The organism is Sphingomonas changnyeongensis (assembly GCF_009913435.1).
In the GTDB taxonomy this organism is placed as follows: domain Bacteria; phylum Pseudomonadota; class Alphaproteobacteria; order Sphingomonadales; family Sphingomonadaceae; genus Sphingomonas_B; species Sphingomonas_B changnyeongensis.
The window spans coordinates 2,518,906-2,632,292 of the sequence record NZ_CP047895.1 but is presented as its reverse complement, the minus strand read 5'-3'; the positions used below and the strand labels follow the sequence as shown (position 1 = coordinate 2,632,292).

The following is a 113,387-nucleotide window of genomic DNA, read 5'->3' as shown; positions in this document are numbered from 1 at the left end:
GGTGCCCGCCAGCACCTCGTCCCGTTCCAGATGCTGGGGCAGGATCGCGTATTTGATCGGGCCGAAAAAGGTCGAATGCACGCCCATCGCCAGCAGGGCGGCCAGCATCAGCGGGATCGACGGCAGCAGCAGCCCGATCGCGCCGACGATCATGATCAGGATCTCGGCCAGCTTGACCAGCCGGATGATGCGCGCCTTGTCGGTCGCGTCGGCAAGCTGGCCCGAGGTTGCCGACAGCAGGAAGAAGGGCAGGATGAACAGCCCCGTCGCCAGCCCCGAGAACCAGGTTTCCTGTTTCGGGTCCGAATAGACGTTGTAGACCGCGAACAGCACCATCGCGTTCTTGAACAGATTGTCGTTGAACGCGCCGAGAAACTGGGTGACGAACAGCGGCAGGAAGCGCCGCCGCGTGAGAAGCCCCATCGAACTTTGCATAATCCCGCGGTCGGCCCCGTTGCTGCCCGCCGCGGCTCTAGCCGGTCCGCGCGTGTTGGGGAAGGGCGACGCAATGATCGCCTGGCGGGCGGCGTCCTGCCGCTTCAATGTCGCGCGCGGCTGGGTTAAGCGGGGGGCGTCATGCTGACCCTGCCCAATCTCTTGACCCTGTCGCGCATCTTCGCGGTGCCGTTTCTCGTCTTTCTGCTCTGGTATCCGCAGTGGCAGCTGGGCTTTGCGCTCGCCTTCGCGCTCTACTGCGTCGTCGGCATCACCGATTATCTCGACGGCTATCTCGCCCGCGCGCAGGGCACGGTGTCCAAGCTCGGCATCTTCCTTGATCCCATTGCCGACAAGATCATGGTCGCGGCGGTGATCGTCATGCTGCTGTCGACCGGGGCAGGGGTGGAGCAGCACGCGATCGTTCATGGCTGGCACGTCATCCCCGCGCTGATCATCCTGCTGCGCGAAATCGCCGTGTCGGGCCTGCGCGAGTTTCTGGCGCAGCTGAGCGTGTCGGTGCCGGTCAGCCGGCTCGCCAAGTGGAAGACGGCATTCCAGATGGTGGCGCTGGGCGCGCTGATCCTGTCGGGCGCGGTGCCGGGCAGTCCGCTGATCTTCACCGCCGGGCTGGCGAGCCTGTGGGCGGCGGCGGCGCTGACCCTGTTGACCGGGTGGGACTATCTGCGGGTCGGTCTCAGGCACATGGACTAGGGCTTTGGTAAAGCTGCTTTATTTTGCCTGGGTGCGTGAGCGGATTGGCCTTGCCGAGGAATGGTGCGCGCTGCCGCCCGGCATTGCCGATCTGAACGGGCTGATCGACTGGCTGGTCGAGACCGGGCCGGGCCATGCCGGTGCCTTTGCCGACCGGTCGCGGATCCGCGCCGCGATCGACCAGCAGGCGGTGCCGCTCGACACACCGGTCACGGGCGCGGCGGAAATCGCCTTTTTCCCGCCGATGACCGGCGGATGATCGACGTCGCGCTCAGCGACGGGCCGTTCGATGCCGGGGCGGCGCTCGCCCCGCTCGACCGGCTGGGCGCGGGGGCGGTGGCGAGCTTTGCCGGCATCGCCCGCGCCGATGACGGCGTCACCGCGCTGGTGCTTGAGCATTATCCGGGCATGACCGAGGCGGCGCTTGTGCGGCTGGCCGGGGAGGCGGCGGCGCGGTTCGGGCTGTCGGGGGTCGTGATCCGCCACCGCATCGGCACGGTGCCGGCGGGCGAACGCATCATGATCGCCGCCGCTGCCGCGCGCCATCGCCACGCCGCGCTCGATGCCTGCGCGTTCCTGATCGACCGGCTGAAGACCGGCGCGCCATTCTGGAAACGCGAGCTGCTGGCCGATGGGCGCACGCGCTGGGTGGAGCCGCGCGCCGGCGACGATCAGGCCGCCGCGCGCTGGGACTGACCGGCCGCGCGCAGCAGATCGGCAAGCAGGTGGAAATCGCGGTCGCGCGGGCTGCCCTTGCGCCACAACAGCGCGATCCGCCGCGCGGCATGGCTGGAATCGAGCGGCCGGGCGACGACCCGCGTATGGTCGAGGATGCCGGCCTCGATCGCCATTTCGGGCAGCATCGTCACCCCCAGGCCATTGTCGACCATCTGCACCAAAGTGTGCAGCGACGTGCCGAGCATCGTCGCCTGGGCGCGCAGTTCCGGCCGGTTGCAGGCGGCAAGCGCATGGTCGCGCAGGCAGTGGCCGTCCTCGAGCAGCAGCAGCTCGTCCGGATCGATGGCATCGGGCGCGATCTGCGCCGGCAGATCGTTCCCGCCATTCGGATAGGCACCGCCCGGATAGGCGATGAACAGCCGGTCGTCGAACAGCGGCTCCGCCTCCACCTCGCCACAGGCAAAGGGCAGGGCCAGCAGCACGCAGTCGGCCGTGCCCCGGTGCAGCGATTCGCAGGCGGCCGCACTCGGTTCCTCGCGCAGGAACAGGCGCAGCTCGGGCCGCTCGGCGCGGATCTGCGGCAGGATGCGCGGCAGTAGGAACGGGGCGATCGTCGGGATGACGCTCATCCGCATCTCGCCCGACAGCGGCTTGCCCGCCGCGCGGGCGAGATCGGCCAGCTCCTCCGCCTCGCGCAGCACGCGCCGCGCCTTGTGCGCGATGCGGTCGCCGGTCGGGGTGAAACGGACCACGCGGCGCGTGCGTTCGACCAGCGTCATCCCGATCAGCGATTCCAGCTCGCGCAGGCCCGCCGACAGCGTCGACTGGGTGACGAAACAGGCATCCGCCGCCCGCCCGAAATGGCCATGATCGTGCAGCGCCACCAGATATTGCAGCTGCTTGATGGTCGGCAGGAAGACCGTCATTCTTTATCGCCTCTGTCGATCAATGGATCAGGAATAATCTATTTGATCGATGATTTCCAGAGCGCTATTTCGCTTGGACGTCGGGCGGCGAGTCGCTGCTCCGGCCAGGTTTTTTCATCCGGGTCCGGCAACGGGCCTCAGCATAAGGAACGCATCATGCTCACCGTCGGCGACAAGCTTCCCGAACTCACTCTGCCCGTGCAGCAGGGCACCTCGGCCCTGCCGGCCGGCGAAACGATCAACCTTGCCGACACCGGCGACAAGTGGAAGGTGCTGTTCTACTGGCCCAAGGACTTCACCTTTGTCTGCCCGACCGAAATCGTCGGCTATGGCAAGCTGAAGGGCGAATTCGCCGATCGTGACGCCGTGCTGATCGGCGCGTCGACCGACACCGCCCATGTCCATTTCGCGTGGCGCCGTTCGGATGCCGAACTGGCCGAAGCGGACTTCCCGTGGATCGCCGACAATGGTGCCCAGCTGGCCGGTGCGCTCGGCATCCTCGACAAGAATGAGCATGTCGCGTTCCGCGCCACCTTCATCATCGATCCGGACAATGTGATCCAGCACGTGACGGTCAACGGCCTCAATGTCGGCCGCAACCCGCAGGAAACCCTGCGCGTGCTCGATGCGCTTCAGACCGATGAACTCTGCCCCTGCAACTGGAGCAAGGGTGAAGACGTGCTGAAGCCGGCGGCGTAAGCCACCGGCCCGGCCGGGCGCGGCGCCTCCCCCCCCTTCCGCCGCGCCCGGCCACCCCTTCCAACCCCAAACCGGCCGACCCTGCACGTCCCCGATGGCTGGGGCAGAGCGGCCCTCCGAACCGGACGCGCGGCGGCGGCATCCGCTGTGCGGGCTTGCCCCGGTTCCCGGCTTCGGCCCGATGCCCAGCTGCGCGCGCCCCCCGCGCCGACCCTGATCACCCCGCACAAGGATATATGCCATGTCGCTCAAGGACTTTGCCGACACGCTTCCCGATTTTGCCAAGGATCTGCGGCTCAACATCAGCTCGATCCTCAACGACCAGCTGCTGGGTGACCAGCGCAAATACGGCCTGCTGCTCGCGACCGCGCACGGCACCGGCTATCGCCCGATCGTCGTCGCGGTCGAGGCCGAGATCGAGGGCAAGCTCAGCCCCGAGGCCGCCAATGGCGCGCGCGCGGCCGCCGCGGTGATGGCGATGAACAATGTCTACTACCGCTTCACTCACCTCGCTTCGAACCATGAATATCAGACGATGCCGGCCAAGCTGCGGATGAACGTCATCGCCAATCCGGGCATCGACAAGGCCGATTTCGAGCTTTTCAGCCTCGCCGTGTCGGCCCAGAATGGCTGCGGCATGTGCATCGACAGCCATGAAAAGGTGCTGCGCCAGCACGGCGTCAATGCCGAGACGATCCAGGCGGCGGCGCGCATCGGCGCGGTGATGACCGCGGTTGCGACCGTCCATGCGGCGCTGAACTGATCGCGGGCACCGACACCAAAAGGGCGGCGGGGGCCAGGGCCTTCGCCGCCTTTTTCGTTCAGTTGCGCGGCGGCTGGCGGCGATAGCCGAGCGCTTCGGCGACATGGCTGCGGCCGACCGTCTCCGCCCCTGCCAGATCGGCGATGGTGCGCGCGACGCGCAGCACCCGGCCATAGCCGCGTGCGGACATGTGCATCGTCGCCGCCGCCTGGGCGAGCAGCGCCTGCCCGGCCTTGTCGGGCCGCGCGGCCGTGTCCAGCCAGTCGCCATCGGCTTCGGCATTGGTGCGGATGCCGGCGTCGCGGTAACGTGCGGTCTGCACGTCGCGCGCGGCCTTCACCCGCGCCGCCACCTCCGCCGACCCTTCCGCCGGGGGCGGCAGCACAAGGTCTGCCGCGCTCAGCGCCGCGACCTCGACATGCAGGTCGATGCGGTCGAGCAGCGGGCCCGACACGCGCGCCTGATAATCGGCCGCGCAGCGCGGCGCGCGCGCACAGGCCAGCGCCGGATCGCCCAGATGGCCGCACCGGCACGGGTTCATCGCCGCGACCAGCTGCACCCGCGCCGGATAGGTGACATGGGCGTTGGCGCGCGCAACCATCACCGTTCCGGTCTCAAGCGGCTGGCGCAGCGAATCGAGCACCGCGCGCTGGAACTCGGGCAGTTCGTCGAGAAACAGCACGCCCAGATGCGCCAGGCTGACCTCGCCGGGGCGCGCCTTCAGCCCGCCGCCGACCAGCGCCGCCATCGACGCTGAATGATGCGGCGCGCGGAACGGGCGGCTGCGCGCGATGCGCCCGCCGTCGAGCGTGCCGGCGACGCTGGCGACCATCGACGCTTCGAGCGCCTCGGCGGCGGTCAGTTCGGGCAGGATGCCCGGCAGGCAGGCAGCCATCAGCGATTTGCCGGCACCCGGCGGGCCGATCATCAGCAGATTATGCCCGCCCGCCGCCGCGATCTCGAGCGCGCGGCGTGCACTTTCCTGGCCCTTGACCTGGCGCAGGTCGGGCACCGGCCGGGGCGGTTCGGCAAGGCCCGGCGGCGGGGGCGGCAACGGGCTGGTGCCGCGCAGATGGTTGACAAGCGCGATCAGATCGGGGGCGGCGACCACCGCCGTGCGCCCGGCCCAGCCTGCCTCGCTGCCCTGCGCGGCCGGGCAGATCAGCCCCAGACCCTTTTCCGCGGCATGGAGCGCGGCGAGCAGCACGCCCGGCACCGGCGCGATCCGCCCATCGAGCCCCAGCTCGCCGACCGCCAGATGCTCGCTCAGGCTTTCGGCGTCGGCGACCCCCATCGCTGCCAGCAGGGCAAGCGCGATCGGCAGATCATAATGCGAGCCTTCCTTGGGCAGATCGGCGGGCGACAGGTTGACGGTGATCCGGCGCGGCGGCAGCGCCAGGCCGATAGAGGTCAGTGCCGCGCGCACCCGCTCCCGGCTTTCGCCGACCGCCTTGTCGGGCAGGCCGACAATGACGAAACCGGGCACGCCGGCGGCAAGCTGGACCTGAACCTCGACGGTGCGGGCGTCGAGGCCGAGAAAGGCGACGGTGGTGATGGTGGCGACCATGCGCCCGTCAGACCATGGCAGCAGCGGTTCGTGCAGCGGGAACTGCATCCGGAACGGTTGTATGCCCCCTGAACGCGCGTTAGTCGTGCTATGAAAGCTTATTGCGACGATCACGGGATGGCCGTGCGCGGCGGATCGCCCCCACCGACCATCCCGTCAGGCCGGATCTGCTCCGGTTCGCGCCGGCGCGGCGGGGCCGGCCCTGATCCATGACCGGCGCGACGGGCGGATGGATGGGGCCGAGGATGGAAAAGGCCATGCCGATGATGAGGCCGATGACGAGAACCGAGCTGCTGCACCGTGCCGTCGAGCTGGGCGACGAACTGATTGCCCTGGCCGACCGCTTGCCCGGCTCGCTCGCCGCGCCGCATCTCTCGCTGGGGATCGAGATGCTGCGCGCCGAGCTGGCCGCGGCGGATAAGCTCAACAGGCTTCGAGATACAGCCTCAGGCTCTCATAGCCCTGAGGGGTGAGGCGCACGAACGACCGTCGCCGGTCATGCGGATCCTTGTGGCGTTCAATGAGCGCCCGTTCCTCGAGCAGGGTCAGCCAGCGCAGCGCGGTCGTCGTCGGCACCCCTGACCCCAGACAGGCATCGCTGACCGACAGCTTGCGGCCCCGCGTCTGGGCGATGAACACGTCAAGCAGCATGTCCCAGGCCGGTTCGCAGAACAGATCGGCATTCTTGCCGAAGAACACGTCGCGCGCCCGGCGCAGTTCGTAAAGCGTCTCCGCCCGCTCGACGGCCGAGACATTGGGGCCGGCCAGCGCCGAGGCTTCGTGCGAGCACAGGTTGCGCACCTGCCGGTCGCTGCCCGCGCATTTCCCACCCTGATCGATTCTGTTCGTGTCAGCCATTGGCCGCCTCCCTTTGAGGTTGCGGCCGCTTCTGCGCGCTCAGCCGATGGCGAGGGCGGGCCGCTCGTTGTTGGTAAAGCGCGTCCAGGCCGGATCGGGCTGGCCCGCGCTGATGCGCCGGTGGTGGCGGTGCGTGCCGATCGCCAGGAGCGCGAGCCCCGGCCAGGCAGAGGCCATGACCATCGCGGCATAGAAGATCTGCTTGATCTCCGGCGCGAACGCCACCGACAGATGGCCGAGCAGCGCCAGGCCGTGCGTGGCGCTGAGCCAGATCGGCCAGAAACGGTTGGCGTGAAGCGCGATCGCCACCAGCGCCGCAAAGGTCACCAGATCGACCATGAACACGCCGTAATCGACGCCGTTCGACACCCAGTGCCAGGCAGGTGCGACCACCATGGTCGCCACCGATGCGACGAGCAGCGTCAGTGCCGCCAGCCGTTCGGGCGCGCCGCCGCGCCACAGCGCATAGCCGATCGTCAGCGCAAAGAGGATCGTGAAGGTCATCACGTGCCACATGCCGCCACCCGATCATGACGGATCGGGCACGGTCAAGCCTGTATTGGAGGATCACTGGGACACCGCGAGGCGCAGATGCGGTTCGCCCGCATCGATCGCCTTTGGCTTCGGACATTCATGCCAGTCGCCATAGGCGGCCGGGGGCAGCGAAAGCGCATCGCCTGCCGCCGCCAGGCTGGCATGGGCCTGGACGATGTGTTTGCGCGCCTGCACCAGCATCTCGAACGCCTTGGCGGCGTGCAGAAATGCTTCCTGGCCCGTGGCGGCGGGCAGCCGCGCCTTCAGGCGCGCCTGAGCCATGGTCCCGGGCAGGCGACCGCCGCTGATGATGGCGAAATCGATCTGCTGCTCAAGCTCGATCAGCCCCGCGGTGATCTCGCGGGCGGCTTCGATCCGTTCGTGATGCATAGCTCTCTCCTCCGCACCGGACAGGGTCCGGCACGCGCCAGTCTTGTGGTCGGGAGAAGGGCTTAGGTCGCGCCGCTGATCCGCGCCGCCAGACCGATGAACAGGCTGGCGGCCAGGATCAGCCCGGTCATCACCGCCCCGATCCAGATCAGCCTGGAGGTGCGGTCAAGCTCGTTGCGCGGCCGGTCCTTCGTCGGAAAGGGCAGGGGCATGCTGCCCGCCGCCCGTTCCGACGGGGGGAGCAATGACCCGGATGCCGCATCGGCCGCCATACCGGCTGGTTGAGTAGTCAAGCTTTGGGGAGGTGCCTCCCATGCCGGGGCAGCGGCGGCATCAAACGCCGCCACCGGTGGCGCGGGGGTGCGGGCAGCGGGCTCCTGCGGCTGGCCAGGGGGGGCGTGAAAGGCGGCGGGACCTGGGGTGCGCCGGTGGCATCACCGGCAGTGCCGCGTTCATGGGCAATGAACCGCCGCGCCGCCTCCATCCGGTCGGACAGGCCGAGCGTCGCCAGCGCCTCGCGGATATGCTGGTCGACCGTGTGGCTGGAAATGCCCAGTTCGCGCGCGATCTGCTTCGACGTCGCGGGTGCGGCGACCAGTCTCAGGCATTGCTGCTGTCGCGCCGTCAGGCGGTTGAAAGCTGTCGGGTCCACCCGCTTGCCTATCTTGCCCCCGTCGCGCCCTTTGCGGGGCGACCATCACGGTCCAGTTAGGCGGCGGCGGCGGGGCTGTCGAGATGCGAAGCCGTTGCGCTGTGATGACTTTTATTGATCGGTCGAACCATGCGCGGCCGCCGGACGTTGCTCCCGGCGCGGCCGGGCCATAAGGAAAGCGACATGACGAACCGCATGATCGGGCGCCGGCAGCTGCTGGCGGGGCGGCCGGGATGGCCGGGCTGGGTCTTGGCGGCCTGGCCGGCGGTCCGTGGGGCGGCTTGCGGCCCAGACTGCCGATCTGCGCCTGCCGGGCGGCCCGTCGCTGCGGCCGCTGACCCGCGATTTTCCCGAAAAGGGCGAAATGATCCTGCAGCGCGGGCGGCCGCCGCTGCTCGAGACGCCGTTCAATGTGTTCGATCAGGGCATCTTCACGCCAAATGACCGGTTTTTCGTCCGCTGGCACTGGGCCGATTTCCCGACCGAGATCGATCCCGCCGCCTTCCGGCTCAAGGTTCACGGCCATGTCGCCCGGCCTATCGAGCTGTCGCTGGCCGAGATCCTGGCGCTGCCCGCGCTTGAATATGCGGCGGTCAACCAGTGCGCCGGCAATTCGCGCGGGCTGTTCGTGCCGCGCGTGCCCGGTGCCCAGTGGCGGCACGGCGCGATGGGCAATGCGCTGTGGACGGGCGTGGCGCTGCGCGATGTGCTCAACCGCGCCGGGGTGCTGCCGGGGCGGTGGCGGTGCGCTTTGCCGGGCTGGACGAACCGGCGGTGCCCGATGCGCCGAGGTTCGTGAAGTCGCTCGCCATCGACCATGCGATGGACGGCGAGGTGATGATCGCCCATGCGCAGAATGGCGCGCGGCTGCCGCTGCTCAACGGCTTTCCGCTGCGGCTGGTCGTGCCGGGCTGGTATTCGACCTACTGGATCAAGATGCTGTCCGATATCGAGGTGCTGGACCGGCCCGATGACGGCTATTGGATGGCCAAGGCCTATCGCATTCCGGCCAATGCGGACGGCGATGCCGTGCCGGGCGCGCCGGCGGGCGAGACGGTGCCGATCACCCGCATGGTCACCCGGTCGTGGATCACCAGCCATGCCGATGGCGCGCGCGTCGCCGCCGGCCAGCCGCTGGCCGTGGGCGGGATCGCGATGGGCGGCGATCAGGGTGTGGCGCGGGTCGAGCTGTCGGCCGATGGCGGGACGAGCTGGCGCGACGCGCGGCTGGGCCGCGATGCCGGGCGCTACAGCTTTCGCCGCTTCGATGCCGATCTGCCGCCGCCGCCGCCCGGGCCGCTGACGCTGATGGTGCGCGCGACCAACACCGCCGGCCAGACGCAGAAGCTGATCCCCAACTGGAACGGTGCCGGCTACATGCGCGGTGTCGTCGAACGACTGGACCTGATCGTCGCATGATCCATCTGCGCCTGTTTTTCCTGATCGCGGCTGTGCTGGCGGCGGTTCCGCTTGCCGCCGGCGGTCCGGCGACCCCGGTGGCGGTCGAGCTGCCCGCCGATGACCGGCTGTTCGACGGCCCGGATGCCGATCTGCTCAACGCCAACTGCGCCGCCTGTCACGACGCGGCCATGGTGATGGTGCAGCCGCCGATGACAGCGGCGCAATGGTCCGCGACCGTTGCCAAGATGCGCAGCGTCTACAAGGCCCCGGTCGAGGACGGCGATGTCCCGCGCCTTGTCACCGCGCTGGCGGCGCTGAAGCGGGAGTGATGATCGGGTCAGGCGCGATTAAGCTCAGCTGCGCTTGAGACACATTTATGATGGCCGCGGTGCAGGCCGCCGGCCGGGGTAAGGAGAGAGGATATGACGCAGAAGAACCGCAACCGGGGTGTCGCGATCCGGGCGCTGGCCGCGCTGGCGCTGGCGGGCATCGCGCTTGCCGGCTGCAACACCGTGCGCGGGGTGGGCGACGATCTGAAGTCCGCCGCCGACACCGTCGACCGCAAGATGTGACGCGCGCGCCCGGCGGCCCCGTTGCGGGCAGCTGGGCGATGCCCGTGATCAGGGAATGATGCGGGCGATGATCGCGTCGGCGGCCTCGTCCGCCGTCATCCGGGTGGTGTCGATCACCAGTTCCGGGGCCTCGGGCGGCTCATAGGGGCTGTCGATGCCGGTGAAGTTCAGGATCTCGCCCGCCCGCGCCTTGCGGTACAGCCCCTTGACGTCGCGCGCCTCGGCGAGGGCCAGCGGCGTGTCGATGAACACCTCCACAAACTCGCCCTCGGCCATCATCTGGCGCACCATTTGCCGTTCGGCGCGGAATGGCGAGATGAAGGCGGTGATCACGATCAGCCCGGCATCGGTCATCAGCTTCGCGACCTCGCCGACGCGGCGGATATTCTCGATCCGGTCGGCCTCGGTAAAGCCAAGGTCGCGGTTGAGCCCGTGGCGGACATTGTCGCCGTCGAGCAGGAAGGTGTGGCGGTTCATCCGCGCCAGCTTTTTCTCGACCAGATTGGCAATCGTCGATTTGCCCGCGCCCGACAGGCCGGTCAGCCACACAACCGCCGGCTTCTGGTTCTTGAGCGCGGCGCGGCGGTCGCGCGTCACGTCCAGCGCCTGCCAATGGACATTCTGGCTGCGGCGCAGCGCGAAGCGGATCATGCCGGCGGCAACCGTCGCGTTGGTCGTCTTGTCGATCAGGATGAAGCCGCCCAGATCGCGGCTGTCCTCATAAGGCTCGAAGGTCAGCGGCCGGTCGGTCGCCAGCTGCACCGCGCCGATCGCATTGAGGTCGAGCGTCTTGGCCGCCAGCTGTTCGAGCGTGTTGACATTGACCTGATATTTGGGCGGCTGCAGCGTCGCCGACACCGTCTGGGTGCCAAGCTTCAGCCAATAGCCGCGCCCCGGCAGCAGGGGTTCCGGGGCCATCCACACGACCATTGCCTCGAACTGGTCGGCGGCCTGGGGCGGATCGCCCGCCGCCGCGATCACCGCGCCGCGCGGGCAGTCAATCTCGTCGGCAAGCGTCAGGGTGACCGACTGGCCGGCCACCGCCACCGGCAGGTCGCCACCGGCAGTGACGATGCGGGCGATGCGGCTCACCCCGCCGCCCGGCAGCACGCGGACATCGTCGCCCGGCCTGACGGTGCCGGCGGTGACCAGCCCGGCAAAGCCGCGAAAATCCTGATCGGGCCGGTTCACCCATTGCACGGGCATGCGGAACGGCCGCCGCGCCGCTCGGTCCTGATCGACCGGCAGGGCGTCGAGCGTGTCGATCAGGCTTGGCCCGTCATACCAGGGCATGGCCGGCGAGCGCGTCGAGACATTGTCGCCGCGCAGGCCCGACACCGGGATGGCGCGCACATCGCTGATCCCGATCCGGGCGGCAAAGGCACGGTAATCGGCGACGATCGCGTCGAACACCTGCTGGTCATGGCCGACCAGATCCATCTTGTTGACCGCCAGCACGACATGGTCGAGCCCGATCAGCCGGACGAGGAAGGAGTGGCGTCGCGTCTGGGTGAGCAGCCCCTTGCGCGCATCGACCAGGATGACGGCGGCATCGGCGGTCGATGCGCCGGTCACCATGTTGCGCGTATATTGCTCATGCCCCGGACAGTCGGCGACGATATATTTGCGCCGCGCGGTCGCGAAGAAGCGATAGGCGACATCGATGGTGATGCCCTGTTCGCGCTCGGCATCCAGCCCGTCGACGAGCAGCGCGAAATCAATCTCTTCGCCCTGCGTGCCGATGCGGCGCGAATCCGCCTCGAGGCTCGCCAGCTGGTCGTCGAGGATCTGGCGCGTGTCATGGAGCAGCCGGCCGATCAGCGTCGACTTGCCGTCGTCGACCGATCCGCAGGTGATGAAGCGCAGGAGGCCGGTATCGGTCATCAGAAATAGCCCTCCTGCTTCTTCTTCTCCATCGAGGCGGAGGCATCTTTGTCGACCGCGCGGCCCTGGCGTTCGGACCCTGTCGCGCTCAGCGTCTCGCGGATCACGGCGTCGAGCGTGTCGGCGCTGCTCTCCAGCGCGCCGGTCAGCGGATAGCAGCCAAGCGTGCGGAACCGGACCGTCCGTTCGATCACCGTCTCGCCGGGCAGGACGCGGAACCGCTCGTCATCGACCATCAGGATCATGCCGTCGCGGATGACGGTCGGGCGGGGTGCGGCAAGATAGAGCGGCACCAGCGGCACGTTTTCGAGCCGGATATAGTTCCAGATGTCGATTTCGGTCCAGTTGGACAGCGGGAAGACGCGGATCGTCTCGCCCTTCGCCTTGCGGGCATTGTAGAGCCGCCACAGCTCCGGCCGCTGGTTCTGCGGGTCCCAGCGATGGCCGGCGGCGCGGAAGCTGAACACCCGTTCCTTGGCGCGGGCCTTTTCCTCGTCGCGGCGCGCGCCGCCGAACGCTGCGTCAAAGCCGTGCGTGTCGAGCGCGGTCGTCAGCGCCTCGGTCAGCATCGCGCGGGTATAGACCGGCGTGGGGTGTCGAACGGGTTGATGCCCGCCGCGGCCCCGGCGTCATTGTGATGGACGATCAGCTCGATCCCCAGCTCCGCCGCCATCCGGTCGCGATGGGCGATCATGGCGGCGAAATCCCAGCCGCTCGCAATGTGCAGGAACGGGAAGGGCGGCCGCGCCGGATAAAAGGCCTTCATCGCCAGGTGCAGCATCACCGAGCTGTCCTTGCCGATCGAATAGAGAAACACCGGCCGCGCGCATTCGGCCACCACCTCGCGCATGATGTGGATGCTTTCGGCCTCGAGCCGCTGGAGATGGGTGAGCGTCGTCTGGTCCATGGTCGCGCGTCCATGCGGAATGCCGGGCCGCGACTGAAGCAAAAAACCCCTGTGGCTGCAAAAGCAGGCCTATCGCATGGGGCGTTGCCGGGTGTTGTTAGCTGGGAAGAACGGCACCGGGAGTCGGTTGATGTGAAGAACGGCACCGGCCCGCTCCCCCACCCGGCCTCCCATAGCGTATCCTGCCGTTGGGAGGCCGGGTGGGGGAGCGGGCCGGTGCCGCCCCTGCGCCGGAAGGCGCACAACAAACAAACCGGTGCCGCCCCCGCGCCCAGGCGCGCGCGAATACCCCTTATCCCAGCGCCCAGCGCAGCGTGCGTTGCAGTTCGCGCGTGCCTGCCCTGACCAGCGGGGTGAGCGGACCGGACGGGGTCAGGCCGTGCATCGCCTGCGCCCATGGGGGCAGCAGGTCGAGCGCCGCGCGGATCGTCAGCGCGTGCGCGGCGGCCCCCGCGCCACCCCCGTCTGCACCACCGCTGCCGCCGCCCAGCAGATGCGCCGCAACCTCGGCGGTGCGGGCATCACGGCGCAGTTCGGGCCGGAACCGGTCGATCAGCGCCAGCGCGGCGACCTGGCTTGCCGGCGGGTCGATCACGCCCATCAGCGCGCCCAGCCGGGCCATTTCGGCGAAATAGCGGTCGCGGTCGGCGGCGGGCATCAGCGGGTCGCCATAGCGGGTCCAGGCGGCGAGGAACGACCAGCATTCGGTCACATGCACCCAGCCGAGCAGATGCGGATCATCGGCGCGGTAGGGGGTGCCGTCCGCCGTCACGCCGCTGACCGCGCGGTGGATGCGCGCCACCCGGTCGATCGCCGCCTGCGCCTCGTCCGGCCCGCCATAGGTGGTCAGCGCAATGAAGCGTGCGGTGCGGCGCAGCCGCCCGGCCATGTCGGTGCGGAAGGCCGAATGGTCCCACACCCCGGCGAGCGCGCCGGGATGGAGCATCTGGAGCATCAGCGCGGCGATGCCGCCCACCATCATTGTCGTCACATCGCCGTGCACGCGCCAGGCCGCCGATTGTGCCCCGAACAGGCCGTCATCGCGGCGGATGACGGGGGCTGGCGGCGGGCCGTGGGGATCGGTGAACAGCGCCGTCACTGCCGCGGCCAGACGCTGCCGCGCGCGCCCGGCAAAGGGCAGGCCAGCCAGCAGCGGCGGGGCAGGGGCGGGATCGGGCGCGCGGCGGGAGGCCATGGCCTGATACTGGGATGCCGCCAGCCATGTTCAACCCCCTTTCGCTGGGAGTGGGCGAGGGAGGGCGGGGGTGTCAGTAGGGCGGCGGCGCGATGCCGTCGACCGCGCGGGCGATGGCGTCGGACCAGCCGCGCGAAAGGGCGCTGAAATAGGGATCGTCCGCCTCGATCCGGTGCTGGACGACCGGGCGGGGCTCGCCATGCCGCAGCGCGATCAGGTCGATCGGCAGGCCGACCGCGATGTTCGCCCGCATCGTTGAATCAAACGAGATCAGCCCCAGCTTCAGCGCCTGATCGAGCGGGGTGTCGAAATCCAGCGCCCGGTCGAGGATTGGCTTGCCATATTTGGCCTCGCCGATCTGCAGATAGGGCGTGTCCGGCCCGCATTCGATGATGTTGCCTTCCGGATAGACGAGGAACAGCCGGTTGGGCTCGCCTCCCACCGATCCGCCAACCAGCAAAGTGGCGTCGAACACCACGCTGCCCTGGTTGAGGCTGTCATTGTCGTTGCGCGACAGGCGCAGCGCCCGGCCGGCGGCAAGCGCTGCCTCATAGATGCCGGGCACGCTGTCCCAGCTGTCGGCTTCGCCGCTTTCCTCATTGGGGGTGCCGCGCCGCATCCGCTGCATCGCCTGCTGGCTGGTCGACAGATTGCCCGCCGAACAGACGATGATCATCCGGTCCGGCCCGCCGGCGGCGATGCGCAGCTTGCGGTAGCAGGAGATGTTGTCGACGCCCGCATTGGTGCGGGTGTCGGCCATCATCACCAGCCCGTCGCGGACAAGCATGCCGATGCAATAGGTCATCGCCGTTCAGCCCTGCTGTTGCTCGCCGGCATGGCCGGCGCGGACATGGACATGCATCGCCTCGGTTCCGCCGCCGCGACGCGCGCCGCGTACCGGGGCGGCGTCGCGATAATCAAGGCCGATGGCGACGCGCAGATAGGCATCGGTCGCGCAGATGCCGTTTGCCGGATCGAACGCCACCCAGCCGAGATCGGGGACCAGCGCCTCCACCCAGGCATGGGCGGCCTCCATCGCCTCATGCCCCGCGCGGGCGAGATGGCCCGAGACATAGCGGGCGGGCACGCCCAGGCTGCGCGCGGCGGCGCAGAAGATGTGCGCGAAGTCCTGGCACACGCCGCGCGTGGCCGCAAAGGCGGTGGCGGCGGGCGTCGCGACATCGGTTTCGGTGACGTCGAAGCTCATATGCCGGTGGAGCGATGCGGTCAGCGCGTGCAGCGTCGCCAGCACATTGCCCGAATCAAGCGTGCGCACCCAGTCGAGGATCGCGGCATCGGGCTGGGTCAGCTCGGTCGTGCGCAGATAGACGGCGGCCGGTAGCCTTTCGGCCGCGCGCACGATCCCGGCGGTGTCGGCAACATCCGCCTCGCCGGTCACGGTCAGCGTCAGCTCGGTCACCTGGCCTTCGACATAGAACATGATCACATGGTTGCCGAACGCATCCACGCCCTCGCGCATCGTGCCGTCGACATCGGCATCGACGCGCCAGTGGCGGATATATTGCGCATCGCTGTTGCGCGGCGTCACGCGCAGTGCCTGCACGATCCCGCTGGCGGGATATTCGTAGCTGTAGCGCGTGTGATGGTCGACCTGGATGCGCATCAGAACTGGTACTGCTCCATCACCATCGCCGCGAGCGCGTTGTTCTCGGCCAGGAAGGCGGTGATATATTCATGCAGGCCGGCGCGGAAGATCGCATCCATGTCGCCGCGCATCAGCCGCCCCGACAGCGCCACCGCCGCGCGGTGCGCCGGCCCGCGCCGCCCGCTGTCCTGCGCCAGCAGGTCGAGATAGCGGACCGCGTCGTTCATGCAGGCGGCAAGCGAGCGCGGCATGCGCCGGTTGAGGATCAGCAGATCGGCGACCAGCCAGGGCTTCAGGCTGTCGCGATAGACATGGCGATAGGCGGTGAGCGCGGAGACGGTCCTGAGGATCGTCGTCCACTGGAAATAATCAAGGCTGCCGCCCACCGGCTCGTCGCGCGGCAGCAGCAGATGATATTTGACGTCGAGCAGCCGCGCGGTGTTGTCGGCACGCTCGAGCGCCGCGCCCAGCCGCAGGAACCAGTAGCTCTTGTCGCGCAGCATCGTGCGGTGGGTCGCCCCGTCAAAGGCAAGTGCCGAGGCCTTCACATTTTCCACCAGCCGCGTCAGCGCCGGGCGGTTTTCAAGCGTCAGGCCGAAACGCTGGATGTCGAGCCAGGCGGTGTTGATCGCCTCCCACACCTCGACGGTCAGTGCGGTGCGCACCGCACGGGCATTGTTGCGCGCCCGCTCGATGCAGCAGCGCATCGACGAGGCGTTCTCGGTGTCGAGCGACAGATATTGCAGCGCCGCCGCCTCGCTCAGCTCCTTGTGCCGCTCGGCATAGCCCTGGGCCACGCCCGCCGCCGCCAGCGCGCCCGACCATGCGCCGACATCGCCGCCATAGGTCGATGACAGGGCGGCAAGCCTGAGCGTCGCATCGATCAGCCGCGAGGTGAAATCGGCGCGTTCCACATAACGCCCGGTCCAGAACAGGTCGCCCGCCGTGCGCGACAGCATCAGCGATGCACCCCGTAAAGGCTGAGGGTCGGGTCAGTCATCGAGCACCCATGTGTCCTTGGTTCCCCCGCCCTGGCTGGAGTTCACGACCAGCGATCCGTCGGCCAGCGCGACGCGGGTCAGCCCGCCGGGTACGATCTGCACGCCGTCGCGCCCGGTGAGCACGAACGGGCGCAGATCGACATGGCGGGGCGCGATGCCGGCATCCACCAGCGTCGGGCAGGTCGACAGCGCCAGCGTCGGCTGGGCGATGAACCGCGCGGGATCGGCGCGCAGCCGCTCGGCATAGGCGGCGCGCTCGGCGCTGCTCGCATGGGGGCCGACCAGCATCCCATAGCCGCCCGATCCGTCGACCTCCTTGACCACCAGCTCGTCCAGATGATCGAGCACATAGGCAAGCGACTCCGGCTCGCGGCAGCGCCAGGTCGGCACATTGCGCAGGATCGGTTCCTCGCCCGTGTAGAAGCGGACGATTTCGGGCATGTAGCTGTAGATCGCCTTGTCGTCGGCAATGCCGGTGCCGATCGCATTGGCGATGGCGAGATTGCCCATTTTATAGGCGCTCATCATCCCCGGCGCGCCGAGCAGCGAATCCGGGCGGAACACCAGCGGGTCGAGAAACGCGTCGTCGACGCGGCGATAGACGACGTCGACGCGGCGCGGCCCTTCGGTCGTGCGCATGTAGAGCACGTCGTCGCGCACGAACAGGTCGCTGCCCTCGACCAGATCGACCCCCAGCTTGTCGGCCAGGAAGCTGTGCTCGTAATAGGCCGAGTTGTGAAAGCCGGGGGTGAGCACCACGACCGTCGGCTCGCCCTCGCAATGCGGCGGTGCGACCGAGCGCAGCGTGCCGAGCAGCATGTCGGCATAGGTTTCGACCGGCGCGACCCGGTGGCGGTCGAACAGCTCGGGCAGCAGCCGCATCATCACTTCGCGGTTTTCAAGCATGTAGGACACGCCCGACGGGGTGCGGGCATTGTCCTCCAGCACATGAAACTCGTCGGCCCCGGTGCGGACGATGTCGATGCCGGCAATATGGGTGTAGATGCCGTGCGGCGGCCTGCGTTCGATCGCGGCCAGGCAGAATTGCGGGTTGCGCAGCACCAGTTCGGGCGGGATCAGCCCGGCCTTCAGGATCTCGCGCGGGCCGTAGATATCGCTCAGAAACGCGTTGAGCGCCGTCACCCGCTGGATCAGCCCGGCTTCCAGCTTCGTCCATTCGGTGCGCGACAGGATGCGCGGGATGATGTCGAACGGGATCAGCCGCTCATCGGCCTGGGAGTCGCCATAGACGGCAAAGGTGATGCCGATGCGGCGGAAGAACAGCTCCGCCTGGGCGTGGCGGGTGTGCAGATAGTCGGGCGGGGTTTCATCCAGCCAGGCGCGGACCGCAGCATAGGGCGACCGGACGGGATCCGCCCCCATTTCGTCAAAAGCCGGTTTTCGCGCCACCCGTGCCCTTTCCCCCTGATGGCCGGAGTTTGTGCGGTGCAGCAGCCGTGCGCAAGACCAAAAATGCCGCCGGTCCGCCCGTCGCCGGCGGTGCCCCCGCCGCGCCGGATTGACCGGCCGGGCAAAGCCCCGCAGATGCACGCCATGCGCTTTTTCTCCGACAATGCCGCGCCCGCCCATCCCGCCGTCATGGCCGCGATCGCCGCCGCCGACCGGCTGGACACCGCCTATGACGGCGATGGCTGGTCGGCACGCCTCGACGATGCGTTTTCGCAGCTGTTCGGCACCGAGGTCGCGGCACTCTGGGTGACGACGGGGACGGCGGCCAACTGCCTCGCGCTCGCTGCGCTCTGCCCGCCTCATGGCGGGGTGCTCTGCCACCGCGAGGCGCACATCCAGGTCGATGAAGCGGGCGCGCCGGAGTTCTTCACCGGCGGCGCGAAGCTGATGCTGATCGATGGCGCGGGCGCCAAGCTTGATCCCGCCACCGTCGCCGGTTTCGCCGACCAGATCCGCCCCGATGTGCATCAGGTGCAGCCCCATGCGCTGTCGATCACCAATGCGACCGAATATGGGCTGGTCTATACCCCCGACGAGGTTGCGGCGCTCGGCGCGCTTGCCCGGGCACGCGGCTGGGGGCTGCACATGGACGGCGCGCGCTTTGCCAATGCGGTCGCGCATCTGGGGTGCAGCCCCGCCGATCTGACCTGGCGGGCCGGGGTCGATGCGCTTAGCTTCGGCTTCGTCAAGAATGGCGGGCTGTGCGCCGAGGCGCTGATCCTGTTCCGGCCCGATCTTGCCGCCGCCACCCGCATCCGCCGCAAACGGTCCGGGCATCTGCTGTCCAAGGGGCGCTATCTGGCCGCGCAGATCCTCGCCATGCTGGAGGGGATGTGTGGCTGGCCAATGCGCGCGCCGCCAATGCCGGGGCCGCGCGCCTCGGCCAGGCGGCGGCGGGCCGGCTGCTCCATCCGGTCGAGGCCAATGAGGTGTTCGTGGCGCTGAGCGCGGACGAGGCGGCTGCCCTGCGCGCCAAGGGCTTTGATTTTTACGACTGGGGCGCGGGCGCGGCGCGGCTGGTGGTCAGCTGGAACCAGGACGAAGCGGCGATCGCGCCGCTCGCCGCCGCGATCGAGGCACTGTGAGCGGGGCGTCGAACGCGGCAGGCGCCGGGCAGGCATCCGGCGGCGGCGCGCTTGGCGTCGTCGTGCCGTTCGTCATCGTCACGCTGATCTGGGGATCGACCTGGCTGGTCATCCGCGACCAGCTGGCCGCCGTGCCGCCCAGCTGGTCGGTCACCTATCGCTTCGCCGCCGGCAGCATCGCCATGGCCGCTTATGCGCTGGCGACGCGCACGTCGCTGGCGCTGCCCCGGCCGGTCTGGGGGATCACGCTGCTGCTCGGGCTGGCGCAGTTCGTCGTCAACTTCAACCTTGTCTACCGGGCGGAAGCGCACATCACCTCGGGGCTGGTCGCGGTCATCTTCGCGCTGCTCGTCATCCCCAATGCGCTGCTTGGCCGCATCTTCCTTGGCCAGCAGCTGTCGCGCGGCTTCATCGCCGGGTCGGCGGTCGCGCTGGCCGGGATCGCGCTGCTGTTCGCGCATGAATGGGGGGCGGGGGTGCCGCCGGCGCGCGCACCGGGCTTGGCATCGCGCTGTCGCTGCTCGCCGTGCTGTCGGCATCGTCGGCGAACATCCTGCAGGCGCTGCCGCGCGTCCAGCAGGCCCCGCTGGTCAGCGTGATGTGCTGGAGCATGATCACGGGCACCGCCGGCAACGCCGTCTGGGCCTGGGCGACCAGCGGCCCGCCGGCCTGGGATCCGCGCCCGGCCTATCTGGCGGGCATCATCTATCTGGGCGTGGCCGCATCGGCGGTGGCGTTCATGCTCTATTACCCGCTCATCCGCCGGATCGGCGCGGCGCGCGCCGCCTATTCGGGGGTGATCATTCCGGTCATCGCGATGGCGCTGTCGACGCTGTTCGAAGGCTATCGCTGGACGCCGACCGCAATGGCCGGCGGGGGGCTGGCGCTGATCGGGCTGGTGCTGGCGCTGAGCGCGCGCAGCCCGGCGCGGTAATCGGGAAAGGCGGGCGTCCAACCGAGCGCGCGCCGCGCCTTGCCGTTCGCGACCCGGCGGTTCTCGGCATAGAATCCGCGCGCCATCGGCGACAGCGCATCCAGCGCCACAAAGGGCGGATCGGGTAGGCCGAGCAGCCGGGCGGCGTGGCGGACGACGTCATTCTGCGGCGCGGGTTCGTCATCGGCCAGATTATAGGCACCCGGCGGCCCGGCGAAGCCTGCCATCACCCCGGTCACGATATCGTCGACATGGACGCGGCTGAAAATCTGGCCGGGCACATCGACCTGATGGGCGCTGCCCGCCGCCACCCGGTCGAGCGCGCTGCGCCCCGGCCCGTAAATCCCCGGCAGGCGGAACACCCGCGCGCCCAGCGCCAGCCATGCGGCATCGGCCCGCGCCCGCGCCGACCGGCGGCCGGTGCCGATGTCCGCCGTCTCGTCCACCCATGCGCCGCCGGCATCGCCATAGACGCCGGTCGACGACAGATAGCCAAGCCACGCCCCGCAACCGGCGAGCAGCGGCCCATGCCGGGCGAGCACCGGATCATCGTCGCCTTCGGGCGGGACGCTCGACAGGATATGGGTGGCGCGCGCGACCATCGCGGCAACCTGATCTGGATCGGCCAGGATCGCGCGCGTGACCGCGTCCACCGCCCAAGCCCGGCCGCGCGCCGCCGCCATCAGCCGCGACGCGGTATAGCCCGGCCCGAAGACGAGCAGCCGGCTCATCGACCGACCGGCCGCAGGACGGGAATGGCAAGACGGTGAAGGGGCGTGACCATCGCCCCTGACTGCCCCGGCCCGCGCCGCTTTGTCAAAACCGGGGGCGATGCGTGCCGGCCGGGCGCGGACGCCCGGCCGGAACACCGGATCAGAGGACTTCGAACAGGCCGGCCGCGCCCATGCCGCCGCCGACGCACATGGTGATCACGACATGGCGCGCGCCGCGGCGCTTGCCCTCGATCAGCGCATGGCCGACCATGCGCGCACCCGACATGCCATAGGGATGGCCGATCGAGATCGCGCCGCCATTGACGTTCAGCAGCTCGTTGGGGATGCCCAGCTTGTCGCGGCAGTAGAGCACCTGTACGGCGAACGCCTCGTTCAGCTCCCACAGGCCGATATCGTCCATCTTCAGGCCGAACCGGTCGAGCAGCTTCGGGATCGCGAACACCGGGCCGATGCCCATTTCATCGGGCTCGGTGCCGGCGACCGCCATGCCGACATAACGGCCAAGCGGGGTCAGGCCGCGCTGCTCGGCAAGCCGCGCTTCCATCAGCACCGATGCCGCAGCACCGTCCGACAGCTGCGAGGCATTGCCGGCGGTGATGTTCATGTCCGGCCCCATCACCGGCTGCAGCGACTTCAGCCCGTCCAGCGTCGTGTCGGCGCGGTTGCCCTCGTCCTTGGCCAGCGTCACCTCCTTGTAGGTGACTTCCTTGGTTTCCTTGTTGGTCACCGCCATGGTCGCGGTCACCGGCACGATCTCGTCATCGAACTTGCCGGCGGCCTGGGCGGCGGCGGTGCGCTGCTGCGACTGGAGCGCATATTCATCCTGCGCGTCGCGGCTGATGCCGTAACGCTTGGCGACGACTTCGGCGGTCTGCAGCATCGGCATGTAGATGGCGTTGTGCATCGCCAGCAGCTCGGGGTCCGGCGCGACGCGCATCTGCGGCGTCTGGACGAGCGAGATGCTCTCGACGCCGCCGCCGATGGCCACGTCCATCTGATCGTCGATGATCTGCTTGGCAGCGGTCGCGATCGCCATCAGGCCCGAGGCGCACTGGCGGTCGACCGACATGCCCGAAACGGTGACCGGCAGCCCGGCGCGCAGCAGCGCGGTGCGCGCGATGTTGCCGGCCTGATGGCCCTGCTGCAGCGCCGCGCCGAACACCACGTCCTGCACCTCGGCGGGATCGATGCCCGCGCGGGCGACGGCGGCGCTGATCGCATGGCCGGCCAGCGTCGGCGAAGGCAGGTTGTTGAACGCACCGCGATAGGCACGGCCAATCGGCGTGCGGGCGGTGGAAACGATGACGGCGTCACGCATTTACTCTCTCCTTGGATGCGCTGTTCGGCAAATCGGTGTTTCGGGTTGCAGGCGCCCGGCCCAGGGCGGGTGCCGGCGGGTCACAGGAAGAACTGGCTGATCCATTCGGCGATCAGCGCTGGCTTGTCCTCACCCTCGATCTCGAGCGTGTATTCCACGGTCTGCTGCCATTGGCCGGGGCGCTTTTCCTCCAGCTCGAGCAGCTTGAAATGGCCGCGCACCCGCTTGCCCGAACGCACCGGGGCGAGGAAGCGGGTTTTGTTGCCGCCATAGTTGACGCCCATCTTGATCCCGGCCGGGCGCGGCATGTCGGTCATCTGGGTCAGCACCGGCATCAGCGACAGCGACAGGAAGCCGTGCGCGATCGTCCCGCCAAAGGGGGTCAGCTTCGCCTTGTCGGGATCGACATGGATGAACTGATGATCGCCCGTGGCATCGGCGAATTTGTCGATCATCGCCTGATCGACGGTCAGCCAGTCCGACGTGCCGAGCGGCTGTCCGACCCGGGCTTTCAGCTCATCCAGACTGACGGTGGGCATCCTCATTCTCTCCCGCTGCTTTATCCGTTGGCGGCACCCGGCGCATGCCCGGCGGCGCTTGCCGTGCATCCCTACGCGCCCCACTTTCCCCCTTGCAAGACCGGGCCAAGCCCTGCGAAGGGGAGCCCATGGATTCCGCAACGTCACTCTCGCTTCCGTCGCTCAAGCCGCTCCACCGCGCACCCGAGCCGGAGGTGCTGAAACCCCTCCTCGAACGTGCCCGACTCGCACCCGAGGAGCGCGAGGGCGCGGTGCGCGTCGCGCTCGGCCTGCTTGCCGATCTGCGCGCCGCGCAGACGACCGGCTGGGTCAACCAGTTCCTGCAGGAATATCGGCTGAACACGTCAGAAGGCGTCGCGTTGCTGTCGCTCGCCGAGGCGTTTCTGCGCGTGCCCGATCCCGCGACCGCCGATCTGCTGATCGCCGACAAGCTGGGCGAGGCCGACTGGCGCGCCCATGCCGGCAAAAGCGCGTCGGCGCTGGTCAACTCGGCCACCTGGGGTCTGGTGATGGGCAAGGCGCTTGTCCATGACGCGGGGCAGGGCGGGGTGCTGCGCCGGCTGATCGCGCGCGCGGGCGAGCCGTTCGTGCGCCAGGCGGTGGGCGCCGCGATGCGCATGATGGGCGAGATCTTCGTCATGGGCCGCACCATCGACGAAGCGATGCGCCGGATGAAGAAGCCTGAAAACAAGGGCTTCACCGCCAGTTTCGACATGCTGGGCGAAGCCGCGCGCACCTATCCCGACGGGCAGCGCTATTTCGACAGCTATATGGCGGCGATCGCGGCGGTCGGCAGCGATCCGGCGGCAGGCCATTCGGTGTCGGTCAAGCTGTCGGCGCTGCACCCGCGCTACGAGGTCGCGCACCGCGCCGATTGCGTGCCCGCGCTGACCGAGATGCTCGGCACGCTGGCGCTGGAGGCGGCGCGGCGGGGCATCGCGCTCACCGTCGATGCCGAGGAATCCGAGCGGCTTGAAATGAGCCTCGACATCATCGCCGGCGTCGCGCGCATGCCGGCGCTCAGGGGCTGGGACGGCTATGGCATGGCGGTCCAGGCTTACGGCAAGCGCGCCCGCGCGGTCATCGGCTGGGCCGATGAACTGGCGCGCGCGACCGGGCGGCGGATGAATGTCCGGCTGGTCAAGGGCGCCTATTGGGACAGCGAGATCAAGCGCACCCAGGAAGCGGGGCTGAGCGATTATCCGCTGTTCACCCGCAAGGCGGCGACCGACGTGTCCTATCTGGCCTGTGCGCGCGACATGCTCGACGCGGACGGCATTGCGCCTGCCTTTGCCAGCCACAATGCGCTGACCGTCGCCACCATCGTCGAATGGGCCGGCGGCCGCCGCGATTTCGAGTTCCAGCGCCTGCACGGCATGGGCGAGGGGCTGTATGAGCGGCTGGTGCGCGAACAGGGCTATCATTGCCGCATCTACGCGCCGGTCGGCGGCCACCGCGACCTGCTGGCCTATCTGGTCCGGCGGCTGCTCGAAAACGGCGCGAACTCCAGTTTCGTGCATCAGCTTGCCGATGAGCGGCTGAGCGACGAGGCGCTGCTCGCCGATCCGGTCGCCCGGATCGACGCGGTGGGCGGCAGCCGTCATCCCGGAATCGCCCTGCCGCGCGACCTGTTCGCGCCGGAGCGGCGCAACAGCGAGGGCATCGACCTGCAGGACAGTGACACTCTGGCGGCGATCGCCGCCGAAATCGGGCGGCACAGCCTGCCGCCCGCCCCGGCAGACCTGGCCGATCCGGCCGCCGCCGTGGCGCGGGCGCGCGCTGCCGCCGATGACTGGTCGGCACGGCCCGTGGAGGCGCGCGCCGCCTGTCTCGACCGGCTGGCCGACCTGCTGGAGGAACACCGCGCCGAGCTGATGGCGATCTGCGTGCACGAAGCGCGCAAGACCATTCCCGACGCGCTCGCCGAAGTGCGCGAGGCGGTCGATTTCTGCCGCTATTATGCCGATCAGGCGCGCGCGCATCTGCAGCCGGTCGAGCTGCCCGGGCCGACCGGGGAGCGCAACATCCTGCGCATGGAAGGCCGCGGCGTCTGGGTGACGATCGCGCCGTGGAATTTCCCGCTGGCGATCTTCCTCGGCCAGACGGTGGCGGCGCTCGTCACCGGCAATGCCGTGGTCGCCAAGCCCGCGCCGCAGACGCCGCGCATCGCCGCGCGCGCCGTGGCACTTGCCCATCAGGCGGGCGTGCCGGCCGATGTGCTGATCCTCGCCGCCGGCGGGCCGGACACGGGTGCTGCGCTGGTCGCCGATGCGCGGGTTGCGGGCGTCGCCTTTACCGGGTCGACCGCCACCGCCCGGCGCATCGCCCGCGCGCTGCTGGCCGATGACAGCCGCCCGCTGGTGCCGCTGATCGCGGAAACCGGCGGCATCAATGCGATGATCGTCGATTCGACCGCACTTGCCGAACAGGTGGTGCAGGATGTCGTCACCTCGGCCTTCCGCTCGGCGGGGCAGCGCTGTTCGGCGCTGCGGCTGCTGCTGCTGCAGGACGACATTGCCGACCACACGATCGAGATGCTGAAGGGCGCGATGAACACGCTGGTGATCGGCGATCCCGCCGATCCGGCGACCGATGTCGGCCCGGTGATCGATGCCGCCGCTTATGACCGGCTGATGGCGCACCGCACGGCGATGGCCGGGCGCATCGTCCACAGCCTGGCGGTGCCCGAGGCCGGGCATTTCGTGCCGCCGACGATCATCCGCCTCGATGATATCGACGATCTTCAGGCCGAATGGTTCGGGCCGCTGCTCCACGTCGCGACGTGGAAGGCGGGCACGCTTGAGGAGGTGGTCGCGCGCGTCAACGCCAAGGGCTTCGGCTTGACCATGGGCCTGCACAGCCGCATCGCCCGCGCGGCGGAGACCGTCGAGGCGCTGGCACGGGTCGGCAATCTTTACGTCAACCGGTCGATGATCGGCGCGATCGTCGGCAGCCAGCCCTTTGGCGGCGAGGGTCATTCGGGCACCGGGCCCAAGGCCGGCGGCCCGCATTACCTGCCGCGCTTCTGCGCCGAGCGGGTGACGAGCACCGACACGACCAGCGCGGGCGGCAATGCGACCCTGCTGTCGCTCGACGATATCGGCATCTGATCCGGGCCGGGCGCGGGCCTTAGGTCTGCGCCCGGACGGAACGCCTTGTCAGCGCTGCCCGGCCACGAACGCGTTCAGGATGCGCGGATAAAGCTGATGCTCGGCGATCAGCACCCGGGCGGCGAGGCTGTCGGGCGTGTCGCCGGGCAGGATCGCCACCCGCGCCTGGCCGAGCACCGGCCCATCATCGAGTTCGGGCGTGACGATATGGACCGAGCAGCCCGCCTCGCGGTCGCCGGCGGCGATTGCCCGCTCATGCGTGTCCAGCCCCTTGTAGAGCGGCAGCAGCGAGGGATGGACGTTGATGATCCGGCCCTGCCATTTCACGACAAAATCGCGCGATAACAGGCGCATATAGCCGGCAAGCGCGACATATTCGACGCCCGCCGCGCGCAGCTGTTCGTCGATCAGCGCGTCGAACGCCGCCCGCCTTATGCCGACATGGCTGTGGGCAAAGGTCGCAATCCCCTCGGCGCGCGCCAGATCCAGCCCCGGCGCTGCCGGATCATTGGCGGCGACCAGCACGATCTCATAGGCCGCACCGGCGAGGCGCGAGGCATAGAGCAAAGCCGCCATGTTCGATCCCCGGCCGGAGATCAGCACGCCGACCCGCGCTTTGGGGACGGGGGCAGCGGGGCCGGGGCCGAGAGCGGGGGCGGGCATCCGGGCCGGATCAGCCAAGATGGACCGCGTCCCAGCGTTCGCGCGCGCTCCACGCCTCGGCCGATCCGGTGACCGTGCAGCCGCGCTGGCCCGGCTCGATCCGGCCGATGGTGAACACCTGCTCGCCCGCTTCGGTCAGCGCGGCGGTCACCTGTTCGGCCATGTCGGGGGCGACAATCACTGCCATGCCGATCCCGCAGTTGAAGGTGCGCGCCATTTCCGCCGGCTCGATCGCGCCCTGCGCCTGCAGAAACGCCATCAGCCGCGGCTGCGGCCAGGCATCGGCATCGATGCGGGCGTGAAGATCGGCGGGCAGGACGCGGGGAATATTCTCCAGCAGGCCGCCGCCGGTGATGTGGGCAAGGGCATGGATGCGCCCGGCGCGCACCTCGGGCAGCAGCGCGCGGACATAGATGCGCGTCGGCGCCATCAGCGCATCGATCAGCAGCACCTCATTGTCGAACAGCGCCGGGCGGTCGAGCTTCCACCCCCGGTCGGCGGCCAGCCGCCGGACCAGCGAATAGCCGTTCGAATGCACGCCCGAAGAGGCGATGCCGAGGATCAGGTCGCCCGCCTGCACCCGGTTGCCGGTCAGCGCGGCATCGCGCTCGACCGCGCCGACGCAGAAACCGGCCAGATCATAATCGCCCGGCGCATACATGCCCGGCATTTCGGCGGTCTCGCCGCCGATCAGCGCGCAGCCCGCCTGGCGGCACCCCTCGGCAATGCCGGCGATCACCCGTTCGGCGACGCCTGATTCCAGCCGGCCGGTCGCATAATAATCGAGGAAGAACAAAGGCTCCGCGCCCTGCACGATCAGGTCGTTGGCGCACATGGCGACAAGGTCGATGCCCACCCCGTCATGCCGGTCATGCTCGATCGCAAGCTTGAGCTTGGTGCCCACCCCGTCATTGGCGGCGACCAGCAGCGGGTCTGTATAGCCCGCCGCCTTCAGGTCGAAAAATCCGCCAAAGCCGCCCAGATCGGCATCGGCACCGGGCCGCCGCGTCGCGCGCGCCAGCGGGGCGATGGCCTTGACCAGCGCATTGCCCGCCGCGATCGAAACGCCGGCCTGGGCATAGGTATAGGGCTTGTTGTCCGTCATGTTCCCGGCCCTAGCGACAACATGCTTGGATTTCCACCGCCGACACGCCAGAAGGGCGGCGTGACCGTGCTTGCCCGTTTCCGTTTGCTGCCGCCGGTGCCGGCCGGTGCCGTGCCGGTGCTGGGTGCTGCGGCCTGTGCGCTCGCGGCGCTTGGCTGGACGCTGGGCGGCGCGGGCCTGCGCGCGCAGATCGAGGGCGAGCGCGGCGTGCCGCCGATCGACAGTTCATCGAGTTTCGAGGTCGGCGGGATCGAGGTCGATGTCGCCGGGCCGAACGCCGATGCGGCGCGGCTGGGCGGCTGGCGCGAGGCGCAGCGGCGCGGCTGGAAGGCGCTGTGGGCGCGCACCCATGGCGGCACGCCCGGCCCCAGCCTGTCCGATTCGGCGCTTGACCAGATGGTCGCGGGCATCGTCGTCGAGGATGAACAGATCGGCCCGCGCCGCTATGTCGCGCGGCTGGGCGTGCTGTTCGACCGCGCCCGCACCGGCCAGATCCTGGGCGCGTCGGGCGGGCTGAGGCGGTCCGCGCCGATGCTGGTGCTGCCGATCGAATGGTCGGGCGGCACCGCCCAGGCGCTTGAGGCGCGCAGCCTGTGGCAACAGGCCTGGGCGCGGTTCCGCACCGGATCCAGCCCGGTCGATTATGTCCGCCCGACCGGCACCGGTGTCGATCCGCTGGTGCTCAATGCCGGGCAGAGCCTGAGGCCCGGGCGCAATTGGTGGCGGCTGCTGCTCGACAGCTATGGCGCGGCCGATGTGCTGATCCCCGAGGTGCGGCTGCTGCGCGAATGGCCGGGCGGACCGGTGATCGGGCGCTTTTCCGCCTATCACGGCCCCGATCGCCAGTATCTGGGCGGTTTCGTGCTGCGCGTCGGATCGAGCGAGGCGCTGCCCCGGCTGATGGACGAGGGCGTGAAGCGGATGGACGCGCTCTATGCCGCAGCCCTTCAGGCCGGGCGGCTCAGCCCCGATCCGGGGCTGGCGATCGACATGGCCGCGCTGCTGCCCGAAACGGTCGATGATCCCGTAGACATGGCGGGCGATGACGGGCAGCTGACCGATGCACCGCCCCCGGCGGCCACGGCGGTCACGATCCAGTTCGACACCCCCGATGCCGCCGCGGTCAGCGCGGCCGAGGCAGCGGTGCGCGCGGTGCCGGGCGTGCGCGGGGCGGCGACGTCCAGCCTTGCGCTCGGCGGCGTGTCGGTGATGCGGGTGACGTTCGAGGGCGATCAGGCCGCGCTGCGCGCCGCGCTCGTCGCGCGCGGCTGGCAGGTGCAGGAAGGTGCCGGCGCGCTGCGCATCCGGCGCGGCGGGGCGCAGCCCCCCAGATGAGCCAGATGGCGCTGCCGCTGGGCTGGCCGGCCGAGGAGCGGCAGGAAGACTTCATCGTGGCCGAGGTGAACGCCCAGGCGGTGCGCCATCTCGATCACTGGGGCACCTGGCCGGTGATGGCGACGATCCTTGTCGGCCCGCGCAAATCGGGGCGCAGCCTGCTTGGCCGGCTGTTCGCGCGGTCGAGCGGCGGGCGGCTGTTCGACGATGCCGAACGCCGGCCGGAGGATGAGCTGTTCCATGCCTGGAACGCCGCTCAGACCGATCGCCGCCCGTTGCTGATCATCGCCGATCAGCCGCCGCCGGCGTGGCGCGTCCGCCTGCCCGATCTGCGTTCGCGGCTGGCGGCGACGCCGGTTGTGCGGATCGACGAGCCGGACGAGGCGATGACCGCCGCGCTGATCGACAAGCTGCTCGCCCAGCGCGGGCTGGCCTGTCCGCCCGACCTTGCCCCCTGGCTCGGCGCGCGGATCGAGCGCAGCTATGTCGGCATCCTGCGTGCGGTCGATCTGCTCGACGAGGCCGCCCTCGCCAAGCGCGTGCGGATTTCGGTAAGGCTGGCGCGCGACCTGTTCGGTCACAAGCAGGAGGATTTGTTCTGATGGCCCGCCCCCGGCCGCTCGACCCCGCAGACGACCGCACGGCCCCTGCCGGCGACCAGCGCTATTTCAACCGCGAAATGTCGTGGCTGGCGTTCAACCGCCGGGTGCTCGAGGAAGCGTGCAACCCCGCGCATCCGCTGCTCGAGCGGCTGCGCTTCCTGTCGATTTCCGGGTCCAACCTTGACGAGTTTTTCATGGTCCGCGTCGCCGGCCTCAAGGGCCAGCAGATGCAGGGCGTCGAGGAACGCGCGTTCGACGGGCTGACCGTGGTGCAGCAACTTGCCGCCGTCACCGAGGGGGCCGAGGCGCTGATGGCAAGCCAGCAGCGCGTCTGGGCGGACCTGCGCGATGCGCTGCAGGGTGCGGGCGTCAGCGTGGTGCGCGGCGATGATCTGAACCCCGCCGACCGGGGCTGGCTGGAGGCGCATTTCCGCAACCAGATCTTCCCGATCATCACGCCCCAGGCGCTCGATCCGGCGCATCCCTTTCCCTTCATCCCCAACAAGGGGCTGACGCTGATCTTCGACCTTGTCCGCCTGTCGGACAAGGAACCGATCCGCGAACTGGTGATGCTGCCGCCGACGCTGCCGCGGTTCGTGCGCATTCCGGGCGAGCCGGCGCGCTATATCGCGATGGAATCGGTGCTGCGCTGCTTCACCGATCTGCTGTTTCCGGGCTACCGGGTGCTGGGTGCGGGCGGGTTCCGCATCATCCGCGACAGCGATATCGAGCTGGAGGAGGAAGCGGAGGATCTGGTCCGCTATTTCCGCAGCGCCATCAAGCGCCGCCGCCGCGGCCGGGTGATCCGGCTGGAGCTGGAGGCGAGCATGCCCGATGCGCTGGAAACGCTGGTGCGCGGCGAACTGGCCGCCGATGCGATCCTGACCGAGGCCGACGGGCTGCTTGGCATCGGCGATCTGGAGGCTTTGGTCGAGGAGGACCGGCCCGACCTGAAATGGGTGCCGTTCAGCCCGCGCTTTCCCGAGCGCATCCGCGAATATGGCGGCGACTGTTTCGCCGCCATCCGCGCCAAGGACATCGTCGTCCATCACCCCTATGAGACGTTCGACGTCGTGCTCGCATTCCTGCAGCAGGCGGCGGCCGATCCTGACGTCGTGGCGATCAAGCAGACGCTCTACCGCGCGGGCAAGCAGTCGGCGGTCATCCAGGCGCTGATCGCGGCGGCCGAGGCGGGCAAGTCGGTGACGGCGGTGGTCGAACTCAAGGCGCGGTTCGACGAGGAGCAGAACCTGCTCTGGGCCTCGGCGCTGGAGCGGGCGGGCGTGCAGGTCGTCTATGGGTTCATCGAGTGGAAGACCCATGCCAAGGTGTCGATGGTCGTCCGCCGCGAGGGTGAGGGCTACCGCACCTACTGCCATTTCGGCACCGGCAATTATCATCCGGTGACGGCGCGCATCTACACCGATCTCAGCTATTTCACCGCCGATCCGCGTGCCGGGCGCGATGCCGCGCAGCTGTTCAACTATATCACCGGCTATGTCGAGCCGACCGAGCTGGAGCTGCTCGCCATGTCGCCGCTCGACCTGAGGGCGCGGATCGCGGCGCTGATCGACGAGGAGATCGCCCATGCCCGTGCCGGCCGCCCGGCGGGCATCTGGGCCAAGATGAACTCGCTCGTCGACCCCGCGATGATCGAGAAGCTCTACGAGGCGAGCGCGGCGGGCGTTGCGATCGAGCTGATCGTGCGCGGCATCTGCTGCCTGCGCCCCGGCGTGCCCGGCCTGTCGGACAATATCCGCGTCAAATCGGTCGTCGGCCGGTTCCTCGAGCATAGCCGCATCTTCGCCTTCGGGGGCGGGCGCGACCTGCCCAATGACCGGGCAAAGCTGTTCATCTCCTCGGCCGACTGGATGCCGCGCAACTTTGACCGCCGCGTCGAATATATGCTGCCGATCACCAACAAGACGGTGCATGATCAGGTGCTCGATCAGGTGCTGGTCGCCAATCTCATCGACAATGAACAGAGCTGGGAGCTGGGCGCGGACGGGGCCTATGTCCGCACCCAGCCGGGCGAGCGGCCGTTCAACCTGCACCGCTATTTCATGACCAATCCGTCGCTGTCGGGGCGCGGCACGGCGCTCGCCAACAGCGATCAGGTGCCCAAGCTGAGCGTCGGGCGCCGGGCATGAGCGCAACCGCAGTGCAGCTGCGCTTGCCGGCGGCCGAACCGCTGGCCGCGCGCGCGGCGATCATCGACATCGGTTCCAACTCGATCCGGCTGGTCGTCTATGGCGGGCCGGCGCGGGTGCCGGCGATCCTGTTCAACGAAAAGGTGACGGCGGGGCTGGGCGAGCATCTGGCCGAAACCGGCCAGATCGCGCCCGATGCGCTGGAGGCGGCGGGGCGGGCGCTGGCGCGCTTCCGCCGGCTCGTCGATGCGATGGGCGTCACCCGGCTGCGCACCGTGGCGACGGCGGCGGTGCGCGATGCGTCGAACGGCACCGCGCTGCTCGCCCGCGCGGCGGCGCTCGGCCTTGAGGTCGAGCTGCTGTCGGGTGTGGAGGAAGCCCGTGCGGCCGCGCTCGGCGTGCTGTCGGCCATTCCGGGGGCGGACGGGCTGGTCGGCGATCTGGGCGGCGGCAGCCTGGAGCTGACCCGGCTGGCGGGCGGCACCGTCGGCGACTGCGCGTCGTTTCCGCTTGGCGTGCTGCGGCTGGCGGCGCTTCGGGGCAAGCCGCGCGCCGCGGTCGAACGGGCAGTGGCCGAACAGCTGGCGCGCGCGCCCTGGCTGGCCGGTGCGCGCGGCCTGCCGCTGCATCTGGTCGGCGGGTCATGGCGGGCGCTGGCGCGGGTCGACATGGCGTTCAGCGACTATCCGCTGCCGATCATCCACCAATATCGGATGCCTGCCGATGCCGCCGAGCGGCTGGTGCAGACGGTCGCCCAGGCGGACCGGGCGCGGCTGCGCGCCATCCCGTCGCTGTCGGGCGGGCGCATCGCGACGCTGGGCGAGGCGGCGCTGCTGCTGGCCGTGCTGGTCGACATGCTCGACGCGCGCGAGCTGGTCGTCTCGGCTTACGGCCTGCGCGAAGGGCTGCTCTACGATCTGCTCGATCCCGATCTGCGCGGCCAGGATCCGCTGATCACCGCCTGCCGCGCCGAGGCCGAGGTGCAGGGCCGGTTTCGCGAACATGGCGATCTGCTCGACCGCTGGATCGCGCCGGTGTTCGAGGGCGATGCCGATGCCCGGCTGCGGCTGGCGTCATGCCTGCTCGGCGATGTCGGCTGGCGCGCCAACCCCGAATTCCGCGCCGAACGCGCGCTTGAAACCGCCGTTCACGGGGCCTGGGTGGGCGTGGATGCGCGCGGCCGGGCGATGATGGGGCAGGCGCTGTTCACCGCCTTTGGCGGCGGCGTTGCCCCGATCCCCGGTTTTGACCGGCTGGCCAGCCCCGCCGATCTGCGCCGCGCCGCCGAATGGGGGCTGGCGATCCGGCTTGGCCAGCGGCTGAGCGGCGGGGTCGCCGGACCCCTGGGCGCGACGTCGCTGGGCGTCGAGGACGGGCGGCTGATGCTGCGCTTTGCCCCCGGCATGGGCGATTATTACGGCGATGCGGTCGAAAAACGGCACCGCCAGCTGGCCCAGGCGATGGGGCTGGAACCGGCCCTGGGTGCAGCCTGACCGCGCGCCCTGACCGTGCGGCCCGACTGGCGGCAGTCGGGCGCCGGATCAGCCGCAGTTGAGCGCGGTGATCCGGTTCTGCGCGTCGAGGGTCAGGTTCAGCCGGTCGGGCCGGTAATCCATCGTCACCATGGCCCCCGGCGGTTTCAGCCGGACGAGCGCCGCCCCGGCGCGCTTGCGCGCTTCGGCGATCGTCGGTTCGGACGCTTCGCGGCCCACCAAATCCTCAAGCGAGGCGGTGCTGCATCCGGTCCAGGGCGGGGTGGCGGCGGGGGTGCGCGGCGGGCGCGGCTTCTTGCCGCAGGCCGACAGGCCCGACAGCAGCAGCGCGCCGAGCATCGCCCCGGCCAGCACGGAACGGTCAAAGGTCGGGCGTCGCTTGCTCATCCGCCATTCTCCCCGGCCGGCTGTTCGGTGCGGGCCATGCTCAGCTTGCCGCCGCGCACCGCAAAGGCAAGCCGCCCTTCGACCAGATCGAGCGCATCCTTGCCGAATTGATCGAAGCGCCAGCCGGTCAGGATCGACAGCCCGTCGCGCCGCCCGGCGGCGAGCAGTTCCAGCTCGTCGGTGCGCGCGAGCAGCCGGGGGGCGACATCGATGTCGCGCGCCCGGATCTTGAGCAGCAGCTTCAGCAGATCGGCGACCAGGCTGCCATCCTTGCCCAGCCCCGGCCGCCGTTCGTCGCGCGGCATTTCGGCGGCGGGCAGCGGCTGCGCCTCGGCCAGCGCCTTCATCAGCCGCCCGCCAATGTCATTGCCGCCCCAGCCGGCCGACAGGCCGCGCACCCGCGTCAGGTCCGCCTGCTGGCGCGGGGGATGGGCAGCGAGATCGGCCAGCGTCTCGTCCTTGACGATGCGGCCGCGCGGCAGATTCTTGCCCTGCGCCTCGCGCTCGCGCCAGGCGGCGAGAGCCTTCAGCCGGCCGAGCACATCGGCCTTGCGGCTGGGCACCTTGACCCTGAGCCAGGCCAGTTCGGGTTCGTTGACATAGTTGGCCGGGTCCGCCAGCCGCTCCATTTCCTCGTCCAGCCAGTCGCCGCGCCCTTTCTTGACCAGCTTGGCAAGGATCATCGGGAAAATCCTGACCAGATGGGTCACGTCGCCGATCGCATAGTCGATCTGGCGCTGGTCGAGCGGGCGGCGCGCCCAGTCGGTAAAGCGCGCGCCCTTGTCGAGCTGAATGCCCAGCCAGCTGTCGACCAGATTGCCATAGCCGATCTGATCCCCCTGGCCGAGCGCCATGGCCGCGATCTGGGTGTCGAAGATCGGATGCGGGGTCCGCCCGGTCAGATTGTGGATGATCTCCACATCCTGGCCGCCGGCGTGAAACACCTTGAGCACATCCTCATTGGCGACCAGCAGGTCGAGCAGCGGCGTCAGGTCCAGCCCCTCGGCCTTGGGATCGATCGCCGCGGCCTCATTCTCGTCGGCGATCTGGATCAGGCACAGGTCCGGCCAGAAGGTGTTTTCGCGCATGAACTCGGTATCGACCGCGACGAAACGGGCCTGCGACAGGCGGGCGCACAGCGCGGCTAGGCTGGCAGTATCGGTAATCAGCGGATGGATGTGCATGGTGCCCGGTAGCATCGCCGGCGGCGATCATCCAGACCCGCCGCCAGACCCCGCCGGGGCAGGGGCCGGACGGGCGCGGGCGGGGGAACGCGGCCCCCGATACGCATGGCGCGCTTGACAAGCGCGGTGCGAGGGCCTGTTAGGCCGCCATGCATATCTACCGTACGCACAGCTGCGGCGCCCTGCGCGCCGCCAATGTCGGCGAAACCGTCCGTCTGTCGGGCTGGATCCACCGCAAGCGCGACCATGGCGGCGTGCTGTTCGTCGATCTGCGCGATCATTACGGCATGACCCAGATCGTCGCCGACGCCGACTCCCCGGCGCTGCCGGTGCTCGACGGGCTGCGCGCGGAATCGGTCGTCACCATCGACGGGGTCGTCAAGGCCCGTGCCGGCGCGACCGTCAACGCGCAGCTGCCGACCGGCGAGATCGAGGTGTTCGCGCGCGGCGTCACCGTCCAGTCGGCGGCGCAGGAACTGCCGATGCCGGTGGCGGGCGAGGCCGACTATCCCGAGGATATCCGCCTGCGCTACCGCTTCCTCGATCTGCGGCGCGAGCGGCTGCACGCCAATATCGTGCTGCGCAGCCAGGTGATCGCGTCGATCCGCCAGCGCATGATCGGTCAGGGCTTTACCGAGTTCCAGACCCCGATCCTGACCGCCTCGTCGCCCGAGGGCGCGCGCGACTATCTGGTGCCCAGCCGCGTCCATCCGGGCAAATTCTACGCGCTCCCCCAGGCGCCGCAGATGTTCAAGCAGCTGATCATGGTCGCGGGCTTTGACCGCTATTTCCAGATCGCGCCCTGCTTCCGCGACGAGGACGCCCGCGCCGACCGTTCGCCGGGCGAGTTCTATCAGCTCGATTTCGAGATGAGCTTCGTCACCCAGGACGATGTGTTCGCCGCGATCGAGCCGGTGCTGCACGGTGTGTTCGAGGAATTCGCCAATGGCCGTCAGGTCAGCGCCGCGCCGTTCCCGCGCATTCCGTATCGCGAATCGATGCTCAAATACGGGTCGGACAAGCCCGATCTGCGCAACCCGATCGTGATTTCGGACGTGTCGGAGCATTTCCGCGGCTCCGGCTTCGGCCTGTTCGCGCGCATCGTCGAGGGCGGCGGCGTCGTCCGCGCCATCCCGGCGCCGAACACCGCCGGGCACAGCCGCAAATTCTTCGACGACATGAACGACTGGGCACGCGCCGAGGGCCATGCCGGCCTTGGCTATATCACCCAGAAGGGCGGCGAGCCGGGCGGTCCCATCGCCAAGAACCATGGCGAGGAAGCGACCCGCAAGCTGATCGCCGAGCTGGGCCTTGGCCCGGATGACGGCATCTTCTTTGCCGCCGGCAAGGAAGGTCAGGCGGCAAAGCTCGCCGGGGCCGCGCGCACCCGGCTGGGCGAGCAGCTGGACCTGATCGACCGCAACCGGTTCGAGTTCTGCTGGATCGTCGACTTCCCGATGTATGAATATGACGAGGATGCGAAGAAGATCGATTTCTCGCACAACCCGTTCTCGATGCCGCAGGGCGAGCTGGAGGCGCTGGAGACCAAGGATCCGCTCGACATCCTTGCCTATCAGTATGACATCGTCTGCAACGGCGTGGAGCTGAGTTCGGGCGCAATCCGGAACCACCGGCCGGAGATCATGTACAAGGCGTTCGAGATCGCCGGCTATTCGAAGCAGGATGTCGACACCAACTTTGCCGGCATGATCAACGCGTTCAAATATGGCGCGCCGCCGCATGGCGGGTCGGCCCCCGGCATCGACCGCATCGTCATGCTGCTGGCCGATGAGCCCAATATCCGCGAGGTCATCCTGTTCCCGATGAACCAGAAGGCGGAAGACCTGATGATGGGCGCGCCGAGCACGGTGACGGCCAAGCAGCTGCGCGAACTGCACATCCGCACGGTCGACGGGCCGGGCACCAAGGACGCTGCGCCGAAGGGCTAACGCGGTCAGGCCGCATCTGCGCGCGGGGCGGGAGTTGTCTGTGCTGCGCCTAACGGCGCAAGGGCGGCACCGGAGTTGTCTGTATTGCGGCTCACGCCGCAAGAACGGCACCGGCCCGCTCCCCCACCCGGCCACCCAACGGCAGTATCATATGGGAGGCCGGGTGGGGGAGCGGGCCGGTGCCGTTCTTCCCAAACAACGACATCCGGTGCCGTTCTTCCCAAACAACGACATCCGGTGCCGTTCTTCCCAAACAAACAGCCCCCCTTGGGCCTCTGTCCCATTTTCGTGCGCCGGGCGGGCATCGGCTTCGCCCGGCTCGACTTGGGCCTCCGGGCGCGCTTAACTCTGCGCCATGCGCATCGACCTTCAGGATCATGAACAGGGCACGCCCTATCCGGGCGACGCCGCCGCCGATCTGGCCGCGCTGCAGGACAGGCTGGCGCGGATCCAGGTGGCGCATATCGTCCACAAAAGACGGGCGATCATCCTGATCGAGGGGTGGGACGCCGCCGGCAAGGGCGGGATCATCCAGCGGCTGACAGCGCGTTGGGACCCGCGCTATTTCAGCGTCTGGCCGATCGCGGCGCCGACGCCGGAGGAAAAGGACCGGCATTTCCTGTGGCGTTTCTGGCCGCGCCTGCCGCTGTCCGGCGATATCGCGGTGTTCGACCGCAGCTGGTATGGCCGGGTGCTGGTCGAGCGGGTCGAGGGCTTTGCGCGCGAGGCCGAATGGAAACGCGCCTATGACGAGATCAACGAGTTCGAGGCGCAGCAGCGCGACTGCAACACCACGCTCGTCAAGCTGTTCGTCCATGTGACGCAGGAGGAACAGGACCGGCGGCTGAGGCGGCGGTTCGAGGATCCGTGGAAAAGGTGGAAGACCGGGGCGGAAGATTATCGCAACCGCGCCCGCCGGGCCGATTATCTGGCGGCGCTGGCCGACATGTTCCGCCTGACCGACACGCGCTGGGCACCGTGGACGGTGATCGACGGCAATGACAAGCCCGCGGCGCGCATCCACGCCCTGACCGCGATCGCCGACCAGCTGGAAGCCGCCGTCCCGATGACGCCGCCACCGCTCGACCCCGAACTGGAACGCATCGTCCGCACCCAGCTGGGCGGGTGAGGGGGGTGTTGTTCGGGAAGAACGGCAGCGGAGGTTATTAGCTGGGAAGAACTGCACCGGGGGGTTGCGACTTGGGAAGAACGGCACCGGCCCGCTCCCCCACCCGGCCCCCCATAGCGTAACCTGCTGTTGGGAGGCCGGGTGGGGGAGCGGGCCGGTGCCGCCCGTGCGGCGTGAGCCGCACCGCAAACAAAACCCCGGTGCCGCCCCCGCGCCGCGAGGCGCGCACCAAACAACCCCCGCCGCACCGCAAACTCCCGCCTCAGCCCGCCGGATAGCTGATCGCCACCACCTCATATTCCACTTCGCCGCCGGGCAGGCTGATCCGCCGCAGATCGCCGACCGCGGCACCGCGCAGCGCGCGGGCGATGGGGCTGTCCCAGCCGACACGGCCGCGCCCGGCATCGGCTTCGTCATTGCCGATGATGGTCAGCGTGCGCTGATTGTCGTCCTCGTCGGCAATCGTCACGGTGGCGCCGAAATAGACGCGCGACCGGTCCGGCTGCTGCGCCGGATTGACGACCTTGGCCGCCTTCATCCGCGCCGCCAGCCGCCCGAGCGTGCGGTCGATCTCGCGCAGCTTCTTGCGGCCATAGATATAGTCGCCATTCTCGGACCGGTCGCCATTGCCCGCCGCCCAGCTGATCGTTTCGACCAGCGCCGGGCGTTCGCTGCCGAGCAGCCGGTCATATTCGGCCTTGAGCGCGGCATAGCCGGCGGGGGTGATGTAGTTGGGGCGCGTCGTCACCGCCGCCGTCTATCCCCGGCGCGCCGCGCAAGTCGAGAGGCCCGGCGCGCCGCGCAAATCTGAAGGGCGATCAGCCCGGAATGGCCTTGCCCAGATAGGCGCTCAGCAGATTGGGGCCGCTTTTGTGCGCCCGGCCCGGGTGAAGCGTGTCGTAGACGACGGCGTTTTCCAGCACGCGCTGGACGTAATTGCGCGTCTCGAACACCGGGATCTCCTCGATCCAGCGGATCATGTCCTGCCCCGGCAGGCGCGGATCGCCATTGGCCTTCAGCCATTTGTTCACATTGCCCGGCCCGGCATTATAGGCCGCGATGGCAAGCGGATAGCTGCCGCCATAATAGCTCAGCATCCGCTGGAAATAGGATGAGCCGAGCTGGATGTTATAGTCGGTATTCTCCGTGAGCGCCGGCGCATCATAGCTCAGCCCGATCTTTTCCGCCTGTTCGCGCGCGGTGCCGGGCATCAGCTGCATCAGCCCGCGCGCGCCGGCATGGCTGACGGCGGCGCGGTCGAACTGGCTTTCCTGCCGGGCGATGGCATGGATGATCGTCGTCCATGCTTCCTGGCCGACCGGCACCTTGACCAGCGGATAGCCGGTGCGGACATAGTCGCTGGCGCCGTTGACCCGCGCCGACCGGCCGACCATCACCGCCAGATCGGGGCGGCCGATGCCCTGCGCCAGCTCGGCTGCCAGCGCATGTTCGGCATCGCTTTCGACCGCCGCCGAAATCGCGCGCACAAACTGGGTCTGTTCCTGCCACCGCCCGGCGGCGCCCAGCAGCCGCGCGACGCGCACGATTTCGCGCCGGTTGAAGGCGACACGGTCTTCAGCGGCGACGCGGGTGGCACCGGGCGTGCCGGGGGCCGGGATCGGGCGGCCCAGCCGTTCGAGCGCCAGCTGGCCGTAAAACTGGTCGGGATGCGCGGCGGACAGCGCGAAATAGCGGCTGGCTTCGGCCGTGCGGCCCGCCGCCTGCGCGGCGCGGCCGGCCCAGTAATGGCCCTTGGCCTGGGTCTGGGGCGATTTGGCGGCGCGGGCATAGCGGTCGAACATCGGCACCGCATCGGCGGGCCGCCCGAGCCGGTTGAGCGCCGCCGTGCCGGCCAGCCAGGCAAGGCTGGTATAATCGTCGCGCTCGCCATTGCTGCGCCCCTGAACGTCGGTGCCGGGGGCAAAGGCCTGATCGAGCTGCCGGGCAATGGCGTGCGCGCCCGCCCAGTCGCCCTCGGCCGCCGCGCCGCGCGCAGCCGCGAGCATGAACTCCAGCCATTTTTCGGCATCGACCGGGCGGGTCTGATAGCTGCGCTGCTCGGCCAGCAGCGCGCGCATGCCGGCCATGTCGCCATTGTGGCGCCGCCAGACCGCCATGTCGGCGACAAAACCGGCATCGGCATTGCCGGTGCCCGCCATCTGCCCGGCCAGCGCCGCGGCGTCAGGGGCATTGGTGCGCAGCGCCAGCCGCGCGGTGAACAGCGCGCGCCGGGCAGGGCTGGTCAGCGCCAGCTGGCGGGTCGCCGCGCTGGTCTTGCCCGCCCAGAGCAGCCGGTCCATCCGCTCGTCCTGATCGGCGGCGGTGAACGACGCGCCGAACTGGCCGAGCACCAGCGCCTCGTCGGCGGGGCTGAGCGTACCCGATGTCCATGCCTTGCGCGCGGCGGCCAGCGCCTCGGCCCGGCGGCCAAGGGCGGCCAGCGCCTCGGCATGACGCGCCTGGCCCTGGTTGGTCAGCGGCGGGAAACGGTCGAAAAAGGCGGCGATCCGCGCCGGCGGCACCTGGCCGGGGAGCAGCGCCTGCTCGGCCCGGCGGCGCAGCGCCGTTTCTCCCGGCCAGCCGGGATGGGCGATCAGGAACCCGGCATAGCTGTCGAACGGCAGATCGGCGGTCTGGCGCAGCGCGTTCCACTGCGCCACCGCGCCCAGCAGCGGATCATTCGCGTTATAGGGCTGGGGGGCGACCCCCTGATCGGCAGGCACCAGCCGCTGGTCGGCGATCGAGGCCGATGCCCCGAACAGCAGCATCAGGGGAAGAATGCGCGAGACCATGCTGGACATGCTAGGCCCCTGATCCTTATCTGGCCGTGAACGCGCCATGTGCACCTCGCCACTGGCGGCAATATGCCCCATTGCCGGGCTCAGGTGAAGGAGACAGCCATGTTTTCAGGGTCGATTCCGGCCTTGGTGACTCTTTTTCGCGACGGATCGATCGACGAGGCCGCCTATCGCGGCTTTGTCGACTGGCAGGTGCGCGAGGGCAGCCATGCGCTGGTCCCCTGCGGGACGACCGGCGAATCGGCGACGCTCGACCATGAAGAGCATTACCGGGTGATCGATCTGTGCATCGCGGCAGCCGCTGGCCGCGTGCCGGTGATCGCGGGCTGCGGCTCCAACGACACTGCCACCGCCAAGCGCCACATGGCCCATGCCAGGGTCGCCGGGGCGGCGGCGGCGCTGGTCGTCGTGCCTTATTACAACCGACCGAACCAGGACGGGCTCTATGCCCATTTCGCCGCGCTGGCCGAGGCGAGCGACCTGCCGATCATCCTCTACAACGTCCCCGGCCGCACGGTTGCCGACATGTCGGTCGAGACGATGGCGCGGCTTGCCGAAATCCCGACCATCATCGGCATCAAGGATGCGACCGGCAATGTCGCGCGGGTGTCGGCGCAGCGGATCGCCTGTGGCAGCGATTTCGTCCAGCTGTCGGGCAATGACGACATGGCGCTCGGCTTCATGGCGATGGGCGGCGTCGGCTGCATCTCGGTCACTGCCAATGTCGCGCCGCGCCTGTGCGCGGATTTCCAGAATGCGTGCCTCGGCGGCGACTGGGCCGAGGCGCTGAGGCTGCAGGACCTGCTCTATCCGCTTCATGCCGCGCTGTTCAGCGATGCCTCGCCGGGGCCGGTCAAATATGCGCTGTCGCGCATCCGCCCGGACTGGTCGGCCGAGCTGCGCCTGCCGATGACGCCGCCGGGCGAGGCGTCGCGCCGCGCGGTTGATCTGGCATTAAGCCGCGCCGGTCTTATCTGACCGTCATGGCCCGTCCGCGTCCTGCCGAGTTCGACAAGAAAAAGATCGTCGCCGAGAACCGGCGCGCGCGCTTCGACTATTTCATCGACGAGGTGTTCGAGGCGGGCATCGTGCTCACCGGCACCGAGGTCAAGTCGCTGCGCTTCGGCGAGGGATCGATCGCGGAAAGCTATGCCGAGGTGAAGGACGGCGAGGTCTGGCTGGTCAACTCCAACGTGCCCGAGTTCAGCCATGGCAACCGCTTCAACCATGAGCCGAAGCGGCCGCGCAAGCTGCTGCTCAAGGAACGGCAGATCAACAAGATGCACGGCGCGGTGGCGCGCGAGGGCATGACGCTGGTGCCGCTGTCGGTCTATTTCAACGGCAAGGGCCGGGCCAAGGTCGAGCTGGCGCTGGCGCGCGGCAAGAAGGCGCATGACAAGCGCGACACCATCCGCGAGCGCGACTGGAAGCGCGAACAGTCGCGGCTGCTGCGCAACCATGGATAGCATCGGGTGGTGAAGCGGCTGGGCGCATGGATGCGCGCCAACACCCCTGACCGGGAGGCGCTGGCGTCGAGCCGCTGGCTGGGGCCGTTTGGCGGCCATGTGCTCAGGTCCGAACTGTGGCGCTTCACCCGCCGCTCGGTGCCGCGCGGCGTCGCGGTGGGGCTGCTGGTCGGGATCTTCCTGATGATCCCGGGGCTGCAGATCGTCGGCGCGGCGCTGATGTGCGTGCCGGTGCGCGGCAACATTCCGCTCGCCGCCGCGATGACCTTTCTGTCGATGCCTGCGACGACGCCGTTCATCCTGATCGGCGCGATCATGATCGGCAACCGGCTGGGCTGGCATGCCGATCTGCCGGCCTTCTGGACGCTTTACGACCGCGGCGCGGGGATCGGCGAATGGCTGGCCTGGCTGGCATCGGATGCCGCCCCGTCGCTGATCGTCGGGCTGCTGGTGATCTCGATCGGCGCAGCGGTGATCGGCTATGTGCTCGCGGTGTGGATCTGGCGGCTGGTGCTCGTCCGCAAATGGCGCAGCCGCGGGCATGGTCGCGGCCGCGCCGGCTGACCCAGCCCGGCACGAAAATGCTCTAGGCGTGGAGCGCCCGTGCCAGCGCCACGAATTCCTCCACTGTCACCGTCTCTGCCCGGCGTGTCGGATCGATGCCGAGAGCGGCAAGCGCATCGAGCGCGCCCGGCACGCCCTTCAGGCTCTGGCGCAGCATCTTGCGCCGCTGGCCGAAGGCGGCGGCGGTCAGCGCCTCGATCCGCCGCACCGACACGCCGGGCGGTGCTTCCGCGGGCACGATATGGACGACCGCCGACATCACCTTGGGCGGCGGGGTGAAGGCCGATCGGTGGACCGGCAGCGCGATCCGCGCCTGCGCCCGCCACTGGGCGAGCACCGCCAGCCGGCCATAGGCGTCGGTGTCCGGCCGGGCGACGATGCGGTCCGCCACCTCTTTCTGGAACATCAGCGTCAGCGACCGCCACCAGGGCGGCCAGTCCGCCAGGGTCAGCCAGCCGACCAGCAGCGCTGTGCCGACATTATAGGGCAGGTTCGCCACCACATGGCCGGGCCGCCCGAGCGCGGCGGCGCCATCGATGCGCAGCGCATCGCCCGCAATCACCCGCAGCCGACCGGGCGCCCAGCCGGCCAGTTCCGCGAGCGCCGGCAGGCAGCGCGGGTCATGTTCGACCGCGACCACCTCCGCCCCGGCGCGCAGCAGCGCGCGGGTCAGCCCGCCCGGGCCGGGGCCGACCTCGAACACCGCCGCGCCGTCGAGCGGCCCCGGCACCCGCGCGATGCGGTCGAGCAATTGTTCGTCGAGCAGGAAATTCTGGCCGAGCGCCTTCAACGCGCTCAGCCCGTGACGCGCGATCACCTCGCGCAGCGGCGGCAGGTCGCTCAAGCGGTCTCCGCTTCAAAGCGGCGGCGGCGCTCGGACGTTTCGCCCGCCATGCGGATCGCCGCGATCATCGCGCCGGGATCGGCCCGGTCCTGCCCGGCAAGGGCAAAGGCGGTGCCATGGTCGGGCGAGGTGCGCACGATCGGCAGCCCCAGCGTCAGATTGACCCCGACATCGAAATAGAGCGTCTTGAGCGGGATCAGCGCCTGATCGTGATACATGCAGAGCGCCGCGTCATATTGGGCGCGGGCGCGCGGATGGAACATGGTGTCGGCGGCCAGCGGGCCGATCGCGTCCACCCCTCGTCGCGCAGCTGGGCGATCGCCGGGCGGATGATGTCGATCTCCTCGCGCCCCAGCGCGCCGTCTTCCCCGGCATGGGGGTTGAACCCGGCAAAGGCGAGGCGCGGTTCGGCGATGCCGAATTTGCGCCGGAGCGCGCGGACCGTGGTGCGCGCCTTGGCGACGATCAGCTCGACCGACAGCTGGGCCGCGACATCGGCAAGCGGCATATGGGTGGTGACCGGCACGACGCGCAGATCGGGCCCGGCCAGCATCATCGCCACATTTTCGCGCGACACGCCGCAGCGTTCGGCGACGAACTCGGTCTGGCCCGGATGGGTGAAGCCGATCGCATAGAGCTGCGCCTTGGACACCGGCCCGGTGACCAGCGCTGCCGCCGCGCCCGAGCGGGTGAGGCCGGTCGCGACCTCGAGCGAATCGAGCGAGCAGCGCGCGCCTTCCAGATTGGGGTCGCCGGGGCGGATGTCGCCCGCGTCATCGACCATGATCAGCGGCAGGGCATGGTCGAACACCCGCACCGCATCGCCGGGTTCGGCGATCCGTTCGACGGGGCCGTCCCAGACCGCGGCGACCGAGCGGATGTCGCCGACCGCGAAAAACGGCGGCAGCGCGCATTCAGCGCGCCGTGCCCAGGCCTTAGCGGTGATTTCCGGGCCGATCCCGGCCGGATCGCCGAGCGCGATGGCGAGCGGAGCCGTCATCCCCGCCTCAGCGATAATCGATGATGGCGTCGCGGCGCAGGTCGCGCAGATAGCGGCGGGCGCGCAGATTGACGCGCTGTTCCTCCAGCTGGGCCATGATCCGGTCGAACGACGGCGCCTGTGCGCTTTCCGCCTCGTCGCGGCCGCACAGCACCAGCACCCGCACCCCGTCGGTGCGCGAGCCGAAGGGCGGGGTCGCCTGGCCGATCTGCAGGTTGATCATCAGATCCTGAAGCTGGAGCGGCAGGTCGCGGACCTTGATCTGGTCATTGTCGACCACCTCGGCCTGGAGCTTCTGGGCAACCTCCTGCGCCGCGCCGCAGCCCTGGATGGCGCGGGTCGCGGCGGCGAACTCGGCGGTGCGGGCCGCCGCCTGGCTTTCGCTCAATCCGGCGGGGAAACGGATCGCCAGCTGCCTCAGGCTCAGCACCGCGTCGCGCGGGTCAGCGGTCAGCACCTGGCGCTTGTCGGTCATGTAGAGGATCGAAAAACCGCCCGGAATCTGGATCGGCCCGGCGAGCGTGCCGATCTGCATCTCGCGCGCGGCATCGGCCAGCGCATCGGGCAGCTGTTCGGGGCGCAGCCAGCCCAGATCGCCGCCGACCGCCGCCGTCGAGGCTTCGGAAAACTGCCGCGCATAGGCGGCGAACGACCCGCCCTGGCGGATCTGTTCGATGATGCGCCGCGCGTTGAGCGCGACGTCCTGCGCGGTTTCGGGCGTCGCCGACAGGAAGATTTCGCCGACGCGCACTTCCTGCGCCCCCTTGGCGGCTTCCAGCCGCGCCATGATCGACTGCACCTCTTCCTGGCCGACATTGACGAACGGCTCGACCCGGCGGCGCAGCAGCCGGCTCCACGCCAGCTCGCCCTCGATCTGGCGCTTGATCGAGGCTTCGGACGACCCGATGCTCGCCAGATATTCGGTCATCTGCCGCGGGTTGCGTTTGAAGTTCGACGCCACCCGCTCATAGCTTTGCTGAATCTCGCTCTGCGCGACCTTGATCTCGTTGCCCGCAGCTTCCTGGATCTGCAGCATCTCGTCGATCAGGTTGCGCAGCACCTGGGCGCGCAGCCGCTCCAGCTCTTCGGGCGGCACATTGGCCGCGCCGTTGGCGGCGACGATCAGCGCCAGCCGCTGTTCGATATCGGTGCGGGTGATGATGTCGCCATTCACGATCGCCGTCGGCTTGCGCAGCGTCGGATCGTTGCGGCCGAACACGATCACATCGGCGGGGATGTCGAGCCCGGCCGCGCCGGTCGCGGGCTGGGCGGCGGCGTTCTGCGCGTCCTGGGCGGAGGCAAGCGGAGCCGCCAGCGCGGCGAGGGCGAGCATCGCCACGCCGCCAAGCATGCGGGCGGGTTTCAGCGGCGAAAATCCAGTCGAGAAGAAAGTCACGTCGGAACCGAATCCCTTGCAGTGCGGCCTCTGGTGCCGGGCATGCGCCGCACCGGTCATGCGCCGGCCCGGCCCATTGACGCAGGCCCGGCGCTTGCCGGTCATCCTGCATCATCCCCGGTCGCGGCTGAATGGAGGCTTAGCGGCCCAGATTGCGGAGCGCCAGCCGCAACAGGAATGTGTTGCCCCGCCGGGCGTCACCGGCATCCTGATAGTCGCGCCGCCAGGTCAGCCCCAGTTCCAGACAGTCATCGGCATAGGCGACGCCGATCCGGTGGCGGATCGGGGTGAAGCCATCGGCCTGCGACAGCGGATCCTCGGCCCGGTCAGTGAGGTCGATGATCGCCGAGCCGAAGGCCGACCAGAAGCGGCTGATCTGCAGCCGCCCGCCGGCGCGCACCTCCTCGCGGTCGCGCAGATCCTCGATGCTGGCATCGATGTCGCGGTTGAGCCGCAGATAGCCGAGCAGGACATAGCTTTGCCGGCTGCCGATCGTGGCATCGATCTCGTTGCGGCGGACCGAGAAATTGTCTTTGTCCAGCCGGTAACGGTGGGTGACCGACACGAATTCGCGCCAGCGCACCCGGGTGCGCCCGACAATGTCGGACAGCTTGCCCGACAGGCCGATGCCGTCTGGAAACAGCACCGGCCGGTTCGACAGCCGCCAGCTCTGGCCGATATTGGCATCGACGGTGAAGCTGCCGACATGCAGCGCATAATCAAGGCCATAGGTGATGCGCGCGCCGTCCTCGAACCGGTCATAGCCGGGGAAACGGTTGAGCGAGAACAGGTTGCTGTCCTCAAGCTCGATCGCGCGGGCATCTTCGTTGGGCAGGGCCAGGTTGCGGATGCGCGGCGTCGCGACCAGCTGGACGCGCGGCGTCACCCGCTGGCTGCCGCCCCAGATCGCCCCGATCAGCGGCCATTTGACGTCGATCGCCGCCGCCGCGATCGCCCGGCTCTGGAACCCGGCCTCGCCGCGATAGGGGACGGTCGCGGTCAGCAGGTTTTCGGCGCTGTGATAGACGTCGCCGCGCCCGAACAGGGTGAAGCTGACATCCTGGCCCCAGGGGGTCAGCCGCCTGAGGCTCCATGCCGCCGAGGCAAAGGCGCGCTGCGTGTCCTGCCCGTCGGGGCGGGTGAGCGCGAACGAGTTGAGCTGGATGTCGAACCGCCCGCCAATCAGCCCGTCGGGCAGGCGGCGGCGATAATCGACCACCGGCAGGGCGATCGGCTGCTGGCCCTGCGGGTCGTTGACGCGCAGCGACTGCACGGCCCAGGCGGCGACCGAGAAATAGCTGTCGGCCGCGATGCGCTGCACCTCGATGGTCGAGCGCAGCCGGTCGTCCCGGTTGATGTTGTAGCGGCGCAGAAAGGTGCGGTCGGTCGTCATCCGGATCGACCCCGAAAGGCTCCACCGCTGGTCGAGCTGGAACCGCCCGGTCGCATCCAGATAGCCGCGCAGGTCGCGCTGCGACGGCGTGGCGGCGGGATTGACCGAGATCGGCTCACGCCGGCTTTCGGTCACCATCGCGCTGATCTGATACGCGCCTTTGGACGACAGCGCCCGGTATTGCGCCTCGATCGACGGCAGCACGTTCGTGTAGACGCGCGGGGTGATCGTCAGATCCTTGTTGGGGGCAAGGCGCAGATAATAGGGCAGGGCGAACTCCGCCCCGTTCACGCGCCCGACGCGGAAATCGGGCACCAGCAGCCCCGATCCGCCGCCGCTGCCGACCGGGTTGGACAGGCCGGGCAGGGGGATGGAACTCAGCCCGAACAGGCTCAGCCGCGCGCCGCGATAGAAAACGCGCTGGCGCTCGGTGTCGTAGATCACCCTGACCGCGCTGATCTTCCAGCTCGGATTTTTGGGGCAGCCGTCCGAATCGACGACTGCGCAGCCGGTATAGGCGGCGTTTTCAAGCGTGTAGATCGTGTCCGCGCGGGTGCCTTTCGCCGCCGCCAGCCGCCCGCCGCCATTGAGCACGACGAGCAGGTTCTGGATGACCGCATCTTTCAGCGTTTCCGTCAGCTGCACCGAATCGCCATAGGCGGTGTCGCCTTGCGGCGTCGCCAGCGCGACCGCGCCCTCGGCCGCGACCGCGCCGGTGCGCCGGTTCCACACCACCCGTTCGGCGCGCAGACGGTTGCCCCCGCTCAGCATCCGCACATCGCCGGTCACGGTCACCACATCGGCGTCATTGTCATATTCAAGCGTGTCGGCGCTGAACGTGACGGTTTCCCCGGCCTGCGGCGCGGCGTCGGCGGGTGCCGGATCGGCGGGCGCGGGCGCGGGCGGGGCTGGCGGCGCACGGTCCTGCAGATCCTGGGCGAGTGCGGGCGCGGCGGCACAGGCCGCCGCGATCAGCATGGCGCGTCCGATCCGGGCCGCCTGTTCCCCTGACACTGGCATCGTCATTTGCCGCGCCTATCTCACCGATGACGCGCGGCTGCAAATCGTTCCGCCGAATCTGCGCTTTTGCGGTGCGGCCGCGCCTTTCGTCGCCCGTAGCCCGATTCTGCCCGGTTTCCCCCGGCGCGGGTTTGGCTTTACAGGAACAGGCAAGACCAATGACTGGCACCACGCCATGGAAAGGACAGAGATGCAGGTTCGTTTCGCCGCAACCCGGCCCGAGGGACATTATGATCTGGCGCTGCCGGTGGCGCAGGGCGGCGAACCGGGGGCGGGGCTGGTGTCGGCAGTCAATGCGCAGCTGCTGCGCGACGCCGCCCGCGCCCAGCGATTCGAGGGTGAGGCCGGCGCGATTGCCGAGCTGTTTGCCGATGAAGGCGGGGTCCGCCGCATCCTGCTGGTCGGCGTCGGGCGCGGCGAGCTTGCTGATTATGACAAGGCGGGCGGCGCGCTCGCCGCGCGGCTGCTGACCTCGGGCACGCGCACCCTGGTTGTCGATCCGGCGGGGATCAGCGCGGGCGCGGAACAGCTGGCGCGGCTGGCCGCCGGGGCAGCGATGCGCGGCTGGCGGATCGACACCTATCGCACCCGCCTGCCGGCCAAGCAGCAGAAGACGCTCGAGGAACTGGTGGTGATCGGCGACGGCACCGCCTGGCCGCGCCATCAGGCGGTGGTCGACGGCATGGCGCTGACCCGCGAATTGGTGAGCGAGCCGCCCAACGTCATCTATCCCGAAAGCTTTGTCGAACGCTGCCGCCACCTCGCCGATCTGGGGGTCGAGATCACGGTGCTCGACGATGATCAGATGCGGGCGCTCGGCATGCATGCGCTGCTCGGCGTCAACCAGGGTTCGGCACGGGCCGCGCGGCTGCTGGCGATGCGCTGGGACGGGACCGGCGGCACGGTGGCCGAGCCGATCGCGCTGGTCGGCAAGGGCGTGACCTTCGATTCGGGCGGCATTTCGCTCAAGCCCGGACCGGGCATGGAAGACATGAAATGGGACATGGGCGGCGCCGGCGCCGTCGCCGGCGCGATGAAGACGCTGGCGCTGCGCCGCGCCCGCGCCCATGTGGTGGGCGTGGTCGGGCTGGTTGAAAACATGCCCGACGGCAATGCCCAGCGCCCCGGCGACATCGTGCGGAGCATGTCGGGCCAGACCATCGAGATCCTCAACACCGATGCCGAAGGGCGGCTGGTGCTCGCCGATGTGCTGACCTGGGTGCAGCGCACCCACAAGCCGCGCACCATCGTCGATCTGGCGACGCTCACCGGCGCGATGATCATCTCGCTCGGCAACGAACATGCCGGGCTGTTCGCCAATCATGACGGCCTGGCCGACGAGCTGCTGGCGGCGGGGCGCGAGGCGGGCGACCCGCTGTGGCGTTTCCCGCTGTCGGAGGCGTATAACAAGCTGATCGACAGCCCGATTGCCGACATGAAGAATGTCGGCCCGCGCGGCGCGGGATCGATCACCGCCGCCCAGTTCCTGCAGCGTTTCATCGACGATGGCGTGCGCTGGGCGCATCTCGACATTGCCGGAATGGTCTGGGCCGACAAGCCCGGCGCGGTGTGGGACAAGGGGGCGACCGGCTTTGGCGTCCGGCTGCTCGACCGGTTCGTCGCCCGGCACGAAGGGTGACGGCAGCGGCGCGGATCGGCACGGGCGGGGCCGCCCGGCGGGACGGCATGTGAAGATCGATTTCTATCATCTCCAGTCCAGCCCGGTCGCGGCGGTGCTGCCCCGCATTGCCGAGCGGGTGCTGGCCGGGGGCGGGCGGCTGCTGGTCGTCAGCGCCGATCCGGCCCAGCGCGCGCTGATCGACCGGGCGCTGTGGACCTATGCCCCCGACAGCTTCCTGCCCCATGCCGAGACAGGGGCTGGCGACGATGCCGCCCAGCCGGTGCTGATCGCCGCCGAGCCTGCGCCCGTGAACCGCGCCGATCATGTCGCGCTGATCGACGGGCAGTGGCGCGATGCGGCGCTTGGCTTTGCCCGTGCCTTTCACCTGTTCGACGACGCCGCGATCGATGCGGCGCGGGCGGCGTGGCGCAGCCTGGCCGCGACGCCCGATGCCGAGCGGCGGTTCTGGCGGCAGGATGGTGACGGACGCTGGGTGCAGGCGGCGTGATTATAGCGCGCCTCACGGCGCGGTCGCGGCACCGGGAGTTGTTTGTGGTGCGGCTTGCGCCGCACGGCGGCACCGGCCCGCTCCCCCACCCGGCCTCCCATAGCATATCCTGTCGATGGGAGGCCGGGTGGGGGAGCGGGCCGGTGCCGTTCTTCCCAATCAACAGACTCCCGGTGCCGCGACAAACAACGCCCCCGGCCGCGCTGAACTTGCGCCTGTCACAATCTGCGATTAGGGGAGCGCCGCATCCCCCAACCAGCTACAGAACGGAGCCAGACGGCCATGGCCGCGACCCGCACCTTTTCGATCATCAAGCCCGATGCCACGCGCCGCAACCTGACTGGCGCGGTCACCAAGATGCTGGAAGACGCCGGCCTGCGCGTCGTCGCGTCGAAGCGCATCCACATGACCCGCGAACAGGCCGAGGGCTTTTATGCCGTCCACAAGGAACGGCCCTTCTTCAACGACTTGGTGTCGTTCATGATTTCCGGCCCGGTCGTGGTGCAGGTGCTTGAGGGCGAGAACGCCGTGCAGCGCAACCGCGACATCATGGGCGCGACCAACCCGGCGAATGCCGAGCCGGGCACGATCCGCAAGGAACTGGCCGAATCGATCGAAGCGAACTCGGTCCATGGGTCGGATTCGGAAGAAAATGCCGCGATCGAAATCGCCTTCTTCTTCAAGCCGGAAGAAATCGTCGGCTGATATCCGGTCGCCGGTGCGTCCCCGGACGCATGTCAGCATGACTGAGCCTGTGCGCGCTCCCGGCCCCATGGCCGGGGGCGCGCAAAAGCATTTGGGGCCGGACGTTCAGCGCTGTATTAGGTGCGTAGAACAGGTGGTGCGGGGCGTGCCGCACGGGATCAGCCGACGGGATGAGGGCCGGAATGCGCGACGAGGATGCTGAGCGCGAGCCGATCATAGTGGACGATGGCTGGCCGGATCATTCCGGCGCGGCCGATGCGTCCGTCCCGCCAGCACGGCGGCGGCTGTTCTGGCCGCTCAGGCTCGTGCTGCGTTTCTGGCGGCAGCTGCTGGCGCTTATCCTGCTGCTGGTCATTGCTGCGGCAATCTGGCTGTCGGTGACCGCACCTTTGTCGCGCTCGCTCGAGCCGATCTCGCCGCCCAGCATCACGCTTGCGGCAAGCGACGGCACGCCGATTGCCGCCAAGGGCGCGATCATCGCCGCCCCGGTCGAACTGGCCAAGCTGCCGCCGCATGTCGCCGGCGCGTTCATGGCGATCGAGGACCGGCGCTTCTACGATCATTGGGGGGTCGATCCCTGGGGCATCGCCCGTGCCGCCTGGCGCAATCTGGTGGCGGGCGGCGTGCGCGAGGGCGGCAGCACCATCACCCAGCAGCTCGCCAAGGTCGCGTTCCTGAACGATGAACGCCGGTTCGGCCGCAAGGCGCAGGAAATGCTGATCGCCTTCTGGCTGGAGGCGTGGCTGACCAAGGACCAGATCCTCGAACGCTATCTGTCGAACGTCTATTTCGGCGACAATGTCTATGGCCTGCGCGCCGCCGCCCGCCATTATTTCAGCCGCGATGTCGAACGGCTGACGGTGGGCGAGGCGGCGATGCTCGCCGGGCTGGTCAAGGCGCCGTCGCGGCTTGCGCCGACGCGCAACCTGGCGGGCGCACGGGCGCGGGCGCGGCTGGTGCTGGCGGCGATGGTCGAAACCGGGGCGATCACCGAGGCTCAGGCGCGGGCCGCGCAGCCGATCCGCCTGCGTGTGACCCGCGACCGGCAGATGCCGGGCGGCACCTATTTTGCCGACTGGGTGCTGCCCGCCGCGCGCGATCAGGCGGGGGCCGTCTATGAGCGCCAGGTGATCCGCACGACGCTTGACCGCCGGCTGCAGAAGATTGCCGAGCGGGTCGTCCGCCAGAATGCGATCGCGGATACGCAGATGGCGCTGGTGGCGATGCGCCCGGACGGGCAGGTGGTGGCGATGGTCGGCGGGCGCAGCTACCGCGAAAGCCCGTTCAACCGCGCCACCCAGGCGCGCCGCCAGCCGGGTTCGACGTTCAAGCTGTTCGTCTATCTGGCCGCGATCCGCGCCGGCATGACGCCGGACACGATCGTCGACGACAGCCCGGTGACGATCGACGGCTGGTCGCCGACCAACAATGACGGGCGCTATCGCGGCCGCATCACGCTGCGCCAGGCCTTTGCGCTGTCGAGCAATGTTGTCGCCGCGCGGCTGGCCGAGCGGGTCGGGCGGCGCGCGGTCATTCAGGCGGCGCGCGATCTGGGCATCACCAGCCCGCTTGGCGACCAGCCCAGCCTTGCGCTCGGCACGTCGGGGGTGACGCTGATCGAACTGACCGCCGCCTATGCCGCGGTTGCGGGCAACGCCCTGCCGGTGACCCCCTATGGCCTGCCCCGTGCCGAGGAAGGCTGGCTGAGCGCGGTGTGGAACCGGCCCGGAAAGCTCGGCCAGCGCGAGCGCGACATGCTGCTCGACCTGCTGTCGGCGGCGGTCGACAGCGGCACGGGGCGGCGCGCGGCCCTGTCGATCGATGCGTTCGGCAAGACCGGCACCACCCAGAATGCCCGCGATGCGATCTTTGTCGGCTTTGCCGGCGATCTGGTGGTGGGCGTGTGGGTCGGGCGTGACGACAACCGGCCGATCCCCGGCATTTCGGGCGGCGGCGCGCCGGCCCGCGCCTGGGCCGATTTCATGGCGGGCGCGATCGACGGTGCGGCGCTCGCCCCGGCGCCGGAGGATGAGCCGGAAAATCTGATCGATCCGGTCGGCGCGCTGGTCGATGCCGACAACATGACCGTCGACATCGATATCGGCCCGATCGACCTTGGCGTCACGATCGACGGGGACGGGGTGACCGTGTCCGACGCGGCGGAGGGCGAAACCGGCCCCGGACCGGCGGGCGAATCACCGCCCGAATCGCGCCGGCCGCCGCCCGTTCCCGCGCCGCCGCGGGGCGAGCCGCGGATACCGTAACGGTCCACTCTTCCCGCTTGCCGTTAACGTAAGCGCGGCGATACAAGGGGCGCCTGGAAGGAGAGAGATATGGACCTGGAGTTCAGCCCCGCCGACATCGCGTTCCGCGAGGAGGCCCGCGCCTTCATCGCCGAAAACTATCCCGCGCATCTGCGCGCAAAGGCCGATGAGGGCGAGGAACTGGCCAAAGAGGATTTTCTGGCCTGGCACCGGATCCTGGCCGAGAAAGGCTGGGTGGCCCCGGCATGGCCGACCCAATATGGCGGCCCCGGCTGGACGACGACGCAGCGTTACATCTGGTCGGAAGAACTGGCGCGCGCCGACACCATCCCGATCATGCCCTTTGGCATCAACATGGTCGGCCCGGTGATCTACACCTTCGGCACGGCCGAGCAGAAGGCGCGCTTCCTGCCGCGCATCCTGTCGGGCGATGACTGGTGGTGCCAGGGCTATTCGGAACCGGGTGCCGGGTCCGACCTCGCGTCGCTGCGCACCCGCGCGGTGCGCGACGGCGATCATTACATCGTCAACGGCCAGAAGACGTGGACGACGCTGGCCCAGCATGCCGACTGGGGCTTTTTCCTCGTCCGCACCGATCCCGACGCCAAGCAGCAGGAAGGCATTTCGTTCCTGCTCATCGACATGAAGACGCCGGGCATCACCGTGCGGCCGATCATCACGCTCGGCGGCGAGCATGAGGTGAACGAGGTGTGGCTCGAGGATGTGCGCGTGCCCGTCGAGAACCGCATCTATGAGGAAAACAAGGGCTGGACCTGCGCCAAGTTCCTGCTTGCCCATGAACGCACCGGCATTGCCGGCGTCGCGCGGTCGAAGCGCGGCGTGGAGCGGATCAAGACCATCGCCCGTGCCGAGATGGACGGCGACCGTCCGCTGATCGCCAATGCGTTTTTCAAGCGCAAGATCGCCGAGCTGGAAATGGACCTGACCGCGCTCGAGTTCACCGAGCTGCGCACGCTTGCCTCCGAGGCGGCGGGCCGCGGGCCGGGGCCGGAATCCTCGCTGCTCAAGATCAAGGGCACCGAGATCCAGCAGCGCCTGACCGAACTCGCGCTCGAGGCGGTCGGCCATTATGGCGCGCCCTATTTCCGGGGCTTCCCGACCGGCGACAATGCGACGCCGATCGGCCCGGATTATGCGCACCGTGCCGCGCCGACCTATTTCAACGGCCGCAAGACCAGCATCTATGGCGGCTCGAACGAGATTCAGCGCAACATCATCGCCAAGATGGTGCTGGGCCTCTGAGCCGAACCCGAACGACAGGATCGTCCCGCCCGGCAACGGCCGGGCGGGGCGTGTGAGAGGATCATCATGGATTTCAGCTTCAACGAGACGCAGCAGATGCTGCGCGACACGCTTGCGCGCTATCTGGCCGATACCTATGATTTCGACACCCGCCGCAAATGGATCGCGGGCGAGGCCGGGCGCGATCCCGGCATCTGGCGGGCGCTGGCGACCGAGCTTGGCATATTGGGCGCGCCCTTTGCCGAAGCACATGGCGGCCTGGGCGGCGGCGCGGTCGAAAACATGATCGTGATGGAACAGCTGGGCGAAGCGATCGCGATCGAGCCTTATCTGCAGACGGTCGTCATCGGCGGCGGCGCGCTCAAGGCCGTGGGCGGGGCGGTTGCCGATTCGGTCATCCCCCAGATCATCGCTGGCGATGCCGTCATCGCCTTTGCCTATGCCGAGCCGCAGGGCCGGTATGAGCTGTCGAACCTGCGCACGACCGCGCGGCGCGACGGCGCAGGCTGGGTGCTCAACGGCCACAAGGCGGTCGTCTATGGCGCGCCCTGGGCGACGCATCTGCTCGTCACCGCCCGCACCGGCGGCGGCCAGCGCGATGCCGACGGCATCGGCCTGTTCCTTGTCGAGGCGAACCGGCCCGGCATCGTCCGCCGCGACTATCCGACCGTCGATGGCTTCCGCGCGTCCGAAGTCTATTTCGAACAGTGCGCGGTCGGGGCCGAGGCGCTGCTGGGTGGGGAGGGCGATGCCCTGCCGCTCATCGAGCAGGTGGTCGACGAAGCGGTCGCTGCGCTGTGCGCCGAAGCCACCGGCGTGATGCGCCGCCTGCACACCGGCACGATGGACTATGCCAAGCAGCGCAAGCAGTTCGGTCGCGCCATCGCCGATTTCCAGGTGCTCCAGCACCGGCTGGTCGATATGTTCATGGAAGTCGAGCAGGCGGTATCGATGACGCTGATGGCGACGCTGCGGCTCGGCCTGCCGGCGGCCGAGCGGAGTGCGGCGGTCAGCCAGGCCAAGGCCCGGATCGGCCGCGGGCTGCGCTTCACCGGGCAGAGCGCGGTCCAGATCCATGGCGGCATCGGCATCACCGACGAGCTGGCGATCGGCCATTATTTCAAGCGTGCAACGATGATCGAGGGGCAGTTCGGCTCGGTCGATCATCATCTGGCTCGCTATGAGGCGCTCGCCCTGGCCGACTGAGCGTTCGGCCCGCTGACCATGGTTGACCCGGGGCCGCCTCTTGGCTAAGGGGCTGGCCTTCGGGTCGCGGCTCGACTGTCGCGCCTTTTTTATTCAAACCGAGTTCGAGGATTTCGATGGCGAATACGCCGCAAGCAAAGAAGCGCATCCGTCGCAACGCCCGTCGCGCGGACATCAATCACGCGCGCATCAGCCGTATCCGCACCTTCGTGAAGAAGGTCGAAGCGGCGATCGCGTCGGGCGACAAGTCGGCGGCGGCGCAGGCGATTGCGGCCGTCCAGCCCGAACTGGCCCGGGGTGTCGCCAAGGGCGTGCTCCACAAGAACACCGCGGCGCGCAAGTTCTCGCGCCTGACCAAGCGGGTTGCCGCGCTCGCCTGAGCGCACATTTCCCCGACTTGACGGAACTGCCGGCCCGCCGGACGCCCTGCGTCCGGCGGGTCTTGCTGTTTGTTTCACAGATATGACGGCTAAGTGACGGGATCGCCTTGATTCGTGTCGTTACGCCCGCGTTTCATGTGTAAAAAGCCGTTGAATATCATGGCCTTGACTGGGGCTGTGGAAAAATGGCGGTTTTGCGAGTCAACGGGGATTATTTCCGAATATTGACGGTGCGAGCCTTGATCGACTCGCGATCCGGCCCCTAAAACTTGGTTTCCGGCGCTCGAATCGGGGCGCGGGTTCAGTCCCTGCGGATGTGCTTGCGGCAAGGCGCTCGCCTTGGCGGCAGGTTCGTGCGCGCCGGGCGGATGCCTGCGGGGCCGCATGCGGCCCGGTGCCGGAGCAGGGAGTAAGAGGGGCCGGACCTGCGGGTGCGGCCCTGCGGTCGGGCCCGGCGTAAGGGCCAGGTGCGTGGGGGAGGCGAGATGGCGCAGATGCGGATGCGGGAACAGGAACAGATGGAACGTGGCGAACAGATCACGACCGCCTGGGGGCGCATCCGGGACGGGCTGAAGCGCGATTGCGGCGCCCGGCTGTTCGATCACTGGCTGAAGCCGATCATGCTCGCCGATGTGAGCGAGGCGGGCGATCTTGTCCGCCTGACCGTGCCGACCGAGTTCATGGCGAACTGGGTGCGCGCCCATTATGCCGACCGGCTGACGCTGGCATGGCGCGCGGCGCTGCCCGGCGTGCGCGAGGTGCGCATCGACGTCGCGCCGACCGATGTCGTCACCCGTCTCTATCCGCGCGACGAGGCCGATCAGCCGGCCGCTGCCGCCGCACCGGCTCAGCCCGCGCCGCATCCGGCGTTCGATCCGCGGCAGAGCTTCGAGCGATTCGTGGTCGGCGATGAAAACCGGATGGCGTTCAACGCCGCCCGCGCGCTGGCCGCCGGCGAGCTGCGCTTCAGCCCGCTTTACATCCATTCGGGCACCGGCCAGGGCAAGACGCATCTGATGAACGCGATCGGCGCGGCATTCCGCGCCCGCATGCCTAGCGCGACGATCCTGTTCATGTCGGCCGAAAAGTTCATGGTCGATTTCGTCTCGGCGATGCGCGACCGCGACACGCTGGCGTTCAAGCAGCGGCTGCGTTCGGCCGATCTGCTGATGATTGACGACATCCAGTTCATCGCCGGCAAGGGATCGACGCAGGAAGAGTTTCTGCACACGCTGAACGAGCTGATGGCCGCCGGGCGTCAGGTGGTGATTTCGGCCGACCGCGCGCCCCAGGCGCTTGACGGGGTTGAAACGCGCATCCTCTCGCGGCTGGGCAGCGGGCTGGTCGTCGACATCAAGCCTGCCGGCTATGCGCTGCGCCTGGCCATCGTCCGCGCCAAGCTGGCCGGGATGGCCGATGTCGCGATGCCCGATCAGGTCGCCGAGCTGCTCGCCGCGCGCATCCAGACCAGCATCCGCGAGCTTGAGGGCGCGCTCAACCGCCTGACCGCCTATGCGCTGCTCAACGAGCGGGTGATCGACCTTGCGTTCGCGCAGGAGGTGCTGGGCGAGATGCTGAACGCCTCGACCCGGCGGATCACCATCGACGAGATTCAGCGCGCCGTGTCCGCCCATTACGGGATGCGCCAGTCGGAAATGGTGTCGGCCCGCCGCGCCCGTGCGGTCGCACGTCCGCGCCAGATCGCCATGTATCTGGCCAAGCGGCTGACCCCGCGCTCGCTGCCCGAAATCGGCCGCCGCTTTGGCGGGCGCGATCACACGACCGTCATCCATGCGGTCAAGCAGATCGAAAAGCTGCGCGGCCAGGATGCTGATCTCGACGCCGATGTGCGCGCGCTGATCCGCCAGCTCGAGGCCTGATCCCCGGCGGCCCGATCCGCGCCGCAGGGCAGGATCGGAGCAAAAGAAAAGGGCCGCTGCCGTCATTCACGACGGCAGTGGCCCTTTTTTCGTCCACCGCACCGCGCCCCGGCGTGCGGCCGGGGCGCGTGCATGGATTTACTTCTTCTTGGGCGGGATCTTGATCGTCACCGTCTCACCCGAATTACCCGGGAAGCCGGTGAACATCGCCTCGACCAGATTGGGGACCAGATAGGGCAGATCGTCGCTGCGCGACACCGCCCGCGCCGTGCCCTCGAACACGCGCTGGCCGCCCGCTTCGCTGATCTCCATGCGCAGCTGGCTGTTATAGATGGTGTAGCTGCGTACATCGGCACCCCAGCCTCCGCCAAAGCCCGGCCCGAAGCCCGGACCCCAGAAGGGATCGACCCAGCGGCCGCCCCAGCCCCAGCCGCCCCAGCCGCCACCCCAGCCGCCGAAACCGCCAAAGCCGCCGAAACCGGGGGTGGTGGTGATACGCTCACGGCCATTGTCGACGCCGTAATCGAGCGTCACGGTCAGATTGGCGGCACCGTCGCCGGTTGCCTCGCGATAGCCGAATCGCTCAAGCTCGCGCGCGACCAGCTTCGCATAGCTGCGAAACTCCAGCCCGCCATCCAGCTTGGGATCGGCGGCCTTGATCACGAAGCTCTGCCCCTGTGCGGGGGGCGCGGGCAGCGCCGCGAAACGGTTGACCTTGGCACTGAAACTCTGCGCGCAGCCGCCGAGCGCCAGAAGCGCCACCGGAGCCGCCGCCAACATCATCTTCCTCGTCGCCGACATCGAAAGGCCCTTTATGCTCTGTTGCCTTCTTATATGCCGATTGTCGCCCGGCACGGCTGAATGTCGGTTGAACGCATGAACGGGTCAAGCTGCCGCAGGACCGCCGGACCCGCCCGACGTCAGCGGAACAGGCCGAGCGCCCGATAGGCGGCATCAAGCGTCGGCGCGGCAAGTGCTGCGGCCCGCTCGGCCCCTGCCATCAGCACCCGGTCGATCGCGTCATGATCGTCCTTGAGCGCGACGAACCGGTCGCGGATCGGGCGCAGCGTCTCGACCAGCAGCTCGGCCAGCGCCGGCTTGAACGCGCCAAAGCCCTGGCCGGCGAACCGGGCGAGCACCTGATCGACGCTCTGGTCGGCAAGGGCGGCATAGATGCCGACCAGATTGCGCGCCTCGGGCCGCGCCTCCAGCCCCGCCGCCTCGCCGGGCAGCGGTTCGGGATCGGTCTTGGCCTTTTTGATCTTCTGGGCGATCAGATCATCATCGTCCGCCAGGTTGATCCGCGCCATGTCCGACGGGTCGGATTTGGACATTTTGGCGCTGCCGTCGCGCAGCGACATGATCCGCGCGGCGGCCGGCGGGATGATCGGATCGGGCAGGGGAAACAGCTCGACCCCGAAATCGGTGTTGAACTTGGTCGCGATGTCGCGCGCCAGCTCCAGATGCTGTTTCTGGTCCTCGCCCACCGGCACATGGGTCGCCTGATAGACGAGCACATCGGCCGCCTGCAGCACCGGATAGTCGAACAGCGCCACCGACGCGCCCTCGCGGTTCTTGCCGGCCTTGTCCTTCCACTGGGTCATGCGGTTGAGCCAGCCCATGCGCGCGGTGCCGTTGAGCAGCCAGCACAGCTCGGCATGGGCGGGCACCCGCGCCTGGTTGAACAGGATCGCGCGCGCCGGATCGACGCCGGCGGCGATCAGCGCGGCGGCCATTTCGCGCACGCCCTCGCGCCGCGTTTCGGCGGGGATGTGGTCGGACAGCGAATGCAGATCGGCAAGAAAGAACAGCGTCTCGCCGCCGGCAGCGGCATTTTCGTCCTGCATCCGCACCCAGTTGCGGATCGCGCCCAGATAATTGCCGAGATGGAGCTTGCCGGTGGGCTGGATGCCCGAGACGATCCGCATCATGCTTTCCTCTTGCGGCGCAGGATCAGCGCCAGTCCCTGTCTGTCCATGCCGCCGATCAGCAGCGCGGTGCCGAAATAGACGATGCCGCCGGTGCCGCACAGCGCCACCACCGCGATCAGCCGCCGCCCGGTCGAGCCGGCGAAAAAGTCGGCGAGCAGCAGCTTCATGCCGATGAGCGCTGCAACCATCAGCGCGCCGGCGGCAAGCTGGCGGGCGATGCGCCCCCATAGCCATGGCTCGATGCGGAAATGGCCGCGCGCGCGCAGCACGATGTAGAGCATCGCGCAGTTGAGCCACGAACACAGCGCAATCGCGGCAGCAAGGCCGTAAATGCCAAAGGGCGGGATCAGCGCGAAGTTGAGGACGATGTTCGCGATCAGCACGATGACCGCGGTCTTGACCGGGGTGGCCGTATCCTGCCGCGCGTAAAAGCCGGGGGTGATCACCTTGACCAGCACATAAGCGGGCAGGCCGGCGGCGATGATCGCCAGCGTCATGCCGGTGACGCGCGCATCCTCGGCGGTGAACTTGCCCCCCTGGAACAGGGCAGCGACCAAAGGCTCCGCAACAGCGGCCAGCGCCAGGAACGCCGGCACGCACAGCAGCATCGCCAGCTCAACCGCGCGCGACTGCACGCCCGCCGCCTCGTCGGGCCGGTCCTCGGCGATCATCCGGCTGATCTGCGGCAGGATCGCGGTGCCAAGCGCGGTGCCGATCACCGACAGCGGCAGCTGGTTGAGCCGGTCGGCATAGTTCAGATAGCTGATCGACCCTTCGGGCAGGCGGGTGGCAAAGAAGGTGTCGATCAGCTGGCTGACCTGATAGACGCCCGCGCCCAAGGTCGCTGGAATGACGACGACGAAGAACTGCCTGACCCCCGGCGTCAGCCGCGGACGCCTGAGGCGCAGCGAAATCCCCGCCCGGCGCGCGCTGTTCCACATCAGCGCCATCTGCAGCACGCCGCCCGCCACCACGCCCCAGGCAAGCGCATGGGCGGTCGCGATCCCGCCGTCGGGCACGATCAGCAGCGCCCCGACCATCGCCACGTTGAGCAGCGCCGGCGCGAACGCGGCGGCCGCAAAGCGGGTCAGCGAGTTGAGCACGCCCGAAAACAGCGAGACGAGGCTGATCAGCAGCAGATAGGGGAAGGTGATGCGGGTGAGGGTGACCGTCAGGTCGAACTTCGCGCCGACATAGCCCGAGGCGATGGCCGCGACGAACAGCGGCATCGCCAGCTCGAACACCAGGGTGAACAGCATCAGGCTGGGCAGGAAGACCGCCAGCACCTCTTCTGAAAAAGCGCGGGCATCCTCGATCCCGCCTTCGCCGTGCAGCCGCTTGGAAAACAGCGGCACGAACCCGGCCGAAAACGCCCCTTCGCCGAACAGGCGGCGAAAGGTGTTGGGCAGGCGGAACGCGACCAGGAACGCATCGGCGGCCCCCGATGCGCCCATGATCCGCGCCATCAGCATTTCACGCGCGAAACCGGCGATGCGGCTGACCATCGTCATGCCGCCGATCGTGCCGATCGCCCTGACCAGATTCATGGTCGCGGCCCCGCCGGGCGCTGCCGGATCAGGCCTCGCCGGCCGGCTGGCTCTGGGCGAGCTGGGCCTGGGCTTGCTGCACATACAGGCCGGCAAAGTCGATCGGCTCGAGCATCAGCGGCGGGAAGCCGCCGTCGCGCACCGCATCGGCCAGGATCCGGCGGGCGAACGGGAAGATCAGGCGCGGGGCTTCGGCATAGCAGAAGGGCTGGATCTGCTCTTCCGGCACGTTGCGGATGCCGAACAGCCCGGCATAGGCCAGTTCGACCTGGAACGCCGTGCGGTCGGCCGACACCGCCTTCACGTCGATCTTGATCACGACTTCATAGACGTCGTCGGCGACCTTGTTCGACCCGATGTTGAACTGGACGTCGATCTGCGGCTGGCCCTGCCACTGATAGACATTGGGGGCGTTCGGATTCTCGAACGAGAAATCCTTCACATATTGCGAGATGATGCCGACCTGGGGCTGGGTGTCCGCGCCGTTGGCGAAATCCTGTTCGGGCGTGGCGCTGGTTTCTTCGGTCATCGTCTCTGAGGCCTTTGTCTGTCGGCGTGCCTTGCGGCATCGGATCCGGTCGGTGAAATGGATTTGGCGCTGGCGCCAAACGTCGCGGGCGCGTAGCAGGCACTGCCCGCGAGTTCAAGCAAGCGGCCCTGCGGCTGTCCGGCGTGCGCCGATGCTGCCATTTGAAACGGCGGGCCGACATGCCTATGTTCGGGCATAGTGATTTGGGAGGTTTGGTGGTCGGGATCGTCCTTCTTGCCATGGTGGCGGCATTTCTGGCGCTCAGGCTCTACATGGTGCTGGGCAAACGCAGCGGCCATGAACAGGCGCTGCCGCCGAAACCGACCGATGAGCGCGTGGTCGCCCACCCGGCTGCGCGGGCGCTGCCCGATGCCCCGGCCGAACCGGCGCTGTCCACCGATTCCATGATCGCACCCGGTGCCGCCGCCGGCGTGCGCCAGATCGTGCAGACCGATTCCGCATTCGATGTCGCGCGCTTCCTCGACGGGGCCAAGGGTGCCTATCGGATGATCCTCGAGGCATTCTGGCGCGGCGATACCGACGAGCTGGGCTGGCTGACCGGGGACGAGGTGCGTGAGGCCTTTGAACAGGCGATTGCCGCCCGTGCCGAGGCGGGCGAGGTGCTCGACAACCGGCTGGTGTCGATCGAGCGCGCGGTGATCACCGCCGCGCGGCTGGAAGGGCGGCAGGCGTTCGTCACCGTGGCGTTCAGCGCCGATATTGCGGCGGTGACGCGCGACACCAAGGGCGAGGTGATCGCGGGATCGCTGACCGACGCGGTGTCGACCGAGGATGTGTGGACGTTCAGCCGCACGCTGCGCAGCAACGATCCCAACTGGCTGCTCGTCGAAACCGACGAGGCGGCATGATGCCCCGCACCGGGGCGGCGGCAATCGCCGCGCCGGTCGCCGCCCGTCTGGACGTCGCCGCGCGTCTTAACGTCGCTCCGCTGCTGGCGGCGGCTCTGGCGCTGTCCGCCTGCGTCGCCGGACCGCGCGCGCCGGTGCCGCCGCCCGCGCGCCCGGCCCTGCGGTGCCGCCCGCCGCCGCGCCGGCCCCGACCGTCATTCCGTCCCCATCACCGCCCAAGGCTCCCCCGGCAAGCGCCTGGGCGGCGGGGCTGAGCGCCGGGCCGCCGGTTGCAGAAATCGGGCTGGATGCGGCGGGCGCCGAGCGGGCGCTTGCCGCATTTCGCCTGTCCTGCCCGTCGCTGGTCAGGCGTCAGGCGATGGCGGGCATTCCGGGCCTCGACTGGAGCGGCGTGTGTGCCGAGGCCGCACGCGCCACCTCCGCAACCGGCTTTTTCGCTGACAATTTCGAAACCGTGATCGTCGGCGATGGCCGGGCGTTCGTCACCGGCTATTACGAGCCGGAAATCGCCGCCGCGCGCGCGCCCGGCCCGGATTATCGCACACCCATTTATCGCCGCCCGCCCGACCTGATCGAGGCCGATCTGGGCGCATTCGCCAAAAGCCTGGCCGGGCGCACGATCCGCGGCCGGGTCGAAAATGGCCGGCTGGTGCCCTATTTCGACCGCGCGGCGATCGAGGCCGGGGCGCTGGCGGGCAAGGGGCTGGAGATTGGCTGGGCGGCAGATCCGGTCGCCCTGTTCTTCCTGCAGGTGCAGGGTTCGGGGCGGCTGCGCCTGCCCGATGGCAGCATCGTCCGCATCGGCTATGCCGGGCAGAACGGCCATGATTATGTCGGCATCGGCGCGCTGCTGCGCCAGCGCGGGCTGCTGGGGCCGGGCCAGGCGACGATGCAGGGCATTTCGGCCTGGATCGCCGCCAATGGCGATGCCGGCATCGCGCTGATGCGCGAAAATCCGTCCTATGTGTTCTTTCGCGAGCTGACCGGGCCGGGGCCGCTCGGCGCGCTCGGCCTGCCGGTCACGCCCGAGGCGACGCTGGCCGCCGATCCCCGCTTCGTGCCTTTGGGTGCGCCCGTGCATCTGGCGGTCGACCGGGCGGAGGCGAACGGCCTGTGGATCGCGCAGGACACCGGCGGGGCGATCAAGGGCGCGAACCGGTTTGACAGCTTCTGGGGCGCGGGGCCGCGCGCGGCGGAGATTGCCGGCGGCATGTCGGCGCGGGGCCGGGCGCTGCTGCTGCTGCCCCGGGGCAGCCTGGCGCGCGCGCAGGCGCTGGATGCGGCGACGGGATCAGTGCCGGGCCGGGCGGACGATGCGGCCGCTCAGCGCTGAGGAACAGGCGCTCTGGACCCGGCTGGTCGCGACCGTCAGGCCGTTGACGCCGGGGGGCGGGCAGGCGGTCGCGCCGCCCGCCGTGCCTGCACCCGCACCGCCGGCCCCGATGCGCGCCGCGCCGCGCGGCGCTGCCGCCCGGCCTGCCGCCGCGCCGCCCCGGACGGTCAGCCCTGCGCCGCCCCCGCCGCCCAACACGCTCGACGGCAGCTGGGACCGCAAGCTGGCGCGCGGGCTGGTGGTGCCCGATCTGGCCGTCGATCTGCACGGCCACAGCCTTGACGGGGCTTACCGCGTGCTCGACGCCGGGCTGGCGGAGGCGATTGCGCGCGGGGCGCGGGTGCTGCTGCTGGTGACGGGGCGGCCGCGCGCGCCGGGATCGGGGCGCGGGGCGATCCGGGCTGCGGTCGGCGACTGGCTGGCGGCATCGCGCCATGCCGGTGCGATTGCCGCGGTGCGCACCGCCCATCCGCGCCACGGCGGTGCCGGTGCGCTCTATATCGTGCTGCGGCGGCCGCGCGGATCGAGAATATCTTAACCCGGCTTTGTCATGACCGGCCCGGGACCATGGGGAGGGCTGGCAGCGCGATGATGGGGCAGGAACAGTGGAGGGGATGACGCTCAAAAGCCGTGCCGTCGCCTTCGCCTTCTGTGTCGGTGCGGTCGCGTTCATCCTCGCCCTGTTCGCGGGCGCGGGGATGGGCGCGTCGGGCGCCGACCTTGCCCAGGCGATCATCATCGCGATCATCTGCGGCGCGATGAGCTGGGCCTCGGCCGAGCGTGCGGTGTCGGGCCATGCCGATGCCGTGGATGCGGCGATCGAGCGGCTGTCGCTGGCGGCCGAGGGCGATCTGGTGTCGCCGACGCCGCCGCGCGTCACCGCGGTGCTGCCCGATCTTGGCGGCGCGATGGACGGGCTGATGGCGCAGGTGCGCGCCAATCTGGACACTGTCCATCATCTGGCGATGTTCGATCCGGTCACGCGGCTGGCCAATCGCGTGCATTTCCGGCGCGAGGCGGGGCGGATGCTGCGCGAGGCGGGCGAGACGCCCTGCGCGCTGTTCTTCATCGATCTCGACAAGTTCAAGGCGGTCAACGACTCCTTCGGCCATGCGCAGGGCGACCTGCTGCTCGGCAAGGTCGCCAACCGGCTGCGCGCCGTGGTGGCGCCTGAGGAGGGGCAGCCGCCGCGCTTTGCCACGCCGCCGTTGATCGGGCGGCTGGCGGGGGACGAGTTCACCCTGTTCGCGCCGGGCGTCGGCGAACGCGACGAGGCGGAGAAGATCGGCCGCGCGCTGCTGTTCGCGCTGACCGAGCCGTTCGATCTGGCCGGCCAGCCGGTCGAGATCGGGGCCTCGATCGGCGTGGCGATCAGCCCGGCGCAGGGGCGCACCCTGTCCGAACTGATGCGCGCCGCCGATGCCGCCATGTATCACGCCAAGGAGCGCGGGCGCGGGCAGGTGCAGAGCTTCACCCCGATGCTTGCCGAACGGCTGGCCGACAACAGCCGGCTGGAGCGCGAACTGCGCGACGCGCTCGGCCGGGGCGAGTTCACCTTCGTGTTCCAGCCCCAGCTTGCCCTGGCGAGCGGCCGCATCGCCGCGGTCGAGGCGCTGATGCGCTGGCACCATCCGGTCGACGGGCTGCGCGCGCCGGGCAGCTTCATTCCCCGTGCCGAGGAAAGCGGCATCATCCACGAACTGGGCGACTGGGCGCTGGAGGAGTTTGCCCGCCGGCTCGCGCACTGGCAGCGGATCGGCCAGCAGCTGGGGCCGCAGCATGGCGGGATCGGGCGGCTGGCGGTCAATGTCAGCCCGCGCCAGATCGTGCGCCCGGATTTCTTCACCCGGCTGCGCGATGCGCTGGTGCGCCACGATGCGCCGCCCGCGCTGCTTGAGCTTGAGATCACCGAAAGCATGGCGATGCAGTGCGGCGACGAGACGCTGGCCGAGCTCGCACGGCTGCGCGCCGAGGGCGTGACCATCGCCATCGACGATTTCGGCACCGGCTATTCCAACTTCGCGCGGCTGAAGGACTTGCCGATCGACCGGGTGAAGATCGACCGCTCGCTGACCGCCGATATCGACCGCTGTGCGGCCGCCCGCACCATCGCCCAGGCGGTCACCGGGCTGGTCCATGGCCTGGGGCATGAGGTGGTGGCCGAAGGGGTGGAAACCGCCGAGCAGCTGGCGATCCTGCGCGTGATCGGCTGCGATCTCGTCCAGGGCTATGCGATTGCCCGGCCGATGCCCGAACAGGATTTTCTCGACTGGATGCGCGGCCATGCGCTCAGCCACCAGCCGGTTTCGGGGGCGCTGCCGGGCTGATTGCGGCGCCGGGCGCGCGCGCCGCCCGAGCCGCCGGTTCGCCCATAAAAAACAGTGTTCGCATCCGCGCCGCCGTGCCAATCAGGCGCGATGATCCGCGACCGTCATTCCGCCTCTCGTTCGTCTCGCCCGCATTCCTCAGCCCGGGCGTGCCGCCGATGACCGCCAGTCACGAAAGCGGTGCGCCGCGCGCCGCGCGGCTGACCGATCTGGTCGCGCCCTATTTCGAACGTGCGCCCATCGCCTCGTTTCTGCTCGGCGTCTCCTCGGGCTTTCCGTTTGCGATGATCGGCGCGACGCTGACGACGCGGCTTGCCCAGGCGGGGATCGACAAGAAGGAAGTCACCGCCTTCACGCTTGCCTTTCTGGTCTACAATCTGAAACCGCTCTGGGCGTGGATCGTCGACGGGGTGCGCCTGCCGCTGATCGGGCGGCTGGGCCAGCGCGTGTCCTGGCTGTTGCTGGCGGGCGCGCTGGTGATGGCCGCCGTGGTCAATCTCGGCCTTGCCGATCCCGGTGCCGGGCTGATGGCGATGGCGGTCGCCGCGATCCTTGTCGGGTTCGCCGGCGCAACGTTCGACATCGTCATCGACGCCTACCGGATCGAGCTGCTCGAGCCGCGCCAGCTCGGCACCGGGTCCGGCATGTCGCAATATGGCTGGCGGATCGGATCGGCCGGGGCAGGGGCGCTCGCGCTCTACATCGCCGCCCGCCATGGCTGGACGCCGGCCTATATCGCCTGCGCGGCCTTTGCGCTGCCGGCGATGCTGGCCGGGCTGGCCTTTGGCGAGCCGCAGCGCCACCGGCCCCGGCCGAACAGCGCGGCCTTACTCAGATCATCGCGGCGATTATCGGACCGCTGACGGAATTCTTCCGTCGTTCCGGTGCTTTACTCGTGCTGCTGTTCATTCTGGTGCACAAGATCGGCGACACCGTCGCCAACCTGACCTTCCGGCTGCTGTTCAACGATCTCGGCTTCACCAATGACGAGATCGCGACCTATGATGTCGGCATCGGCTTCATCGCCTATCTGGTCGGCATTTTTCTGGGCGGGGTGCTGTTCGCGCGGCTGGGGCTGAAACGGTCGGTGATGATCAGCCTGGTGCTGATGGCGGTGTCGAACTTCGGCTTTGCGCTGCTGGCGCTCGCCGGTCATTCCAACTGGGGGATGGCCGCCGCGATCGGGTTTGAAAATCTGGCGAGCGGCATTGGCGGCGTGACCGTCGTCGCCTATTTCGCCGCGCTCACCGATCTGCGCTTCACCGCCAGCCAATATGCGCTGATTTCCGCCGCCGCCAGCATCGTCGGCAGGCTGGTGACCGGCACCACGGCGGGGGCGATGATCAAGGCGCTCGGCTATGTCGATTTCTATCTGCTGACGACGCTGCTCGCGCTGCCCGGCATCCTGCTGTTCTGGGCGATGATGCGCGCCGGGCTGATCGACGCGGCGATGGGCAGCGCCGGGCAGGCCGCCCGTCCGGAGGGCTGAGCCGGGGGAGGGCGCGTCTGCCCCGCGCCTCAGCGCGGCGGTTCGCCGTTCAGGTCGAGCGCGACCCCGGCCAGATAGAGCGATCCGGTGATCAGCACCGGTCCGGCAAGACCGGCGGTCGCGGCGGGAAGATCGGGCGCGGTCGCGCCGTCCAGCCCCATCGCCCGCGCCATCGCCGCCAGATCGGCCGGGGCATGATGGTCATGCCCCTCGACCGGCACCGCGATCACCCGCCGCGCGACCGGCCGGATCAGGCCGAGGAAGGTTTCGGCATCCTTGTTGGCGAGCATGCCGATCACCACGTCGAGCGGCGGATGCCCGGCAAAATGCGCGGCGATGGCGGAGGCGGCGGACGGATTGTGCCCGCCATCGAGCCAGGTTTCGACCCGGGCGACCGGACCATGGCCAAGCCGCTGCAGCCGCGCCGGCCAGCGCACCGCCTCCAGCCCGCGCGCCAGCGCATCGTCCGGCACGGCAACCGCGCGCTGATGGCGCAGCATGGCGACCGCAAGCCCGGCATTTTCGGCCTGATGCGGCCCGGCAAGCGCCGACAGCGGGAGATCGAGCGTGCCCGCCGCGTCGCGATAGGCGAGGCGGTCGCCGCTGATCGTCACATCCCAGTCGCGGCCCCGGCGGATGCGCCGCGCGCCGCGCGCCGCGACCATCGCGTCGATGCTCGCCTCCGCTTCGTCCGGATAGGCGAGGGTGACGATGCCGGTGCCGGCGCGGGCGATGCCGGCCTTTTCCCCGGCAATCGCGCCGAGCGTCGTGCCCAGAAACGCCTGATGGTCGAGGCCCAATGCGGCGATGCCGCAGATCGCCGCCCCTGGAATCGCATTGGTGGCATCGAGCCGCCCGCCCATGCCGACTTCGATGATCGCGAGGTCAGCGGGGGTGCGCGCAAAGGCGAGGAACGCCGCCGCGGTCGTCACCTCGAAGAAGCTGGGGCCGATATCGCCGGCGGCATCGAGCGCCTCGGCGAGCAGCGCCGCGAGCAGCGGATCGTCGATCAGCGTGCCGGCCAGGCGGATGCGTTCGTTGAAGCGCACCAGATGCGGGCTGGTATAGACATGGGCGACAAGACCCGCCGCCTCGGCCGCCGCGCGCAGCACCGCGCAGGTCGATCCCTTGCCATTGGTGCCCGCGACATGGAACACCGGCGGCAGCCGGCGTTCGGGATGGCCGAGCCGGGCGAGCAGGGCGGAGATGCGCTCCAGCCCCAATATGTCGCGGCCCGGCGACAACGCCGCCAGCCGGTCGAGCTGGCGCTGGACCGCCGGATCGGCGGAGCGGGCAAAATCCATCGCCGGGACCGGTCAGGCCGCGACGGGCGGCGCCAGATAGGCGAGCAGCCGGCCGATCGTGTCGCGCAGCTGGGCACGCGGCACCACCATGTCGAGCATGCCATGGTCGAGCAGATATTCGGCGCGCTGAAAGCCCTCGGGCAGTTTTTCGCGGATCGTCTGTTCGATCACCCGCTGTCCGGCAAAGCCGATCAGCGCCCCCGGCTCGGCGATCTGGACATCGCCCAGCATTGCATAGGATGCGGTGACGCCGCCCGTCGTCGGGTCGGTGAGCACGACGATATAGGGCAGGCCCGCTTCCTTCAGCTCGGCGATCGCGGCGGTGGTGCGCGGCATCTGCATCAGCGACAAAATGCCTTCCTGCATGCGCGCGCCGCCGGCGGCGGTGAAGATGATATAGGGCCGCCGCTCGGTCACCGCCGCGCGGATGCCGGCGATGATCGCCTCGCCCACGCCCAGGCCCATCGATCCGCCCATGAACGCGAAATCCTGCACGCCGACGATTGCCGGGCGGCCGCCGATGGTGCCGCGGGCGTTGAGCAGCGCATCGGCCTCGCCGGTTGCGGCGCGCGCGCCCTTGATCCGGTCCGCATAGCGTTTGGAATCGCGGAAGCGCAGCGGGTCTTCGGCCACGCGCGGCTGGGGCAGCAGGGTGAAGCTGCCATCGTCGAAAATCTGCCGGAACCGCGCCCGCCCGCCGATGCGGCCATGATGGTCGCATTTCGGGCAGACCGACAGATTTTCCTCATATTCGGCGGTGAAGATCATCTGCCCGCAGCTCGGGCATTTGTGCCAGAGATTGTCGGGCGTATCGCGCTTGGCGACGAAAGGCAGCGCGTTGCGGACGCGGCTCAGCCAGCTCATGCATTTTCCTCCTGACGCGCGCCGGCCAGCGCATGCGCCAGGGCCGACACGAAAGACCGGATCGCGGCCGGGGCGGCGGCGCCATGCGCCTCGACCAGCTCGACGATCGCGGACCCGATGACGACGCCGTCCGCCGTGCGGCCGATGGCGGCTGCCTGTTCGGGCGTGCGGACGCCAAAGCCGACGGCGATCGGCAGATCGGTCGCCGCCTTCAGCCGCGCGACCGCCGATGCGACGGCATCGGGGGCTGCCTGTTGCAGCCCGGTGATGCCGGCGACCGAGACATAATAGACAAAGCCCGACGCGCCGCCGAGCACGGCGGGCAGGCGCGCGGCATCGGTGGTCGGCGTTGCCAGCCTGACCGGATGGATGCCGCGCGTGCGCAGCGCCGGGCCGATCGCGTCATCTTCTTCCGGCGGGGTATCGACGCAGATCACGCCATCGACCCCGGCCGAGGCGGCGGCATCGGCAAACCAGTCCGCCCCGCGCGCCAGCATCGGATTGGCATAGCCCATCAGCACCAGCGGCACCTGCGGATGGCGGGCGCGGAACCCTTTTGCGATCGCCAGCAGATCGGCGGTGCGCGTGCCGGCCCCCAGCGAGCGCAGATTGGCCTTCTGGATCGCCGGGCCGTCGGCCATCGGATCGGTGAACGGCATGCCCAGTTCGATCACGTCCGCGCCGCCTTCGACCAGCGCGTCGAGGATCGCCGGGGTCGTCGCCGGATCGGGATCGCCGCCGGTCACGAAGGTGACGAGCGCCGCGCGCCCTTCCGCGCGCGCACGGGCAAAGGCAGTGGCCAGCCGGTCGGTCACAGCCGCGCCCCCAGCGCTTCGGCGACGGTGAAAATATCCTTGTCGCCGCGCCCGCACATATTGGCGATGATGATCTGGTCCCGCCGCATCGTCGGCGCGACCCGCGCGACGGCGGCGATCGCATGGCTCGGCTCGAGCGCGGGGATGATGCCTTCGGTGCGGCAGACGAGCTGGAACGCGTCCAGGGCCTCGTCGTCGGTCGCGCTGTCATAGGTCACGCGGCCGATCTCGTGCAGCCAGCTATGCTCCGGCCCGATGCCCGGATAGTCGAGCCCGGCCGAAATCGAATGCGCCTCGGCGATCTGGCCGTCCTCGTCCTGCAGCAGGAAGGTCTTGTTGCCGTGCAGCACCCCCGGCCGCCCGCCAGCCAGGCTTGCGGCATGGGCGTCGGTCCCAAGGCCCTTGCCGGCGGCTTCCACGCCCAGCATCTTCACATCGGGATCGTCGAGAAACGGGTGGAACAGGCCGATGGCGTTCGATCCGCCGCCGATCGCGGCAACCAGCAGGTCGGGCAGCCGCCCCTCGCGCTCCAGCATCTGGGCGCGCGCCTCGCGGCCGATCACCGACTGGAAATCGCGCACCAGCTCCGGATAGGGATGCGGGCCCGCGGCGGTGCCGATGATGTAGAACGTGTCCTCGACATTGGCGACCCAGTCGCGCAGCGCCTCGTTCATCGCATCTTTCAGCGTCCGCGCGCCGCTTTCGACCGGGCGGACTTCGGCCCCCAGCAGCTTCATGCGGAACACGTTGGGCGACTGCCGCTCGACATCGCGGGCGCCCATATAGATGGTGCAGGGCAGGCCGAAGCGCGCGGCGACCGTCGCGGTCGCCACGCCGTGCTGGCCGGCCCCGGTTTCGGCGATGATCCGCGTCTTGCCCATCCGCCGGGCGAGCAGGATCTGGCCGATGCAGTTGTTGATCTTGTGCGCGCCGGTGTGATTGAGCTCGTCGCGCTTGAAGAAGATCCGCGCGCCCATGCCCTCCGGCGCATCGGCGCGCAGCGCCTCGGTCAGCCGTTCGGCATAATAAAGCGGGCTCGGGCGGCCGACATAGTTGGCCAGCAGATCGTCAAACTCCGCGGCAAAGGCGGGATCGTCCTTGGCCGCGCGATAGGCGCGTTCAAGGTCGAGGATCAGCGGCATCAGCGTCTCGGCGACATAGCGTCCGCCGAACTGGCCGAAATGGCCGCGCGCATCGGGCTGGCTTTGGAGCGAGTTTGTCCGTGTCATAGCTGGGCGACCGCTTGGAGGAAGCGGGCGATCTTGTCCACATCCTTGATCCCCGGCGCGCTTTCCACGCCCGAGGAAATATCGACCATGCGCGCGCCGGTGCGCCCGGCGGCGTCGGCGACATTGTCGGCATCAAGCCCCCGGACAGCGCCCAGGGGCAGGGATGGGCAAAGCCGTCGAGCAGCGCCCAGTCGAACCGCATCCCCATGCCGCCGGGCAGCGTGCCTTCGGGCGTCTTGGCATCATAGACCAGCCGTTCGGCGAGCCCCTGCCAGTCGCGCGCCCCGGCCAGATCGGCGCGGGTGCGGATCGCGATCGCTGCCCAGACCGGGCGACCGAACCGGGCGACGAGCGCGGCGGCGCGGGCGGGCGTCGTCTTGTGCAGTTGCACGATGTCGAGCTGCGCGGCGTCGATGGCGGCGGCGACCAGCGCATCGTCGGGATCGACGAACACGCCGACACGGCCTGCGCGCCCGGCGCTGCGGGCCGACAGTGCTGCGGCCGCGCCGAACGCCAGATGACGCGGGCTTGGCGGGTAAAAGACGAAGCCGACATGGCTCGCCCCGCCGCCGATTGCGGCATCAAGGGTTTCGGGCGTCGACAGCCCGCAGATCTTGGCGGTGACGCGCATGGCGGCCCTAGAGCGTGGCGGCGATGGCGCGGGCGGCGAGATCGGGGTCTTCCGCCCCGGTGATCGGCCGGCCGACGACCAGGATCGACGCGCCATTGTCGAGCGCCTGACGCGGCGTGACGACGCGTTTCTGGTCGCCTTTCGCCTCGGTCCCGGCCGGGCGCACGCCCGGCACGACGAAAAAGCCGCCGGGCCACAGCGCGCGCGCCGCGCGCACCTCGGCCCCGAACAGACGACCCCGTCCAGCCCCGCCTCACGCGCCAGCGCGGTCAGCCGTTCGACCTGGCCATGCGGATCGCCGGCGATGCCGGTATCGGCCAGATCGGTGGCGTCGAGGCTGGTGAGCACGCTCACCGCCACCACCTTGGTGCCGGTGGGAGCGGCGGCCTTGGCATCTTCCATCATCGCCCGCCCGCCGGCGGCATGAACGGTCAGCACATGCGGCGCGAGCGGGCTGAGCGACTGCACCGCCTTGGCGACGGTGTTGGGAATGTCGTGCAGCTTCAGATCAAGGAACACCGGTAGGCCGAGATCGCCCATGTCGCGCACCCCGGCGGGGCCGTTGGCGCAGAAAAACTCCAGCCCCAGCTTGATCCCGCCGACATGGTGGCGCACCGCCTGGGCAAGCGCATGGGCATGGGTGAGATCGGGCGTGTCGAGCGCCACATAGACGGGGCTGGTCATGCGCCCCCGGCGGCACGGGCGCGATCGCGACCGGGGCGACCCCGACGGACGCGCCCACCGACGCGCCGGCCGATACCGGGCTGGCATCCCCAACCGGCGCGGGCGCCGGGGCCGCCTGTGCGGCGGCGACCGCCGCCTGACCGGCATGGATCATCGTCTGACGGCGCAGCCGCCAGCGCGTCGCCTGCCACAGGATGAGCGGCGGCAGCAGCCCGAGCAGGAAGGAAAAGCCGAGCAGCACGGGCAGCTTGATGTCCATCACCAGCCCGTCCCACAGCCGCACGGGCACGATGGTCCAGTTGGCAAAGCTGAACAGCGCGACCGTGACGGCCAGCACGATCCAGAACAGGGTCTTGAGGAACGACATGCCCCCGACCCTAGAGCGCGCGCCGCCAAAGCGCCACCCCCGGCGTGGAGGTCAGCCGGGGTCAGGGTCGGTCGGGGTAAGGGTCAGCCGATCTCGGCGCGCAATGCGGCGATCAGATCGGGCACCGCCGTCAGGCGCGGCGCTTCCTCGTCCAGAATCGCGTGGAAGATCTGCCGCTTGAGCGTCGCCGCCATCCCCGGCGGCAGCGCGCGCTGCGCCGGCAGGGTCGACAGCAGGATGTCGATCAGCCGGTCCGCGCCGTGCAGCCGCCCCACAGATAGTCATTCTCGCGGTAGCTCCGGCTGAAGAACGCGCCGAAGCTGTTGAACCGCACGCCTTTCAGCGTCGCCTGCGCGCCGCCGGCGCGGATCGCCACCGCATCGTCGGGCGAAATGCGGTCGACCTTGATCGGGTCGAACTCGCCCCCCCAGTCGCCGTCATTGAGCGCCAGCGTCGCGATGTCGTAAAAGGCAAAGCCCAGATAGGCGAACAGCAGATGCCGCCGCTCGGCGCGCGGAAAGGCGGCGAGCGCGTCCGACATCGCCGCATCGGCGTCGTCATCGACCCGTTTCAGGTCGCGCGCCGCCTCGATCGCGGTCAGGAACGCGTCCGGCTCCGCCATCACCGCCGCCGCGCGCGCGGCATGGCTCGGCCCGTAAAAGCCGGTCATTTCGCGGTCGAGATAGGGGGCGAGCGTCGCATAGAGCGCGGCCTCCATCGCCTCGGCCTCGCGCGGGGCGCAGCGATCCTCGTCCTGCATCACCGCCAGCCGGCGCAGCACGAAGCGCAGCCGGCGGATGCGGAACCCCAGATCATGGGCGCGGAACAGCGCGATCGCCGCCGGCGTCGCCCCGCCGCCGCGCGCGCCGATCCGGTCCAGCCCCCGGCCATGGGCGGCGCGCCACAGCGCGTCATGCGCCTGTTCGGCGGTGACCGCATCGGGCGCGAGCGTGTGGGCGAGCCGGGCCAGTTCGTCGATGATCGCCGCCAGCTTGGCATGGCCGTAGGCGGCATAGGCATGGCCGGCCTGGCGCGCCGCGGCTTCCTGCGCGCGGGCGCGCCAGGCGGCGATGCGCGCCGGTGTCGGGCTGTCGAGGAAGAAGGTGCGCCCGAACAGCGTCTCGATCGCCTCCTCCACCTCGGATTCGAGCGATTCGATCACCCGGCGCGTCCGCTGGATGCGCTGCGACCGGCGGTCGAGCGCCTGCAGATTGTCGCGGATCGGCTGTTCGCGCGGGATTTCCGCCAGCGCGCCGAGGATGGTCGAGAAAAAGCCCGGCTGTTCGGCCGCCGTCGTCCCCAGCCGGACGCTGCGGATGCCGGGCTTGGGGTCAATATAGACGAAGCGCCGGTCGATCTCACGCCGCGCGGGCCGGTTCTTGAGCGCCTGGATCGCCGGCTGGAACGGGGCGTTGGACAGCACCGATCCGTCGATCATCACCGCCGTCTCGGCCATGCCGGCCTGGTGATGGCGCGGCAGCATCCGGTGCAGAAACGCGTCGCGCGCCGGCCATTGCCGCCCGCGCGCGGCGAGCACCCGGTCCATCTCGCCGACGGTGAACGGGGGAAAGGCACCCGGAAAACTGGCCGTGGCGCGCGCGGCAAAGGCCAGTTCGGCGCTTGCGCCCAGCCCTGTGTCGGCGCGGTCGGAAAAGGCGAAGGTCAGCCGGTGTTCGGTCTCCACCACCTCGGCCGGGCTGTTGACCCGCAGCCGCTGGGGATGGCCGCGAAAATCGGTGACGGTGACGAACAGGTCGAGCGGCTGGCCGTCGGGCATCAGCGGCGGGCCGGCGGGCGCCGCCTCCATCGCGTCGAACGCGTCGAGCAGCAGGCCGGTGAACACCTCGCCGCCAAAGGGCGGTTCGAACCAGCGCGCGCGCACGAACGAGCCGAGCTTGCGCCTGACCTCGGCCCGGGTCGCGGGATCGACGCTTGCCATGGCCGCGCCGCTGCGGTCGGCCATCATCGCCAGCGGCAGCGCCCAGAGCTTGGAGAAGCGCCCGGCCCGCGCATCGGGATCGATCAGCCGTTCGACATCGGCGGCTTCCAGCCACAGATCGGTCAAGGGATCAAGCGACTGGCCGGAACACAGCGCCCGCGCCAGGAACACGCCGTTAATGCCCCCCGCGCTCGCCCCGGCGATGATGTCGGCAAAGACGGTCAGCCTGATCCCGGCATGGGTTTCGATCCGGTCGAGCAGCTGGCGGTAGATTTCGGGCGCGCCGGTTAAATAGCGGCTGTCGCAATAGGCGCGGCTGGCGCGGGCGAGGTGCCAGATTTCCTTGGTGATGCCGTGCATGTAGACGGCAAGGCTGACGCCACCATAGCAGACCAGCGCGAGGCGAAGCTCCTTTTCGCGCATCCTCAGCCCTCCTTTGCGCCGCCGGGGGTGGCGGGCGTCAGTTCGGCCCAGATCGGCAGATGATCCGACGCGCGGCGCGCATGCGGGGTGCTGTGGACGCCGCAATCGACCAGATCGAGCTCCGGCCCGTACATGATCCGGTCGAGTGCTGCGACCGGGCGGCTGGCGTGGAAGCTGCGCCCGCACGGCGCAAAGGCGAAGGACTGGCCGAAATCGCGCAGGCAGCCCCGGTCGCGCGTCCATTCGTTGAGATCGCCCATCGCCACCGTCGGCATTGGCGGCGCATCGGCCAGCCGGGCGAGGATCGCATGCGCCTGCCGCCGCCGCCACAGGCCCGACAGGTCGAGATGCATGCCGACGACGCGCAGTTCGACCGCCCCGATCCGCAGTTCGGCGATCACCGCGCCGCGCGGTTCGAGCGAGGGGATGTGGAGCACATCGCTGTCGATCACCTCGACCGCGTCGCTGACGAGCAGCGCATTGCCGTGCCAGCCCATGCCGCCATTGCGCAGCGGAAAGCCGACCGCGCGGTAGCGGCTGTGATCGGCAAGCAGCGGTGCGGGCAGCGCGCTTTCGCGGCGGCCGAAGCGGCGATCCGCCTCCTGCAGCGCCACGATGTCCGCCCCGATTTCATTGAGCACGTCGATCACCCGTTCCGGCCGGCGCCGGCGGTCGGTGCCGATGGCCTTGCGCATATTATAGCTGGCGACGCGGATGGTTACGGGCGGGGTCGGGGCGGGCAGAACCATTGCGCGCCGACCCTGCCGGTGCGGGCGGTGAAAGGCAAATGGCTTTGCCCCGGCCGCGCGGCGGCTTAGACCGGGGCCATGCCGAAGCCCCAGAAACGCTATGTCTGCCAGGCCTGTGGCGCGGTCTCGCCCAAATGGGCGGGGCAGTGCGCGGACTGTGGTGAATGGAACACATTGGTCGAGGATCAGGGGGCCGTGCCCGCCAGCCCGTTTCAGGCGCGCCACAACCTCCAGTCGGGCGGGCGGCGGATCGAGCTGGTCGGGCTCGACGCCGATATTCCGCTGCCGCCGCGCATGGCGACCGGGATTGCCGAGCTGGACCGGGCGCTGGGCGGCGGCTTCGTCGCCGGATCGGCGACGCTGATCGGCGGCGATCCGGGGATCGGCAAATCGACCCTGCTGCTGCAGGCGACGGCGCTGCTGGCCGGGGCCGGACGGTCGGTCGCCTATGTCTCGGGCGAGGAAGCGGCCGATCAGGTGCGGCTGCGCGCCCGCCGGCTCGGGCTGGGTGCGGCCCCGGTCAGGCTCGCCGCCGCCACCTCGGTGCGCGACATTCTGACGACGCTGGGCGGCGACACCCCGCCCGACCTGCTGGTCATCGATTCGATCCAGACCATGCATTCCGACCTGATCGAGGGCGCGCCCGGCACGGTCAGCCAGGTGCGCGCGGCGGCGGGCGAGCTGATCCGTTTCGCCAAGGAACGCGGCACCGCGCTCGTCATGGTCGGCCATGTCACCAAGGACGGATCGATCGCCGGGCCGCGCGTGCTTGAACATATGGTCGACACGGTGCTGAGCTTCGAGGGGGAGCGCAGCCACCAGTATCGCATCCTGCGCGCGATCAAGAACCGGTTCGGCGGCACCGACGAGATCGGCGTGTTCGCCATGGGGCAGGAGGGGCTGGAACAGGTCGCCAACCCATCGTCGCTGTTCCTCACCCACCGCGACCGCAGCGTGAGCGGTGCGGTCGTCTTTCCGGCGCTTGAAGGCACGCGGCCGGTGCTGGTCGAGATCCAGGCGCTGACCGTGCGGCTGCAGAGCGGGGCGACGCCGCGCCGCGCGGTCGTCGGCTGGGACGGCGGGCGGCTGGCGATGATCCTGGCCGTGCTCGAGGCGCGCTGCGGCCTCAGCTTTTCGACCGCCGAGGTCTATCTGAACATCGCCGGCGGCTACCGCATCACCGATCCGGCGGCCGATCTGGCGGTCGCGGCGGCTTTGGTGTCGGCACTCACCGACCGGCCATTGCCCGCCGAGGCGGTGGCCTTTGGCGAGATCGCGCTGTCGGGCGAGGTCCGGCCGGTCGCCCACGCGGCGCTGCGCCTGCGCGAGGCGGCGAAGCTCGGCTTTGAACAGGCGCTGGTTCCCGGCGGCGTTGCCGGGGCGGACGGCATCGGCCTGACCCGGTTCGGGCGGCTGGGCGGCCTCGTTGACCATCTGCTCGGCCGGGGTTAGCCGCAGGCCATGGCCGCGTTCGACGTCATCGTCCTGTTCATGTTCGGCACCGGCGCGGTGATGGGCGGCCTGCGCGGCTTTGTGCAGGAAAGCCTGTCGCTGATCGCCTGGGTGATGGCGGTGATCGCCGTCCGCGTCGGGCACGGCGCGACCGCCGATCTGCTCACGCCGATGATCGGCACGCGCACCGGTGCGGCGGCGGGGGCGTTCCTGCTGCTGTTTGCCGGCACCTTCATGCTTGGCCGGCTGCTCGCCCGGTCGCTCGGCGCGCGCACCCGCCAGTCGCTGCTCGGCCCGTTCGACCGCGCGCTCGGCTTCGGCTTTGGATTTTTAAAGGCGCTGCTCGCCGCCAGCCTGATGTTCCTCGTCCTCGCCTTTGCGGTCGATCTGTTCGAAGGCGGTCCGCGCCAGCGCCCGGCCTGGCTGCGTGACGCGCGCACCTATCCGCTGCTCAACGCCACCAGCCGGGCGATGGTCGATTATCTGCACCGCCAGCGCGACGGCGCGGGTGCCGGTGGGGGCGGAACCGATGATGCCGCAGCCGACGGCCCCGATGGCCGGGCCGGGACTTTGCGTCGCTGACAATCGCCGCCGCCCGGCGATCGGGGGGTGAAACACCCGCCGCTATCGCCTAAGTCTGGGGCGATGACCGCGCCGCTCTACACGACCGAGATATTGAGGCTGGCGGCGTCCATTCCCCATCTGGGCCGGCTGGCCGCGCCGATGGCCACCGTCGCGCGCCGTGCGGTGCCGTGCGGCAGCGCCATCGCCCTTGACCTTGATCTGGACGCCGATGGCCGGGTGGCGGCGCTGGGCATCGACCTGTCCGCCTGTGCGCTCGGCCAGGCATCGGCCTGTCTGATGGCGCGGGCGGCGATCGGGCGGACGCCGGGCGAACTGGCGGCGGCGCGCGATGCGCTGGCCGCATGGCTGGCGGGCACGGCCGATGAACCCGGCGACTGGCCCGATCTCATGCTGCTCGCCCGCGCGCGGCCGCATGCCGGCCGGCACGGCGCGATCCGGCTGCCGTTCGAGGCGGCGGCGGCGGCGGCTGATGCAGCTCTCACCGAAAGGCAGCGTTGATGGAAGGCCATGGACCCGCAGGGCTGCTGCGCGACGGTGTCGTCATGCTGGGCGCGGCGCTGGTGCTGGTGCTCGTCTTCCGGCGGCTCGGGCTGGGGGCGGTGCTCGGCTATCTGGTCGCGGGCGCGCTGATCGGGCCGCAGGGGCTGGGGCTGGTCGGCGACGCGCAGGAAAAGCTCGGCATCGCCGAACTGGGCATCGCGCTGCTGCTGTTCCTTGTCGGGCTGGAACTGTCGCCCGAGCGGTTGTGGCGGCTGCGGCGCGACATTTTCGGCTTTGGTCTGGCGCAGGTGGTGCTGTGCGGGATCGCGCTGGCGCTGTTCGTCTATCTGGCGACCGGGCTGAGCGCCGCCGCTGCCATCGCCATCGGCCTGCCGCTGGCCCTGTCCTCGACCGCCCAGGTGCTGCCGATGCTCGAATCGGCCGGGCGGCTGCGCACGCCCTTTGGCGAACGCGCCTTTTCGGTGCTGCTGTTCCAGGATCTGTCGATCGTCCCGCTGATCACCATCGTCGCCGCATTGTCGCGCGCGCCGGTCCCCGCCGATGCGCCGCCGGGCTGGCTGCTCGGCCTGTCGACGCTGGGCGCGATCGCCGCGCTGGTGCTCGCCGGGCGCTATGTCCTCAACCCGCTGTTCCGGCTGATCGGCGGGCTGGGGGAACGCGAGCTGTTCGTCGCCGCCGGGCTGTTCGCCGTGCTCGGCAGCGCGGCGGCGATGCAGGCGCTCGGCCTGTCGGCGGCGCTGGGCGCGTTCATCGCCGGGGTGATGCTCGCCGATTCGCCCTATCGCCACGAGCTGGAGGCCGATGTCGATCCGTTCCGCTCGATCCTGCTCGGCCTGTTCTTCATCGCGGTGGGGATGCTGCTTGATCTGGGGGCGATCATGGCGCGGCCGCTTCTGGTGCTGACGATCGCGACCGGGCTGATCGCCATCAAGACGGCGGTGATCGGCCTGCTCGCGCGCGGGTTCGGCATGGCGTGGCGGCAGGCGCTCGGCATGGGCCTGCTGTTGAGCCAGGGGGGCGAGTTCGGGTTCGTGCTGTTTGCCCAGGCGCAGGCGGCGCTGCTGATCGCGCCCGAGGCCGCCAGCCTGTTCAGCGCCGTCGTCACCCTGTCCATGGCCTCGACACCGTTTCTGATGATGCTCGGCCGGCGGTTCCGCGAGGCGCCCGCCGACCGCACCGATCTGGCCGGGCCGCAGGCGGACGGCGCGCGCGCCATCGTTGTCGGTTGGGGCCGGTTCGGCCAGACGGTCGGGCAGATGCTCGCCGCCCAGGGCCTGTCGGTGACGATGATCGACCGCAAGGCCAGCCAGATCGACACCAGCATCGCCTTTGGCGTGAAGGTCTATTTCGGCGACGGCACCCGGCTGGATCTGCTGCGCCTGGCAGGGGCGGCCGATGCGCAGCTGATCCTGTTCTGCGTCGATGGCGGCCAGCTCGACGCCGCGCAGATGCAGGTCATCGCCCATGCTTTTCCGCGCGCGCAGATCTTTGTCCGCGCGTTCGACCGGCGGCAGATGATGCGGCTGCACGATGCGCCGATCGCCGGCGCGGTGCGCGAGGTTTATGAATCGGCGATCGCCATGGCGCGCGGGGCGATGGCGGCGCTTGAAATCGATGCCGACGAGATCGACCGGGCCGAGCGGCATTACCGCGATGTCGATGGCCGGCGGCTGGCCGAACAGGCGCGCACCGGCGACATTCACGCCGCCGACGACATGATGATCCGCATGGACGGATCGGATGCGGTCGCCACCGCCGCCGCGCCGATCCCGGCGGAAAGCGGGTGAGAGGCTGAATGGCAGGGCGCGGTGCGACGGGATCCGGGGGGCTGGCGGTGCGGCTGGCTGCGCTGTCGGCGGCGGTTGCCATCGCCGCCGGGGCGTTCGGCGCGCATGGCGCGGCGGGCAAGGCCGCCGAATGGCTGCGCACCGGATCGGCCTATCAGCTGGCCCATGCGCTGGCCGTCATCCTGCTTGCCCGCACGGCGGGTGCGCGCGGGGTGCCGGTGTGGGCGCTGTTCATCGGCGCGACGGTGTTTGCCGGCACGCTCTATGCCATGGCGCTGGGCGCGCCGCGCTGGCTGGGGGCAGTGACGCCGATTGGCGGCGGGATGATGATCCTCGGCTGGATCCTGGTCGCCTGGCGGGTGCGCTGAAGCTGTGCGGCGGGATCAGCCGCGCCCGGCGTCCAGAAATGCCGCGATGTCGGCCAGCGTCACATCGCTGTCGACATAGGCCGCGCCCACCCCGCGCGCGAGGATGAAGGGCACGCGCCCGCCGGCCTTTTTCTTGTCATGCGCCATATGCGCGGCGAGCGTCGCCCCCGCCGCGTCGATCCCGGCCGAGGCAAGGTCGAACGGCAGGCCGCAGGCGCGCAGATGCGCGGCGACGCGGGCCGCGTCTGCGCCCGGGCAGCGGCCGGTCGATGCCGAAAAGGCGAAGGCAAGCGCCATGCCCGCCGCCACCGCCTCGCCGTGCAGCAGCCGGTCGGAAAAGCCGGTTTCGGCCTCCAGCGCATGGCCGAATGTGTGCCCCAGATTGAGGAGCGCGCGCCGGCCGCTCGTCTCGCGCTCGTCTTCGGCGACGATCCGCGCCTTGGCGCTGACGCTGGTTGCAATCGCATGGATGCGCGCGTCCGCGTCGCCGGCCATCAGCGCCGCGCCATGCGCCTCGCACCAGCCGAAAAACGCCGGATCGTCGATCAGCCCATATTTGACGACCTCGGCATAGCCTGCCGCCAGCTGGCGCGCCGGCAATGTGTCGAGCGCCAGCGGATCGATGAGCACAAAGGCCGGCTGGTGAAACGCGCCGACCAGATTCTTGCCGGCACCCGTGTTGATCGCCGTCTTGCCGCCGACCGAGCTGTCGACCTGGGCGAGCAGCGTGGTCGGGATCTGCACAAAGCCCATGCCGCGCTTGACGATCGCGGCGGCAAAGCCGGCCAGATCGCCGATCACGCCGCCGCCCAGGGCGACGATATGTTCGCCCCGTTCGACCTCCAGCGCCAGCAGCCGGTCGCACAGCGCGGCGAGCTGCGCCCAGCTTTTGGTCGCTTCGCCGGCGGGCAGGATGATCGGCTCGATATTCGGGCAGGCCAGCCGTGGCAGCTGGGTGGCGGCGACGTCGCTGTCGGTGACGACGATGGTCCGTCCGCGCAGATAGGGGGCGAGCAGTTCACCGGCGCGCGCCAGCCCGCCCGCCGCGATCGCGACGTCATAGCTGCGGTCGCCAAGTGCGACGGGGATGCGGATCATGCGTTCAGGGCCTTCAGGATCGCCCGCACCGTCTGCTGGTGCGGCGATGCGTTGCTGCGGATGCGGATCGGGGCGAGCGCATAGACCGGGTTGCGTTCGGCGGCCAGCGCGGTCAGCACCGCGCGCGGATCGCGGCCCTTGAGCAGTGGCCGCGTCTCGCGCCGCTTCACCCGTGCGACCAGCGTGTCGACATCGGCGTCGAGCCAGATGGCAATCGCCTTGTCGAGGATCAGCGCGCGGGTGGCCGCATTCATGAACGCGCCGCCGCCGGTGGCGATCACCTTGGGCGTGCCGTCGATCAGCCGGGCGATCACCCGGCGTTCGCCGTCGCGGAAATAAGGCTCGCCATAGCGTTCGAAGATTTCGGTGATCGGCATGCCGGCGGCGGCGACAATCTCGTCATCGGCATCGACGAACGGCAGGCCCAGCCGCTGCGCCAGCCGCCGCCCGACCGTCGATTTGCCGACGCCCATCAGCCCGACAAGCACGATCGGCCGGTCGATGCGTGCGCCGCCAGGCGCGGATTGACCACGGGCGGGGCGGGCAGGGGCAGGCGGGGCAGGATCGGCGGCCACAGACAGTCGCTAACCCCCGGCCGCCCGCTGCCAAGCGGTCAGCTGGTCTTCATGCACTGGCCGGGGTCGCTGCGCGCGAACTCGCGGCAGTTCCACAGCATTTTTTCAAAGCCGCTCGATCGGTTGCGCAGATAGGAAAAGGACAGCGCCTGTTGCGCCGCGCCTTCGACCGGAAAGGCGCGCGGGGCCTTGCTGGCATCGGTCCACGCCATGAATTTGCAGAAATCGCGCTGGCCGCAGGCCGACAGGGCAAGTGCCGGCAGGCTGGCCGGGGACACGCCCCGGTCGAGGATGACGACAAAGGCATCGCCGCCCGGCGACACGATGTCGAGCGTGCGCGCCCCGCGCCGGTTCAGCTCGAGCGGCGGGCCGGCGGCTTCGGCCAGCGCGGCATCGCTCATGCCCTGATGGGCGGGCGAAATGGCGGCGATCAGCGGGATGACCGGCTCGCCCCCGGCATGGCCGCCGCGAAACGCGCCCGGCGTGCCCCACCAGCCGCTCCAGCGGAAGAACAGATGTGTGCCGACCGCCGTCACCTTGTCGAGCGAGGCGCTCCAATAGGGGACCACCCAGTTGGTGTGGTAATGGGTCGCATGGCCGACCGGCCGGTGGACGCGGCCATCAAGTGCCGCCGCCGCGATCTCGCGCGCCCGCGCCCAGATTGCAGGCGCAGGACGGCGGGCGAGCGCGCCGTCGCAGGTGAAGGTGAACTGGCAGCCGGTCGTGCGTTCGGAACCCTGGAACACGACGCCGCACACCGTCTTGGGAAAGGCCGGATGGCGCAGCCGGTTGATCACCACCTGCGCGACGGCGCGCATGGCGTCATCGCCCTCGGCCGAGGCCTCGTAATAGGCCGCCGCCGCCAGACAGTCGATCGACCGTGCCAGCATGTCCGGCTCGGCCTTCAGCCGGAAGGGGCGCGCCGCCGGGTTGGGCGCGGTTGAAAAGGGCACGCGCGCATTGGCGGCCACCGCGTCGGCGCGGCTGAGTTCGCGATAGGCGAGCGGTTCGACGGGCGGCGCGGGCGGCATGGCCGGCATCCGGGCCGCGGCCTGCGCGACAGGGGCGCGGACGTGCGCCGGCGACCCACCGGCCTGCTGGCTTGCCAGCGTCGCGGCGCCCAGCGCCAGCAACACGGTCGCCGCAGCCAGCAGATCATGCCGGCCCGGCAGATGATGCGCGATCTTCATGCCACCCTCACACCCAGGGGAGCGCGCCCATAGCATGGCCGGGCCTGTCTGTCAGGACCGGGGTGTTCGCTGGTTGGGAAGCACGGCACCGGGTGTCGTTGGCCGGGAAGAACGGCACCGGGAGTCGTGAGCTGGGAAGAACGGCACCGGCCCGCTCCCCACCCGGCCTCCCAACGGCAGTATCATATGGGAGGCCGGGTGGGGGAGCGGGCCGGTGCCGCCCCTGCGCCGTCAGGCGCAGCACAGAAAACTCCGAGCGGGCCGGTGCCGCCCGTGCGCCGTGAGGCGCACCACAAATAACCGGAACCCCGAACCCCTCGCTTACGCCTCGGGCAGGAAATCGGGCACGGACAGATAGCGCTCGCCGGTGTCATAGTTGAAACCCAGAACGCGCGCGCCCGGCGCGAGTTCGGGCAGTTTCTGGGCGATGGCCGCCAGCGTCGCGCCTGAGCTGATGCCGACCAGCATCCCTTCCTCGCGCGCCGCGCGCCGCGCCATCTCCTTGGCGTCGGCGGGATCGACCTGGATCACGCCGTCAATCGCCTGGGTGTGGAGATTGGCGGGGATGAAGCCCGCGCCGATGCCCTGGATCGGGTGCGGGGCCGGCTGGCCGCCCGAAATCACTGGCGACAGCGTCGGTTCGACCGCATAGACCTTGAGCGCCGGCCAATGGCGCTTCAGCTCCTCCGCGCAGCCGGTGATGTGCCCGCCCGTGCCGACGCCGGTGATCAGCACATCGACCGGCTGGTCGGCGAAATCGGCAAGGATTTCGGCCGAGGTCGTGCGCACATGCACGTCGATATTGGCTGGATTTTCGAACTGCTGCGGCATCCACGCGCCGGGCGTGCGCTCGACCAGCTCGATCGCGCGCTCGATCGCGCCCTTCATGCCCTTTTCGCGCGGCGTCAGGTCGAAGGTCGCGCCATAGGCAAGCATCAGCCGCCGCCGTTCAAGCGACATGCTTTCGGGCATCACCAGCACCAGCTTATAGCCCTTGACCGCCGCCACCATGGCAAGGCCGATGCCGGTATTGCCCGATGTCGGCTCGACGATGGTGCCGCCGGGCTTGAGCGCGCCCGAGCGTTCGGCATCCTCGATCATCGCCAGCGCGATCCGGTCCTTGATCGACCCGCCCGGATTGGTGCGTTCCGACTTGATCCACACCTCCGCCCCGGCAAACAGCCGCTGCATGCGGATATGCGGGGTGTTGCCGACGGTCTCGAGGATCGACTGGGCCTTCATGCGGGCATCTCCTGGCTGGGCGCGTCGTCGCGCCGGGGTTCGGGCGGTGCGAAGCTCCGCGCGCCCTTGATCTCGGGGAACAGATAATACCAGATCGCAGCGACCGCCACCGCGCCGACGCCGCCGAACACCACCGCGCCGACCGCGCCGAGCAGGGCGGCGGCAAAGCCCGATTGCAGCTCGCCCAGCTCGTTCGACGCCGAAATCGCCAGCCCCGATACCGCCGACACGCGCCCGCGCATCGCATCGGGGGTGTGCAGCTGGACAAGCGAGGAGCGGACATAGACCGACAGCATGTCGAACCCGCCAAGCGCGACCAGCGCGGCGAGCGACAGGGGCATGGATTGCGACAGGCCAAAGACGATGGTCGCCCCGCCAAAGCCGGCAACGGCGAGCAGCATCTTGATCCCGACATTGGCGTGGAGCGGTTTGACCGCGAACCACAGGGCGACCGTCGCCGCGCCCAGCGCCGGGGCGGCGCGCAGCTGGCCCAGCCCTTCGGGGCCGACATGCAGGATGTCGCGCGCATAGACGGGCAGCAAGGCTGTCGCCCCGCCGAGCAGCACGGCGAACAGATCAAGCGTGATCGCGCCGAGCAGGAACCGGTGCCCGCGCACATAGGACAGGCCGTCGACCATCTGGCGCAGCGGATGGGCGCTCCCGGCAATCGGCGGCGGCACCACCCGCCGGATCGGCGTCAGCGCCAGCATCGCGATCCCCATACAGGCCGCGCACAGCCAATAGGGCAGCGCCGGATCGGCGGCATAGAGAAACCCGCCCAGCGCCGGGCCGCCGACCGAGGCGCTCTGCCAGGCGATCGAGCTCATCGCGATCGCGCGCGGCAGCAGCGCGGGGGGCACGATGTTGGGCGCAATCGCCGCCATTGACGGGCCGACAAACACCCGCGCCACGCCGTGCAGCGCGGCCAGCGCGAACAGCAGCGGCAGGCTGAGCCAGTCCGCCGAGGTCGCGATGCCCAGCATCAGCGCGATCGACAGGTCGATGCCGTTGGCGATCCGGGCGACCAGCCGGCGCTCATACCGGTCGGCGACCCAGCCCGCGACCGGGGTCAGCAGCGCCAGCGGCACGAACTGGACAAGGCCGAGCAGGCCGAGCTGGAACGCGGCCTCGCGCGGGGTCATCCCGTAATCGGTGCGCGCGACGTCATAGACCTGCCAGCCGATGACGACGACCATCGCCATGGTCGCGAGCACGGCGGAAAAGCGGGCGATCCAGAACAGCCGGAAATCGCGGATGGCAAGCGGCGAGCGGGGGCGGCGGGATCGGACACGGCCGTCTCTCTAGGCGGGCGGGGCGCCGGGCCGCAAGCGGTGCCGGCTTTGCCCCGCCCAATCCAGGCTATGCGCCGGGGACGGCGGGCACGCGGTTCGCCGCGCTCAGCACTGCACGGACGCTGGCGGTGGCGATATCGGCGTCGATGCCGATGCCGAACCAGCTCGTCCCGTCCGCCGCCCGGCATTCGACATAGGCGGCGGCCTGCGCGTCGGCACCATGGCCGATCGCATGTTCGACATAATCGGCGACGTCGAAATCGACCCCGCACGCCCCGCGCAGCGCGTCGAGCACCGAGGAGATCAGGCCATTGCCCCGGCCGCTCACCGTCCGTTCCGCGCCGTCCACGGCCAGCCGGCCGGCGAAGATGCGCTGCCCCCGGTCACCGCCGCTGCGCTCGGGGCTTTCCTGATAATCGACCAGCGCGAACCGCCCGCCGCCGTCCAGCAGATAGGTCTGGCGGAACAGCTGCCAGATATCCTCGGCATCAAGCTCGCGGCTGGTCGCGTCGGCCATCGCCTGGACATGGCGGCTGAACTCGGCCTGCATCCTTTTGGGCAGTTTCAGCCCCTTGTCCTGTTCGAGCACCCAGGCGACGCCGCCCTTGCCCGACTGGGAGTTGACGCGGATCACCGCTTCATAGGAGCGGCCGAGATCGGCCGGGTCGATCGGCAGATAGGGCACGTTCCACAGCTGGTCGTTGCGCGCCGCCTGGGCCGCGAACCCCTTTTTGATCGCATCCTGATGGCTGCCCGAAAAGGCGGTGAACACCAGATCGCCGGCATAGGGATGGCGCGGATGCACGGGCAGGCGGTTGCAATATTCAACCGTGCGGATCACCTCGTCGATGTTCGAAAAATCCAGCCCCGGATCAATGCCCTGGGTGTACAGGTTGAGCGCCAGCGTGACCAGATCGACATTGCCCGTGCGCTCGCCATTGCCGAACAGGCAGCCCTCGACCCGGTCGGCCCCCGCCATCAGCGCCAGTTCGGCGGCGGCAACGCCGGTGCCCCGGTCATTGTGCGGATGGACGCTGATGACGACGCTGTCGCGCCGGCTGACATGGCGGCAGAACCATTCGACCTGATCGGCATAGACATTGGGGCCTGCCGCCTCGACCGTTGCCGGCAGGTTGAGGATCAGCGGCGCCTCGGGCGTCGGACGGAGAATGTCGATCACCGCCTCGCACACCTCGAGCGAGAAATCGAGTTCGGCGGTCGAGAAGGTTTCCGGGCTGTATTCGAACCGCCAGTCGGTGCCGGGGCGCCTGCCGGCTTCGTCGCGCAGGATCGACGCGCCTTCGACGGCGATCGCCTTCACCCCCGCCCGGTCGAGCCCGAACACGATCTGCCGCCAGGCCGGCGACACGGCGTTGTAGAGATGGACGATGGCGCGATGAGCGCCCTCCAGCGCATCGAAGCTGCGCGTGATCAGGTCGCGCCGCGACTGGGTGAGCACCTGCACGGTCACATCCTCGGGCACCCGGCCCGAGCGGACGAGATCGGCGATGAAATCAAACTCGGTCGCCCCGGCCGAGGGGAAGCCGACCTCGATCTCCTTCAGCCCGATCCGCACCAGCAGGTCGAAAAAGCGGGTTTTCTTCTCCGCGTCCATCGGGTCGGCAAGCGCCTGATTGCCGTCGCGCATGTCGGTCGACAGCCAGCGGGGGCCTGTGTGATGGTGCGGCCCGGCCATGTCCGGTCGGGCAGGTCGATGGCGGGGAAGGGACGGTATTTGACGGACGGGTCGCGCAGCATGGTCGGTCTCGCTCTCGGGCGGGGAGGGGCGGGGAACTGTCCCTTAGGCGCGAGGGCGGCGGATGCCGCGACGAAGGGCGCGCCTAAGGGCGCGTAAGTCGCAGCAGAAGGCCGGCGCGGATCATTCCTATGCTATAGAAGGGAAAGTGCGGCCGCGCAAACCCCCGGCACGGCCCCCGTCCGGCCTGTCTTGTTCCATCCTCTCCGACCGGTAACACCAGCGATGATCCAGCTCAGCTATATCAGCACCGCCCGCCAGCCGGTCGAACCCGATCTGGTCGAGCGGATCCTGGCGGCATCGCGCCGCAACAATCCGCGCGCCGGGCTGACCGGGCTGCTGCTGTTCAACGGCCGCCGGTTTCTGCAGGTGATCGAGGGCGAGGCGGAAGCGGTGCGTGCCACCTATCAGCGCATCGCCGCCGATCCCCGCCATTTCGCGATGGTCCGGCTGGGCGAGCGCGAGATCGAGAGCCGCGATTTCGGCGACTGGGACATGGCCTATCGCGAAATCGCCGAGGGCGGCGACCTGGCGGCGCTGGCCGAGAAGATGACCGGCAGCGCGTCGGCCACCGTGCGCGCGCTGTTCACCAGCTACGCGGCGATCTGATGGTTTTTTTGCCGGGAAGAACGCGGAGTTTGTTGATTGGGAAGAACGGCACCGGGAGTTTGTTGATTGGGAAGAACGGCACCGGCCCGCTCCCCCACCCGGCCTCCCCACGGCAGGTTACGCTATGGGAGGCCGGGTGGGGGAGCGGGCCGGTGCCGCCCCCGCGCCGCGAGGCGCGGCACAAACAACCGGGAGCGGGCCGGTGCCGCCCCCGCGCCGGGAGGCGCGCAACAGGCAACGCCCGATGCTCCCCCGTTCAGCCCTGCTTTTCGAACGCGACGCTGATGTCGAGCGTCACCGCGTCGCTGACTGGGCCGAGCGCATAGGTCATGCCGAAATCGGAACGTTTGATCGTCGCCTCGGCCTGAAAGCCGATCGTCGCCTTGCGCGACATCGGGTTGACGCCCGCGCCGGTGAAGCGCGCCGCGAGCGTGACCGGGCGGGTGACGCCGCGGATGGTCAGTTCGCCCTCGATCCGCGCCCTGGTGCGGTCGGCGGGATCGACACTGATGCGGGTCGAGACGAACCGTGCGCCCGGATGGCGGGCGGCGTCGAAGAAATCGGCGCTCAACATGTGCTCGGTCAGCTTGGCGCTGGCATTGACCAGCCCGGTCAGCGGCACGTCGATCGCGACCTTGGCCTGTTCAGGGCGCGCCGGATCGATGTCGAGCGTACCGGTCGCGTTGCCGAAAATCCCGAAATAATCGTTGAAACCGAAATGGTTGACCGAATAGCCGATCAGCGTGTGCGCCGGATCGGTGGCGTAGCGGCCAGGTGCGACGCGCGACGGATCGACCGCGCCGGGGGTGGCGGGTGCGGTCTGGGCGATGGCGGTCAGGCCGGTCGCGAAGGATCCGCCCAGCACGGGCAGGGCAAGCAGCATGGCGGCGGCAGGGGCAAGGCGCGTCATCGGTGGTCCTCCCGGATCAGGCTTGTGGGTCGCCCGCGCATGGCTGTGCGGGCGACCCGGCATGTCGGGGGGACGGCGGCGCGGTTCAAGCCCCGCGCCCGCGTCAGTTGCGGCTTTTGTCGACCAGCTTGTTGGCGCCGATCCACGGCATCATCGCGCGCAGCTCCGCCCCGACCTTTTCGATCGGATGCGCCGCCGCCCGCTTGCGCGCCGCCTTCAGCTCGGGCTGGCCGGCGCGGTTGTCGAGGACGAACCGGCTGACGAAGCGCCCGGCCTGAATGTCCTCGAGCACGCGCTTCATCTCGCGCTTCGTCTCGTCGGTGATGATGCGCGGGCCGGTGGTGATGTCGCCATATTCGGCGGTGTTGGAAATCGAATAGCGCATGTTGGCGATGCCGCCTTCATACATCAGGTCGACGATCAGCTTCACCTCGTGCAGGCACTCGAAATAGGCCATTTCAGGGGCATAGCCGGCCTCGACCAGCGTTTCGAACCCGGCGGTGATCAGGTGGCTCAGGCCCCCGCACAGCACCGCCTGCTCGCCGAACAGATCGGTTTCGCATTCTTCGCGGAAGTTGGTTTCGATGATGCCCGAACGGCCGCCGCCGATTGCCGAGGCATAGGCAAGGGCAAGGTCATGCGCGTTGCCTGAGGCATCCTGATGCACGGCCATCAGGCACGGCACGCCGCCGCCCTTCAGATATTCCGAACGCACCGTATGGCCCGGCCCCTTGGGCGCGATCATGATGACGTCGAGGTCGGCGCGCGGCTCGATCAGCCCGAAATGGATGTTGAGCCCGTGCGCAAAGGCAAGGGCTGCACCCTGCTTCATATTGGGGGCCAGATCCTCGGCATAGATCGCCGCCTGATGCTCGTCGGGGGCGAGGATCATGATCAGATCGGCCCAGCGCGCGGCATCGGCATTGGCGAGCACCTTGAAGCCCGCCGCCTCGGCCTTGGCGGCGGTGGCGGAGCCGGGGCGCAGCGCGACCGCGACTTCGGCGACCCCTGAATCGCGCAGATTCTGGGCATGGGCATGGCCCTGGCTGCCATAGCCGAGGACGGCGATCTTCCGGCCCTTGACCAGCCCGATATCCGCATCCCGGTCGTAATAAACGCGCATTCCCGTTGACCCCTTTCCATGTTCGCGGACCGGCATCAGCCGCGCGGCCCGCAATCTCGTTTGCGTGTTGATCCTAGACCGCCTCGCGGCCGCGCGCGATGGCGACGACGCCGGTGCGCGCCACTTCGACCAGCCCGACCTCGCGCATCAGGCCGATGAACGTGTCGACCTTTTCCGACGATCCGGTGACTTCGAACACGAAGCTGCCGGTCGTCGCGTCGATCACGCGGGCGCGGTAGACATCGGCCAGGCGCAGCGCCTCGATCCGCTGGTCGCCCTGGCCCGCCACCTTCACCAGCGCCAGCTCGCGTTCGACATGCGGGCCAAGCTCGGTCAGGTCGGTGACCTTGTGGACGGGAACCAGCCGGTCGAGCTGGGCGATGATCTGCTCGATCACCGGCGGCGCGCCGGAGGTGACGATGGTGATCCGGCTGATGCTTTCATCCTCGGTCACATCGGCGACCGTCAGGCTTTCGATATTATAGCCCCGGGCGGAAAACATGCCGGCGATGCGGGCAAGGATGCCTGCCTCATTGTCGACGGTCACGGACAGGGTGTGGCGCTCGCGCGCGGCTTCTTTCAGGCGCATCGTCTTACACCAGGGCCTTGGCTTCGTCGTCCATCTCGCCGGACACTTCGGCCTGGTCGAGCAGCATGTCGGTATGGGCGGCGCCCGAGGGGATCATCGGGAAGCAGTTGGCGAGCTTTGCCACCCGGCAATCGACCATCACCGGTCCGTCATGGGCCAGCATGTCGGCAATCCCGTCCTCCAGCTCGTCGCGCCGTTCGATGCGGATGCCCTTCCAGCCATAGGCTTCGGCCAGTCTGACGAAATCGGGCAGCGAATCCGAATAGCTTTCGGCATGGCGGCCGCCATAGGTCAGGTCCTGCCACTGGCGCACCATGCCCATATATTCATTGTTGAGGATGAACACCTTGACCGGCAGCCGGTATTGGGTGGCGGTGGCCAGTTCCTGGATGTTCATCTGGATCGACGCCTCGCCGGCAATGTCGATGACGAGCGCGCCCGGATGGCCGATCTGCGCGCCGATCGCGGCGGGCAGCCCATAGCCCATCGTGCCAAGCCCCCCGAGGTCAGCCATTTGTTGGGCGCGTCGAACCCGAAATGCTGGGCCGCCCACATCTGGTGCTGGCCAACCTCGGTCGACACGATCGGGGCCTTGTGGCGCGTCGCGTCCCACAGCGCCCGGATCGCGCGCTGCGGCATGATTTCCGGCCCGTCCTCGCGAAAGCCCAGGCACTGGCGCGCGCGCCAGCCCTCGATCTCGGCCCACCAGGCGGCCAGATCGGGGCGGGGATGCTGCCGCGCCTTCCACACTCTGACCATGTCCTCAAGCGCGCGGCCGACATCGGCGACGATGCCCAGATCGACCCTGACCGTCTTGTTGATCGACGACCGGTCGATATCGACATGGATCTTCAGCGAGTGCGGGCTGAACGCGTCAAGCCGGCCGGTCACCCGGTCGTCGAAGCGCGCGCCGAGGCAGACCATCACATCGGCCCGGTTCATCGCCATATTGGCTTCATAGGTGCCGTGCATGCCCAGCATGCCGAGGAACTGCGGATCGCTGGCCGGATAGGCGCCCAGCCCCATCAGCGTCGAGGTGACGGGCGCGCCGGTGATGCGCGCCAGTTCGCGCAGCAGCTGGCTGGCGCCCGGCCCCGAGTTGATGATGCCGCCGCCGGTGTAGAGGATCGGCCGCTTCGCCGACGCCAGCATCTCGATCGCCGCCTCGATCTTCGTCGGCTCGGCCTTGACCTGCGGGCGATAGGTCTTGTGCTGGATGGGGCCGGGGCGGGTGTAGGTGGCGGTTGCGACCTGCACGTCCTTGGGGATGTCGATCACCACCGGCCCCGGGCGGCCCGAGGTCGCGATGTGGAACGCCTCATGCACGATGGCGCCCAGCCGCGACGGGTGGCTGACCAGATAATTATGCTTGGTGCAGTGGCGGGTGATGCCGACGGTATCGGCCTCCTGAAACGCATCGGTGCCAATGAGGCTGGTGGGCACCTGGCCGGTGATGACCACCATCGGGATCGAGTCCATCAGCGCATCGGTGATGCCGGTGACCGCATTGGTCGCCCCGGGGCCGGAGGTGACGAGCACGACCCCCGGCTTGCCGGTGGCGCGGGCATAGCCCTCGGCGGCATGGGTGGCGGCCTGTTCGTGGCGCACCAGAATGTGGCGGATGCGCTTCTGCCGGAACAGCGCGTCGTAAATCGGGAGCACCGCGCCGCCCGGATAGCCGAACACGACCTCGACCCCGAGATCGGTCAGCGCTTCGACCAATATGTCTGCGCCGGAACGCTCGCGGGTCATGTCATCGGTCCTTTGCTTCTCGAACAGTGCGGGGAGCGGTCAGCTACCCGCAATATTCGGTCGCGTCAACGATGTTTCGTATAACTTTATTGCTTCCGCCTCGATCCCAGCAGCATCGAGCGGCTGTTCGATCCGCCGCCAGCCCGGCGGCGGCTGGTGGCGGAACCAGGTGTATTGGCGCTTGGCATAGCGGCGGGTGGCAAGGCTGCCCGCCGCGATGGCGTCGTCGCGCGTCAGCGTGCCGGCAAGCAGCGCGGCGATTTCCGGCACGCCGATCGCGCGCATCACCGGCAGTGCGGGATCAAGCCCGCGCGCGACCAGCCGGGCAACCTCGTCCCGCGCGCCGCCGTCCAGCATCGCGGCAAAGCGGGTGTCGCAGCGCCGATAGAGCCAGTCGCGCGGCGGCATCAGGATCGCCGCGCTCAGCGCTAGCCGGTGGCCGATGCCGCCCACCCGTTCGGCCTGCCAGGCGGCAAGCGGCCGGCCGGTCGCGCGGATCACCTCGAGCGCGCGGGCGATGCGCGCGGTGTCGGCGGGGTTGAGCCGCGCCGCCGCCGCCGGATCCTCGCGGGCGAGGGCGGCATGGGCATCGGCAACCGGCAGCGCGCGCACCGCCGCGCGCACATCGGGATCGATGTCCGGCACCGGCGCAATGCCGTCGATCAGCGTGCGCAGATAAAGCCCGGTGCCGCCGACCAGCACCGGCAGCCGCCCGGCGGCATGCGCGGCGGCGATTTCGGCGCGCGCGTCCGCCGCCCAGGCAGCCGCCGAACAGGCGGTCGCGCCGTCGACATGGCCGAACAGCCGGTGCGGCGCGGCGGCCATGTCGGCATCGTCGGGCCGGGCGCTCAGCACGCGCAGATCGGCATAGACCTGGGCGGAATCGGCGTTGATGATCGTGACCGGACCAAGCCGGGCGAGCGCGAGCGCAAGCGCGCTCTTGCCGCTGGCGGTCGGGCCTGCAATGACCATCGCCGTCATGTCATTTTCCGTCGTCACGCTCCTTCCAACGCCGGACGCGGCTGAAGATCAAGTCGCGACAGCCCGCGCCGTGCTGGCGGCGGCGGCCATGCCGGTCACCGCGACGCATGTGCGCGACGGCGCGGTCGATCTGGTGTTTGCCGGCGACCGGGGCGCGGCGCGCGCCGCGCTCGAGGCGGCATGCGCCGACGGGCAGGGCCTGTCTGGCTGCGACATTCTGGTCCAGCCCTGGCCGCGCACGCTGCCCCGGCTGTTCGTCGCGGACATGGATTCGACGATGATCACCGTTGAATGCATCGACGAGCTGGCCGATTATGCAGGGGTCAAGGCCGAGGTCGCGGCGGTGACCGAACGGGCGATGCGCGGCGAGCTGGATTTCGCCGCCGCGCTGGCGGCGCGGGTCGCGCTGCTCGCCGGGCTGGATGAGGCGGTGCTCGCCCGCTGCCATGACGAGCGGGTGCGGCTGATGCCGGGTGCGCGCGCCTTGGTCGCGACGCTCGCCGCGCGCGGTGTGCGCTGCGTGCTGGTGTCGGGCGGCTTCACCCATTTCGCCGCGCGGGTGGCGCGCGAGATCGGCTTTCACGCCGCCTTTGCCAACACGCTCGAACTGGCGGACGGGCGGCTGACCGGGCGGGTCGTGCCGCCGGTGCTGGGTGCCGAAGCCAAGCGCGAGCGGCTGCTGGCCGAGGCGGCAGCGCTCGGCATCACGCCCGCACAGGCGGTGGCGGTCGGCGACGGGGCGAACGACATTCCGATGCTTCAGCAGGCCGGGCTCGGCTTTGCCTATCGCGCCAAGCCGGTTGCCCATGCCGCCGCCGATGCCGGGGTCCGGCATGGCGACCTGACGGCGATCCTTCACGCGCTCGGCATCCCGCGCGCCGACTGGGTTGCCTGAGGGCGCGCGCGCCAGCCGTCCCCTTAGTCGTCTCCTTAGCCGTCCATGTCCAGCGGTGCGCCGCGATAGGCGTCGATCGCCTCGAACAGGATGGTCAGCGCGGCGCGCTCGTCGGCCGAGATTTCCGGTCGCCAGATTTCAAACAGCAGGATCACGCGCGTGTCCGCGCTGTCGTTCCACGCCTCATGTTCGATCGAATCGTCGAAGATCAGCAGCTGCCCGCGTTCCCAGGCGCGGGTTTCATTGCCCACGCGCAACCGGCAGCCCGGCGGCACGATCAGCGGCAGATGGCAGATCAGCCGGGTGTTGAGCATGCCGTTATGGGCAAAAATGTGCGTGCCGGGCCGGAGCAATGAAAACAGCGCCATGGGCGAGCGGCCGGCGATCACCGGCTGGGGTGCCAGCGCCAGCGCGGCGAGCGTTTCGGGGCATTGCTCCGCATTGCCCGGCACCGGGCCGGCGCGCAGCAGGTGGAACGCCCCCCAGTCGGGATTGTCGACCAGCCGGTGGGTCTTGGCCGGCCGGTTGGGATCGTTGGCCACATAAGGCTCAAAGCCGCCGCGCGTGGCGAGCACCGCATGAAGCTCGGCGGCGATGGCCTCGGTCCGTGCCTCGATCTCCGCCGCCCAGTCGAAATCCGCCGGGTCGTAGAACTGGATCTGCGGCAGGCCGGGGAAATAAAAGCTGGTCGGTTCCTGCAGGAACAGCCGCGCCTCGCCATTGGCGAGCGCCAGCGCCTGGCGTACCCGGCCGCTCATGTGACCGGGCGTCAGCCCGGCACGCGCCAGCGTCTCGTCCAGATGGGTGCGGTAGCGCGCGGCCTCGCGCGCGACGCCCTGGCGCGCGCGGTCCAGATCGGCGGCCAGCCCCGGCGGCGGTGCCGGCCCGGTTTCGGCGACGCTCAGCGCCAGCCGGTAGAAGCTCTGCGCGGCGCGGCCATCGCCCTGGCGGTCGAATAGCTCGCCCTTCATGATCAGCCCGCGCACATGGCGCGGCTGTTCGGCAAGCAGCCGGTCGAGCGCCGCCAGCTCGGCCGCATCGTCGCGGTCGAGCCGGCATGCCTGGGCGACGAGCAGCCACGGCCCCGGCTGGCCGGGCGGCACGGCGGCGGCGACGGTCTCGAACGCCTGCCGCGCGGCGCGCGCGTCATGGCGCTGCATCGCCGCCACGCCGTCGCGCAGCAGCCGGTCGGTATCGGCGGGGGAGAGGGTCATGGCCGGTCAGTCCCTGAGCACAAGGCAGGGCAGCCGTGCCGCCGTCACCCGCGTGCACAGCCGCTCTGCCGCCGCGCGGTCGGCGAACGGCCCGGTGCGCAGCCGGGTCAGCGCCCCGGCGCTGCCGATGACGGGTTTGAGCGATGCCAGCTCGGGAAAGCGACGGGTGAAGATCTGCCACTGCGCCTCGGCCAGCGCGCGCCCCGCATAGGCCCCCAGCTGGACGATGTAGCGCCCGCCCGCCTTCGCCGCCGGAGCCGTGCCCGGCACCGGGGCGGGGGACGGCGGAGCGGGGGCTGGCTGGGCGGGGGCTGGCCGGGCAGGCGCGGCCGGGCGCGGCGTTGCCGTCGACGGCCGGGCCGTTGCGGGGGCCGGGGCTGATTTGGGAACCGGCCGTGCCCCCGTCAGCCCCGCGCCGCGAAGCGCCGCTGCCCGTTGATCGGCGGGGATATAGCGGTCCATCTGGGCCAGGCTGGTCTGGGCGGCGGGCAGGCCGTCGCGCGCGGCGAGTGCCATCAGCGCATAGGCGCGGCCCCAGTCGCGCGCGACATAGTCGCCGTTGAACAAAGCGGTCGCATAGATGTAGCGCGCGCGCGGATCGCCGCGCTCCGCCGCGCGGCCCAGCCAGTCCATCGCCTCATGATGCCGGCCGGTTGCAAACAGCAGCAGCCCCAGCTCGTCGCCTGCCGGGCCATGGCCCTGCGCGGCGGCGGCGCGGAACTGGCGCTCTGCCTCCGCCGCATCGGCGGCGACGCCGGTGCCGCGGCGCAGCGCATCGCCCAGCCGGTATTGCGCCTCGGCATTGCCCGACGCCGCCAGCCGCCGCCACAGCATGATCTGGGCGGGGTCGACCGCTGACAGCCCTGCCGGTCCGGCACCCGGCTGCGCGTCCTGCCCAGCCCCTATTGCTGCCGCCGCCAGGCCGGCAGGCCCGGCCAGCGCCAGCGCCGCCGCGATCGGCCATGCCCGCCCGTCAAATGCCGATATCCGGTGCCGGAACCGTGAGTTGTGCGCCATTTTTTCCCCCGCAACGATCATCCCTAACGCGCGGCCAAGCATCGTTCCAGCCGGATTTCCGCCCCTTTTGCCGCCGCGCCGCCCGAGGGCGCACACCCCCCGGATTAACCCTATCTTAGCGCCTCGCATGCGACTTTTCAGGCTGACTGCAACACCCCGAGAGGACCATCATGCGCGTTCTTGCGATGGCATCGCAAAAGGGAGGATCGGGCAAGACCACCCTGTCCGGCCATCTCGCCGTGCAGGCCCAGCGGGCCGGTGCCGGGCCGGTCGTGCTCATCGATATCGACCCGCAGGGCTCGCTCGCCGACTGGTGGAACGAGCGTGAGGCCGAATATCCGGCCTTTGCGCAGACGACGGTGGCCCGGCTCGCCGCCGATCTCGAGGTGCTGCGCCAGCAGGGGTTCAAGCTGGCGGTGATCGACACGCCGCCCGCCATCACCATGGCGATCCAGAGCGTGATCGCGGTCGCCGAACTGATCGTCATCCCGACCCGTCCCAGCCCGCACGATCTGCGCGCCGTGGGCGCGACGGTCGATCTGTGCGACCGGGCGGGCAAGGCGCTGATCTTCGTCGTCAACGCCGCGACCCCCAAGGCGCGCATCACCTCCGAAGCGGCAGTCGCGCTGTCGCAGCACGGCACCGTCGCCCCGGTGACGATCCACCACCGCACCGATTTCGCCGCCTCGATGATCGATGGTCGCACGGTGATGGAGGTCGATCCGTCGGGCAAATCGGCCCGCGAGGTCGAGGAACTGTGGACCTATGTCGCCGACCGGCTGGAAAAGAATTTCCGCCGCACGGTGTTCAGCGTGCCGGGCGCTCAGCCGCATGCGGCGGTCGGCGCGCGTCCCGTTGGCGGCTTTGGCCGCCGCGTCGTCGGCCAGTAAGCGGGGAGGGGGCCATGGAAGCCAAGCCCTTCGCCTCGCTGTCGTCCGGCCTGCTCGCCCGCAAGGGCCAGGCCAAGCCCGCGATGCGCCCGCAGGGATTTGCCGGTTTCGGCATGGCCGCGGCGGCGCGCGACGATCTCGGCTGGAACGACATGGGCTATGACGTGCCGCCCGCGCCGGTCCAGCCGCTCGACCCCGCGCCGCGCGCGGTGACGCCGGTTCCGGTCGAAGCGGAAGCGGCCCCGCCGCCCGCCCAAGCGCCGTCTTTCGAAGCGCCGTCTGTGGAAGCTCCGGTCGAGGCGGCCGTGGTGCCCATCGCCCGGTCCCCCGGCGCGCGCCGCGCCGCGCCGCCATGCGCCCGGCGGCGGCCGCTGGAAACCAGACCCTCACCGAACCGGGACGCGCCGATCAGGGCCGCAAGGCCGCCTTCACGCTGCGCCTCGATGGCGACCGTCATCTGCGGCTGCGGCTGGCCTCGGCGGTGCGCAACCGCTCGGCCCAGCAGATCGTGACCGAGGCGCTGGATCAGTTTCTCGCCGCCATGCCGGAACTGGACGATCTGGCCGGGCATGTTCCCGCCCGCGCCGCCAGCTAAGGGTCAACAGAGGAAAGACGCCATGCGCCGACGCCTGCCCCTTCATCTGGCCGCCGCCTCGATGGTCGTGGCGGGCCTGACCGTTGCGCAGAACGCCTATGCCGATTTCGCCGCGCCGCCCGCCCCGCAGGCGATGCGCGAGGCGGGGCGCGCCGCCGAACGTGCGGCGCGGGCGCTGGCGCGCGGCGATCATGACATGGCGGTGATCCAGGCCGAACATGCCGTCGCGCTGGTGCCGGACAATGCCGGGTCGCGGATGCTGCTCGGCCGCGCCTATCTTGCCGCCGGGCGGCTCGCTTCGGCGGAAACGGCATTTGCCGACACGCTCGCGCTCGATCCCGCGCATCCGGGGGCGGCGCTCAAGCTCGCGCTCGCCCGGCTGGGCACCGGCGATGCAGAGGGCGCGCGCGCGGTCGTCGCCGCGCATGCAGACCATATCCCGGCGGCAGATCGCGGCCTGGCGCTCGCCCTGGCTGGCGATCCCGGCACGGGCGCGGCGCTGCTTGAAGAGCTGGTCCGCACCGGCCGGTCGACGCCGCAAAGCCGCCAGAATCTCGCGCTTGCCTATGCCCTTGCCGGGCGCTGGGCGGAGGCGCGGATGGCCGCTTCGCTCGATCTGAAGCCGCAGCTGGTCGCCCGGCGGCTGCTGGCATGGTCCGATCTTGCTGCCGAAGCCCGCCCCGCGATGCGCGTGGCCGCCGTGCTGCGCATCACCCCGGTGCCTGATGCCGGAATGCCCGAGCGGCTGGCGCTGCTGCCGTCGTCTGCGCCTGCGCCTGCGCCTGAGCCGGCACGGCAGGCAGAGGCCGCGCCGCCGCCGCCGCGCCGCCTTGACGATGGTGCCGCGCCGCTGCCCGCACCGGCCATCGCCGCGGCGCCCGCATCTGTGCCGGACGCCGCCGCACCACGCCCGGCCGCGCCAGCTGCGCTCGCATCCGCGATCCGCTTCGCGCCGCCTGCCGAGATTGTGCAGCCCGTCGCGATCCGGGGGAGCGCGATCCGCACCGCCGTGCGTGTTGCGGCAGCATCCGGCCCGTCGCCCATCGCTCGGCTGCAGCGCGCAACCTATACGCCGGCCGCGTCGGGACGCTTCGCCGTCCAGCTTGGCGCCTATTCAAGCGTCGCCCGCGCCGAGACCGGCTGGCAGGCGGCGATCGGCCGGATGCCGATGCTCGGCACGCACAGCCCGGCGATCGCGACCGCGCGCCATGGTGCGGGGCTGGTCTACCGGCTGGCGGTCGCGGGGTTTGAAAGCCGCGCCGACGCCGCCGCCCTGTGCCTCAAGCTGCGCGCACGCGGCAGCCAGTGCTTCATCCGTCCGGTGGCCGGCGACATGACGCCGCGCTGGGCCGCGAAGCCGGGGGTGCGGCTGGCGGCCCGCTGAGCCGCCGGGTGACGCCGCGCGGCTCGAAAATGCTTTAGCCCAGTTCGCGCCCGCCCTTGAACAGGCGCAGCACGCGGCCCTGCACGGGCAGCCGGTCGAACGGCGTGTTGCCGGCTGCGGCCTTCATCCGCTCCGACGAGACCTGCCAGGGGGCATCCGGGTCGATCAGCGCCAGATCGGCGGGCGCGCCTTCGGCGATCACGCCGCCGTCCAGCCCCAGGATCGCCGCCGGCCGCGCGGCCAGCAACTCGAACAGCCGCCCCGTGTCGATCAGCCCGTCGCGCACCAGATTGAGCGCCAGCGGCAGCAGCGTTTCCGCGCCCGCGGCACCCGGGGCCGAATCGGCAAAGGGCAGCCGCTTGTCTTCAGGCCCGCGCGGGTCATGGCCCGATGCGATGACATCGACCGTGCCGTCGGCGACCGCGGCGCGCGCCGCCAGCCGGTCGGCCTCGCTGCGCAGCGGCGGTGACACATGGGCAAAGGTGCGGAAATCGGCGGTCGCCAGATCCGACAGGAACAGATGCGCCGGGGTGATCCCGCAGGTGACCGGCAGTCCGCGCGCCTTGGCCGCGCGCACCAGATCGAACCCGCGCGCCGTCGTCACCTGGCGGATGTGCAGCCGTGCGCCGGTTTCCTCGGCCAGCATCAGGTCGCGGGCGATCGCCATCGCCTCGGCGATTGCCGGTGCCGCAGCCAGGCCCAGCCGGGTCGATGTCTCGCCCGCCGTCGCCACCGCGCCCGCCGCCAGCCCGCCATCCTCGGCATGGGTGATGACCGGCAGGTCGAACGCGCGGGCATAGGCCATCACCCGCGCCATCACTGCGCTGTCGGCGATCCAGCGCCGCCCGGTCGCCACGCCGCGCGCGCCCGCCGCCTTCATCAGCCCGATTTCGGCCAGCTCCGCCCCGCAAGGCCGCGCGTCGCCGCCGCCAGCGGATGCACCCAGATATCGGGCTTGCCCGAATAGGCGGCGCGCTGGATCAGGCCGGGATCGTCAAGCGGCGGCCCCTGATCGGGCATCAGCGCCGCGCGCACGATGCCGCCGAAGCGGAACGCCGGGCCGTCGACGCGGAATACGCCCAGATCGACAATGCCGGGGGCAAGCAGCGCACCCGTCGCCTCGACCACCCGTGCACCCGCAGGCGGGCTGACCGCGCCGATGCGCGCGATCCGCCCGTTCTCGATCAGAATGTCCGCCGCCGTGCCGTCCGGCAGGCGCGCGCCCAGGATCGCGGTCATGCCCAGCCCCGTCATGCTCGGCCCCGTCATGCCCAGCCCTCCATCCCGCGCGCGCGGCGCGTCAGCACATCAAGGCAGGCCATGCGCACCGCCACCCCCATTTCGACCTGTTCGGTGATCGCCGAGCGCGCCGGATCGTCGGCGACGCTCGACGCGATCTCGACGCCCCGGTTCATCGGCCCGGGATGCATGACGAGCGCATCGGGCCTGGCGCGGGCGAGCCGTTCGGGCGTCAGCCCCCAGAATGCGTGATATTCGCGCAGCGACGGCACGAAGCCGCCGGCCATCCGTTCGGTCTGGAGGCGCAGCATCATCACCACATCGGCGCCGTCCAGCCCGGCATCCATGTCGGTGAATCGGGCGACATGCATCCGGTCGAGATCGGGCGGGATCAGCGTCGGCGGCGCGACGACGCGCACATCGGCGCCGAGCGCGGTCAGCGCCAGGATGTTCGACCGGGCGACGCGGCTGTGCAGCACATCGCCGCAGATCGCGATCACCAGCCCGGCAATCTGGCCCTTGCGCCGCCTGATCGTCAGCGCGTCGAGCAGCGCCTGGGTCGGGTGTTCGTGCCGCCCGTCGCCGGCGTTCAGCACCGGGCAGTCGACCTTGTCGGCGATCAGCTGCACCGCCCCCGAACTGGCATGGCGGATCACGATCATGTCGGCGCGCATCGCATTGAGCGTCATCGCCGTGTCGATCAGCGTTTCGCCCTTCTTCACGCTCGACTGGGCGGCGTGCATGTTGACCACGTCCGCACCCAGCCTTTTGCCGGCGATTTCGAACGACAGCAGCGTGCGGGTGGAGTTTTCGAAAAAGGCGTTGATCAGCGTCAGCCCGTTCAGCCGGTTGTCATGCTTCTGGGTGGCGCGGTTCATCGCCACCCATTGTTCGGCCTCGTCGAGGAGAAAGCCGATCTCGTGCGGCTGCAGGCCGGCGATGCCGAGCAGATGGCGGTGCGGAAAGAAAAGGGCGGACATGGCCGCGCTGATAGCGCCGCCAACGCACCGCGTCACCTGCGGGCGCAGCTGTTCGCCAGATGAACGGCGCGATCAAAGCCCGTTCAGACAGGATCGGGCACAAGGCCGTCATGAACTTTTCGGACAAGGAACCGACGATGCGCAAACTGATCCTCATGATCGCCACTGCGGGCCTCGGGCTGTCGGCGCTCGCCGCGCCGGCCGCTGCCGATCCGGGCGTGCAGCTGGCCGGCTGGGAAGGTGCGGGCTGGGACCGGTCCGGCTGGGATCGGGGCGACTGGGACGATGACCGCGACTGGCGCGCCGACCGCCGCCGGGACGATCGCCGCTGGAATGACCGGCGCTGGGCCGGGCGCGATTGGGAAGGCCGCGATTGGGATCGGCGCGACCGCCGCGCCTGGGCCGGCCAGCGCTGCCGCCGCGACAGCGGCACCACTGGCGCGATCCTGGGCGGTGCGGCGGGCGCGCTGCTCGGCCGGGCGGTCGATGGCGGCCGCAACCGGGCGGTCGGAACGATCTTGGGTGCCGCAGGCGGCGCGCTGCTCGGCCGCGAGGTCGACCGCTCGGACCGCTGCCGCTGAGCGGGAGGCGGGGGTGGTGTGGCCGCGGCACCGGGAGTTTTGGTTTGTCGCGGCCCCGGCCCGCTCCCCCACCCGGCCTCCCATAGCGTAACCTGCCGTTGGGAGGCCGGGTGGGGGAGCGGGCCGGGGCCGCCCCTGCGGCGCGAGCCGCAGCACAAACACGCCCCCCCCCCGCGACCCGACCCAATCACCCCATTCCCAACCACGGCAGTTGAGCGCGCGGCGGTCCTCGCTTACATCGCGGTGCATGACCGCGACCAACGACATCCGCCGCTCCTTCCTCGACTATTTCGAGGCCGCCGGGCACGCCCGCATCGCGTCTGCGCCGCTGGTGCCGCAGAACGACCCCACGCTGATGTTCGTCAATGCGGGCATGGTGCCGTTCAAGAACGTGTTCACCGGGCTGGAAACGCGCCCTTATTCGACGGCGGTGTCGTCGCAGAAATGCGTGCGCGCGGGCGGCAAGCACAATGATCTCGACAATGTCGGCTATACCGCGCGGCATCACACATTTTTCGAGATGCTGGGCAATTTCTCGTTCGGCGATTATTTCAAGGAACGCGCGATCACGCTCGCCTGGGGGCTGGTGACGCGCGAATGGGGGCTGGACCCGAGCCGGCTGTGCGTCACCGTCTATCACACCGACGACGAAGCCTTTGGGCTGTGGAAGAAGATTGCCGGGCTGCCCGATGACCGGATCATCCGCATCGCCACCAAGGACAATTTCTGGGCGATGGGCGACAATGGCCCGTGCGGCCCGTGTTCGGAAATCTTCTACGATCACGGCGCACACATCCCCGGCGGCCCGCCGGGCAGCCCGGATGAGGATGGCGACCGGTTCGTCGAGATCTGGAACCTCGTGTTCATGCAGCATGAGCAGGAGGACAATCAGATCGTCCGCGATCTGCCGCGCCCGTCGATCGACACCGGCATGGGGCTGGAGCGCATCGCCGCCGTCATGCAGGGCGTGCACAACAATTATGACACCGACACCTTCCGCGCGCTGATCGGCACGTCGACCGCGCTCACCGCCACCCCGGCCGAGGGCGCGGCGCTCGCCAGCCACCGGGTGATCGCCGATCATCTGCGCGCATCGGGCTTTCTGGTCGCCGACGGCGTGCTGCCGGCCAATGAGGGGCGCGGCTATGTGCTCCGCCGGATCATGCGCCGGGCGATGCGCCATGCCCATATTCTGGGCGCGAAGGACCCGCTGATGCACCGGCTGGTGCCGGCGCTGGTCGCCGAAATGGGCGCTGCCTATCCCGAACTGGTGCGTGCCCAGCCGCTGATCGAGGCGACGCTGGAGCAGGAGGAAACGCGCTTCCGCCAGACGCTCGACAAGGGGCTGAAGCTGCTCGACGAGGCGGTGGCCGGCATGACGCCGGGCCAGACGCTGCCGGGCGGGGTCGCCTTCCGCCTCTACGACACCTATGGCTTCCCCTATGACCTGACTGAGGATGCGCTGCGCGCCCAGGGGTTGGGCGTCGACCGCGCCGGCTTTGATGCGGCGATGGCCGAGCAGAAGGCGGCCGCCCGCGCGGCATGGAAAGGCTCGGGCGCCAAGGCATCCGAAGAGGTGTGGTTCGACCTGGCCGAGGCGCATGGCGGGACCGAGTTCATCGGTTACACCGGCACCGAGGGCGAGGGCCAGGTGGTCGCGCTGGTGCGTGACGGCCAGCCGGTCGACCGCGCGGAGGCGGGCGACGAGGTGCTGCTGCTCGTCAACCAGACGCCCTTTTATGCCGAAAGCGGCGGCCAGGCCGGCGATGCCGGCACCATCACCTCCGACAAGGGTCTGTCGGGCCGGGTCGAGGACACGTCGAAGCCGCTTGGGCGGCTGCATGCCCATCATCTGCGGGTGGAGGCGGGGGCGGTCGCGGTCGGCGATACCGTCCATCTGTCGGTCGATGCCGTCCGCCGCGATCAGGTGCGCGCCAATCACAGCGCCACCCATCTGCTTCATGCCGCGCTGCGCCGCCGGCTGGGCGGCCATGTGACGCAGAAAGGCTCGCTGGTCGCGCCCGACCGGCTGCGCTTCGATTTCTCGCACCCCGCAGCGCTGAGCGCGGCCGAGATCGCCGATATCGAGGCCGATGTGAACGCGCAGATCCGCCATAACGAGGCGGTCTCGACCCGGCTGATGACGCCTGAAGACGCGATCGCCGCCGGGGCGATGGCGCTGTTCGGCGAGAAATATGGCGATGAGGTGCGCGTGCTCACCATGGGCCGTTCGGCCTATTCGGTCGAGCTGTGCGGCGGCACCCATGTGACTGCCACCGGCGATATCGCGCTGTTCAAGATCGTGTCGGAAAGCGCGGTGTCGTCGGGCGTCCGCCGGATCGAGGCGCTGACCGGCGAGGCGGCGCGGCTGTGGCTGGCGCAGCGCGACGAGCGGCTGCGCGAGGCGGCGGCGGCGCTCAAGGCCGCGCCCGACGAGGTGCCGGCGCGCGTCGCCGCGCTGATCGACGAGCGCCGCCGGCTCGAGCGCGAACTGGCCGAGGCCAAAAAGGCGCTGGCGCTGGGCGGCGGGGCGGCGGTGCCACAGCACCCGGCCCGGAACAGGTCGGCGGGCACGGCTTTATCGGCCAGGTGGTCGAGGGGCTGGACCCCAAGGGGCTGCGCGGCGCGGTCGACGATCTGAAGGCGCGGCTCGGCTCCGGCGTTGCGGCGCTGGTCGCGGTCAATGACGGGCGGGCTTCGGTCGCGGTCGGCGTCACCGCCGATCTTGCCGGCCGGATCGACGCGGTCGCGCTGGTGCGCGAGGCGGTGGCGGCGCTGGGCGGGCAGGGCGGCGGCGGCCGTCCCGACATGGCGCAGGGCGGCGGGCCGGACGGGGCCAGCGCCGATGCGGCGGTGGCGGCGGTGCGCGCGGCGCTCGCCGGCATGGCGGTCAGCGCCTGAGCCGGGTGGTGGCCGGCGGCCTTTCTGCCGGCCGCACGCCGCCTGTCGATGCGCTGATCATCGGCGGCGGGCATAACGGGCTGGTCTGCGCCTGGTATCTGCGGCGCGGCGGCCTGTCGGTGCGGGTGGTCGAGGCGCGCCCGATCGTCGGCGGCGCGGCGGTGACCGAGGAGTTCCACCCCGGTTTCCGCAACTCGGTCGCCAGCTACACGGTCGGGCTGCTCCAGCCGCAGATCATCGCCGACATGGCGCTGAAGGCGCATGGCCTGAGCATCGTCATGCGGCCGGTCGCCAACTTCCTGGCTCTCGACGACCGGCGGCATCTGGTGATGGGCGGCGGCATGGCGCGCACCCAGGCGGCCATTGCCCGTTTCTCCGCGCGCGACGCCATGGCCTATCCCGCCTATCTGGCGGCGCTCGAACGGGTGGCCGATGTGCTGCGTGCGCTGGCGCTCAAGACCCCGCCCGAGGCGGGCGGCGGGCTCGACAGCCTGATCCGGCTGGTCATGCAGGGCTGGGGCATGGCGCGGCTCGACCGCGAGACGCAGCGCGATCTGCTCGCCATTTTCACCCGTTCGGCGCGCGAGTTTCTCGACAGCTGGTTCGAGAGCGACGCGATCAAGGCCGCGCTCGGCTTCGATTCCATCGTCGGCCATTATGCCAGCCCCGACAGCCCGGGCAGCGCCTATGTGCTGCTGCACCATGTGTTCGGCGAGGTGGAGGGCGAGCGCGGGCCTGGGCCATGCGCTGGGCGGCATGGGCGCGATCACCGCCGCCATGGCCGCCGCCTGCCGCGCCGCCGGGGTGGAGATCGAAACCGATGCCCCGGTCGCCCGCGTGCTGACCGACGCCGGGAAGGACGGCGCGGCCAGGGCGGTCGGCGTGCGGCTGGCCGACGGGCGCGAGCTGCGCGCGCGGCACGTGATTTCCAATGTCGGGCCAAAGCTGCTTTACGACCGGCTGGTCGCGCCGGAGGATCTGCCGCCGGCGTTCGCGCGGGCAATGCGCGGCTATGCGGTCGGCTCCGGCACCTTCCGGATGAATGTCGCCCTGTCCGGCCTGCCGCGCTTTGCCTGCCTGCCCGAGCCCGGCCCGCATCTGGCGAGCGGCATCGTGATCGCCCCCAGCCTTGATTATATGGACGCCGCCTATCGCGATGCGCGCGCGACCGGCTGGTCGGCGCGGCCGGTCGTTGAAATGCTGATCCCGTCGCTGCTCGACGACAGCCTTGCGCCGTCCGGCGCGCATGTCGCGAGCCTGTTCTGCCAGCAATTCGCCCCCAGCCTGCCGGGCGGGCGCGACTGGGCGGCGGAGCGCGAGCGGGCGGCCGATCATGTCATCGACACGGTCGAGCGTTTCGCCCCCGGCTTCCGCTCGCTCGTGATCGCGCGGATGGCGCTCAGCCCGGCGGATCTCGAGGCGCGGTTCGGGCTGGCGGGCGGCGACATCTTCCATGGCCGGATGAGCCTTGATCAGCTCTGGGCGGCGCGGCCGGTGCTCGGCCATGGCAGCTATCGCGGGCCGCTGCGCAATCTGTGGATGTGCGGGGCCGGCACCCATCCGGGCGGCGGCGTCACCGGCGCGCCCGGCCATAACTGTGCGCGCGAGGTGCTGCGCGGCTGGTAGAGCGCCGGTCGGGCCGGTAGGGCGCGGTCAGGCGAGCGCGCGGCGCAGGGCGAGGCTGTCGAGGATCATCCCGCCGGCGATGAACACGGCCAGCGAACAGGCCCCGAACAGCAGCCAGCCGGCCGGACCCGGATAGACATCCAGATAATGCACCCCACGCCAGGTCGCGCCCTGGGCGAGGCCGAAAATCACCAGAAACGCCTCAAAGCGCGTCTTGATCGTGAACAGGCGGCGGATCTTCTGTCCCATGGCGTGTTCCTAGCAAGTGCCGGGCCAGCCACGGAAATCCGCCATTTCTCGCGCGGGCGTCATGGTAAACTGTCAGTTAACCCGACACTTTTCCAGCCTGTCCGGCCGCGCCTACAGCGCACCCGCCAAATCGAGTTCGGCAAGCAGCGCCGCCCGCGCCGCCTCGATCCGCGCGTGCAGCGCCGGATCGCCGATGGCGTCGGGCGCGATGGTTTCCGGCCAGTGCGCGCTGACGACCGCCGCCAGCCGGTCGATCCTGCTGTCATCCAGCATGAAACGCGGATCGACCCGCGCCGGATCGGCGACGATGCGCAGGCGCAGACAGGCCGGGCCGCCGCCATTGGCCATGGACTGGCGGACATCGACGAACAGCGCCTGGCGGATCGGGCCGTTGCCCGCCGTCAGCCGCGCCAGATAGGCGGCGACCGCCGGCGTGTCGCGTGCCTCGGTTGGCAGAATGAGCGCCTGGCCGCCGTCCGGCAGGGTCACCAGCTGGGCGTTGAACAGATAGGAGGAGATGGCATCGGCAAGGCTGACCTCGGCCGCCGGCACCTCAACGATGCGCACATCGGGCAGCAGCCGGCGCAGATCGGCGTAGAAGCCATCGCGGTCGGCAAAGGCCAGTTCATGCGCGAACAGCGTCAGCCCGTCGGCCACCGCGACCACGTCATTGTGGAACGCGCCGGCGGCGATCGCGGTTTCGGACTGTTCGACGATCAGCGTGCGCGCCGGATCGAGCCGGTGATGCGCGGCCACCGCCTCGCAGGCGATGCGGTGCTGGCGCGCCGGAAACGGCCCGCCCGAGCGGCCATAGACGAACACCTCGACCCCCGGCGCGTCATGGCCGGGCGCAAGCCGCATGTGATTGGCCGCACCCTCGTCACCGAACGGGGCCGGCACCGGGCCGTGCACGCAAAAGGCGGGATCGGCAAAGGCGATGCGCAGCTGGGCGAGCGTGTGCGGCCATTCATGGCTGCGGTGCGGCATCGTCAGCAGATTGGCGACGCTCAGATGGCAGCGGCCATCGCCGGTGTCGGGGGCGGGCGAGACGGTCGCCGCATTGGCGGTCCACATCGCCGAGGCCGACAGCGCCCAGGCCGGCACCGGGGCAGCGCTCGCCATCGACGCGCCGAGCGTTGCCAGCCAGTCGCGGTCGGGGCGGGGATGCGGCAGCAGCAGCCCCTGAGGCAGGCCGAGGCGCAGATTGTGGCGCATCTTGGCCAGCCCCTGCAGCGCGGCGGCGCGCGGATGGCTGGCCTGCCCGGCATTGCGCGCCGAGGCGAGGTTGCCAAGGCTCAGCCCGGCATAATTATGGCTGGGGCCGATCAGCCCGTCAAAGTTGATTTCCCTCAGGCTCATTGCCGCCCCACATGGCAGATGGTGTCGCCCAGGCCGACCTTGAGCATCGCCGCGGCCTCGGCATCGATGGCGATTTCCCCGCCGCTCAGCGTCTCGATCCGCGCATAGGCGGCGCGGAAATCGATCAGCCGCCCGGCCGCTGCCAGCCGGACCTCGCCGCCTCCCACCGGGCCGATGCGCGCGATCCGCGAATCGACCGCATCCTGCACCGAACGGATCCGGTCGGTCTGCGCGACCATCGTCGGCCCGCCGTCGAAAATGTCGACATAGCTGTCATGGGTGAAGCCTTCATGCTCCAGCATCCGCATAGCCGCCCGCCCGGTCGGGTGCGGCACGCCGATCACCTGCCGCGCCGCTTCGGGCAGCATGGCCGTGTAGATCGGCGTCTTGGGCATCAGATCGGCGATGAACTGGTTGCCATGGACGGCATTGAACTCATCGGCCTCCTGAAAGCTCATGCCGAAGAATTTGCCCGCCAGCCCGTCCCAGAAGGGCGAGCCGCCGGCCTCGTCGATCACGCCGCGCAGCTCGGCGAGCGTGCGGTCCGAAAACCGGGCGCGATGCTGGCGGATGAACAGATAGCGGCTGCGCGCGAGCAGCAGCCCCAGCCCGCCCGCGCGCTCGCCGGGGTGGAGGAACAGCCCGCCGACCTCGCTTGCGCCTTCCAGATCGGTCGACAGGGTCAGCATGTCGGCGCGGAAGGTGCGGTTCAGCTCTTTCGACACCTGGGTGAGCGTGCCAAGCCGGTAGGAATAGAAGGGCCAGTGCTGGCCGACCATCGTGAAGATCTGACAGGTGCCGCGCACCTGACCGGTGGCGGTGTTTTCAAGCACCATGACGAACAGATCGTCGACATGCCGGTCCTCGGTCCGCGCAAGTGCGGCCGCCGAGCGTTCGAGCTTGGCGGTCAGCGTGTCGCGGTTGGGCGGCAGGTTGGTGAACCCCCCGCCGGTCAGCTTGGCCATTTCATAGAGCGCGGCCAGATCGCCGGCGGCGGCGGGGCGCAGCACATAGGTCATGCGCGGCCCCGCTCGATCAGCCGCATCACGGCGAGCGTTGACAGCATCGCCCGTTCGGGCAGCGATTCCGGGATCAAATATTCCTCCGCACTGTGAATGGCGCCGCCGCGCACTCCCATTGTGTCGATGACGGGGACGCCGGTGGCCGCGATGTTGTTGCCGTCGCACACCCCGCCGGTCGCGCGCCAGCCGATGGTGAGCCCCAGATCGGCACCGCAGTCCCTGACCAGCATGAACAGCCGCTCGGCCGCCGGGTCCATCGGCTTGGGCGGGCGGCCGAACCCGCCATGGACATGGATGCCGACCCCGCGCGCGGCGGCGACGGCGGCGACGGCGGCATCGATGGCAGTCTGCGCGCGCGCCTGATCGGCCGGGGTGCGCGGGCGCAGATTGACGCGCAGCACGGCGTGATCGGGCACGACATTGTTCGGCCCGCCGCCTTCGATCCGCGCCGGGTTGACCGACAGGCCGTCGCCCGCCGCCGCCTCAAGCCGCAGCGCCAGATCGGCGGCGGCGAGCACGGCGTTCAGCCCGTCTTCCGGGTTGCGCCCGGCATGGGCGCTGCGCCCGCTGATGATGAACGAGAAATTGCCGCTGCCGCCGCGCGCGCCCGCCAGCGTCCCGTCGGGCAGAGCGGGTTCATAGGTGAAGGCCGCAGCCTTGCCCGCCGCGACGCGCGCGATCAGCGCGGCGGAGGAGGGGGAGCCAACCTCCTCGTCGCTGTCGATCAGCACCTGATAGCCGAACCGGGGCGCAAGCGGCGACGCCTCGACCGCGGTCAGGGCGGCGAGCATCAGCGCGATCCCGCCCTTCATGTCGGCAACCCCCGGACCATTCACCCGGCCATCGTCCAGAAACGTGACGGTCTGGAACGGATGATCGACCGGGAACACCGTGTCGTAATGGCCGGTGAACAGCAATTGCACCGGCGCATCGGGCCGGACGGTGACGAGCAGATGATCGCCGTGCGCGATGCCCGCGATGCTGCCGTCCGCGCCCACCGCCTCGACCGGATCAGGCGGCACCAGCTCGACCGTGCCGGGCAGCGCGGCAAAGGCATCGGCCAGCATGGCGGCCATCGTCTTCAGCCCGGCAAGGTTGCGCGATCCGCTGTTGATCGCCGCCCAGGCGAGGGTCTGGTCGAGAAGCGGCGCCGCCGCGGCGGCCTCGCACGCGGCCCGTTCGCTGTTCGATAATGCCATGCCCGCTGTCTAGCCGGGGAAATGCGCCGCGCCAACACAGGGCGGTGTTGCCGGGGGTGTCGATTGGGAAGACCGGCACCGGGTGTGTTCGTCTAGGAAGAACGGCACCGGGGGTTTGTGAATTGGGAAGACCGGCACCGGCCCGCTCCCCCACCCGGCCTCCCAACGGCAGTATCATATGGGAGGCCGGGTGGGGGAGCGGGCCGGTGCCGCCCTGCGCCGTAAGGCGCAGCACAAACACACCGCCCCCGCGCCGAGAGGCGCGCAACAAACACTCCCCGCGCCGCAAACCCCTTCACAGCAGCGGCGCGAACTCCGCCAGCACTGCTTCATAGAGCGCGCGCTTGAACGGCACGATCAGTTCGGGCAGCCGCGCCGGCGCCACCCATTGCCAGGCGCTGAACTCCGGGTGCGGGGTGGCGATGTCGATATCGGCGTCCGCGCCCAGAAAGCGGGCGAGGAACCAGGTCTGGCGCTGCCCGCGATAGCGGCCGCCCCACACCCGCGCCTGCAGATCGGGCGGCAGATCATAATCGAGCGGCGCGCGCGACTGTGCCTCGATGCGCACCAGATCGGCGGCGACGCCGGTTTCCTCGCCCAGTTCGCGCAGTGCCGCGGCCGCCGGATCCTCGCCGGGATCGATGCCGCCCTGCGGCATCTGCCACGCATCGAGCGTCGTATCGATGCGCTGGCCGACAAAGACGAGATTGTCGGCATTGACCAGCATCACGCCGACACAGGGACGGTAGGGCAGGTCGGTCATGCGGCCTTGCCCATCGCCTCGGCGATCATCGCGCGCAGCACCGCGAAACAGCCGGCACAATCATCGGCGGCCGAGGGGATCGCCCTGCGCAGCGTGATGAAGCCGTGAATGTTGCCGCGCGCCTCGCGGTAGCTGGTCGGCACCCCCGCCGCGATCAGCCGCCCGGCATAGGCGCGGCCCTGGTCGCGCAGCGGATCGAGCCCGGCGGTGATGATCAGGCAGGGCGGCAGCCCCGCCGGATCGGCCAGGATCGGCGTGTTGCGCGCATCGCCCGCCGCCGCCCGGTAATGGTCGGAAAACCAGCGCATGCTGTCTCCGGTCAGCAGGAACCCGTCGGCAAAGGCGCGGAACGACGG

General features: G+C 69.7%; 97 protein-coding genes and 14 pseudogenes (2 of these 111 only partly in view). 49 read left to right on the top strand and 62 right to left on the bottom strand.

The window, feature by feature from the left end:
- Positions 1-435, bottom strand: the 5' portion of a protein-coding gene (locus tag GVO57_RS12925; protein WP_160593575.1) for an MFS transporter. The gene continues 831 nt to the left of window position 1, outside the view; the window shows 435 of its 1,266 coding nt (coding positions 1-435); it begins with the start codon at positions 433-435; its stop codon lies off the left edge, out of view.
- Positions 436-576: 141 nt separating this feature from the next.
- On the opposite strand from GVO57_RS12925, the gene pgsA reads away from it, so the two are divergent.
- Genes pgsA through GVO57_RS12910 form a run of 3 tightly spaced genes read left to right on the top strand, consistent with a single transcriptional unit; the run spans position 577 to position 1,845 of the window.
- A complete protein-coding gene (gene pgsA / locus GVO57_RS12920; RefSeq protein WP_160593574.1) occupies positions 577-1,149 on the top strand; it encodes a CDP-diacylglycerol--glycerol-3-phosphate 3-phosphatidyltransferase in 573 nt (190 codons plus the stop codon).
- Positions 1,150-1,153: 4 nt separating this feature from the next.
- Positions 1,154-1,408 carry a molybdopterin converting factor subunit 1 gene (moaD, locus tag GVO57_RS12915; protein WP_160593573.1) on the top strand — a complete coding sequence of 85 codons (255 nt, stop codon included), beginning with the start codon at positions 1,154-1,156 and terminating at the stop codon, positions 1,406-1,408.
- On the top strand, positions 1,405-1,845 hold the full coding sequence (locus GVO57_RS12910; RefSeq protein WP_160593572.1) for a molybdenum cofactor biosynthesis protein MoaE: 441 nt from the start codon (positions 1,405-1,407) through the stop codon (positions 1,843-1,845). Before moaD ends, GVO57_RS12910 begins: the two co-directional genes overlap by 4 nt.
- Here GVO57_RS12910 and GVO57_RS12905 read toward each other — a convergent pair.
- On the bottom strand, positions 1,821-2,753 hold the full coding sequence (locus GVO57_RS12905; RefSeq protein ID WP_160593571.1) for a hydrogen peroxide-inducible genes activator: 933 nt from the start codon (positions 2,751-2,753) through the stop codon (positions 1,821-1,823). The two genes, GVO57_RS12910 and GVO57_RS12905, sit on opposite strands and share 25 nt — an antisense overlap.
- A gap of 156 nt (positions 2,754-2,909) precedes the next feature.
- Here GVO57_RS12905 and GVO57_RS12900 point away from each other — a divergent pair, with 156 nt between their 5' ends.
- Both GVO57_RS12900 and GVO57_RS12895 read left to right on the top strand, forming a co-directional pair.
- Positions 2,910-3,452 (top strand): peroxiredoxin, encoded by a 543-nt coding sequence (locus tag GVO57_RS12900; RefSeq protein ID WP_160593570.1) that lies wholly within the window; start codon positions 2,910-2,912, stop codon positions 3,450-3,452.
- A 241-nt stretch (positions 3,453-3,693) separates the two neighbouring features.
- Positions 3,694-4,215: a carboxymuconolactone decarboxylase family protein gene (locus GVO57_RS12895; protein WP_160593569.1), complete on the top strand. Its 522-nt coding sequence runs from the start codon at positions 3,694-3,696 to the stop codon at positions 4,213-4,215.
- Between the two features lie 58 nt (positions 4,216-4,273).
- Here the strand turns inward: GVO57_RS12895 and GVO57_RS12890 are convergent, their stop codons facing one another.
- The gene (locus tag GVO57_RS12890; RefSeq protein ID WP_160594014.1) at positions 4,274-5,782 is read right to left on the bottom strand and encodes a YifB family Mg chelatase-like AAA ATPase; all 1,509 of its coding nucleotides are present in this window, start codon (positions 5,780-5,782) and stop codon (positions 4,274-4,276) included.
- Positions 5,783-6,027: 245 nt separating this feature from the next.
- Between GVO57_RS12890 and GVO57_RS12885 the strand changes: the two genes are divergently transcribed.
- Positions 6,028-6,255 carry a hypothetical protein gene (locus GVO57_RS12885; protein WP_160593568.1) on the top strand — a complete coding sequence of 76 codons (228 nt, stop codon included), beginning with the start codon at positions 6,028-6,030 and terminating at the stop codon, positions 6,253-6,255.
- Here GVO57_RS12885 and GVO57_RS12880 read toward each other — a convergent pair.
- From GVO57_RS12880 to GVO57_RS14665, 5 genes are all read right to left on the bottom strand, one after another.
- On the bottom strand, positions 6,206-6,640 hold the full coding sequence (locus GVO57_RS12880; protein ID WP_160593567.1) for a MarR family transcriptional regulator: 435 nt from the start codon (positions 6,638-6,640) through the stop codon (positions 6,206-6,208). The two genes, GVO57_RS12885 and GVO57_RS12880, sit on opposite strands and share 50 nt — an antisense overlap.
- 39 nt (positions 6,641-6,679) lie before the next feature.
- Complete coding sequence (locus tag GVO57_RS12875) at positions 6,680-7,156, bottom strand: hypothetical protein (protein ID WP_160593566.1); 477 nt, start codon at positions 7,154-7,156, stop codon at positions 6,680-6,682.
- A 51-nt stretch (positions 7,157-7,207) separates the two neighbouring features.
- Positions 7,208-7,564: a hypothetical protein gene (locus GVO57_RS12870; RefSeq protein WP_160593565.1), complete on the bottom strand. Its 357-nt coding sequence runs from the start codon at positions 7,562-7,564 to the stop codon at positions 7,208-7,210.
- A gap of 62 nt (positions 7,565-7,626) precedes the next feature.
- Positions 7,627-7,776, bottom strand: coding sequence for a hypothetical protein (locus tag GVO57_RS12865; protein WP_160593564.1), 150 nt, complete (start codon positions 7,774-7,776; stop codon positions 7,627-7,629).
- 77 nt (positions 7,777-7,853) lie between these two features.
- Positions 7,854-8,216, bottom strand: a complete 363-nt coding sequence (locus GVO57_RS14665; RefSeq protein ID WP_201752648.1) for a response regulator transcription factor — start codon at positions 8,214-8,216, stop codon at positions 7,854-7,856.
- A gap of 364 nt (positions 8,217-8,580) precedes the next feature.
- Between GVO57_RS14665 and GVO57_RS15515 the strand changes: the two are divergent.
- From GVO57_RS15515 to GVO57_RS12845, 4 genes and pseudogenes are all read left to right on the top strand, one after another.
- Positions 8,581-9,140: pseudogene (locus GVO57_RS15515) on the top strand (molybdopterin-dependent oxidoreductase); the annotation flags it as partial.
- Positions 9,141-9,152: 12 nt separating this feature from the next.
- On the top strand, positions 9,153-9,635 hold the full coding sequence (locus GVO57_RS15510; RefSeq protein ID WP_407695731.1) for a molybdopterin-binding protein: 483 nt from the start codon (positions 9,153-9,155) through the stop codon (positions 9,633-9,635).
- Positions 9,632-9,946 carry a cytochrome c gene (locus GVO57_RS12850; protein ID WP_160593563.1) on the top strand — a complete coding sequence of 105 codons (315 nt, stop codon included), beginning with the start codon at positions 9,632-9,634 and terminating at the stop codon, positions 9,944-9,946. The genes GVO57_RS15510 and GVO57_RS12850 overlap by 4 nt, the downstream gene beginning before the upstream one ends.
- A gap of 93 nt (positions 9,947-10,039) precedes the next feature.
- The gene (locus GVO57_RS12845; RefSeq protein WP_160593562.1) at positions 10,040-10,189 is read left to right on the top strand and encodes an entericidin; all 150 of its coding nucleotides are present in this window, start codon (positions 10,040-10,042) and stop codon (positions 10,187-10,189) included.
- A gap of 48 nt (positions 10,190-10,237) precedes the next feature.
- Here GVO57_RS12845 and cysN read toward each other — a convergent pair whose 3' ends face one another.
- From cysN to GVO57_RS12810, 7 genes and pseudogenes are all read right to left on the bottom strand, one after another.
- Positions 10,238-12,073, bottom strand: a complete 1,836-nt coding sequence (gene cysN, locus GVO57_RS12840; RefSeq protein WP_160593561.1) for a sulfate adenylyltransferase subunit CysN — start codon at positions 12,071-12,073, stop codon at positions 10,238-10,240.
- Positions 12,073-12,980: pseudogene (gene cysD / locus GVO57_RS12835) on the bottom strand (sulfate adenylyltransferase subunit CysD). Before cysD ends, cysN begins: the two are co-directional and overlap by 1 nt.
- Before the next feature lie 292 nt (positions 12,981-13,272).
- Positions 13,273-14,175, bottom strand: coding sequence for an oxygenase MpaB family protein (locus GVO57_RS12830; RefSeq protein WP_201752647.1), 903 nt, complete (start codon positions 14,173-14,175; stop codon positions 13,273-13,275).
- Positions 14,176-14,248: 73 nt separating this feature from the next.
- Complete coding sequence (locus GVO57_RS12825; RefSeq protein ID WP_160593560.1) at positions 14,249-14,980, bottom strand: peptidase; 732 nt, start codon at positions 14,978-14,980, stop codon at positions 14,249-14,251.
- A gap of 6 nt (positions 14,981-14,986) precedes the next feature.
- Positions 14,987-15,799, bottom strand: coding sequence for a transglutaminase family protein (locus tag GVO57_RS12820; protein ID WP_160593559.1), 813 nt, complete (start codon positions 15,797-15,799; stop codon positions 14,987-14,989).
- Complete coding sequence (locus GVO57_RS12815) at positions 15,799-16,740, bottom strand: alpha-E domain-containing protein (protein WP_160593558.1); 942 nt, start codon at positions 16,738-16,740, stop codon at positions 15,799-15,801. The genes GVO57_RS12820 and GVO57_RS12815 overlap by 1 nt, the downstream gene beginning before the upstream one ends.
- 33 nt (positions 16,741-16,773) lie before the next feature.
- Entirely contained in the window at positions 16,774-18,192 is a 1,419-nt protein-coding gene (locus tag GVO57_RS12810; RefSeq protein ID WP_407695693.1) for a circularly permuted type 2 ATP-grasp protein, read from the bottom strand.
- Positions 18,193-18,336: 144 nt separating this feature from the next.
- On the opposite strand from GVO57_RS12810, the pseudogene GVO57_RS12805 reads away from it, so the two are divergent.
- The 3 genes and pseudogenes from GVO57_RS12805 to GVO57_RS15500 all read left to right on the top strand — a co-directional run bounded on the left by GVO57_RS12805 (position 18,337) and on the right by GVO57_RS15500 (position 20,271).
- Positions 18,337-19,337 (top strand): annotated as a pseudogene (locus tag GVO57_RS12805) (threonine aldolase family protein).
- Positions 19,334-19,936, top strand: a complete 603-nt coding sequence (locus GVO57_RS15505) for a DMT family transporter (RefSeq protein WP_327785524.1) — start codon at positions 19,334-19,336, stop codon at positions 19,934-19,936. Before GVO57_RS12805 ends, GVO57_RS15505 begins: the two are co-directional and overlap by 4 nt.
- Entirely contained in the window at positions 19,864-20,271 is a 408-nt protein-coding gene (locus tag GVO57_RS15500) for a DMT family transporter (protein WP_327785523.1), read from the top strand. The genes GVO57_RS15505 and GVO57_RS15500 overlap by 73 nt, the downstream gene beginning before the upstream one ends.
- Here GVO57_RS15500 and GVO57_RS12795 read toward each other — a convergent pair.
- The 3 genes from GVO57_RS12795 to GVO57_RS12785 form a co-directional block, all read right to left on the bottom strand.
- On the bottom strand, positions 20,181-21,002 hold the full coding sequence (locus GVO57_RS12795; protein WP_160593557.1) for a Rossmann-fold NAD(P)-binding domain-containing protein: 822 nt from the start codon (positions 21,000-21,002) through the stop codon (positions 20,181-20,183). The two genes, GVO57_RS15500 and GVO57_RS12795, sit on opposite strands and share 91 nt — an antisense overlap.
- 142 nt (positions 21,003-21,144) lie before the next feature.
- On the bottom strand, positions 21,145-22,323 hold the full coding sequence (locus tag GVO57_RS12790; RefSeq protein WP_160593555.1) for an acetyl-CoA C-acyltransferase: 1,179 nt from the start codon (positions 22,321-22,323) through the stop codon (positions 21,145-21,147).
- A gap of 80 nt (positions 22,324-22,403) precedes the next feature.
- On the bottom strand, positions 22,404-22,862 hold the full coding sequence (locus tag GVO57_RS12785) for a MaoC family dehydratase (RefSeq protein ID WP_160593553.1): 459 nt from the start codon (positions 22,860-22,862) through the stop codon (positions 22,404-22,406).
- Positions 22,863-22,990: 128 nt separating this feature from the next.
- On the opposite strand from GVO57_RS12785, the gene GVO57_RS12780 reads away from it, so the two are divergent.
- Positions 22,991-25,972 (top strand): L-glutamate gamma-semialdehyde dehydrogenase, encoded by a 2,982-nt coding sequence (locus GVO57_RS12780; RefSeq protein ID WP_160593551.1) that lies wholly within the window; start codon positions 22,991-22,993, stop codon positions 25,970-25,972.
- A gap of 51 nt (positions 25,973-26,023) precedes the next feature.
- Here GVO57_RS12780 and purN read toward each other — a convergent pair.
- Together purN and purM are read right to left on the bottom strand one after the other, a co-directional pair.
- Positions 26,024-26,635, bottom strand: a pseudogene (gene purN, locus GVO57_RS12775) (phosphoribosylglycinamide formyltransferase); the annotation flags it as partial.
- Between the two features lie 10 nt (positions 26,636-26,645).
- A complete protein-coding gene (gene purM / locus GVO57_RS12770; RefSeq protein ID WP_160593549.1) occupies positions 26,646-27,740 on the bottom strand; it encodes a phosphoribosylformylglycinamidine cyclo-ligase in 1,095 nt (364 codons plus the stop codon).
- A 21-nt stretch (positions 27,741-27,761) separates the two neighbouring features.
- Between purM and GVO57_RS12765 the strand changes: the two genes are divergently transcribed.
- From GVO57_RS12765 to GVO57_RS12750, 4 genes are read left to right on the top strand one after another with little or no spacing between them, the layout of a single operon-like run.
- Complete coding sequence (locus GVO57_RS12765; RefSeq protein ID WP_233281379.1) at positions 27,762-29,075, top strand: heavy-metal-associated domain-containing protein; 1,314 nt, start codon at positions 27,762-27,764, stop codon at positions 29,073-29,075.
- Positions 29,072-29,677 carry a P-loop NTPase family protein gene (locus GVO57_RS12760; protein WP_160593547.1) on the top strand — a complete coding sequence of 202 codons (606 nt, stop codon included), beginning with the start codon at positions 29,072-29,074 and terminating at the stop codon, positions 29,675-29,677. Before GVO57_RS12765 ends, GVO57_RS12760 begins: the two co-directional genes overlap by 4 nt.
- On the top strand, positions 29,677-31,827 hold the full coding sequence (locus GVO57_RS12755; protein WP_160593545.1) for an RNA degradosome polyphosphate kinase: 2,151 nt from the start codon (positions 29,677-29,679) through the stop codon (positions 31,825-31,827). Before GVO57_RS12760 ends, GVO57_RS12755 begins: the two co-directional genes overlap by 1 nt.
- Complete coding sequence (locus GVO57_RS12750) at positions 31,824-33,320, top strand: Ppx/GppA phosphatase family protein (RefSeq protein WP_160593543.1); 1,497 nt, start codon at positions 31,824-31,826, stop codon at positions 33,318-33,320. Before GVO57_RS12755 ends, GVO57_RS12750 begins: the two co-directional genes overlap by 4 nt.
- A gap of 48 nt (positions 33,321-33,368) precedes the next feature.
- On the opposite strand, the gene GVO57_RS12745 is transcribed toward GVO57_RS12750, so the two are convergent.
- The gene (locus GVO57_RS12745; RefSeq protein WP_160593541.1) at positions 33,369-33,707 is read right to left on the bottom strand and encodes an I78 family peptidase inhibitor; all 339 of its coding nucleotides are present in this window, start codon (positions 33,705-33,707) and stop codon (positions 33,369-33,371) included.
- Positions 33,704-34,891: a ribonuclease D gene (gene rnd, locus GVO57_RS12740; protein WP_160593539.1), complete on the bottom strand. Its 1,188-nt coding sequence runs from the start codon at positions 34,889-34,891 to the stop codon at positions 33,704-33,706. Before rnd ends, GVO57_RS12745 begins: the two co-directional genes overlap by 4 nt.
- 149 nt (positions 34,892-35,040) lie before the next feature.
- Between rnd and aspS the strand changes: the two genes are divergently transcribed.
- On the top strand, positions 35,041-36,840 hold the full coding sequence (aspS, locus tag GVO57_RS12735; RefSeq protein WP_160593537.1) for an aspartate--tRNA ligase: 1,800 nt from the start codon (positions 35,041-35,043) through the stop codon (positions 36,838-36,840).
- A 355-nt stretch (positions 36,841-37,195) separates the two neighbouring features.
- A complete protein-coding gene (locus GVO57_RS12730) occupies positions 37,196-37,969 on the top strand; it encodes a polyphosphate kinase 2 family protein (RefSeq protein WP_160593535.1) in 774 nt (257 codons plus the stop codon).
- A gap of 262 nt (positions 37,970-38,231) precedes the next feature.
- Here GVO57_RS12730 and GVO57_RS12725 read toward each other — a convergent pair whose 3' ends face one another.
- A complete protein-coding gene (locus GVO57_RS12725) occupies positions 38,232-38,717 on the bottom strand; it encodes a GreA/GreB family elongation factor (protein ID WP_160593533.1) in 486 nt (161 codons plus the stop codon).
- Between the two features lie 70 nt (positions 38,718-38,787).
- Positions 38,788-40,761, bottom strand: coding sequence for a lytic transglycosylase domain-containing protein (locus GVO57_RS12720; RefSeq protein WP_407695730.1), 1,974 nt, complete (start codon positions 40,759-40,761; stop codon positions 38,788-38,790).
- Positions 40,762-40,869: 108 nt separating this feature from the next.
- Between GVO57_RS12720 and dapA the strand changes: the two genes are divergently transcribed.
- The 3 genes from dapA to GVO57_RS12705 are packed head-to-tail and all read left to right on the top strand — an operon-like array spanning position 40,870 to position 42,797.
- On the top strand, positions 40,870-41,745 hold the full coding sequence (gene dapA, locus GVO57_RS12715; RefSeq protein WP_160593529.1) for a 4-hydroxy-tetrahydrodipicolinate synthase: 876 nt from the start codon (positions 40,870-40,872) through the stop codon (positions 41,743-41,745).
- Positions 41,746-41,750: 5 nt separating this feature from the next.
- On the top strand, positions 41,751-42,233 hold the full coding sequence (smpB, locus tag GVO57_RS12710; protein ID WP_160593527.1) for an SsrA-binding protein SmpB: 483 nt from the start codon (positions 41,751-41,753) through the stop codon (positions 42,231-42,233).
- 6 nt (positions 42,234-42,239) lie between these two features.
- Positions 42,240-42,797: a DUF2062 domain-containing protein gene (locus GVO57_RS12705; RefSeq protein ID WP_407695692.1), complete on the top strand. Its 558-nt coding sequence runs from the start codon at positions 42,240-42,242 to the stop codon at positions 42,795-42,797.
- Positions 42,798-42,819: 22 nt separating this feature from the next.
- Here the strand turns inward: GVO57_RS12705 and rsmA are convergent, their stop codons facing one another.
- From rsmA to GVO57_RS12685, 4 genes and pseudogenes are all read right to left on the bottom strand, one after another.
- Positions 42,820-43,641, bottom strand: coding sequence for a 16S rRNA (adenine(1518)-N(6)/adenine(1519)-N(6))-dimethyltransferase RsmA (rsmA, locus tag GVO57_RS12700; RefSeq protein ID WP_160593525.1), 822 nt, complete (start codon positions 43,639-43,641; stop codon positions 42,820-42,822).
- Positions 43,638-44,641, bottom strand: a pseudogene (gene pdxA / locus GVO57_RS12695) (4-hydroxythreonine-4-phosphate dehydrogenase PdxA). The gene rsmA and the pseudogene pdxA overlap by 4 nt, the downstream one beginning before the upstream one ends.
- Positions 44,642-44,648: 7 nt before the next feature.
- A complete protein-coding gene (locus tag GVO57_RS12690) occupies positions 44,649-45,974 on the bottom strand; it encodes a peptidylprolyl isomerase (protein ID WP_233281579.1) in 1,326 nt (441 codons plus the stop codon).
- Positions 45,975-46,176: 202 nt separating this feature from the next.
- Positions 46,177-48,456 (bottom strand): LPS-assembly protein LptD, encoded by a 2,280-nt coding sequence (locus GVO57_RS12685; protein WP_233281378.1) that lies wholly within the window; start codon positions 48,454-48,456, stop codon positions 46,177-46,179.
- Positions 48,457-48,640: 184 nt separating this feature from the next.
- Here GVO57_RS12685 and GVO57_RS12680 point away from each other — a divergent pair, with 184 nt between their 5' ends.
- The 8 genes from GVO57_RS12680 (at position 48,641) to dnaA (ending at position 58,277) form a co-directional block, all read left to right on the top strand.
- Complete coding sequence (locus tag GVO57_RS12680) at positions 48,641-50,089, top strand: leucyl aminopeptidase (protein ID WP_160593523.1); 1,449 nt, start codon at positions 48,641-48,643, stop codon at positions 50,087-50,089.
- A 49-nt stretch (positions 50,090-50,138) separates the two neighbouring features.
- On the top strand, positions 50,139-50,579 hold the full coding sequence (locus GVO57_RS12675) for a DNA polymerase III subunit chi (protein WP_160593521.1): 441 nt from the start codon (positions 50,139-50,141) through the stop codon (positions 50,577-50,579).
- A 282-nt stretch (positions 50,580-50,861) separates the two neighbouring features.
- Complete coding sequence (ndk, locus tag GVO57_RS12670; RefSeq protein ID WP_160593519.1) at positions 50,862-51,284, top strand: nucleoside-diphosphate kinase; 423 nt, start codon at positions 50,862-50,864, stop codon at positions 51,282-51,284.
- A gap of 182 nt (positions 51,285-51,466) precedes the next feature.
- On the top strand, positions 51,467-53,548 hold the full coding sequence (locus tag GVO57_RS12665) for a transglycosylase domain-containing protein (protein WP_160593517.1): 2,082 nt from the start codon (positions 51,467-51,469) through the stop codon (positions 53,546-53,548).
- Positions 53,549-53,617: 69 nt separating this feature from the next.
- Positions 53,618-54,811 carry an acyl-CoA dehydrogenase family protein gene (locus tag GVO57_RS12660; RefSeq protein ID WP_160593516.1) on the top strand — a complete coding sequence of 398 codons (1,194 nt, stop codon included), beginning with the start codon at positions 53,618-53,620 and terminating at the stop codon, positions 54,809-54,811.
- Between the two features lie 66 nt (positions 54,812-54,877).
- Positions 54,878-56,017: an acyl-CoA dehydrogenase family protein gene (locus GVO57_RS12655; protein ID WP_160593514.1), complete on the top strand. Its 1,140-nt coding sequence runs from the start codon at positions 54,878-54,880 to the stop codon at positions 56,015-56,017.
- Positions 56,018-56,133: 116 nt separating this feature from the next.
- Positions 56,134-56,397, top strand: coding sequence for a 30S ribosomal protein S20 (gene rpsT, locus GVO57_RS12650; RefSeq protein ID WP_160593512.1), 264 nt, complete (start codon positions 56,134-56,136; stop codon positions 56,395-56,397).
- 485 nt (positions 56,398-56,882) lie between these two features.
- The gene (dnaA, locus tag GVO57_RS12645) at positions 56,883-58,277 is read left to right on the top strand and encodes a chromosomal replication initiator protein DnaA (protein WP_160593510.1); all 1,395 of its coding nucleotides are present in this window, start codon (positions 56,883-56,885) and stop codon (positions 58,275-58,277) included.
- 138 nt (positions 58,278-58,415) lie between these two features.
- Here dnaA and GVO57_RS12640 read toward each other — a convergent pair whose 3' ends face one another.
- From GVO57_RS12640 to secB, 4 genes are all read right to left on the bottom strand, one after another.
- The gene (locus GVO57_RS12640) at positions 58,416-59,078 is read right to left on the bottom strand and encodes a DUF4136 domain-containing protein (protein WP_160593508.1); all 663 of its coding nucleotides are present in this window, start codon (positions 59,076-59,078) and stop codon (positions 58,416-58,418) included.
- Positions 59,079-59,197: 119 nt separating this feature from the next.
- Positions 59,198-60,205, bottom strand: coding sequence for a tryptophan--tRNA ligase (gene trpS, locus GVO57_RS12635; RefSeq protein WP_160594007.1), 1,008 nt, complete (start codon positions 60,203-60,205; stop codon positions 59,198-59,200).
- A complete protein-coding gene (gene murJ / locus GVO57_RS12630) occupies positions 60,205-61,755 on the bottom strand; it encodes a murein biosynthesis integral membrane protein MurJ (RefSeq protein WP_160593506.1) in 1,551 nt (516 codons plus the stop codon). Before murJ ends, trpS begins: the two co-directional genes overlap by 1 nt.
- 28 nt (positions 61,756-61,783) lie before the next feature.
- Positions 61,784-62,284: a protein-export chaperone SecB gene (gene secB, locus GVO57_RS12625; RefSeq protein WP_160593504.1), complete on the bottom strand. Its 501-nt coding sequence runs from the start codon at positions 62,282-62,284 to the stop codon at positions 61,784-61,786.
- A 215-nt stretch (positions 62,285-62,499) separates the two neighbouring features.
- Between secB and GVO57_RS12620 the strand changes: the two genes are divergently transcribed.
- From GVO57_RS12620 to GVO57_RS12600, 5 genes and pseudogenes are all read left to right on the top strand, one after another.
- On the top strand, positions 62,500-63,153 hold the full coding sequence (locus tag GVO57_RS12620; protein WP_160593502.1) for a Tim44/TimA family putative adaptor protein: 654 nt from the start codon (positions 62,500-62,502) through the stop codon (positions 63,151-63,153).
- Between the two features lie 163 nt (positions 63,154-63,316).
- Positions 63,317-64,486 carry a murein transglycosylase A gene (mltA, locus tag GVO57_RS12615; protein ID WP_160593500.1) on the top strand — a complete coding sequence of 390 codons (1,170 nt, stop codon included), beginning with the start codon at positions 63,317-63,319 and terminating at the stop codon, positions 64,484-64,486.
- Positions 64,467-65,024 (top strand): Smr/MutS family protein, encoded by a 558-nt coding sequence (locus GVO57_RS12610; RefSeq protein ID WP_160593498.1) that lies wholly within the window; start codon positions 64,467-64,469, stop codon positions 65,022-65,024. The genes mltA and GVO57_RS12610 overlap by 20 nt, the downstream gene beginning before the upstream one ends.
- 67 nt (positions 65,025-65,091) lie before the next feature.
- A complete protein-coding gene (locus tag GVO57_RS12605) occupies positions 65,092-66,813 on the top strand; it encodes a putative bifunctional diguanylate cyclase/phosphodiesterase (RefSeq protein WP_160593496.1) in 1,722 nt (573 codons plus the stop codon).
- Positions 66,814-66,971: 158 nt separating this feature from the next.
- Positions 66,972-68,302 (top strand): annotated as a pseudogene (locus GVO57_RS12600) (AmpG family muropeptide MFS transporter).
- A 29-nt stretch (positions 68,303-68,331) separates the two neighbouring features.
- Here GVO57_RS12600 and GVO57_RS12595 read toward each other — a convergent pair.
- The 8 genes and pseudogenes from GVO57_RS12595 to GVO57_RS12560 form a co-directional block, all read right to left on the bottom strand.
- The gene (locus GVO57_RS12595) at positions 68,332-69,606 is read right to left on the bottom strand and encodes a bifunctional folylpolyglutamate synthase/dihydrofolate synthase (protein WP_160593494.1); all 1,275 of its coding nucleotides are present in this window, start codon (positions 69,604-69,606) and stop codon (positions 68,332-68,334) included.
- Between the two features lie 12 nt (positions 69,607-69,618).
- Complete coding sequence (gene accD / locus GVO57_RS12590; RefSeq protein ID WP_160593492.1) at positions 69,619-70,470, bottom strand: acetyl-CoA carboxylase, carboxyltransferase subunit beta; 852 nt, start codon at positions 70,468-70,470, stop codon at positions 69,619-69,621.
- Positions 70,467-71,285, bottom strand: coding sequence for a tryptophan synthase subunit alpha (gene trpA, locus GVO57_RS12585; protein ID WP_160593491.1), 819 nt, complete (start codon positions 71,283-71,285; stop codon positions 70,467-70,469). The genes accD and trpA overlap by 4 nt, the downstream gene beginning before the upstream one ends.
- The gene (gene trpB / locus GVO57_RS12580) at positions 71,282-72,514 is read right to left on the bottom strand and encodes a tryptophan synthase subunit beta (RefSeq protein WP_160593489.1); all 1,233 of its coding nucleotides are present in this window, start codon (positions 72,512-72,514) and stop codon (positions 71,282-71,284) included. Before trpB ends, trpA begins: the two co-directional genes overlap by 4 nt.
- Positions 72,511-73,145 (bottom strand): annotated as a pseudogene (locus GVO57_RS12575) (phosphoribosylanthranilate isomerase). The gene trpB and the pseudogene GVO57_RS12575 overlap by 4 nt, the downstream one beginning before the upstream one ends.
- A 7-nt stretch (positions 73,146-73,152) precedes the next feature.
- Positions 73,153-73,829 (bottom strand): annotated as a pseudogene (pyrF, locus tag GVO57_RS12570) (orotidine-5'-phosphate decarboxylase).
- A gap of 450 nt (positions 73,830-74,279) precedes the next feature.
- Positions 74,280-76,558, bottom strand: a pseudogene (locus GVO57_RS12565) (patatin-like protein).
- Between the two features lie 2 nt (positions 76,559-76,560).
- On the bottom strand, positions 76,561-77,307 hold the full coding sequence (locus GVO57_RS12560; RefSeq protein ID WP_160593487.1) for an endonuclease/exonuclease/phosphatase family protein: 747 nt from the start codon (positions 77,305-77,307) through the stop codon (positions 76,561-76,563).
- Between the two features lie 78 nt (positions 77,308-77,385).
- Here GVO57_RS12560 and radA point away from each other — a divergent pair, with 78 nt between their 5' ends.
- The 5 genes from radA (at position 77,386) to GVO57_RS12535 (ending at position 82,000) form a co-directional block, all read left to right on the top strand.
- Positions 77,386-78,759 carry a DNA repair protein RadA gene (radA, locus tag GVO57_RS12555; RefSeq protein ID WP_160593485.1) on the top strand — a complete coding sequence of 458 codons (1,374 nt, stop codon included), beginning with the start codon at positions 77,386-77,388 and terminating at the stop codon, positions 78,757-78,759.
- 9 nt (positions 78,760-78,768) lie between these two features.
- Entirely contained in the window at positions 78,769-79,341 is a 573-nt protein-coding gene (locus GVO57_RS12550; RefSeq protein WP_160593483.1) for a CvpA family protein, read from the top strand.
- A 63-nt stretch (positions 79,342-79,404) separates the two neighbouring features.
- The gene (locus GVO57_RS12545; protein ID WP_160593481.1) at positions 79,405-79,842 is read left to right on the top strand and encodes an iron-sulfur cluster assembly scaffold protein; all 438 of its coding nucleotides are present in this window, start codon (positions 79,405-79,407) and stop codon (positions 79,840-79,842) included.
- Entirely contained in the window at positions 79,842-81,632 is a 1,791-nt protein-coding gene (locus GVO57_RS12540) for a monovalent cation:proton antiporter-2 (CPA2) family protein (RefSeq protein WP_233281377.1), read from the top strand. The genes GVO57_RS12545 and GVO57_RS12540 overlap by 1 nt, the downstream gene beginning before the upstream one ends.
- A gap of 8 nt (positions 81,633-81,640) precedes the next feature.
- Entirely contained in the window at positions 81,641-82,000 is a 360-nt protein-coding gene (locus GVO57_RS12535) for a DUF423 domain-containing protein (RefSeq protein ID WP_160593480.1), read from the top strand.
- Between the two features lie 15 nt (positions 82,001-82,015).
- On the opposite strand, the gene aroB is transcribed toward GVO57_RS12535, so the two are convergent.
- The 6 genes and pseudogenes from aroB to leuA all read right to left on the bottom strand — a co-directional run bounded on the left by aroB (position 82,016) and on the right by leuA (position 89,155).
- Positions 82,016-83,098, bottom strand: a complete 1,083-nt coding sequence (gene aroB / locus GVO57_RS12530; protein ID WP_160593478.1) for a 3-dehydroquinate synthase — start codon at positions 83,096-83,098, stop codon at positions 82,016-82,018.
- Positions 83,095-83,601: a shikimate kinase gene (locus GVO57_RS12525; protein WP_233281578.1), complete on the bottom strand. Its 507-nt coding sequence runs from the start codon at positions 83,599-83,601 to the stop codon at positions 83,095-83,097. The genes aroB and GVO57_RS12525 overlap by 4 nt, the downstream gene beginning before the upstream one ends.
- A 110-nt stretch (positions 83,602-83,711) precedes the next feature.
- Positions 83,712-84,863 (bottom strand): cell wall hydrolase, encoded by a 1,152-nt coding sequence (locus tag GVO57_RS12520; protein ID WP_160593474.1) that lies wholly within the window; start codon positions 84,861-84,863, stop codon positions 83,712-83,714.
- A gap of 321 nt (positions 84,864-85,184) precedes the next feature.
- Positions 85,185-86,105 carry a cysteine synthase A gene (gene cysK / locus GVO57_RS12515; RefSeq protein WP_160593472.1) on the bottom strand — a complete coding sequence of 307 codons (921 nt, stop codon included), beginning with the start codon at positions 86,103-86,105 and terminating at the stop codon, positions 85,185-85,187.
- Positions 86,102-87,319 carry an MFS transporter gene (locus GVO57_RS12510; protein WP_327785522.1) on the bottom strand — a complete coding sequence of 406 codons (1,218 nt, stop codon included), beginning with the start codon at positions 87,317-87,319 and terminating at the stop codon, positions 86,102-86,104. Before GVO57_RS12510 ends, cysK begins: the two co-directional genes overlap by 4 nt.
- Positions 87,320-87,464: 145 nt before the next feature.
- A pseudogene (leuA, locus tag GVO57_RS12505) lies at positions 87,465-89,155 on the bottom strand (2-isopropylmalate synthase).
- Positions 89,156-89,378: 223 nt separating this feature from the next.
- Between leuA and GVO57_RS12500 the strand changes: the two are divergent.
- Positions 89,379-89,762 (top strand): BLUF domain-containing protein, encoded by a 384-nt coding sequence (locus GVO57_RS12500; protein ID WP_160593470.1) that lies wholly within the window; start codon positions 89,379-89,381, stop codon positions 89,760-89,762.
- 256 nt (positions 89,763-90,018) lie between these two features.
- Here GVO57_RS12500 and GVO57_RS12495 read toward each other — a convergent pair whose 3' ends face one another.
- The 6 genes and pseudogenes from GVO57_RS12495 to miaA all read right to left on the bottom strand — a co-directional run bounded on the left by GVO57_RS12495 (position 90,019) and on the right by miaA (position 95,117).
- Complete coding sequence (locus GVO57_RS12495) at positions 90,019-90,672, bottom strand: YceI family protein (protein ID WP_160593468.1); 654 nt, start codon at positions 90,670-90,672, stop codon at positions 90,019-90,021.
- A 103-nt stretch (positions 90,673-90,775) separates the two neighbouring features.
- Positions 90,776-91,795 carry a ketol-acid reductoisomerase gene (gene ilvC, locus GVO57_RS12490; protein ID WP_160593466.1) on the bottom strand — a complete coding sequence of 340 codons (1,020 nt, stop codon included), beginning with the start codon at positions 91,793-91,795 and terminating at the stop codon, positions 90,776-90,778.
- A 73-nt stretch (positions 91,796-91,868) separates the two neighbouring features.
- Positions 91,869-92,384 (bottom strand): acetolactate synthase small subunit, encoded by a 516-nt coding sequence (ilvN, locus tag GVO57_RS12485; protein ID WP_160593465.1) that lies wholly within the window; start codon positions 92,382-92,384, stop codon positions 91,869-91,871.
- 4 nt (positions 92,385-92,388) lie between these two features.
- A complete protein-coding gene (locus GVO57_RS15495; protein WP_327785521.1) occupies positions 92,389-92,898 on the bottom strand; it encodes a thiamine pyrophosphate-dependent enzyme in 510 nt (169 codons plus the stop codon).
- A 14-nt stretch (positions 92,899-92,912) separates the two neighbouring features.
- Positions 92,913-94,136: pseudogene (ilvB, locus tag GVO57_RS12480) on the bottom strand (biosynthetic-type acetolactate synthase large subunit); the annotation flags it as partial.
- A gap of 39 nt (positions 94,137-94,175) precedes the next feature.
- Positions 94,176-95,117: a tRNA (adenosine(37)-N6)-dimethylallyltransferase MiaA gene (miaA, locus tag GVO57_RS12475; protein ID WP_160593463.1), complete on the bottom strand. Its 942-nt coding sequence runs from the start codon at positions 95,115-95,117 to the stop codon at positions 94,176-94,178.
- On the opposite strand from miaA, the gene serB reads away from it, so the two are divergent.
- Positions 95,116-96,012: a phosphoserine phosphatase SerB gene (serB, locus tag GVO57_RS12470; RefSeq protein WP_201752745.1), complete on the top strand. Its 897-nt coding sequence runs from the start codon at positions 95,116-95,118 to the stop codon at positions 96,010-96,012. The genes miaA and serB overlap by 2 nt on opposite strands.
- A gap of 35 nt (positions 96,013-96,047) precedes the next feature.
- Here the strand turns inward: serB and GVO57_RS12465 are convergent, their stop codons facing one another.
- Positions 96,048-97,226: an aspartyl/asparaginyl beta-hydroxylase domain-containing protein gene (locus GVO57_RS12465; protein ID WP_160593461.1), complete on the bottom strand. Its 1,179-nt coding sequence runs from the start codon at positions 97,224-97,226 to the stop codon at positions 96,048-96,050.
- Positions 97,227-97,232: 6 nt separating this feature from the next.
- Positions 97,233-98,243 (bottom strand): SPOR domain-containing protein, encoded by a 1,011-nt coding sequence (locus GVO57_RS12460; protein ID WP_233281376.1) that lies wholly within the window; start codon positions 98,241-98,243, stop codon positions 97,233-97,235.
- A gap of 170 nt (positions 98,244-98,413) precedes the next feature.
- Between GVO57_RS12460 and GVO57_RS12455 the strand changes: the two genes are divergently transcribed.
- The 3 genes from GVO57_RS12455 to GVO57_RS12445 all read left to right on the top strand — a co-directional run bounded on the left by GVO57_RS12455 (position 98,414) and on the right by GVO57_RS12445 (position 101,112).
- On the top strand, positions 98,414-99,133 hold the full coding sequence (locus GVO57_RS12455) for a ParA family protein (RefSeq protein ID WP_160593458.1): 720 nt from the start codon (positions 98,414-98,416) through the stop codon (positions 99,131-99,133).
- 352 nt (positions 99,134-99,485) lie between these two features.
- The gene (locus GVO57_RS15490) at positions 99,486-99,728 is read left to right on the top strand and encodes a hypothetical protein (RefSeq protein WP_327785520.1); all 243 of its coding nucleotides are present in this window, start codon (positions 99,486-99,488) and stop codon (positions 99,726-99,728) included.
- A 22-nt stretch (positions 99,729-99,750) separates the two neighbouring features.
- Positions 99,751-101,112, top strand: a complete 1,362-nt coding sequence (locus tag GVO57_RS12445; protein WP_160593456.1) for an SPOR domain-containing protein — start codon at positions 99,751-99,753, stop codon at positions 101,110-101,112.
- Positions 101,113-101,146: 34 nt separating this feature from the next.
- Here GVO57_RS12445 and GVO57_RS12440 read toward each other — a convergent pair.
- A pseudogene (locus tag GVO57_RS12440) lies at positions 101,147-102,351 on the bottom strand (dihydroorotase).
- A gap of 26 nt (positions 102,352-102,377) precedes the next feature.
- Positions 102,378-103,331 carry an aspartate carbamoyltransferase catalytic subunit gene (locus GVO57_RS12435; RefSeq protein ID WP_160593454.1) on the bottom strand — a complete coding sequence of 318 codons (954 nt, stop codon included), beginning with the start codon at positions 103,329-103,331 and terminating at the stop codon, positions 102,378-102,380.
- A 137-nt stretch (positions 103,332-103,468) separates the two neighbouring features.
- Here GVO57_RS12435 and GVO57_RS12430 point away from each other — a divergent pair, with 137 nt between their 5' ends.
- From GVO57_RS12430 to GVO57_RS12420, 3 genes and pseudogenes are all read left to right on the top strand, one after another.
- On the top strand, positions 103,469-103,912 hold the full coding sequence (locus tag GVO57_RS12430; protein WP_160593452.1) for a glycine zipper 2TM domain-containing protein: 444 nt from the start codon (positions 103,469-103,471) through the stop codon (positions 103,910-103,912).
- 247 nt (positions 103,913-104,159) lie between these two features.
- Positions 104,160-106,813, top strand: a pseudogene (gene alaS, locus GVO57_RS12425) (alanine--tRNA ligase).
- A gap of 8 nt (positions 106,814-106,821) precedes the next feature.
- Positions 106,822-108,439 (top strand): annotated as a pseudogene (locus GVO57_RS12420) (phytoene desaturase family protein).
- A 27-nt stretch (positions 108,440-108,466) separates the two neighbouring features.
- On the opposite strand, the gene GVO57_RS12415 reads toward GVO57_RS12420, so the two are convergent.
- The 6 genes from GVO57_RS12415 to GVO57_RS12390 form a co-directional block, all read right to left on the bottom strand.
- Positions 108,467-108,688, bottom strand: a complete 222-nt coding sequence (locus GVO57_RS12415) for a hypothetical protein (protein WP_160593450.1) — start codon at positions 108,686-108,688, stop codon at positions 108,467-108,469.
- Positions 108,689-108,799: 111 nt separating this feature from the next.
- Positions 108,800-110,047, bottom strand: a complete 1,248-nt coding sequence (locus GVO57_RS12410) for an N-succinylarginine dihydrolase (RefSeq protein ID WP_160593448.1) — start codon at positions 110,045-110,047, stop codon at positions 108,800-108,802.
- Positions 110,044-111,066 (bottom strand): arginine N-succinyltransferase, encoded by a 1,023-nt coding sequence (locus GVO57_RS12405; protein WP_160593446.1) that lies wholly within the window; start codon positions 111,064-111,066, stop codon positions 110,044-110,046. Before GVO57_RS12405 ends, GVO57_RS12410 begins: the two co-directional genes overlap by 4 nt.
- On the bottom strand, positions 111,063-112,268 hold the full coding sequence (locus GVO57_RS12400) for a hydrolase (protein ID WP_160593444.1): 1,206 nt from the start codon (positions 112,266-112,268) through the stop codon (positions 111,063-111,065). The genes GVO57_RS12405 and GVO57_RS12400 overlap by 4 nt, the downstream gene beginning before the upstream one ends.
- A gap of 295 nt (positions 112,269-112,563) precedes the next feature.
- Complete coding sequence (locus tag GVO57_RS12395) at positions 112,564-113,031, bottom strand: RNA pyrophosphohydrolase (RefSeq protein WP_160593442.1); 468 nt, start codon at positions 113,029-113,031, stop codon at positions 112,564-112,566.
- A protein-coding gene (locus GVO57_RS12390) for an alpha/beta hydrolase (protein WP_160593440.1) crosses the window boundary here: on the bottom strand, positions 113,028-113,387 show its final stretch. The gene runs 624 nt beyond the window's last position; only the last 360 of its 984 coding nucleotides appear in the window; the start codon falls outside the window, past its right edge — the gene reads right to left on this strand; the stop codon is at positions 113,028-113,030. The genes GVO57_RS12395 and GVO57_RS12390 overlap by 4 nt, the downstream gene beginning before the upstream one ends.

Coding starts and splice junctions, on each gene's coding strand:
- GVO57_RS15490 (WP_327785520.1), top strand. CDS start 99,486: ATGCGCCCGGCGGCGGCCGCTGGAAACCAGACCCTCACCGAACCGGGA.
- GVO57_RS12445 (WP_160593456.1), top strand. CDS start 99,751: ATGCGCCGACGCCTGCCCCTTCATCTGGCCGCCGCCTCGATGGTCGTG.
- GVO57_RS12685 (WP_233281378.1), bottom strand. CDS start 48,456: ATGACGATGCCAGTGTCAGGGGAACAGGCGGCCCGGATCGGACGCGCC.
- pgsA (WP_160593574.1), top strand. CDS start 577: ATGCTGACCCTGCCCAATCTCTTGACCCTGTCGCGCATCTTCGCGGTG.
- ndk (WP_160593519.1), top strand. CDS start 50,862: ATGGCCGCGACCCGCACCTTTTCGATCATCAAGCCCGATGCCACGCGC.
- GVO57_RS12465 (WP_160593461.1), bottom strand. CDS start 97,226: ATGACCCTCTCCCCCGCCGATACCGACCGGCTGCTGCGCGACGGCGTG.
- GVO57_RS12875 (WP_160593566.1), bottom strand. CDS start 7,156: ATGTGGCACGTGATGACCTTCACGATCCTCTTTGCGCTGACGATCGGC.
- GVO57_RS12455 (WP_160593458.1), top strand. CDS start 98,414: ATGCGCGTTCTTGCGATGGCATCGCAAAAGGGAGGATCGGGCAAGACC.
- murJ (WP_160593506.1), bottom strand. CDS start 61,755: ATGAATCTGGTCAGGGCGATCGGCACGATCGGCGGCATGACGATGGTC.
- rpsT (WP_160593512.1), top strand. CDS start 56,134: ATGGCGAATACGCCGCAAGCAAAGAAGCGCATCCGTCGCAACGCCCGT.
- GVO57_RS12405 (WP_160593446.1), bottom strand. CDS start 111,066: ATGACCTATGTGCTGCGCCCCGCCGCCGCCGGCGATCTGGCCGCGCTC.
- accD (WP_160593492.1), bottom strand. CDS start 70,470: ATGAGCTGGCTGAGCCGCGTCCGCAACGCGCTGCCTTTCGTCGCCAAG.
- serB (WP_201752745.1), top strand. CDS start 95,116: ATGTCATTTTCCGTCGTCACGCTCCTTCCAACGCCGGACGCGGCTGAA.
- GVO57_RS12780 (WP_160593551.1), top strand. CDS start 22,991: ATGGATTCCGCAACGTCACTCTCGCTTCCGTCGCTCAAGCCGCTCCAC.
- GVO57_RS12865 (WP_160593564.1), bottom strand. CDS start 7,776: ATGCCCCTGCCCTTTCCGACGAAGGACCGGCCGCGCAACGAGCTTGAC.
- GVO57_RS12430 (WP_160593452.1), top strand. CDS start 103,469: ATGCGCAAACTGATCCTCATGATCGCCACTGCGGGCCTCGGGCTGTCG.
- GVO57_RS12900 (WP_160593570.1), top strand. CDS start 2,910: ATGCTCACCGTCGGCGACAAGCTTCCCGAACTCACTCTGCCCGTGCAG.
- cysK (WP_160593472.1), bottom strand. CDS start 86,105: ATGAAGGCCCAGTCGATCCTCGAGACCGTCGGCAACACCCCGCATATC.
- GVO57_RS12825 (WP_160593560.1), bottom strand. CDS start 14,980: ATGACCTATTGCATCGGCATGCTTGTCCGCGACGGGCTGGTGATGATG.
- smpB (WP_160593527.1), top strand. CDS start 41,751: ATGGCCCGTCCGCGTCCTGCCGAGTTCGACAAGAAAAAGATCGTCGCC.
- GVO57_RS12410 (WP_160593448.1), bottom strand. CDS start 110,047: ATGAGCCTGAGGGAAATCAACTTTGACGGGCTGATCGGCCCCAGCCAT.
- radA (WP_160593485.1), top strand. CDS start 77,386: ATGCCGAAGCCCCAGAAACGCTATGTCTGCCAGGCCTGTGGCGCGGTC.
- cysN (WP_160593561.1), bottom strand. CDS start 12,073: ATGACCGATACCGGCCTCCTGCGCTTCATCACCTGCGGATCGGTCGAC.
- GVO57_RS12545 (WP_160593481.1), top strand. CDS start 79,405: ATGACCGCGCCGCTCTACACGACCGAGATATTGAGGCTGGCGGCGTCC.
- miaA (WP_160593463.1), bottom strand. CDS start 95,117: ATGACGGCGATGGTCATTGCAGGCCCGACCGCCAGCGGCAAGAGCGCG.
- GVO57_RS12795 (WP_160593557.1), bottom strand. CDS start 21,002: ATGAGCCGGCTGCTCGTCTTCGGGCCGGGCTATACCGCGTCGCGGCTG.
- GVO57_RS12560 (WP_160593487.1), bottom strand. CDS start 77,307: ATGGTTCTGCCCGCCCCGACCCCGCCCGTAACCATCCGCGTCGCCAGC.
- dnaA (WP_160593510.1), top strand. CDS start 56,883: ATGGCGCAGATGCGGATGCGGGAACAGGAACAGATGGAACGTGGCGAA.
- GVO57_RS12885 (WP_160593568.1), top strand. CDS start 6,028: ATGGAAAAGGCCATGCCGATGATGAGGCCGATGACGAGAACCGAGCTG.
- GVO57_RS12500 (WP_160593470.1), top strand. CDS start 89,379: ATGATCCAGCTCAGCTATATCAGCACCGCCCGCCAGCCGGTCGAACCC.
- aroB (WP_160593478.1), bottom strand. CDS start 83,098: ATGATCCGCATCCCCGTCGCACTTGGCGACCGCAGCTATGACGTCGCG.
- GVO57_RS12890 (WP_160594014.1), bottom strand. CDS start 5,782: ATGGTCGCCACCATCACCACCGTCGCCTTTCTCGGCCTCGACGCCCGC.
- rnd (WP_160593539.1), bottom strand. CDS start 34,891: ATGCACATCCATCCGCTGATTACCGATACTGCCAGCCTAGCCGCGCTG.
- GVO57_RS12520 (WP_160593474.1), bottom strand. CDS start 84,863: ATGAAGATCGCGCATCATCTGCCGGGCCGGCATGATCTGCTGGCTGCG.
- GVO57_RS12880 (WP_160593567.1), bottom strand. CDS start 6,640: ATGGCTGACACGAACAGAATCGATCAGGGTGGGAAATGCGCGGGCAGC.
- GVO57_RS12535 (WP_160593480.1), top strand. CDS start 81,641: ATGGCAGGGCGCGGTGCGACGGGATCCGGGGGGCTGGCGGTGCGGCTG.
- purM (WP_160593549.1), bottom strand. CDS start 27,740: ATGACGGACAACAAGCCCTATACCTATGCCCAGGCCGGCGTTTCGATC.
- GVO57_RS12790 (WP_160593555.1), bottom strand. CDS start 22,323: ATGCGTGACGCCGTCATCGTTTCCACCGCCCGCACGCCGATTGGCCGT.
- ilvC (WP_160593466.1), bottom strand. CDS start 91,795: ATGCGCGTTTATTACGACCGGGATGCGGATATCGGGCTGGTCAAGGGC.
- GVO57_RS12830 (WP_201752647.1), bottom strand. CDS start 14,175: ATGGCCTCCCGCCGCGCGCCCGATCCCGCCCCTGCCCCGCCGCTGCTG.
- GVO57_RS12785 (WP_160593553.1), bottom strand. CDS start 22,862: ATGCCCACCGTCAGTCTGGATGAGCTGAAAGCCCGGGTCGGACAGCCG.
- trpB (WP_160593489.1), bottom strand. CDS start 72,514: ATGACACGGACAAACTCGCTCCAAAGCCAGCCCGATGCGCGCGGCCAT.
- GVO57_RS12610 (WP_160593498.1), top strand. CDS start 64,467: ATGCGGCCGCTCAGCGCTGAGGAACAGGCGCTCTGGACCCGGCTGGTC.
- GVO57_RS12660 (WP_160593516.1), top strand. CDS start 53,618: ATGGACCTGGAGTTCAGCCCCGCCGACATCGCGTTCCGCGAGGAGGCC.
- GVO57_RS12640 (WP_160593508.1), bottom strand. CDS start 59,078: ATGTCGGCGACGAGGAAGATGATGTTGGCGGCGGCTCCGGTGGCGCTT.
- GVO57_RS12905 (WP_160593571.1), bottom strand. CDS start 2,753: ATGACGGTCTTCCTGCCGACCATCAAGCAGCTGCAATATCTGGTGGCG.
- GVO57_RS12495 (WP_160593468.1), bottom strand. CDS start 90,672: ATGACGCGCCTTGCCCCTGCCGCCGCCATGCTGCTTGCCCTGCCCGTG.
- GVO57_RS12895 (WP_160593569.1), top strand. CDS start 3,694: ATGTCGCTCAAGGACTTTGCCGACACGCTTCCCGATTTTGCCAAGGAT.
- GVO57_RS12655 (WP_160593514.1), top strand. CDS start 54,878: ATGGATTTCAGCTTCAACGAGACGCAGCAGATGCTGCGCGACACGCTT.
- GVO57_RS12435 (WP_160593454.1), bottom strand. CDS start 103,331: ATGTCCGCCCTTTTCTTTCCGCACCGCCATCTGCTCGGCATCGCCGGC.
- GVO57_RS15495 (WP_327785521.1), bottom strand. CDS start 92,898: ATGGCTGACCTCGGGGGGCTTGGCACGATGGGCTATGGGCTGCCCGCC.
- secB (WP_160593504.1), bottom strand. CDS start 62,284: ATGACCGAAGAAACCAGCGCCACGCCCGAACAGGATTTCGCCAACGGC.
- GVO57_RS12400 (WP_160593444.1), bottom strand. CDS start 112,268: ATGGCATTATCGAACAGCGAACGGGCCGCGTGCGAGGCCGCCGCGGCG.
- GVO57_RS12760 (WP_160593547.1), top strand. CDS start 29,072: ATGAGCCAGATGGCGCTGCCGCTGGGCTGGCCGGCCGAGGAGCGGCAG.
- GVO57_RS12460 (WP_233281376.1), bottom strand. CDS start 98,243: ATGGCGCACAACTCACGGTTCCGGCACCGGATATCGGCATTTGACGGG.
- GVO57_RS12765 (WP_233281379.1), top strand. CDS start 27,762: ATGCTTGGATTTCCACCGCCGACACGCCAGAAGGGCGGCGTGACCGTG.
- GVO57_RS12680 (WP_160593523.1), top strand. CDS start 48,641: ATGCAGGTTCGTTTCGCCGCAACCCGGCCCGAGGGACATTATGATCTG.
- ilvN (WP_160593465.1), bottom strand. CDS start 92,384: ATGCGCCTGAAAGAAGCCGCGCGCGAGCGCCACACCCTGTCCGTGACC.
- GVO57_RS12665 (WP_160593517.1), top strand. CDS start 51,467: ATGCGCGACGAGGATGCTGAGCGCGAGCCGATCATAGTGGACGATGGC.
- GVO57_RS12910 (WP_160593572.1), top strand. CDS start 1,405: ATGATCGACGTCGCGCTCAGCGACGGGCCGTTCGATGCCGGGGCGGCG.
- GVO57_RS15510 (WP_407695731.1), top strand. CDS start 9,153: ATGCTGTCCGATATCGAGGTGCTGGACCGGCCCGATGACGGCTATTGG.
- GVO57_RS12845 (WP_160593562.1), top strand. CDS start 10,040: ATGACGCAGAAGAACCGCAACCGGGGTGTCGCGATCCGGGCGCTGGCC.
- GVO57_RS12395 (WP_160593442.1), bottom strand. CDS start 113,031: ATGACCGACCTGCCCTACCGTCCCTGTGTCGGCGTGATGCTGGTCAAT.
- GVO57_RS12850 (WP_160593563.1), top strand. CDS start 9,632: ATGATCCATCTGCGCCTGTTTTTCCTGATCGCGGCTGTGCTGGCGGCG.
- GVO57_RS12415 (WP_160593450.1), bottom strand. CDS start 108,688: ATGGGACAGAAGATCCGCCGCCTGTTCACGATCAAGACGCGCTTTGAG.
- GVO57_RS12595 (WP_160593494.1), bottom strand. CDS start 69,606: ATGGATTTTGCCCGCTCCGCCGATCCGGCGGTCCAGCGCCAGCTCGAC.
- GVO57_RS12550 (WP_160593483.1), top strand. CDS start 78,769: ATGGCCGCGTTCGACGTCATCGTCCTGTTCATGTTCGGCACCGGCGCG.
- aspS (WP_160593537.1), top strand. CDS start 35,041: ATGCATATCTACCGTACGCACAGCTGCGGCGCCCTGCGCGCCGCCAAT.
- GVO57_RS12730 (WP_160593535.1), top strand. CDS start 37,196: ATGCGCATCGACCTTCAGGATCATGAACAGGGCACGCCCTATCCGGGC.
- GVO57_RS12820 (WP_160593559.1), bottom strand. CDS start 15,799: ATGCGCATCCAGGTCGACCATCACACGCGCTACAGCTACGAATATCCC.
- GVO57_RS12750 (WP_160593543.1), top strand. CDS start 31,824: ATGAGCGCAACCGCAGTGCAGCTGCGCTTGCCGGCGGCCGAACCGCTG.
- GVO57_RS12870 (WP_160593565.1), bottom strand. CDS start 7,564: ATGCATCACGAACGGATCGAAGCCGCCCGCGAGATCACCGCGGGGCTG.
- GVO57_RS12745 (WP_160593541.1), bottom strand. CDS start 33,707: ATGAGCAAGCGACGCCCGACCTTTGACCGTTCCGTGCTGGCCGGGGCG.
- GVO57_RS12540 (WP_233281377.1), top strand. CDS start 79,842: ATGGAAGGCCATGGACCCGCAGGGCTGCTGCGCGACGGTGTCGTCATG.
- GVO57_RS12815 (WP_160593558.1), bottom strand. CDS start 16,740: ATGCTGTCGCGCACGGCGGGCGACCTGTTCTGGACCGGGCGTTATGTG.
- GVO57_RS12755 (WP_160593545.1), top strand. CDS start 29,677: ATGGCCCGCCCCCGGCCGCTCGACCCCGCAGACGACCGCACGGCCCCT.
- dapA (WP_160593529.1), top strand. CDS start 40,870: ATGTTTTCAGGGTCGATTCCGGCCTTGGTGACTCTTTTTCGCGACGGA.
- GVO57_RS12720 (WP_407695730.1), bottom strand. CDS start 40,761: ATGGTCTCGCGCATTCTTCCCCTGATGCTGCTGTTCGGGGCATCGGCC.
- GVO57_RS12690 (WP_233281579.1), bottom strand. CDS start 45,974: ATGCTCGCCCTCGCCGCGCTGGCGGCTCCGCTTGCCTCCGCCCAGGAC.
- trpS (WP_160594007.1), bottom strand. CDS start 60,205: ATGCGGATCGTCTCGGGCATCCAGCCCACCGGCAAGCTCCATCTCGGC.